Origin of the sequence: Massilia violaceinigra (assembly GCF_002752675.1) — a bacterium.
Classification (GTDB): domain Bacteria; phylum Pseudomonadota; class Gammaproteobacteria; order Burkholderiales; family Burkholderiaceae_D; genus Telluria_A; species Telluria_A violaceinigra.
The window spans coordinates 1,265,164-1,380,506 of the sequence record NZ_CP024608.1; the positions used below are offsets into that span (position 1 = coordinate 1,265,164).

Below are 115,343 nucleotides of genomic sequence, written 5' to 3' on the forward strand. Positions count from 1 at the left end.
CTTCCCATGACCGCGACCGCGGCGATGGCGGCAAACAGTTTAAGTGCTGTATTCACATTGTCCCCTGTTATCAGTGATGATTTTTTAAGCGCTATTTGGTCAGGCCATTCTAGTTTGGTCAGGCCAAATGTGCAAGGCGGACTAGCCACTTCCGCCGCCCCATGGCATACTTTATCGACACGTGGATGAACTGGGAAGGTCGGCGATGCGCAATGCTGTTCGATGCTGGGCAATCGTATTTACCGGGGTGCTGCTCTCAGGTTGCGCGGGAATGACGGATCATAAGATACCGGCTGCAGTTCCCTACAACGCTGCGACAACCTACGCCAAGCTGGTCAAGGCTTATCCCTTCATTCAGATCGCCGACACCCGTACAAACGCGGAGATCGTCACCATCAGCGGCATGGGCTATGTCCGCCGTGGCGCGCATCTGCTGCAGCTGGACCTGTTCCTGCCGCCGCAAGCGACGCGCGATAAAGCACCGGTGGCGGCGGTCGTGCTGGTGCACGGCGGCGGCTGGCGTTCCGGCGAGCGCAGCAACATGGCGCCGCTGGCAGCTCGTCTGGCCGCGCGCGGCATCGCCGCCGCCGTGATCGACTACCGCCTGGCCGACGAGGCGCGCTACCCGGCCGCCATCCACGACGTCAAGGCCGCCCTGCGCTGGATGCGCGCCAACAGCGCGGCCCACGGCATCGACCCACGGCGCATCGCGGTGGCCGGCGGCTCGGCCGGCGGGCAGATCGCCAGCCTTGTGGGCGTCACCAACGGCATGAGCAAGTTCGATCCCGATGGCGCCGGCAGCGCCGTTTCGAGCGCCGCGCAGGCGGTCATCAACATCGACGGCCTGTCCGATTTCACTTCGTCGGCCGCGCGCGCAAATGAAGACGATCCGAAGAAAAAACCATCGGCGGCCGGCTTCTGGTTCGGCGGCAGCTATGCCGACGCCGCCGCCCTGTGGCACGAAGCCTCGCCAACCTTCTACGTCGAGCGCCGCACGCCGCCGATGCTGTTCATCGGCAGCGGCCAGGCGCGCTTTTCGGTCGGGCGCGACGAGATGGCCGGCAAGATGCACGCCGCCGGCGTCGCCGCCAAGGTGGTGATGCTGCCCGACTCGCCGCACTCCTTCTGGCTGTTCGACCCGTGGATTACGCCCACGGCCGAAGCCATGGCCGACTTCCTGACGACCCAGCTTCCCATTCCAACAACAACGAGACACCAACCATGACGACAACTTCCCTCCTGCACCGCGCCGCGCTGCGGGTTTTGCCACTGGCGTTGCCGCTGGCGCTGGGCGCCTGCCAGAGCACGCCGACCGCCCCGCAACAGCCGTGGACGGCGGACCTGGGCAACGGCCAGTACCAGAACCCGATCCTGCACGCCGACTATTCCGATCCGGATGCGATCCGCGTCGGCGACACCTACTACATGACCTCATCGAGCTTCAGCAACACCCCGGGCCTGCCGCTGCTGCAATCGACAGACATGGTCAACTGGGAACTGGTCGGCCACGCGCTGCCCAAGCTGGTGCCGGAGAACGTGTTCGCCACGCCGCAGCCGGGCAAGGGCGTGTGGGCGCCGTGCCTGCGTTTTCATGACGGCAAATTCTGGATTTTCTATCCCGATCCCGACTTCGGCATCTACGTTATCACCGCCACCAACTTCACCGGACCGTGGAGCGCGCCGCACCTGCTGGCCGGCGGCAAGGGCCTGATCGATCCGACCCCGCTGTGGGACAACGACGGCAAAGCGTACCTGCTGCACGGCTGGGCCAAGAGCCGGGCCGGCTTTAACAACGTGCTGACTCTGCGCAGCATGGCGCCGGACGGGCGCACCTTGCTCGACACCAGCGGCCAGATCGTCATCGACGGCAACAAGCTGCCGAACTACAAGACGCTGGAAGGGCCCAAGTTCTACAAGAAGGATGGCTATTATTATGTGTTCGCACCGGCCGGCGGCGTCGAGGAGGGCTGGCAGTCGGTGTTCCGTTCGCGCAGCATCACAGGGCCGTACGAGGACAAGATCGTTATGGCGCAGGGCAAGTCCAGCACCAACGGTCCGCATCAGGGCGCGTGGGTGACGGCGCAGGATGGCAGCGACTGGTTCTTCCACTTCCAGGACAAGCGCGCCTACGGCCGCGTGGTGCACCTGCAGCCGATGCGCTGGAAGGATGGCTGGCCGCTGATCGGCGAGGAAGTCGAGGCCAGCGGCGTGGGCCAGCCGTTCCTGCGCCATGCCAAGCCGATGGCATCGGGTGCGCTGCGGGTGCCGCCGACGGGCGACGAGTTTTCAGGCGCGGCGCTGGGATTGCAGTGGCAGTGGAGCGCGAATGGCAAGCCGGAGTGGTATTCGCTGGCGGCCCGGCCGGGCCAGTTGCGCCTGCAGGCGCAGCCGGGCACCAATCTGCGCGAGATGGCGTCGGTGCTGACGCAGAAGCTGCCGGCGCCGGCGTTCACGGTCGACACCCGCATCGAACTGTCGGCCACGCGCGAGGGCGATCGTGCCGGGCTGGTGCTGCTGGGGATGAAGTATGCGTGGCTGGGGCTGCGCCGCGCCGGAACCGGCTCGCAACTGGTGCTGGGCGTGTGCGAAGGCAACGAGCACGCATGTACCGAGAAAGACCAGCTGGTGCTGCCGATCGACGCCAACGCCGCCTGGCTGCGCATGACGATGGCGGACGGCGTGGCATCGTTCTCGTACAGCCTCGATAACAGCAAGTTTATCGAGGCCGGCCAGCCGTTCAAGGCCAGCATGGGGCGCTGGGTTGGCGCGCAGATGGGCTTGTTTAGCACCGGCGGCACGCAGGCGCACGCCGATGTGGATTACTTCCGGGTCAGCAAATAGCCTGCCCCGTCGTTTCTGCCAATGGCAGAAACGACAAGCGGGGGAAACGCGCTTAAAACGCCGGGTCGTTGGCCGCCATGCGCGAACGGCGCCAGCGCCAGACGTTGAAGGCGGTCAGCGCGGCGGGCACGGCGGTCACGACCAGCCACGCGCTGGCATCCATCTCGCGCGTGATGACCACGCCGGCGCCGAGGGCGAAGGCGATCAGGCCGCGCAGCAGGATCCAGTTGAGCTGGGCTTTTGAGTTCATTTTTTGCATGGTCGATTTCTGGTCAATATTGGCCCCGCAGGCACGGGCAAAGACGCCGCGGCGGAAACAGGCCGCTAGCGTATCACGAACGCCGTTCAGGGCGCCGCCTGGCCAGCTTCCGGGTTCCATCCGCGGCCGCCGTCGAAGCCGGAAAACACCGCCGCGCGGGTCGACAGGGGCGCCGCCTCCTGGGCGCTGAGCACATAACCGCCGGCGCGGCGCGACAGGTCGAGTGGCTTGCCGTCCAGGTCGGTGCTGCCGAACTCGCGCCAGCCGCTGTTCGCGGTCGCGCTGGCAGGGTTGGGCGCCGGCTCGCGCGTCGCATCGCGCTGCACGCCGTTGCCGGCCCAGCCGACCGGGGCGATATGCTCGCCCATTTTACAGTTGATGTAAGCCACGTTATCCCAGGTGGCCGCCGTGCCCGGGCTGCGCGCGAGATAGGTGGCGCCGGGCGGGATCTTGTTGGCCAGCGGGCCGGGACCGGGACCGTGGGTCAGCGCGCTGTTGAGGAACACGAAGCCGCGATCGGATGCGTTCACCGTGCGGGCCTGCACCACGTAGCCGCCGCTGGACGGGTTGGCGCTGTCGCCGACCGAGCGCAGTTCGCTTTCCTCGAACAGCGCCGCGCGGTTCGCGCCCCAGATGAAGTCGACGTTGCCTTCAATCAGGGTGCGGTAGAACCAGGAATAGCCTTTTACCTGAATCGTATCCTGCTCGCTGAAAAAACTGGCGTTGCGCGCGATCAGGCGGCCGCTATCGTTGTTGAAGAAGACGGTTTCCGCCTGCCCCGCGATCTTGTCGGAGCGCAGGGTGGTGTTTTTGAGGGTGAGCGTGTCGAGCGTGAGCACGTCCGACTTTTCGGCCATCAATAGCGCCCGCCCGCCTGTGAAGGAGGGCGACTGCGGACCCTGGCTGAGGCCGGAGCCGGGGTTGTAGCCATCGTTGTTGCCGTTGTGGATGACGACGCCGTCGCGGCTTTCGCCCTTGATCGTCAGATTGTCCTTGCCGCGGATGAACAGCATCTCGTCGTAGCGGCCATTCCTGACGGCGACCGTGACCGGCGTGGCCTGGCCGGCGTGCTGCATGGCGTGGTCGAGGGCGCCCTGCACGGTGCGGAAATCGGCCGGGCCGTCATCGTCCACGCTCAGGATGGGGCCGGAAGGGGCGGCGGCGCGGGTGCGGAAGGTCCAGCCGGCGGCCTTGCCGATGCCGGCGAAGGGTGCGCCGTTGATGGTGGCGTTGTCGAACACGCCCGGCTCGACGACCACGTAGTAGGCGCTGCCGTAAGCGAGGCGGTGGGCATGGGGGCGGATGATGGCGCTGTTGCCGTCGATGGTGATCGGGGTGCGGCGGGTGTAGCGCCGCTGGTCCTGGCCCGGGTAGCCGATGGCGGCGACTTCATCGCCGGGGCGGATGATATCGACCAGCTTGTGGTCGGCCTGGCGGTAGATGCGTACCGAGCCGGCGCTGCCGAGGCGGGGTGGCTGGTCGAAGCGCAGGCGCAGCGGGGTGTCGGGCTGGACCGCATCGGCGCGCGCGGGCGGGATGATGGCGCCGACGAGGTCGGCCTTGTGGACGGGCGGCGCGAAGGCGGGCGCGATGCTGGCGTCGATGATGCTCTGCACGCTCGGGTCGGCGACGCTGGCGAGCACGAGGCTGGCGCTGCCGGGTCTTTTTGGCGTCACCACGATGCTGCTACCGCGCACGGTGGCGCTGGCCACGGCCGGGTTGCTGGAGCGTACCGTGAAGCGTGCCGGTGTGAGGCCGTCGCTCGCAAAGGCGCTGATGGGCAGCGTCGATGGCGGATCGCCCGCTTGCGCCTTGAAGCTGTTGGCGGCGACGGCCGGTGCGATGCGCATCGGTTTGTTGGCCGGGTCGCCCACGCGGATGTTTTCGAGCTCGAAGCCTTTGCCGCCGCTGTAGATGCCGAGCGCGCCCGGGATGGCCGATGCGGGCACGGTGGCGGTGCTCAGTTTTTCGCCGTTGAGGTAGACGCTGAGCGCTTCGCCGGCCATCTCGAAGCGGACGGTGAGGAAGCGGCCCTCGCTGGCGATGGCGCGCCTGACCTGTTTCAACCGGCTCAACTTGCCATGCTGCTGGCGCACGATATCGGCCTGGACGGTCGGGCTGGCGTCGCTGATGTGCAGGCCGGCGCCGAACCAGTTGCCCGCATCGATATGCCGGCCCAGCAAGTACAACTGGCCGGGCGGGCCGGGCAGGGCGCGGATGCGGGCCTCGACAAAATAGTCGGCGGCGGGCGGCACATGGGTGAACAGCGTGCGCACTGCGGCGGGGCCTTCGTCGAGATGAAGGGCCTTGGGTGAACCGGGGTCAGAGCTCTGACTCGAAACATTGCTAGTCAGAGCTCTGACCCCGGTTGTAGGTGGTTTTACCTGTGTTTCAGCCAAAGCGCCAGCGGGTAGCAGCAGGGCGAGGAGCAGAGGGGAGGTCAGATGCTTGGACATGGAGAAGGACTCAGGGCGAAGGACGATGCGGAATGTTTGCAGCACACCAAAGCACACCGGGGTCAGAGCTCTAAATTGAAATATTTCTAATTGGAGCTCTGACCCCGATTGTAGGACGTGGCTTAGGGCTCGGGGGCGAAGGCGGGACGCAACGCGGGGATTTGGCGGCGCAGCTCGCTCGCAACCATGCCGGAAAACAGCGCCGCGCCCTTGGCGCCAACGTGGGTGCGGTCGAAGCTGATTTTTGGGGCGCCTTGCGGTTCGATGGCTGCACCAGGCAGCGCGGCCACCGCCATCACCGGCGCCGCATTCGGGTCCGGCGGCGCTTGCGCCAGGGTGTCGGCTTCGGCCGATCCCATCGCCTGCACCGCGTCGGCGCTGATCTTGTTCAGGTCGATCAGGGTGGCGCCGCTTTCGCGCGCCACGCGCCGCACTTGCGCTGCCCACGGGCCGAGATCGTCGCGCAAATACTGGCCCTTGAAGCTGCGCCGCGTCAGCGGCGTGACCAGGACCGGCACGCCGCCCAGCGCGCGCGCCTCGCTGACGTAGCGTGCGATGTTTTGCGGGAACTGGGTGACGAAGTCGGTCGAGCGGCCCGGTTTGCCCGGCTGGTCGTTGTGGCCGAACTGGATCAGCACGTAGCTGGCGCTGTAGGCCGCACCGTCGCGCAGCAGCGCCTGCACGTCGTCCCAGCGCCCCTCGGCGCGAAAGCTGCCGGAACTGCGTCCGCCGCGCGCGAGGTTGATGCAGGCCACTTGCGCGCGCAGGCGCTGGCACAGGGCGTCGCCATATCCGGAACGGGTCGCCATGGTGGAGTCGCCGACGAGGATGATGCGCGCCGACCGCGCCGCATCGTCCTCCGCCTGCACCGGCACGCTGGCAGCCATCGCCAGGCATGCCAGCGCAATGAGGGTGTGGACCGGCTTCATCGTCAGAAGGTGTAGTTCACGCGCACGTTGTAGGCGCGGCCGATCGGCTTGGCGATGTTTTGCGCGTACACCACGCGCGAACTGAGGCGCTGGTTAGACAGCGGCGGGTCGACATCAAACAGGTTGTTTACGCCCACGGTGAATTTGAGCTGCTTGTTCCACGCGTAGTTGGCCGTCAGGTTGTAGAGGATGTACGGCTCGATCTCGTTATAGAACGGCTGGCCCGGCTTCTGGCTCGGCAGGGCGTTGGTGTCGATGTAGCTCGACGTGTAGGACTGGGTCAGCTGGGTGCCGAAGCCGCCTTTGCTCCACGACAGGCGCAGGTTGTGCTTCCACTTGAAGACGTAGGTGTTGGCCGAGGTGGCGCCGGTCGAGAGCGCGCCGGGTTTGCCGACACTGTCGAACCAGTCGCCGCCTTCTTCGTTCTGGCCTTCGTATTTGTTGACGTAGGTGCCGTCGAAGGAGAGGCCGAAACGCCCCATGGTGGAGGTCGGCAGGGTGTAGTTCAGGCTGGCGTCGATGCCCTGGGTGCGCAGGCCGCCCATGTTCAGGCGCGTCTTGGTGATGTAGGCCAGGGTGCCGTCGGCGTTGCGCACGAACAGCTTGTTGTATTTGTTGACGTCGCCAAAGATCGTGTCTTCGGAAATCTGCGCGATCGTCCCTTTCATCTCGACGTTCCAGAAGTCGAGCGAGGCAACCAGGTTCTTGACCGGTTCGATCACGATGCCGGCGGTGAAGGTCTTGGACGTCTCCGGCTCCAGATTGGGATTGGCGCCGGTCAGGACCGTCAGGGTGCTGCCGCAGACCTTGGCCGCGTCCAGGTTCAGGCCCGCGTACTTGGGATCGGTGGTGAGGGTGCCGGTGCCGCTGATGCCGGGCGTGGCGCTCGGGCACAGCACGGGATCATCCCATTTCGAGGTCGAGGGCACGCGCGTTTGCGGGGTGCCGTACAGCTCGGGCAGGGTCGGGGCGCGAAAACCCGTGCTGGCGGTGGCGCGCAGCATCAACGCTTTCGATGGTTCGTAGCGTACGCTGGCCTTGGGGTTGAAGGTGGTGCCGAAGTCGCTGAAGCGGTCGGCGCGCACGGCCAGGTTGACGTTGAGCTGCTTGGTGAAAGGCGCGTCGAGCTCCAGGTAGGTGCCGAGCACGGTGCGCTCGCCGTGCGGGTAGCGGTTGGGCGTGCCGGAGACTTTGTAGACCACCGAGTCGCCGATGTCGCCGGAGGCGTCGCGGTAGGTTTCGCGGTGCAGGTCGGCGCCGACCGCCAGCGCCAGCGCGCCGCCGCCCAGGGGCATCAGCTCGCGGTTGAGGGTCAGGTCGGGGCCGTAGTAGTGCACTTCGGCGCGGCGGTTGACCAGGCCGTCGGCGGAGATGCTGTCGAGGTAGGCTTTGCCGGCGTCGTCCTGCGGGCCGAAAGGATTGAGCACGCCGTCGGCCACGCCCTTGTACAGCTCGGGCGTGCGCAGGAAGCCGTTCAGGAACTTGACCGTGCGCTTGCTGTAGGCGTAGTTAAAGCCCGCCTTGTAGTCCCAGCCCTTGACCTGGCCTTCTTCGGTGACCACCAGGCGGTGGCTGTTCTGGCGGTCGTCGGTAATGGCCGGGCCGAGTTCGTCCAGGCTCCAGGTCAGGGCGAGATCGGCGCCGTTCAGGCCGGCCACGGCGGGCACGCCGCCGGCGCCGCCCGGATACCATTTGCTGGCCTTGGTGATCATTAATGGCTTGCGCAGGCCGGGATTGACTTTGTCGTAGTCGGTCTGGGCGCCGAACGGCTGGGGCGGATTGAGGGCGTCGATGTACGACTCGGAACTGAGCAGCTCGACCGTCAGCAGATTGCCGTCGCCGTGGCGCAGGCTGCCCTTGGTAAGAAACGTGGTTTGCTTGTTCTCGGCCAGCAGTTGCGGATACAGGGTCGGGTCGAGCACGCAGGTCTTGCTGCCGGCGCCGCTCGGCTTGGTCGAGGGCAGGCTGTACTGGCCGGGGTAGGGGGCAACGCAGCCGGCGGCGAAATACGGGTTGCCGGTGACGCTGGTCGGCTTGCCGTTGGCGTAGACGGTGTAGTTGGCCGGCGAGGACGAGGAGCCGGAGGTGTTGCTGGTGAAGGCGGTGCCGCCCAGGCGGGCGATGTCGTCCGGGTCGCTGATGTTGGGGCGGTCGCGCTGCATCAGCGAGGTGCGCTTCTGGGTGTCGAAGGCGGCGTAGACGTTCCAGCCATCCTTGGCCAGGTCGCCGGTGCCGGTGGTGATGCTCAAGCGGCGCTGGTCGCCGCCGCCGCTGCGCTCGGGCGCCATGACGCTGGCGCTGACGGTGGTGTCGGAAATCGAACGCTTGGTGATGAAGTTGACCACGCCGGCGATGGCGTCGGTGCCGTAGATGGCCGAGGCGCCGTCGCGCAGCACTTCGACTCTTTCGATGGCGCTCATGGGGATGACGTCGACGTTGATCGAGCTGTCGCCGATGGCTTCGTTGGCCAGGCGGCGGCCGTTGAGCAGGACCAGGGTGCGGTTGGTGTTCAGGCCGCGCATATTGATCATGGTGCCGCCGCCACCGCCGCCGACCGGTTCGTTGGTGGCGCCGACGGTCAGCGAGGTGGCCACTTCGGACATCGTGGTCAGGCCGCGGCTGACCAGTTCTTCGGATTTGATGGTGGTCAGCGGCAGGGCGTTTTCGCTCGCCAGGCGCTTGATGGAGGAGCCGGTGACTTCGACGCGGGCCATGGCGGCGTCGGCCTGCTGGGCGGCAGCCTGGTTCATCAGGGTCAGGACCGCGATGGCGATGGAGGAAAGCAGCAGCTTGGGTTGCGGGAACCGGGATGATGTTGGCACGGCGAGTCTCCTGATTGGATTGTTTTTATGGTTAGACCAATTCTAGTTTGGCCTGACCAATTAATCAAGGTGGACTTGCCAATAACCCGTCCTTCCGGCCACTATCCCGTCGTTCCCGCGCAGCCTCCAGTTTCTAAGAAACTTCTCCAATCCCTTGGAACGAGGCAAGTCCAAAGACTAATGCCGCTAACGTAAGCTTCGTCATTCCCGCGCAGGCGGGAATCCAAGTCCGGCGCTGAGCCGACGGCTACGGAACAAAATTGGATTCCCGCCTGCGCGGGAATGACGGTTCTGAAGTTTGTGGTCAGAAAAACGCTGAACCTAAACGCCATCGAGTCCAGAGACCAGTTCCTGGAGAGGCGGGAACGCATGCGTTCCCCCCAAGTTCCTACCGAAGCTACCGACGGCTCGACGAACTTGGGTTCCCACCTGCGCGGGAACGACGAGGTGGGGGCGGAAAGAAAAGGTGGTGGTACCCTCGGAGTACGAGTGGAAAACAACGCCCAGGCGGTTTACCCGCGCGAGAACGTGCGCGTCACCCGTTCCAGGTGCGCGCGCATGGCTTGGCGGGCGCCAGCCACATCATGCGAAGCGATCGCTTCCAGAATCTTGCGGTGATCGGTCAAGGTGGTCACGCGCAAATCCTCGGTCTGGAAATGCTCCTTGAGCTTGTGCCACAAACTGCCGCGCTGGTTCCACAAGTAATCGACCACGCCCACCAGCGCCGTGTTTCCCGTGGCGCGCGCAATCGCCAAATGGAAATTGCGGTCGGCCTGCTCGTTGCTGGCCCGGTCTTCATGGTGGTGCTCCATCTCCAGCACCGCCGTCAGGATCGCGTCGATGGCCGAATCGGTGGCCATCTTGGCCGCCAGCGCCGCCACTTCGGACTCGATCATGCGGCGCGCGGCCAGCACCTCGAACGGACCCGGCCCCACTTCGGGCACGTCGGCCTGCGCGGTGGCCTGCTCGCTCACGTACACGCCGGAGCCGCCGCGCACTTCCACGATGCCGCTCAGTTCGAGCACGATCAGCGCTTCGCGCAGCGACGCCCGGCTCACGCTCAGCTTGGCGGCCAGGTCGCGCTCGGCCGGCAGGCGCTCGCCGGCCTTGATACTCTCGTCGCGAATGAGTTCTTGAATCCGGGTGGCCACCACACGGTACAGGCGCGGCTCAGCCGAGTTCGATTCTTGCGGCGCAGAGGGTTTCTTCATTGATTGCTGGGTCCGGGGTAAGGCGTGAGGGAGGGTGTTCGCATGCTCGCCTGATTTTAGTTTGCTATGGCTAATGTTGCAAGGCTCTCCCCCACGTGCGCGCTACCAGCTCGATTCGCGCTCCGGGGTCGATGAGATGTGGTGGATCGACAAATCGGCGCCCTGGAATTCCTGCTCGGGGTCGAGGCGCAAGCCCATGGCTTTTTTCAGCACGCCATACACCAGGTAGCCGCCGGCCAGCGCGATGGCCACGCCCAGCACGGTGCCCACCAGTTGCGACGCGAATGACACGCCGCCGATGCCGCCCAGGCTCGTGAGCCCGAAGATGCCGGCGGCGATGCCGCCCCAGGTGCCGCACAGGCCGTGCAGCGGCCACACGCCGAGCACGTCGTCGATCTTCCAGCGGTTCTGGGTGAGGGTGAACATGGCCACGAAAATCGCCCCGGCGATGGCGCCGGTGGCCAGCGCGCCGAGCGGATGCATCAGGTCCGAGCCGGCGCAGACAGCCACCAGTCCGGCCAGCGGGCCGTTGTAGGTGAAGCCGGGATCGTTTTTGCCGAGCACCAGCGCGGCCAGGGTGCCGCCGACCATGGCCATGAGCGAGTTGACGGCGACCAGACCGTTCATCTTGTCGAGCGTTTGCGCGCTCATGACGTTAAAGCCGAACCAGCCCACCGCCAGAATCCAGGCGCCGAGCGCCAGGAAGGGAATCGAGGAAGGCGGGTGGGCGGAAATGGCGCCGTTGCGTCCGTAACGTCCGCGCCGGGCACCGAGCAGCAGCACGGCGGGCAGGGCGATCCAGCCGCCCACGGCGTGCACCACGACCGAACCGGCGAAGTCGTGGAACTCGGCGCCGAAGGCCATCTTGAGCCAGGCCTGGATGCCGAAGCGCTGGTTCCAGGCTATGCCTTCGAACAGGGGGTAGATGAAGCCGACCAGCAAGGCGGTGGCGATCAGCTGGGGATAAAACTTGGCGCGTTCGGCGATGCCGCCCGAAATGATGGCGGGAATGGCGGCGGCGAAGGTCAGCAGAAAGAAGAATTTGACCAGCTCGTAGCCGTTGCGCGCTGCGAGCACGTCGGCGCTGGCGAAGAAGTCGACGCCGTAGGAAATGCCGTAGCCGATGAAGAAATAGGCAATCGTGGAGACGGCGAAGTCGGCCAGGATCTTGACCAGGGCGTTGACCTGGTTCTTTTTCCTGACCGTCCCCAGTTCCAGGAAGGCAAAGCCGGCGTGCATCGCCAGGATCATGATGGCGCCGAGCAAGATGAAAAGTGCGTCGGCGGCGTGGTTGGTTCCGTTCATTGGACGATTCCCGATAAAGGTGCATGAAAGTGCTGCTGCCCTTAAAGAAAGCAATAATCGTTCCATTTTGGTGCGGTAACGCAAGCGCTTGATTTGATGGGGAAATGCGCGCTTCCGGCGACTGGCGCCGGTGCGCGCGCACCACGGCGGCGCATCCGTTTTGGTGCAACGTTCAGGCGCAGTAATTGTGGCCGCGCAGCAAAAGATCGAACTGGGGCGCGGTCAGCGGCCGCGAAAACAGATAGCCCTGGCCGAAATCGCAGCCGGCGGCGGTCAGCAGGTCGCGTTGTTCCTGCGTTTCGACGCCTTCGGCAATGACCTTGATGCCGAGCTTGTGGCCCATGACGACGATGGCTTCGCACAAGGCCAGGTCGTCCGAGCCGGCCACCATCTTGAGGACGAAGGACTGGTCGATCTTGAGGTAATCGATGTGGAATTTCTTCAGGTAGGACAGCGAGGAATAGCCGGTGCCGAAGTCGTCGATCGACATCTGGATGCCGCTTTCGCGAAACGAGAGCAGCTGTTCGCGAATGTTGTGGGTCGATTCCATGAGCATGCCTTCGGTGATTTCGACCACGATTTCGGTGCCGACGTAGCGCCCCAGCACCGGATGGGCGCGCACGTGCGGCGGATGGCAGGCGTGGCCGGCACCGGGCGAGTGGCGCCGGAACTGGGCCGGCGACATGTTCACGCTGATCTGGAAGTCGGGGTCGATGCTGCCGCGCCAGCGCATGGCCTGGTGGAACGCTTGCTGGAACACCCAGTCGCCGATGCTGATGATCAAGCCCGATTCCTCGGCCAGCGGGATGAATTCGGCCGGGCTGACCGGGCCGCGCTGCGGATGCTCCCAGCGCAGCAGGGCTTCGGCCTTGCGGATGCGCCCGCTGGCCAGCTCGACGATGGGCTGGTACAGCACGCGCAGCTGGTCGAGCGCGAGCGCGACGCGCAGGTCGTTGAGGGTGCGCATCTTTTTCTGCGCGGCGCGCTGCATCGATTGCATGAAATAGCCGAACTGGTTGCGTCCGCGGTTCTTGGCGGCATACATGGCCTGGTCGGCGTTCTTGAGCAGGGTGTCGACGTCGGTGGCGTCGTGCGGGAACAGGGTGATGCCGATGCTGCCGGACAGGTACAGCGTTTCGGCCTTGATGGCGAACGGTTCGGCCAGCGCGGCCAGCATCGCGTGGGCGATCCGCTCGACGCTGTCGAGATCGTCGAGCTCGCCGAGGATGACGGTGAATTCGTCGCCACCCAGGCGCGCCACGGTGTCGGCCTGGCGGATGCAGGCCGACAGGCGCGCGGCCACTTCGCGCAGCAGCTTGTCGCCGGTATCGTGGCCGAGGGTATCGTTGACTTCCTTGAAGTGGTCGATATCGATGAACATCAGCGCCAGCGGCAGGCCGGAGCGGCGCGATTTGCGCAGCTCGTGTTCGAGTCGGTCATGGAACATGCTGCGGTTGGGCAAGCCGGTGAGGAAGTCGAAATTGGCTTGGCGCCAGATGGTGTCTTCCGCCAGTTTCTGGTCGGTGATGCCGGAAAACATATTCACGCGGAACTTGACCTGGCCGCGCTCGTCGTAAATGGTATCGACGCGCAGCCATTCGGCGCACTCGTCGCCGTTCTTGTGGCGCGCCCACACCTTGCCCTGCGCATGGCCCGCCTTTTCCAGGCGCCGCAGCAGTTCGCAATTGTGGGCCTGGCCCAGCACGCCGGCCAGCAGCATGGCGGCCGGCTGGCCGATCAATTCCTGTTCGGTGTAGCCGCTCAGGCGGATAAAAGCGGGATTGACGGCGACGATGCGGCCGTTGGGCTCGGTGATCATGATCGCTTCGCCGATCGCCTCGTACACCATGGCCGACAGGTTCAGGGCGCGCTCGGTCTTTTTCCATTCGCTGATGTCGGTGGAAATGCCGATCACGCCGATCAGGCGGCCCTGCTCGTCGCGGATCGGCGAATCGGTTACGTGCATGGGGAAGGTCCTGCCGTTGCGGTGGCGTACCAGGAATTCGCCCGACCAGCTGCAGCCGGCCTGCAGCCGCGCCATGATCTGGGCGGCCCGTTCGGTAGAGTTGTTGGCCGGGACCAGCTCGATGATGTTGCGTCCCAGCGCTTCGGCGGCCGACCAGCCGTAGAGTTTTTCGGCAAAGGGGTTCCAGTACAGGATGGTGCCGCCCACATCGGTGGCGATGACGGCTTGCTCGACCGAGGCCAGCAGGCTGGCCTGGAACTGGATCTGGCGCTCGCAGTTTTTGAGCTCGGTGATGTTGCCATGCACCAGCACCACGGCCGGCGTGCCGGCATGGTCGAGCGCGGTAATCTTGAGCGAGAACCAGCGCTGCTGGTCGGGCGCGTCGCAGGGATAGTCGAAGGTGGCGCTGCGGCGCCGCCCGGACAGGACGTCGCGTACCAGGATGCCGACCTGGGTGCCGTCGCTGCAGCCGGACGAGGCCGCTCGGTCGCACACGTCGAGGTAGTTAATGCCCTCGCACACCCGGGACGGGTCGCCGCCGTTGGCGGCGGCAAATTCGCGCCACGCCTTGTTGGTCGACAGAATCGTGCCGCGCTGGTCGATCAGGACGATATGCTCAAGCAAAGCATCGATCGTGACCTCGGGGATGGAGTCGGGTAAGGCGGCTAGCATTGTCACACGGGCTCCTTGCAGCAGAGGAGGCGGAGTTCGTCCCGCGTCCGCCAGTCGTGTAAGACAGTCGTGCTGCAAGAAAGTGCGGTCTTGTGCCAAATTATTTTGCGCCGGCGGCGCCGGCGGCGTGCCGCCCATCGCGCCGCCCGGTGCCGGGCACCGGGTGGGGTGGCGTTATTTCGGGGCGCTGAGGCAGGATTTCATGAAGGCTTTGCGCTCGTCGCCTTTTTTACCGGTGGCGTCGGCGTTGCAGGTCTTCATCTTGTTTTGCTGGGGCGTGGCGCTCGGGGCCGCTGGTTTGGCGCTCAGGCACTCTTTCATGAAGGCTTTGCGTTCGTCGCCTTTCTTGCCGCTGGCGTCGGCGTTGCAGGTTACCATCTTGTTCCGCTGGGCCGACTTGGCCGCCGGCGCCGCAGCCTCGGGCGCGGCGAAGGCGGCACTGGTGAACGCCAGCAGGGCGCAGGTCATCAACATGTTTTTCATCGGTTGGTCCTCATAGTTGGATTGTTCTGGCGTGCAACAGAACAAATATACGTCAGATGATGCCGCTGCCACCACTTTTTCTTGGCGACCGGGCTTTTTGGAGCACTTCCAACTGTCCATGATTTGAAGCGGTATAATGGATTTTTCACGGTTCATAAGCGGTTCAATACGAAGGATGACGCCATGAATGAACTTTCTGCCGACCACGATACGGTGCGCTCCGACGATACTGGCGCCTACCGCAGCGGCGTGGCCGCGCGTCTGGCGGGCTTGCCCGTCGAAACCTTGCGGGTGTGGGAGCGCCGTTATGGCGTGTCCGAACCGCAACGCTCGGCGCGCGGACAGCGTTTGTATTCGAGCGCCCAGGTGCGGCGCCTGAGTCTGATCAAGCAGCTGGTCGACCAGGGTCATCCCATCGGCGCCATGGCCCGCTTGCCGCTCGACCAGCTCCAGCATCTGGCCGAGCCGTTGGCACCCGACACCGGCGCCAGCGGCCCGATCAGGGTGGCGGTGGTGGGCGCCGGGCTGGCGCGCCAGCTGACGGCCGGCGGACGCGAGCGGCTCGCGCTCGACGTGCGCCAGTCCTGCGCCCGCCTCGACGAGGCGGCCACGGCCTTGCGCGGGGTGGATGCCGATGTGCTGCTGATCGAATTATCCGAACTGGACGATTCGGCCCTGCCGCAGGTGGCCGCCGCGCGCCTGGCGTGCGGCACCCCGGCGGTGGTGGTGCTGTACCGTTTTTGCGCCAGCGCCACGATCCGCCATCTGCGCGCCCTCGGCTGCCTGGTGGCGCGCGCGCCATCCGACATGGCCGAGGTGGCATTGCTGTGCCAGGTGGCGTTTCCGGCGCGGCGCGCGCAGGTGGCCGCACCGGCCCGTGCGCCGGCGCCGCGTCCCGCCGGCACGGTGGCGCCGCGCCGGCTGGACGACCAGGCCCTCGCGGCCCTGGCGGCGGCCAGCAATAGCGTGATGTGCGAGTGCCCGCGCCATCTTGCCGATATCCTGATGATGATCGGCAGTTTCGAGCGCTACAGCGTGCAGTGCGGATCGCGCAATCCGGGCGACGCCGCCTTGCACCAGGAGTTGGGCCAGGCGGCGGCGCAGGCGCGCACCCTGCTGGAAAACGCACTGGAACGGCTGGCGCGGGCCGAAGGCTTGCCGCTGCCGGATGGCCTGGCCTGAGCCGGACCGCCATTTTTATCATCTTTCACAGGAACTGAGCATGTCGAACGGATTGACTACCGAATACCAACCGAGCACCGTGACGGTGTCGGAGCGCATCCGCGAGCGCCTGGTCGCCAGCAAGACGCGCTTCCACGCCAACGACAATATCGCGCGTTTCATCGAGCCGGGCGAACTCGACGAGCTGCTCGACGAAGTCAGCGCCAAGCTGCAAGGCGTGCTCGAAAGCCTGGTGATCGATACCGTGAGCGACCACAATACCCAGGATACCGGGCGCCGCGTGGCCAAGATGTTCATCAACGAGGTTTTCGGCGGCCGTTATGTGCCGATGCCGCCGGTCACCGAATTTCCCAACGCATCGCACTTGAACGAACTGATGATCATCGGCCCGATCACGGTGCGCAGCGCCTGTTCGCACCATCTGTGCCCGGTGATCGGCAAGGTCTGGATCGGCGTGATGCCGAACGAGCATTCGGCGCTGATCGGCTTGTCGAAGTACGCGCGCATTGCCAACTGGATCATGAGCCGTCCGCAAATCCAGGAAGAAGCGGTGGTGCAGCTGGCCGACCTGTTGCAGGAAAAGATGCAGCCGGACGGTTTGGCCGTGGTCATGGAAGCGGACCATTTTTGCATGCAGTGGCGCGGCGTGAAGGATATGGATGCGAAAATGATCAACAGCGTCATGCACGGGTCGTTTTTGAAAGATCCGGCGCTGCGGCGCGAGTTTTTGTCCCTGATTAAACGCTGATCTTTCGGAGAATCACACCATGCTCGTCCGCCTCCTGTACGCCAGCCGCGCGATTGCAGCGCCGCAGCCCGATACGATCCACGACATCATGTGCCAGTCGCACGCGCACAATCCCGCCCAGGGCATCACGGGCATCCTGTGCCACAGCGAGCACGTCTACATGCAAGTGCTCGAAGGCGGGCGCGAAGCGATCAACGCGCTGTACGCGAAAATCGTGCGCGATACGCGCCACACCGATGTGGTGCTGCTGCACTATGAGGAAATCAACGAGCGCCGGTATGCCGGCTGGACCATGGGCAAGGCGAACCTGGCGCGCATCAATCCGTCGACCTTGCTGCGTTTTTCCGACTTGCCGGGACTGAACCCGCATGCCATGTCGGGAAAAAATTCGCTGGCGCTGATCGACGAGCTGATGGCCAGCGCGTCGGTGGTCGGCCACCCGTAGGGCAAGGCCGTCACAGCGGCCGGCTGGCCGCGCCCGCGGCAGTGGCAGTGGCGCGCAACGGTGCCGCTGGCGCGGCTCGAGAAAAGCAAGGCTTATTCTTCGTCCGCGGACACGTCGCCGGTCTTGCGGTTGTATTTGAGCGCCGACAGATGGGGGCTGGCCTGTGCCGGGCGTCGATCTGCAGTGAAATATATCATGCTCAAGAGAATCAAATTGCGGCATGTGAAATTCCTTGTGAATGACGATGCAAGCGCGCAACAAACAAGTTTGTTCGTTATTTTTCGCACACGGAACGGAACGGGACGGGCAGGCGCTGTTCTGATCTGATCCGAGTCGTCCTCCCACGAGTCCTCATGCACTTTATTTTCCACGCGGCTCCCGCCCGTGGCACCGGCGCGACGAAGGGCCAGCGCACACCGCAGGCTTCGTAGCGCCGGTGCTGTCGCCTGCGTACGTTACGAGACGTTGATCTGCACCCTGCGCGGCTGGGCGTGCGCCGTTTTGGGAATGCGGATTTTGAGTACCCCGTGCGTCAGTTCCGCGCTCGCCTGCTCGCCATCGAGTTCCCTGGACAGGGCGAAGGTGCGCTGGTATTGCTGGTGCTTGACCTCGGCGTAGCGCGATTCCATCCCTTGCGGAACATCGAGCGATACCGCGCCGTTGATGGTGAGGCTGTTCGTCTCGAGGCGCAGATCGAGCTTGTCCCTGGAGACGCCGGGCAGGTCGGCCAGCAGGGTGATGCCGTTGGCGTCTTCGATCACGTCCACTGGCGGTATCAGAATACCGGTGCGGGCGACGGAGGCGCCGCCGGCCTGGTCGGTGGAGGAGGCTTGGGTCATCGCGCCGGTGCGAGCGTCCGCTGCCGCACTGCCTTGGCCGCCGCCGGCGCTGGAGCGCATGTCAGCACTTCCTGGGCCGCCGTCCGCATCGCCGCCCAGGGAAGCACTGCCCTGGGCGCTGTCAGCGGCGGCGGAACCACCGGTTCCGCTGCTGCCTGCGGATGCGGTCATGTCGCCACCTGCCTCGCTGCCCGCCCCGCTGGTGCCGCCTTCAGCAGCTTGGCCCGGGCTCCCGCTACCGCCAGCGCCGCCAGCGCCGACATCGCCGATGTTGCCCGCACTGCCGGCGATCGCCGCGTCGGCCGGATCACCCGTGGCTGGCGGATGGCCTGCCTGGCCGGCAGTACCTGCCGCGCCGCTGTGTTCTTTCTCGTTGGTCGTCATGGTGCGCTCTCCTGGTCAATGAACTGAAATGCGGCGTGGCTGGGTTGCCTCGCGCCGTGCCACGGTGACGTGCAGGACGCCGTCGCGATAGTGCGCCGATACCGATTCGGGGTCGATGTCGTCAGGCAGGCTGACAACACGCTTGAAACGGCCCGCGAAGCGCTCGTTGATCTGTACCGTCGCTTGTTGCTGCGCACTCGACAAATCGTCGGCCCGCTCGCCGGCGATGGTCAGCACTCCGTGTTCGAGCTGTACTTCGATCGATGACGGGTCGAGCCCCGGCACGAAGGCGTACATTTCGACGCTGTGCGGCGTGCTGCCGACGTTCAGCGCAGGGAAACCGCCACGGCCCAGGCCGCGAATGCTGGGCCCCAGGTCGAAGGCTTGCTGGATTTCCCGCTGAAGGCGGTCCATCTCGGCGAATACATCGCCAGGAAACATGGATCGATACATCATCATGTTGCTCTCCCATTTAAGTAATGCGAGTTTGACCTTGCGCCACGGGCGAGGTTCGCGCGCATGGCGTCGGCGCGCGGTCCGGCTGCGCGCGTTTGCGCTCGATCAAACATGCGTGCGAACCGTCGGCCACACTGCCTGCATTGCGTCGCTGCCAGATAAGGGATCAGGGAATGAGGCCGCTTGCCGACGAACAAAAGAAGGAACTACGCCAGCGCCTCGACCAGGCGCGCGCCGCGCTGACCGCGCAGGTACGCGTGCGCATGTCCGGCGGGGAAGAGCCGGGAATGGCGTCGCATCTTGCCCATCTGGGCCAGCCTGACGATATGGCGCAGGCCAGCGAGATTGGCGATACCGAACTGGCACTGCTGGAACACGAACAGGCCCGGCTGCGCGAGATCGATGCCGCGATGGTCCGTGTGGAAGAGGGTGTGGCGAATGTGTGCGGCGTGTGCGGCGACGACATCGCGCTAGCCCGGCTGCTGGCCAACCCGACCGCGCAGACCTGCATCGCTTGCCAGGACCAGCTGGAACGGCAGGCCCCGCCTGTGCGCGGCCCGACGCTGTAGTTGCGGTGAGTTGCGGTGAAGGGCGGCGGATTGCCGCCCGGGTGATGTCTCCGGCTCGGTACCTCAGCCTTTGTCGCGACGGTCCTGCAGGTCGTCGGCGCGGGTATCCTGGTCACGCTGGCCGGCCGGCGTGTGCGCGCCGGACGTCGCGCCAGGGGCTGTGCCCAGGCCAGCGCCGCCGGCATTGTCGATCGCCGGACCGGAGCCCAGGCCAGTGCCGCCGGGTGCCGCCGGCCCCGAGCGCACAGCGCCGGCCGGGCCGGCGACTTTATCGGCGTCGCCGGCGGCAGCCGGGTCGGGCGGATGGGTGGGAATAGGGGGTTGCATGTCGCGGCGCTTCGGGTCCTGTTCGTCCATGGTGCTCTCCTGTGTTGTCGGTCATGCCGGACCGCGTGGCGTGAAACCGGTTCGCGCCGCGCGGAGGGGCGATGACTTTATAGCAGTTTGAGCAGAGCCTCGGCGCCCGCTTCCGACGACGCCGGATTCTGGCCCGTGATCAGCAAGCCATCGGTGAGCACGTACGACGCCCAGTCCGGCCCTTTGGAGTACATGCCGCCGTGTTCCTTGAGCATGTCTTCGACCAGGAACGGCACCACCTTGGTCAGGCCCACCGCTTCTTCCTCGGTGTTGGTGAAGCCGGTGACGCGCTTGCCGGCAACCAGCGGCTTGCCGTCCGGACCCTTGACATGGCGCAGCACGCCCGGTGCGTGGCAGACAGCGGCTACCGGCTTGCCGGCGGCGATCATGGTTTCGATCAGGCTGATCGAATGCTTGTCTTCGGCCAGGTCCCACAGGGGGCCGTGGCCGCCCGGATAGAACACGGCGTCGAACTCGGCGGCCTTCATGTCCGCCAGCTTGTGCGTGGCGGCCAGGGCTGCCTGTGCGGCCGGGTCTTGCTTGAAGCGGCGCGTGGCGTCGGTCTGCGCATCGGGTGCGTCGCTCTTGGGGTCGAGCGGCGGCTGGCCGCCGGCCGGCGAGGCCAGCACCACGTTGGCGCCTTTGGCTTTGAGCACGTAATACGGTGCCGCGAATTCCTCGAGCCAGAAGCCGGTTTTGTGACCGGTGTCGCCCAGCTGGTCGTGCGAGGTCAATACCATTAATACATTCATGCGGACTCCAGGGTTGGGAAAGAAACAATCCTGGCAGTGTGGCACAGATGCCGTTACGGCGTCGTCAAGCAGGCCTTATGCGGCTTGCAGTTCGTGATACAGCGCCAGCATTTCCTGGCTCAGCTTGTGGCGCGGGTCGAGATGGATCATGGGCAGGTTGCGGTCGTGCGATTCGCGGATGCGGATCGAACTCGACAGCTTGTTGCCGAGCACCGGCAAGCCTTCCGCGCCCAGTTCGTCCACCAGGCGCTGCGGCAGCCGGGCGCGGGCCTGGAACTGGTTGACGACGATGCCTTCGATCTCCAGCGCGGGATTGTGGTCGGCCTTGATCTCGGCCACGTTGGCCACCAGAGTGTACAGCGCCTGGCGCGAAAAATCGTCGCAGTCGAAAGGAATCAGGCAGCGGTCCGCCGCAATCAGCGCTGACTGGGTAAAGAAGTTGTAGGCGGGCGGGGTGTCGACGAAAATCTCGTCGAAGTCTTTCGCCAGTTCGCTCAGGGTGTCGCGCAGCTTGTAGATCTTGTGGCGCGATTCGAGCTTGGCCTGCAGGTCGCCCAGTTCCGGGTGCGACACCATGATCGACAGATTCTCGAATGGCGTAGGGTGCACGAACTCGCTGGCCGGCTTGGGAAAGACGATGAAGTTGAGCATCTGCTCGAAGTAGGCGCCCATGGTCGGCGCCACCTCGCTCATGGCCGCGCCGAGCAGGTAGCGGCTGGCGTTGCACTGCGGATCGATGTCGATCAGCAGGGTTTTCTTGCCCTGATGGGCCGCGATGGCCGCCAGGTTGACCGCGATCGTCGACTTTCCGACGCCACCCTTCTGGTTGAAAATCACACGTTTCATCTGCCGGCCCGGGAAAAGTGATTAATTTACAATACTAGCATGCTGCGATGCAGCATCGGGGGCGACGGGCGGAGAAGTGTGAGCTTGATGCGACGTTTGGTCGCAGGCGGGCGCCGGCCGGGCACAAGAGGCGCGGCCGGCGCCGGCGAATTAGTCTTCGAGCAGGCTGCGCAGCATCCAGGCGTACTTTTCGTGCGTCTGCATGCGCTGGGTCAGCAGGTCGCAGGTAGGCTGGTCGTTGGCGTTCTCGGCCACGGTGAACAGGGCGCGCGCGGTGCGCACCACGGTGGCCTGGCCTTCCATCAGGTCGCGGATCATTTCCTTGGCGTTGGGCGTGCCGCTGGTCGGCGTGATCGAGGTCAGCGACGCGAACTGCTGGTAGGAACCGGGCGCCAGTTCACCCAGCGCGCGGATGCGCTCGGCGATCAGGTCGACCGCCAGCCACTGCTCGTTGTACAGGGTCATGAACATGGTGTGCAGGGTCTGGAACATGGGACCGGTGACGTTCCAGTGGTACTGGTGGGTTTTCAGGTACAGCGTGTAGCTGTCGGCGAGCAGGCGCGACAGGCCTTCGACGATCTGTTTGCGGTCATCGTCGGCAATGCCGAGGTCGACCATGGGGGCGGGCGAGGTTTTGCTGTTCATAAGTACATGCTCCTGTATGAGGCGTTGATTGGAAAGCGGTTGAGAATATAGGCGATTTCAGGCCATCGCGTGCGCGCCGGCGGCATGCACCTGGCCGACGATGTCGTAGGAATGCAGGCGCGCCTGGTGATCGAATACTTGCGAGGTGATCATCAGCTCGTCGGCGCCGGTGCGCTCGATGAACTGCTGCAACTGGCGCGCGACCGTTTGCGGCGATCCGATGGCCGAGCACGACAGCACCTGGTCGAGCATGGCGCGTTCCTGCGGACCGAGGGCGTCGAGGTAGCCGGACACGGGCGGCTGCAGGCGTCCCGGACGGCCGCTGCGCAGGTTCACGAACGCTTGCTGCATCGAGGTGGCCAGCAGCGCGGCCTGGTCGTCGGTATCGGCGGCGAACACGTTAAAGCCGAGCATCACATACGGTTTGTCGAGCTGGGCCGACGGACGGAAACGGGCGCGGTACAAGTCCACGGCCTGCATCATCTGGGCTGGCGCGAAATGCGAGGCGAAGGCATACGGCAAGCCCAGCTGGGCGGCCAGCTGGGCCCCGAACAGGCTCGAACCGAGGATCCAGAGCGGCACCTTCAGGCCCGCGCCGGGCACGGCCATGACCGGGCGGCGCGAGGCATCGGAAAAGTAATCCATCAGCTCGACTACATCTTGCGGAAATTCGTCGGCGTCCGATTGCAGGTTGCGGCGCATGGCGCGCGCGGTGGCCTGGTCCGAGCCGGGAGCGCGCCCCAGGCCCAGGTCGATGCGGCCGGGATAGAGCGATTCGAGCGTGCCGAACTGCTCGGCGATGACCAGCGGCGCGTGGTTCGGCAGCATCACGCCGCCGGCGCCGACCCGGATGCTTGAGGTGCCGCCGGCGACATAGCCCAGCAGCACGGCGGTGGCGGCGCTGGCGATGCCCGGCATGCCGTGGTGCTCGGCCAGCCAGTAGCGGTTGAAGCCCCAGCGTTCGGCATGCTGCGCCAGGTCGAGCGTGTTCTGGAACGACACGCGCGCGCTGCTGCCTTGGGTGATCGGGGACAGGTCGAGTACGGAAAAGGGAATCATCATCAGTGCCTTGGGACGGTAAGGGGGCTGGCGCGGCCTCTGATTGTGCAGCGCAGTCTTACCCACATGGGGACGGGTGCGCCGTTTAAAAGGCGTTTTGTCCCCATGTCGTCAGGCAATTCACAGCGCGGGCGCGCTGTGTTTACAAGGTGTGCGCGGCCGCTTACGCCAGCCGTTCCCGCCTCGGCGCGCGTCCCGCCAGGGCGCCGCGCCGGCCCTCCATGCCGTCCAGGCGGAACACGCCCACCACCTGCGACAGGCGCGCGGCCTGGTCCTGCATGCTCTCGGCCGCGGCGGCGGCTTCCTCGACCAGCGCGGCGTTCTGCTGGGTCGCCGCATCCATCTGGGCGATGGCCTGGTTGACCTGGGCGATGCCGGCGCTCTGCTCATGGCTGGCGGCCGAAATCTCGGCCATGATGTCGGTCACGCGGCGCACGCTGGCCACCACATTGTCCATGGTGCCGCCGGCGTCGGCCACCAGCTTGTTGCCGACCGATACCTTCTCGACCGAGTCGCCGATCAGGGCCTTGATTTCCTTGGCGGCCGCGGCGCTGCGCTGGGCCAGGTTGCGCACTTCCGAAGCGACCACGGCGAAGCCGCGTCCCTGTTCGCCGGCGCGCGCCGCTTCCACCGCCGCGTTCAGCGCCAGGATATTGGTCTGGAAGGCGATGCCGTCGATGACGCTGATGATGTCGACGATCTTCTTGGACGAGTCGTTGATCGAGGCCATGGTGTCGACCACCTGGGCCACGACGGCGCCGCCCTGCATGGCCACGTCGGATGCGGTGGCGGCCAGCTGGTTGGCCTGGCGCGCGTTGTCCGAGTTTTGCTTGACGGTGCCGGTCAGCTCTTCCATCGACGCCGCTGTTTCTTCCAGCGAACTGGCTTGCTGCTCGGTGCGCGAGGACAGGTCGAGGTTGCCGGACGCGATCTGGCTCGATGCGGTGGCGATGGTATCGGTGCCCATGCGCACCTGCATCACGATCTTGGCCAGGTCGTCGCGCATGGTGCGGATGCCGTGCAGCAGGCTGGTGGTGTCATTGTGCTTGAGGTCGATGTTGATGCTCAGGTCGCCTTCGGCAATGCTGCGCGCGATGCCGGCCGCATAGTCGGGCTCGCCGCCGAGCTGGCGCAGCAGGCCGCGCCCGATCACCAGTCCGATACCCATCAGCACCCCGGCCAGCGCCAGCGCGCCCAGCGAGAAGGAAATCAGGCGCGCGCGGATGGTGGCGTCGACCGTATCGATGTAGACGCCCGAGCCGACGATCCAGCCCCACGGCGCGAAACCCTGGACGTACGACACTTTCTGCACCGGATGTTCGCTGCCCGGCTTGGGCCACATGTAGAACACGAAGCCGGCGCCGCTGGCCTTGACCGTGTCGACGAACGCGACGAAGAGGTGCTTGCCGGTCGGGTCCTTGGTGGCGCTGACATTGGTATTGTCGAGCGCTGGCTTAATCGGATGCATCAATACCACCGGCGTCTGGTCTTGCACCCAGAAGTATTCGGTCTTGCTGTAGCGCAGCACCTTGATGGCGGCCAGCGCGTGCTTCTGCGCCTCGGCCTTGGTCATGCCGCCCTTGTCGGACAGGCCGTGATAGTAGGCGATGATGCCGTGCGCGGTTTCGACGGCCTGGCGCACATTGTTCTCGCGCTCCTCCAGGATGAGGCGCTTTTCGGACACCAGGAACAGGGCGGTCAGCACCACGATGCCGACCACGCTGCTGAGGATCAGGGTGGCGAGCTTCTTGGCGATGCTCATCGATTCGAGAAAGGGAATACTCATGGCGACTTCCTTTGCGTGCAGTCTGCGAGCCCGTCTGTCTATTGAAAGATAGCACACGCGCCGCGCTTTGTTGATGTTGATCAGTGCTTTTTGGAACGCCACCGAGGCCGGTGGGCGACAGACTGCGCTTGCTTGCCCGCTATCGCTACAGGGCCGCCGACCGGACCTGCGCCGGGAAGCGCGGCACCGGATGACGGGCTCGACCTGGAAGCGCAATGGTCGCCGCCGACAGGAGTGTGAATTCTTACAGGAAAGGTTACGTTATGGAAACTGCCGAGTCAAACACTGACTGCCGCAGGCCGGACAAAACCGGCCTGGCCTGCCCGAAAAGCAACAAGCCGCATGCTGGCAGAATGGTTATCTGGAAATAATGTGTAATTGCAAGGTCATCCGGAGGTCACTCTGGCGTAACATTACGGCAATATTATCTTTCTTGCTCGCCCGATAGATTGTGACCCAGATGATTTTCCAGGAAAGACATGCTCATGTTGTACTTCACGCCAAGATCCCGTTCGATGCCGCTGGCTGCGCGCGTCCTGTTTGCCGCGCTGATGGGCGCCAGCCTTGCCGCCTGCGGCAACGACGACCCGTCCCCGTCCGTGCCGGTGGCGCAGCAACCGGTGCCCGCGCTTGGCGCCGCCGACCCCTCGCGCGCCTGCAGCGCCAAGTCCGCCAGCATGCGCTGCGCCCCATGAGCGCGGCGTCCCCCCGCACCACCCGACAGGCTTGACCGACCATGACGATGACACCCAACAGCAGACGCGCGTTTTTGCGCAAGGCCGCCAGTATCGGCGGCAGCGCCGCGGCGCTCTCCATGTTTCCGCCCGCGATCAGCAGGGCCCTCGCGGTGGCGGCCAACAACCGCACCGGCACCATCAGGGATGTCGAGCATATCGTCATCCTGATGCAGGAAAACCGTTCCTTCGACCATTACTTCGGCACCCTGAAAGGGGTGCGCGGTTTCGGCGACCGCTTCCCGATCCCGCTGCCGGCCTCGAACGCGATGGGCAAGCACCGGGTCTGGTACCAGCTCAACGACAGCGTGGCGGCGGCGCCGCGCGTGGTCGCGCCCTTCCATCTGAATACCCAGCAAAGCTTCGATACGATGCGGGTGGCCGGCACGCCGCACAGCTGGCCGAACGCGCAGTACGCGTGGAACCACGGCATCCTCGCCAACTGGCCGACGCACAAGCAAAACCATTCGATGGGCTATTACAAGGAAGCCGACATTCCTTTCCAGTTCGCGCTGGCCAACGCGTTTACGGTGTGCGACGCCTATCACAGCGCGTTCCAGGGCGGCACCAACCCGAACCGGGTGTTCGCCTGGACCGGCGCCAACGACCCGCTCAAGCAGGGCAACGGCCCCGTGATCGGCAACAGCTACGACAGCGTCGAGCACGATCCGACCGGCGGCTACGCCTGGCTCACCTACCCGGAACGGCTGCAGGCGGCCGGTATCCGCTGGCAGGTGTACCAGAACATGGCCGACAACTTCACCGACAACCCGCTGGCCGGCTTCAAGCGCTTTCGCGATGCGTTCGCCAATGTGCCCGGGGCCGATCCGCAACTGCGCGAACGGGGCATGAGCACGCGCGACCTCGACCAGCTCAAACTGGACGTGCAGGCTAACCGGCTGCCGCAAGTATCGTTCATCGTCGCTACCGCCGAAGGCTCGGAGCATCCCGGGCCATCGAGCCCGGCGCAGGGCGCCGAGTACACGGCGGCCGTGCTGGACGCGCTGACCTCGAACACCGAGGTCTGGAGCAAAACCGTGCTGTTCCTGATGTTCGACGAAAACGATGGCTTTTTCGACCACGTGCCGCCACCGGCCGCGCCATCGTACGTGCAATGGAACAGCGATGCGAAGCAAGCTGTGCTGGCCGGCGCATCGACCGTCAGCACCGTGGGCGAATATCACGAGTTCGTCACTACCGAAACGATGGAAGCGCCCGCGCTCATGCACCGCCCGTACGGCTTGGGCCCGCGCGTGCCGATGTATGTGATTTCGCCGTGGAGCAAGGGCGGCTGGGTCAACTCACAGGTGTTTGACCACACCTCGGTCATCCGGTTCATCGAAGCGCGTTTCGGCGTGATGGAACCGTCCATCACCCCGTGGCGCCGGGCTGTGTGCGGCGACCTGACGAGTGCATTCAACTTCAAGGACCCGGATGGGGCGGCCTTCGCCAGCGCCTTGCCGGACACCAAGGCACTGGCCGCCCGCGCCCGCGCGCTGCCCGGCACCAAGACGCCGGACTTGCCGGTGCTGCCGGAACTGCCGACCCAGGCGACGGGCACCCGGCCATCGCGCGCCTTGCCGTACGAGCTGCACGTGAGTGCGCGCGTTCATCCCGACAAGGTCGAGGTCGAGCTGCTGTTTTCCAATACGGGCGCGGCGGCGGCAGTGTTCCACGTGTACGACCAGAACCGCCTGACCCAGCCGCCGCGGCGTTACACGGTCGAAGCGAACAAGGACTTGAACGGGGTGTGGGCGCTGGGCGACCAGCACGGCATGTACGACCTGTGGGTGCTGGGGCCGAATGGCTTTCACCGCCACTTCAGCGGCACGGCGTCGCGCCAGGGGCCGCAGCCGGAAATCCAGGTGTGCTACGACATTGCCAACGGCAGCGTGTCGGCCAAGTTGCGCAACAACGGCAACGTGGCGGCCACCTTCGTGCTCAAGGCGAACGCCTACCTCGATGCACCGGCGTGGAACGTGACGGTGGCGGCCGGCGCGCTGTCGGAGCAGGCCTGGCCGCTGTGCGACTGCGGAAACTGGTACGACTTCAGCGTGCGCGTGACGGAACTGCCCGGTTACGTGCGGCGCTTTGCCGGCCGCGTGGAAACGGGCAAGGATTCGATCAGCGACCCGGCCATGGGCGGGCTGGCGCTGGCCGGCGATTGATCGACGACGAATCGGCAACTCGCCGGCGAGTAAGCGTCAGGTAAGTGGGGAGTAAGCGGTGATTAGCCGGCGCATACAGTGCCTGCCCCCGTGGGCGCTACGGCGCCTGCTCGCGCGTCTGCAATTGCTCGCGCAGTTGCCGCGGGTTCAAATGGGTATAGTCCTTGTTGATGTCGAACTTGAGCAGCGGCGTCAGTTGCGGGTCGAGCGGCTTGCGCAGCACGCCCAGGAACTGCGGCGAGGCAACCAGCACCAGCTGGCCGAAGCGGTTTTCGTGCAAGCCCTGCAGCAGGAAGCTGTTAATGCTGCGGGCGAACAGTTCGGTCTCGTGCTCGGTCGGCGTTTGCGGCGGCTTGTAGCTTTTGTTGGGCGCGGCGCCGCCGGTGTTATGGATGCTCTTGGTCGCGGAAGTCGGGCCGATTCTGTCCGTTTCGGTCTCCGTGGTGCGCAGGCGCACCGCCGTATTGACCATATCGTTGATTTCTTCCAGCTCGCCATTGTCGCCAATGTCGCCGGACCCGGCAAAAAAGCGCGCCCGTCCGGCATTGGCCACCACGATCCAGGTCGCCTCCATGACATCTCCTTTCAACCCACGATAAAGGATGTTGGAGTGTCGGGGCGCGCAATGGTTCCGAGCGCCGCCTACGGCGCTGCCGAGAAAGAACTGTGAGAAGGGAACTTGGCTTTCATCGACTCGCGGTTCAATTGCAGGGGCCGTGATGATGTTTTGCGGCAGCGTAAAATGGCAGGCGGAGTAAGGTGCTCATGGTCAGCGGGACCAGTGCAGCACATGCGCGGGCAAAGGAGAAGGGATGCGGTCAGGTTTTATGCGGTTCGGCGCATTCGCCGTTGTCGGGTTGACGATGTTGGCGGCCGGTGTTTTCATCGGCCGTGAATTCGACGTCGATGCCGAACCCGATGGCGTCCTCGTCCCGGAGTGGTACGGAAACAAACGTCCTGATGCGCAATTGTTTCGCGACGTGCGCGAGGGACTGCAGACCTACCGCATGCGCGACGTGCCGCTCGGCCCCGGTGACCTGCGGCTAGTGGAAGACCCTCAAACCGGTCTGATCCAGACTGCGTGGTTTCTCGTTCACAAAGGCGAGTCGTCGCAGAAAGTGCAGATCGCGGTCTGGGGATCGTTGTATCGCATCGATGTCTGGACACGCAGCACGCTGACTGGAAAAATAGAAAAAACGTTCTTCAGCCGCGTTGCGGAGCGCGAGATTCAGCAAGCCATTGAAAAGGTCCGTCACAGCCGCGGCGCGGCCGTGACCAGTCCGGCGAGCTGAACGCCTACGGCGCTGCCGAGAACGAACTGTGTGAAGGGAACTTGGCTTTCATCCACTCGTGGTTCAGTTGCAAGGCTGTGACGATGTCCTGCGGCAGCGAATCGAGGATTTCCGGGTCGTCGCTCGGGGTATCGGCCAGCAGGCTGGCCAGATGAATAATGCCGCCGAGCTTGCTGAACGGATGGGCCGCCATCGGGTCCGACGAGCATTCCAGCGCGCGCACGATCGTCTCCGGGAAGTTCCAGCGCCGGCCCAGCTCGGCCGTGATTTCGCCTTCGCAAAAACCCAGCAGACGCTGTTCGCGCTCCCAGCGCCCGCCCGGCAGGTGCGGCTGCTGTTCGATTTCCGCAAAGGCGGTCGGTTCGGCCTGGTAAATCAGCAATTCGCCCAGGCGCACCATCATCCCGGCCAGCCAGGCATCCTGGCCGTCGCTGCCCAGGCTCGACGAGAGCCACTTGGCATAGCCGGCGCAAGCCATGCTGCTTTTCCAGAATTCATCGCTGTCGAGGCCCGGCAGGTCGGGAAAAGTTTCTGCGAAGCAGGCCGCCAGCGCCAGGGTGCGCACGTGCGACATGCCGGTCATGGCGATGGCGTCGTCGAGCGAATTGACGCCGCGCGAGACGCCGAAGCGGGCGCTGTTGGCCAGGCGCATCAGCTTGGCGGTGAGCGCCGGATCGCGCGCGATGATGGAACTGATCAACTTGGCCGAGGCATCTTCATCATCGAGCGTCTTGATGAGGGAGTGGGCCACTTCGGAGATCACCGGGAGTTTGACGTTCTGAAAAAATGCGGAGAGATCGGACATAGTGCTTCCTTTGAAGGTCAGTCGCGGCGTGGTGAACGGGGAGGCAAACGGAACAGCTTGGACAGGACAAGGGCACCGCCGCCGGGGTGGGCCGGGCGCGTCGATGGGTCAATGGCATTGCGGCATTGGGCAGGCATGCTTCGGTTTTCCCCGGCTTGCGTTGATGATCCAGTCTACTATGAGTAATGCCTCATGCAAACAAAATCCGCAGCGTCCAGGACAGCGCGCCAGGCCCGCGCCGGCGCCGGTCCGGCCACGCGCGCAGACGCTTTCCCGTTTCCTCTACGGGCGACTGGCGCGCCATGCGGGATGCGTAAAAATGCGGCGCGCGCGAGGTGGGCCAAGGGTGTTGTTTTTAGCGTGCGCAAGGGGGAGGGTGGCGGCCGCGCGGACTGACTGTCCTCAATGCCGGGGGCGAATGGCAGAGCAAGATTGACAACGCTTGGGTGTTGGACAATCGAGCGGAGGACTATTGCAATGAATCATAGTAAACCTTGGAGCGTGGGCGCGCTTGCCGCCGTCGCGATAGCCGGATGCGGCAGCGCCATTCCCATCCAGGAGCCGGGTATTGCGCTGCGGGTGCTCTCCAGCGAGCCGGCCTGGGTGTCCGGCGGCGATGCCCGCATCGAGGTCAGCGCTCCGGTGGCACTGCAGGGCAAGCTGGTATTCCGGCTCAATGGCCGCCGCATCGAGCCGCCCATGGCGGGCTCGGGAAACCGCGCCGAAGGCATCATCACCGGTTTGGCCGACGGTGACAACCTGCTGGAAGTGACGTATGTCGATGCGCGCGGCAGGGCCATGTCGGATACGCTGGTGCTGACCAACCATCCCCTGACCGGGCCGATGTTCAGCGGCCCGCAGCAGATGCCCTTCGTTTGCCCGTTCCGAGGAGTCCGGCCTCGGCCAGCCGCTGGTCGACAACCAGGAAGGCATCGGCCATCCGGTATTCGAAGCGGGCAGCAAGCGCTTGCTCGGCTACAGCAGGTACTGCGGCATCAAGCCGCAGGTTCAGTACTTTTACTATACCGGCGACGCGTTCAAGCCATTCGATCCGGCCAGCGCTTACGCCACGCCGCCGCCGGACCTCAAAACCATCACGGTCGATGGCGCCAGCGTGCCGTTCGTGGTGCGGGTCGAAGGCGGCAGCATCAACCGCTTCCTGTACACCATCGCGATGCTGGCGCCCTTTGCGCAGGCGCCAGGCGCGGTGCAGGCGCCGGACGGCTTGCTGTGGAACCGCAGGCTGGTGTACTGGATGCGCGGCGGCGCCGGCATCGGGCATCAGCAGGGCACCGCCATGTGGTTCAACGATGGCCTGTGGAGCGCCGAGCGCCAGCTGATGCCCATGCTGCTGGGCCGTGGGTATGCCGTCATTACCACGTCCGGCAACGAAAGCGGGGTCCAGCTCAATATGCGCCTGTCCGAAGAAACGGCCATGATGACGAAGGAGCATTTCATCGAGGCGTACGGCGTGCCGCGCCATACGATCGGGATCGGCGCTTCCGGCGGCGCGCTGCAGCAGTACCTGCCGGCGCAAAACCGGCCCGGATTGCTGGACGCCGGCATTCCGATCCAGTCCTATCCGGACATGATCACCCAGTCGATTCCGATTTCCGATTGCCCCCTGCTGGAGTAGTATTTCGCCGGCGAGGTGGCTCTCAATCCCGCCTCGCCATGGACCGTGTGAAGCCGGCGCTCCCTGGTCGAAGGCATGAACGCGAGCGATACCGTTATCAATCCCATCACGAAGACGCCCGGATCGACCGAATGCATCACCGGCTGGCAGGAGATCGTGCCGACCGTGATCAATCCCGCCTACAAGGATCCCGAATACGACGAAGCGGCCCGGCGCTACGGCTACCCGGCCGAAGTCTTTGCCGATGTCAAATGGACGCACTGGAACGACCTGGCCAATATCTACGGCACCGACGAACGCAGTTTCGCGCCGACCACGGTCGATAACGTCGGCGTGCAATATGGCCTGGGCGCGCTGGCGCGTGGCCAGATCGGCAAGGACGAATTCTTGCGCGTCAACGCATGCGTGGGCGGATGGAAAAATCAACCGGAATTCGTTTCGTGGGACCGCGCCAGCGATCCTTTCGATGCGCGCAACATGCGGCGCAGCGCGACCTGCCGCGATCCGCACGGCACGCCGGCGCCGCGGCACGAAGGAGATATACAGGCCATGCGCGCCGCCTATATCTCGGGACACGTGTTTACCGGGCGCCGCCTGGCCTTTCCGGCGATCGACCTGCGCCCTTACCTTGAACCGGTGCTCGACATGCACAATGCGCACCAGTCGTTCTCGATCCGGGCGCGCCTGCTGGACGCCAATCCGGCGGCGGCGCGCAACCAGGTGATCTGGTTCAACGCGCCGCAAGTGCCGATGACCACCCTGGTGGGCGACGCCCTGGCGGTGCCGGAGCGCTACCTGGGTACCGGCGTGGCGCCGGCGGAGTTTACCGACCGCTGTATCGACGACAGCGGCGCCGTCATCGCCGCCGGTCCGCACGTCTGGGACGGGATATTGAACCGCAAGCCGCCAGGCGCGTGCACCCGGGCGTTTCCGGTTTACTCAAGCCCGCGCATGGAGGCCGGGGAATCGATCAAGGGCTTGATCTTCAAGTGCACGACCAAGCCGCTGGCGGCGGCGTTCAGGGATGGCACGTATCCGCCCCATGTGGTGTTTACCGCCGAGGAAAAGGCATGGCTGCAGCGGATCTTCCCGCAAGGCGTATGCGACTAACGCCTACCCGACCAGGGCCGGCCAGCCAACTTGTGACCATCACGGCGGGCCCGCTCGTGCCGCGCGAGAGTTGTTGACACGGGCCCATCCGTCATCTAATTTCAATGGTGTTGGCTCAGCGTTCCGAACGCGTCGGTTGATGCTTCAGGAAGTTGACTATGGTCAAGGCTGTTCAGGCATCGCAGAGCAAGATTGAAGACTGGTCGGTCCCGTTCAATCACTCGGAGGCAATCGCCATGACAGCTTGGAACCCAACAGCCGCTTGCGCGCTCGCGGCAATCGTACTGGCCGGATGCGGCGGCACGGTGCATCTGCCGGACCGGAAGATCTCGCTCACCGTGTTGTCGAGCAAGCCGGATGAAGTGTCCGGCGGCGATGCCCGCATTGCCGTCAGCGCGGCCGCCGACATGCCCGGCCAGATGAGATTCCGGCTCAATGGCCAGCGCATCGATCCGCCGATGGCCGCCGCCGGCGCGCGCATGGAAGGCGTGGTGTCGGGCCTGGCCGACGGCCGCAATACGCTGGAAGTGAGTTATACCGATCATGGCGGCAGGGAGGTGTCGGCCGCGCTGGCGCTGACCAACCACCCGGTGACCGGTCCCATGTTCAGCGGTCCGCAGCAGCAGCCTTTTGTGTGCCGCACCCAGGAGTCGGGCCTGGGCCAGCCGCTGGTGGATAACCAGGACGGCATCGGCCATCCGGTGTTCGAGACGTCGGACGGCGCCACGCCGGGCGGGCGCCTGCTCGGGCACAGCCGGTACTGCGCCATCAAAACGCAGATTCACTACTTTTACCACACCGGCGAGGGGTTCAAGCCGTTCGACGCCGTCCAGGGCTACGCCACGCCGCCGGCCGACCTGAAAACCATCACCCTCCATGGCGCCAGCGTGCCGTTCGTGGTGCGGGTCGAAGCCGGCACCATCAACCGCTTTGCGTACACCATCGCCATGCTGGCGCCGTTTCCCGGAGCGGCGGATGCGACGCCGCGCTTCGATACCACGGCCTGGAACCGCAAGCTGGTGTACTGGCTGCGCGGCGGCGTCGGCATCGGCCATCAGCAGGGCACCGCGATCTGGTTCAGCAGCGGCATGCGCGGCATCGAGCGCCAGATCATTTCCCGGGTGCTGGCGCAGGGGTATGCGGTGGTCAATTCGTCCGGCAACGAAGCGGGCGTGCATTACAACATGCGCCTGGCGGAAGAAACGGCCACGATGACCAAGGAACGCTTCATCAAGGCGGTCGGCCAGCCGGCCTTCACGATCGGCATCGGCGGCTCGGGCGGGGCGGTGCAGCAGTATCTGTTCGCGCAAAACCGGCCCGGATTGCTGGATGCCGGCATTCCGGTGCAATCGTATCCGGACATGGTCACGCAAACGATTCCCGTGGCCGACTGCCCGCTGCTGGAGCAGTACTTCAGCGACGAGGTGGCGCTCGATCCCGCCTCGCCGTGGAAGACGTGGACCCGGCGCGCCCTGATCGAGGGCAGCAATGCCAGCGATACGGTGGTCAATCCCCTGACCGACAAGCCGGGATCGACCGAGTGCATCAACGGCTGGCAGGGCGCGGTGCCGACCGTGGTCAATCCCGTCTACAAAGACCCGCGCTATGACCTGGTGGCGCAGAATTACGGCTATCCGGCGGACGTCTTCGCCAAGGTCAAATGGACGCACTGGAACGACCTGGCCAATATCTACGGCACCGACAGCGCCGGCTTTGCGCCATCCCCGATCGACAACGTCGGCGTGCAGTACGGACTTGGCGCGCTGGCGGCGGGGCAGATCGGCACGGATGAATTCTTGCGCATCAATGCCTGCGTCGGCAGCTGGAAAGAGGCGTCGCAGTTCGTCATGTGGGATGCGGCCGCCGACCCGTTCGACGCGCGCAACATGCAGCGCAGCGCCACCTGCCGCGACCCGGCCGGCCAGCCCGCGCCACGGCGCGCGGCAGACCTGTCGGCCGTGCGCGCGGCCTATACGTCCGGCCACGTGTTCACCGGGCAGCGGCTGGACATTCCGATGATCGATGTGCGGCCGTACCTGGAGCCGGTGCTCAACATGCACAACATGCGCCAGGCCTTTTCGGTGCGCGCGCGCCTGCTCGACGCCAATCGCGCGGCGGCGAAGAACCAGGTGATCTGGCTGACGACGGCCGCAGCGGACCAGCCGGCGCACGTCATCGATGCGCTGGGGGTGCTGGACAGCTACCTGAGCACGCGGACCGCGCCCGCGCAATTTACCGACAGCTGTTTTGACGCCGGCGGCGCCGCGATCGCGGCCGGCGCAGCGGTCTGGGACGGCGTGTTGAATCAACAGCCGAAAGGCGCCTGCAGCGCAGCCTTTGCGGTGCATGCAAGTTCGCGCATGGTGGCCGGCGAGTCGGTCAAGGGCGATATCTTCAAGTGCAAGCTGAAACCGGTGGCGGCGGCGCTCGCGGACGGCACCTATCCGCAGGCCGCCCGCTTCAGCACGCGCGACAAGGAATGGCTGGAGCGGATTTTTCCGCAAGGCGTATGCGACTATCGCTTCGGCGACCAGGGCCGGCCGGCGCGCTGGTGACAGCGGCCGGTGGGGGAGCAGCGGCGGCCTATTTGGCGCCGCTGAATTTGAACGCCAGGATCGCGCCCGGATTTCCAGATTTTTGGTGGGCGCGCCGCTGTCGCTGGTGCCGAGCGAGCCTTCGATATCGGTCGCCACGTAGATGGTGGCGCCATCGGCGCTGACCACTATATCGCGAGAGCGGTTCACGGAGCGAAACAGCGGCTCGGCGTCGCCGAGCGGCAGGTGACCGTTCGGATCGAGCCGCACGCGGTAGACGATGCCGCGTTTCAGGCTGCCGATCAGCAGCGAATGCTCCCATCCGGGAACGCCAGCCTTGCCGCCACCCTTGTAATACGTGACCGAGGAAGGCGCCACCGTGGGCCAGCAGATGTAATACAGGCTGTTTTCGGCGCACACCGGGTCCTTGAAACTGAAGCTGCTGTCGACCGTGTAGAAGGTCTTGAGCGGTTCGACGAAGTCCGGATCGGTCCATGCCGATTCGCGCTGCACCGGCACGCCGGGCGGCACGCTGGTGCCGTTCCGGGCCGGGTCCTTGACGCCTTCGCAGCCGCCTTCGGCCGCCGAATAATTGGCGTAGGCGTAGCCGGCGTTATCCTTGTAGGCGGCCACATTCGGCCAGCCGTCATTGCGGCCGGCCAGGCGCCAGTTGATGTATGTATGAGCAACCATGCAATATACGCTACCTGGCGTCAGGCGGACCGGGCCGTGCTTACGGGACCGTGTCGCCCGGCGCCGCCAGCACCTGGGTCCAGTAGACGCGTGCGCTCTCGCCCGCCTGGTTGATGGCGTAGCCCGCGCCCATGTCGGCAAATTGCGCATCCATCACATTGGCGCAGTGGCCCGGGCTGTCGAGCCAGCCAGCGACCACCTCGTCGGCCGAGTCCTGCCCGACCGCGATGTTTTCGCCGATGCGGCGCCAGCGATAGCCGGTGTCGAGCGCGCGCTCGCCCACCATGCGGCCATCCTTGCCGGCGTGGCTGAAATAGCGCTGTTTGGCCATGTCGCTGCTGTGGCCCAGCGCCGTGCTTGCCAGCTCCTCGTTCCAGGCCAGGGGCGGGGCGGCTTCGAACGCTTGCGCGCCGCAGTCGCGGGCGCTGGCGCGGGCGCGGTTGACCGCTTCCAGGATGCGCTGCCCGGCGTCGCGCGGCGGCGGCAGGCGCGAGGCGGCCGAGGGCGGGGCCGGCTGGGCAAACACGATCATCCAGCTGTCGCCGGTGCGTCTTGCGCCCACGTCGGAAAATTGCGTGCTCAGCAGTGTCCTGCAATAGCTGCGTTCGAGGCTGGCCATGACGCGCACGGGATCGGATACCCCTTCCACGAAAATTGCATCGGCGTGCGCCACCGCATAGCCGGCGCGCGCAATCGCCTGGTCCAGCAAGGTGCCGGGAGGAGCCTGGACCCTGGACAGTGCCGCATGCGGCGCCAGCGGTGCGACCGGCCCCATGGCGCGGCCCTGGCAGGTGTGCGGCGCGGCGCGGTAGGCGTTGATCAGCTCGATGAGCGAGGTGCGCTGCTGGGCGCCCGCCGGCAGTGCGGCCAGGAGCAGGCTGGCGGCCAGCCATCGCAGCCGGGTGCGGGTGGACCGGTGTGGCGGGGCAGTGTGTGGAGCGAGGGTCGTCATGGCGGCGATTCTAACAGCGGCCGCCGGACCGGTCGATTCAGCCAATTCCCGGGCAGTAGGGGCGACATTTTTGCTATGCTATCGTTTTTCCACCGGCCGGCGCGTGTGCCCGGGCTGGCGAACCTCATTTACGGAGTAGTGCATATGGCCTCGTTGCAAGAGCAGTTTTTGAAAGCCGGCCTGGTCGACAAAAACAAGGTCAAACAGGCCAATCAGGACAAGAGCAAGCAGAAGAAGGTCGAGCGCCGCACCGGCACCGAGACCGTCGACGAAGCACGCCTGGCCGCCCTCGAAACGCAGCGCAAGAACGCCGAGCGGGCGCGCGAACTCAATGCCCAGCGCGACGCGGCCGCGAACGAAAAGGCGATCGGCGCGCAGATCACCCAGATGGTGCAGAAAAATCGCCAGAGCAAGGGCAATGGCGACATCGCCTACAACTTCACGCACAATAACAAGATCGAGCGTTTCTACGTGTCGGCCGCGGTCCAGGCGCACCTGGTGGCCGGGCGCCTGGTGATCATTCGCCAGGGCGATTCCACCGAGCTGGTGCCGCGCGTGATTGCCGATAAAATCGCCGAGCGCGATGCCTCGATCGTGGTGCGCGTGAATAAAAACAGTACCGAAGTCGATGCGGACGATCCGTACGCAGCGTTCCAGATTCCCGATGACCTGATGTGGTAACGCAGGTCCGCCAGTCAGGTCGCGCGCGCAGGTCCCGGGCGTTCCGAAAAACGGGCGCGGTACTGCAGCGGATTGACGCCGAAATTGCGGAGAAAAACCCGGCGCAGCGTTTGTTCTTCGGCGTAGCCAATCTTCGTGCAAATGGCTTTCAGGGGCAGGGTGCTCGATTCCAGCGCCCGGCAGGCCGCTTCCATGCGCATCGCCTCGACGGTCTTGGCCGGCGTGCGGCCCACCGTGGCGGTGTAGACGCGCACGAAGGTGCGCAGCGACATGTTCGCCATCGTCGCAAGGCGCGCCACGCCGAGGTCTTCGTCGATGTGGCTGGCGATCCATGAATGCAGGCTGGCGAAATTGCCGTCATCGCGCGCCTGCGTGGCCAGGGGAACGCTGAACTGGGATTGTCCGCCGGCGCGCTTGATGAACATCACCAGCTGGCGCGCGGTCTGGATGGCGATCTGGTGGCCATGGTCCGCTTCGATCAGCGCCAGGCTCATGTCGATGCCGGCGGTGACCCCGGCCGAGGTCCAGAGGGCGCCATCCTGGATGAACAGGGCATCGGCATCGACCCGCACTTCCGGGTGGCGCTGCCGGAGGCGATCGACCCAGGCCCAGTGCGTGGCCACGCGGCGAGCGTTCAACTGGCCGGCGGCGGCCAGCACGAACGCCCCGGTGCACACCGAGCACAGTCGCCGCGCGCTGGCCGCGTGCCGGCCGATCCAGGCCACCAGTTCCGGACACACGGTAAATTCCTCGCCCTTGCAGCCGCCCGCGACGATCAGCGTATCGATATCTGCTCCGTCAAGCGTGGCCACGGCGCGCGTGTCGACCGCCAGGCCGGCGCTGGACATGACGCTGCCGCCGCTGACGGAGGCAATGACGGTTTCATACAGCAGCGGCGCACCCTCGACCTGGCCCAGCCGGTTGGCTGTGGCGAAGGCCTGCAGCGGACCGGCCAGGTCGAGCAGGTTCATGTCCTCGTACGCGAGAAAGACAATGCGGCGCGTGGTCGAAGCAGGCATGCGTGTTCCTTATGTAAGCCAATACCGAAAGCGCATTATCGCCCCTGCCACGGATACTCCGCTTCCAGCACGACGAAACGGGCGGCCGCCGTGCCGTAGCGGGTGGTGATGTCGTCGAGCGCTTTGTCGAGTACCCGGGCTGAAGGCGTGGCGTCGAACTCGGGCAGCACCCAGTCGAGCGGCTTGCCCTGGCCTGCGACCATGTCGGGAATCAGCATCAAGCCGTTGCGCGTCCTGACCGGCGCGCCGGACTGCGCGAGCGCGTGGACGCGCGTGCGCAGGGTGGCGGTGTAGGCGTCGGCGGCGAGCGAGAGCGCCATTTCGTCCACGCCGGGGGCGACGGGAATGCCGATATCCTGGCTTGGGCGCAGAAAATACGAGGTGACGGCCGTCACGCGGTCGCCGAAGGTGATGCGAAACGCGTCGCTATTGTGCACGCTGCCCCAGTCGCCGACGCCGAGCTGCGTGGCCAGGACCTGCGCGCGTTCGGTGCCGCCAATGGCTTCGACCAGTGCCAGGGCAGTCGGTATCGCCGCGCTGATGCCGGCACTCGATACGATTTTTCCATCGGCGACATAGCGCGTGTTCTTCACCCAGACCGTATCCGGATAGGCCGCCACGCGCGACTGGTGGGTGCTCCAGTGGCCGGTCGCGCGGTGGCCGCGCGTGAGGCCGGCCTTGGCCAGCACGATCGAGCCGTTGCAAATGCTGACCATCGTCGCGCCTTTGGCCGCCTGGGCGCCGACCCAGGCCAGCAGGGTCGGGTCATCGTTCTTTTTCAAGGCCGGGACGACGACGTAATCGGCGCCGTCGGGATAGCGCTGGTCGAATTCGGCGACGGTATTGTCCGGCTGGATTTGCAGTGGGGGCAGTTGCAGCAGACCTGGCTGCGTGGCCACGCTGACGACATCGGCCAGGCCGGATCGGGCCAGCACGCCGTAGGGGAGCACGAAGTCGGACATCACCGTGCCGCTATTTTCGCCAATAACCGCGATGACTGGGCGGGTGCGCCCGAAGCGCGGCGCGTAGGTGCTGATTTTTTCGGTGGGCTCGATGCTGGCCGCGGCCGGCGCCACGACGGGCGCGCCCTCCTGGGCCGACGTGGGACCCGTAAAGGCAAGGGAGGCAAGTGCGATAAGCACGAGGCGCGTGAATCCAGTCATGATTGAAACTCCTGTCAGGCCATACGTAAAGTCGCGGGGACGTCAACGCCACCGGGTATCAGGCCATCTTACGAGCAGGTGGTTTTGGCGTAAATGACAAAATACAGTCAATTCACGCCAAATCGACATGGATGCGCGGATGCGGTTAGTCCCAAATTTGCTCCGGAAACGAAAACGCCAACCTGCATGGGTTGGCGTTTTGCTTGCCGCAAAGGCGGTCAAGACCATCCCCGCCGCAGCGGGGACCGGTGGGAGATTACTTGGCGGCTGGGGTCGCGGCCGGGGTCGCAGCTGCCGTGACAACCGGCGCCGGCGCTGGCGCGCTGGCGGTTTTTTCCGCTGCCTTGGTTTCTTTCGCTGCCTTGGCGCGGGCCTTGGCGGACTTCTTGTGGGTTTTCACTTCGGTCTTGGTGGTGGTGACTTCTTCCTTGGCACCGGGAGTGACCGTGGTTTCCTTGGTTTCCGTCTTGACCACGTGCGCATCCTTGGCATCGGTTTTCACGACCGTGGTTTCCTTCGATTCGGTTTTGACGACGTGCGCTTCGGTCTTCGCCGCTGGCGCAGGTGCGGCGGCAGGAGCAGGGGTTTGAGCGAAAGCAGCGGTAGCGAACAGGCCGGTGATCAGGGTAGCGATAGTTTTTTTCATGATGCGGTTCCTTGGATTGGTATAAACGGTTTATTTTATTTGTGTGAAGCGTCTTGCTTACTTGCTTGCCTGCGGGGCCGGCTTGGCGGCTTCCGCGGCGGTCTTGATGTCCTGGGCTGGTGCTTTGACTTCGGCTTTGGTTTCAACCTTTACTTCAGCCTTCGCTACCGGTGCTGCTGGTGCCGGAGCCGGTGTCGGGGAGTGCGCGAATGCGGCGCTGGCGAACAATCCGACGGTCAGGGTAGCGATTACTTTTTTCATGGTCAGTCCTTTTTCTGGGTTGAGGTTCGGTGCACAGTTGCCGTGTCACTGAGCTGAAAACGCCGCCCGAAACCGATGAGTTGACCGCCTTTACACGCGCTTACAACTCGCGCTGTTTGCTTACAACTAGGCAAGCTGGCGCCGGACAGATCGTGGCAAGCGATTGTGCTGCCACCGGGGCTGTCCGGGATCAAGGGTGACGAGAAGGTAGACTCCTACTATTTGAGTCTTCAACGAAAGGAACTTCATGAACATTCGCTTGATGGGGCTCATCGCCGCGCTGGCAACCGGGTTGAGTGCCGGGGCTTGCGCGCACACGAATCTGACCAGCATGTACACCGACATCGCGGGCAAGTCCTGCAAGAAAACGGTTGCTGATAAAGTTACCGGCGCTTATACATTGAGATGCCCTGGCGTGGGCAAGTACCGCCTGCATATTCATGACGACGATGAGCGAAGTTCGATTGACATCGTGACCCCGGATGCACGGGTCTTCGCGCTCAATTACTGGGAGGTCGTCACCCACGGGTTTTCCTCGCTCGGGAAAAAGGCCGAATGGCGGGTTGCCAATGTCGGTGGAAAAACGGTTCCGGTCGCGCTGATCGTGCGCCTGAACGTGATGGATCAAAGCGACCCGGAACGCCCGAAGCGGCGTCAGGTCCTTGTGGTGGCGCACATCGGCAAGGACACGGCGTGTGTCGTGAATGTCGTCGATGCGGCCTCCACCGACGCCAACGCAGCGGCCAGGGCCGCCGCTGATCGTCCGGAGCAAACCTGTTTGAAGTCTGCTGCGCCCTGATTGACGCGCCAGTACAGGGCGTCTACGTTGCCAGCACTGGCATGACACGAGTGGAGCGCTCCAGTCCGGCCGGCCCGGGTAAGGGACCGCCCGGCACGCACATCAGGACGCGTGACCGGCGTGCCGCATGATGGCCGCTTGCCACAGCGGTTCACCCGCGAGGGGCATTCCGGCAAGCTTGAGCAGGGAGTCGATGTAATCGGCGTAGCCGGGATCGGCCAGCTCCTTGATCAGGGGCAGGTTGAGCAGGGCAAACGCGGCATGCCAGCCATCGCCTTCCTGGCCCGGCTGGCGCAGCGCCAGTGCCGGATTGAACTGGTAGCGCCCGGTCGACAAGCGTTTGAACAGGCGCCGGTTATACGCGTAGTCGCGGCTGACCTCGTTACGCGCCAGTACGCCCGAGATAAAGGCGCGCTTGCCCCGTTCCGGCGCCACGACCGTGGGTGGCCACTTTTCGTAGGCGGCCAGCAGCATGCCGGCATCGAAGCTGCCGCGGTCGCTGGCGTCGGCCCGGCCAAAGCAGGACTTGAACAGTACCCACATGGTTTGAAACAGCACATACTCGGATTGACGGCGGTCGATGCGCACCAGGCGATCACCGGCAATGACGTCGATGCAGGGCGGTGCCACCAACTGGACCACGGCGCCGAAGGGACCGGCCGCGTAGGCACTGTCGCGCAGGGCGGTGGCCATGGCCCAGTGCAGCGCGTTGCGGCCCAGGTGGTCGGTGGCGGAGGTGTCGGCGCCGCGCGCCAGCAATGCCTCGATGAGGGGGACGTTGCCGGCCGCCGCCGCCGCCATCAGGGGCGTCTGGTTCATCGGCGTGCGATGCTCGACGCCATGCTTGTCGCACAGCCGCAGCACATCCTTGATGTTGCGCGCGAAATAGGGCATGAAGTGGCGCCGCCCGAGTGTTGCACCGAGCTTGCGAAAATTGTACGCCTGCGCGTAGCCGGCACAGCCTGCCAGCACGTCGGCCAGGACCGGTTCGTCGAAGCAGGCTGCATACTCGTACAGCTGGCCCTTGTGCTTGCTGCCGGGGGCATGCTCGCGGAATACCTTGGACAGGCTCTCGCGCAACCTGGCCTCGTCGAACACCGGCCAGGGCACCGGGGCGCTCTTGAGGATCAGGCGCTCGATCGCGTCGGCTTGCTCCTGCTTGCCCTGCAGGGTAAGCTTGCGCGCTTCTTTTTGCCAGTCTTCCAGGCTGGACGCGGGCGCATCGTGTTTGGGCGCCGCGCCCGCCTGCGCGATATCGAGCAGGCGCACCAGCGGATGCGCGGCGTCCGATTCGACCAGGTACACATGGCGGATCGACCGGGTCAGGGCCACATACAGGGCATTGATGTAGAACTTGTAGATTTCGAGCGACTTGTCGGACTTGTCCCTGGCACGGCTGTACTGCAGATCGTCACTGGCGATGTCGGCCGCGCTGATGCCCTCGGCGATCTCGCCGAAGCGGGCCCGGTTGTCGGAGATGAAGCGGAACAGCACAATGCTGTCGTACTCGAGGCCCTTGGCCTCGTGGACCGAAAAGATCAGCGGCGTGTCGAAGTGCTTTTTCGCTTCCTCCTTGTCCTCGTCGCGCAGCACCAGCACCGCAAAGCGGGTGGAACGGCGCGTTTGCGCGTTCAGGTCGCGCCGCGCGCTGTCGCTGTCGGCCAGCAGGCTGACCGTGCCCGCTTCCTGGTTGACAGCATCGACCAGGAAATTGCTCTCGCGATCGATCGAGCCGAAGCGCCGGTGCTTGATTTTCAGGAGCGTGTTGGCCACCCGCGTCACTTGCGTGCCGTTCCTGAAATTGGCGCGCAACACCTGCAACTGCTGCCGCTCGGCCAGTTCGGGATCGCGCCAGAAGAGGGATTTGACTTTGCTCCAGGAGAAAAAGTTCGGGTGCACGATCTGGTTCGAGTCGCCGCACAGCAGGAACTGGCCCGGCTTCCTGAGCGCCTGGAGCACCAGCGCCAGTTGCGCCACGGTCAGGTCCTGCACCTCGTCGACCACCACGAAGTCGTAGCGCGGCTGCACCTCGGGCCGCCAGTCATGCGCCACCAGGTTCAGGTCGAACAGCCGGGCCTGTTGTAGCCATGCGCAGTAGCGCTCGAACAAATCGTACAGGGTATCGCGTTCGGCCGCGCCGAAGATCGACTGGCGCGTGCCGAGCGCGCGGTATTGCTCGCGCGTGAGCACGCCGGCGGCGTCGGCGGCGAGCACGCCACGGATTTCCTCGAATGCCTGGTGGGCGTCGATGCCCTTGAATTGCTGGCGCATGCGCGCGAACCAGGCGGAGAAATCGCGCCAGGTGGCCTCGCGGCCGTGCGGGACCCGGACCGATTCGAGAAACTCGCGGTAGGACAGGAAGGTGGCTTCCTGGCCGGCCTGCTCGAAACCGTCGGCGTAATACAGATCGCGCGCGGACTGCGCCAGATAGGCCGAGTGGGTCACGTACAGGACGTCGCCCTGGGCCTGCTTCATTTTCTCGAGCGTGAGCGCGGTCTTGCCGCTGCCGGCGCTGCCGACGATGATCAGGGGCGCGTTCTGCACGTAGACCGCCTGCTGCGCATCGTCGAACGACATCACCTTGTCGAGCCAGTGCACCTGGCGCCGTTGCGGATGCAGGTAGGGAACCGGTGCCGCCTGCGTGATGGCCTCGCCGGCGTCGGCCGCGGCAATGCTGTTTTCGTCGATCCGGGCTCCGCGCATGAAGCGCGATTTGTCGTAGTCGTGCTGTTCGATCACTTCCAGCAGCAGCGCATAGACTTCGCCGCGGTAGCGGATGGTGGAGAACAGCAGGCGGTCGGCGTGGTCGAGCTTGGCGCGATAGATCTTGGCGTGGGTCAGATTGGTCAATTTCTTGACATCGACCGCACGGAAGTCGTCGCGCTCGATGGCCTGCCGGACCTTGTCGTAGTGGGCTTTGTTGCGGGGCGGGCAAAAATTGCTGTACTCAAGAATTTTCATCGGGATGGTGTGATTCTGTGGATTTTCAATGGCGCTATTGTAGCCAGGGTGACCGGCTGCGCGGCGCGGAAATGAACGCTTCGGCGCAGGGGCTCATCATCCGGGCACGGCGGCGCGCGGGTGCCGATGCCGCCTTGCGTGACGTACCGTACGGACGAGGCTGGTTTTTCAGGGCATTCTGAATGCATCAACATCACACAACATCAACAGGAGCGAGATCATGGGTAAATATGTCATTGGATGGATGCTGGGCATTCCGACCGTCGTGCTGGTGGTTCTGTATTTCATCTTCAACTGAGGGGACGGCCTCAGGGCTGGAAGTCGGACCGGGCGCGACGAGGCCCGGCCGCCGCACATGAAAGCGCCACCTTCGGGTGGCGTTTTCATGTGCGGCCAACGCCTTCCTGACGCGCCGCATCAAGCCCTTTCTCCCGCGCCGCACCAAGGACATGTGGGTGAGAGGCGCCGAGATGAAATATACTGTATAAACGCACAGCGTTAACGCGATCGAGCGTGCGCTCAAGCGCCGGCGATGCCCACTCGCCAATCTTAATTATCAGCACAATCAGGTATAATGCCATCCCGATTGCACTGGTTAATGTCGAACATTCATAGATTAATGATCAATATTAATTATTGTATGAATTATTTTCATTAGTATATGATCGCGGCCATGACTTACGATGAATTTCGCCGACATATCGGTAAAGCCGGGCTGACCGTGCACGCGTTCGCTGATTTAGTGAAGATGAACCGCATCTCCCTCTCGAACTACAAACAGGGGGACGTGCCGTCGCATCTGGCGGTCATTGCGTCTCTGCTGGGGGCAATGGCCGACGGGCAGACGGATTTTCGCAGCGTATTGTCCAATATTGATATCGCACCGAAGAAGCCGCGTGGTGCCGGCATAGGCAAGTTTGGCGGCGATAAACAGGAAGGGTTGGATTTGTTCACTCAGGGAGATAGTCATGGATGACCTAGGCAGCGCCCCCCTCGACGGGCATGGGGACGCCGCTGGCAAGGAAGCAATTTCGGACATGAAATCTTCGAGCAGCGTACTCAACAAATCTATGCAGCGCGTCGCCAAGTGGTCTTCGGGCCAGGCGGATACCGGTAATGCCCTGATTCATGGCGACAACCTGGCCGTGCTCAACATGTTGGCCAAAACGCATGCCGGGCAAGTGCGGTGCGTTTACCTCGACCCGCCGTATAACAACGGCGAAAGTTATCAGCACTATTTTGACAGCATGGGCCATGAGGAATGGTTGCAATCGGTGTCGGCCAGGCTTGAGAAAATCAAACTGCTTTTACGCACGGACGGAAGCGTCTGGATATCGATCGACGACTCCGAGCTGCACTACCTCAAGGTTGCTGCCGATGCCGTGTTTGGCAGGGGAAATTTCGTCGGCACGATCATTTGGGAACGCAGAACGACGAGAGAAAACCGGAAAGTTTTGTCGCGAAACCATGAATATCTGCTGGTATACGCCAAGAACATTGCTACCTGGTCCAAGTCGCGGAACTCACTGCCCTTGACGGACGAGGTCAAGAGCCGTTACAAAAACCTGGATGAAGATCCGCGTGGTCCGTGGCAGTCGGTGTCGGCGAATGTCCAGGAGGGGCACGCGACGCCGCAGCAGTATTATTCGCTGAAGGCGCCCAACGGGAAATTGCACTCGCCGCCAAAGGGACGCTGCTGGGGATTTTCCGAACAGCGGATGATCGAGGAGATCGCCAAAAACAATGTGTGGTTCGGCCGGGATGGCAATGCGGTTCCGCGTCTGAAACAGTTCATTGCAAATCGTACCGCCGGCCTCACGCCTGAAACGCTGTGGCGAGCTGACGATGTGGGGACGACGAGTCAGGCAAAGAAACATTTGCTGGCGTTGTTTAAAGAAATTTCGCTGTTCGATACGCCCAAGCCGGAGCATTTGATTCAGCGCATCCTGCAAATCAGTACCGACCCGGGCGACCTGATTCTCGATCCCTATCTCGGATCGGGAACCACCGCGGCAGTCGCGCACAAGATGAACAGATCGTATTTGGGAATCGAGATCGGAGAGCATATTAAGACGCATTGTACTCACCGGTTGCAGCAGGTTATTGCGGGCGAATCGGGCGGAATTTCCGGGTTGATGGACTGGAAAGGCGGTGGTGGTTTTGATTTCTACCGCATCTAAGGTTCAGGCAAATGGGCAGCTGAACGCATTTCGTCCTATTTACTACCTCGGTTGCAAGGTAAGTCTCACATCCGCAATCCGGGCCGCTATCGACGAGGTTGATCCGAGCGGCGGGCGGATGGTCGATCTCTTCGCCGGTACGGGCGTTGTCGCCAGCGCCATGGGGGCAAGCCGCGACGTCACCACGGTCGATGTGCAGGAGTATTCGCGCGTCATTTGTTCCGCCGTTCTGCGGCCGCCGCGCTTGTCCGCGGCGGACACGCGCAGGCTCTCCACTGACGTTGCCGAGGGGCAGTTTACGACGCGCCTTCTCTGGTGTCTTGCTCCGCTCATGGAGCACGAGCACAAGAGTTTGATTCGCGCCGTGCAGGGAGACGTTGACGGGCTGATCGAGCTACTCGAGGCGCCATCGCTTGTTCTGACTGAAGAATTCGGGTTCCTGGACGCGGATTCGCCCTTGACCGAGGCTACGTCGGAAGTGATCCGGCGGATGCGCGCCGAGGGATTATGGAATGCACCGGAGACGACTGTTGCCAGAAATTTCGGCGGCGTGTATTTTTCCTATCAGCAGGCTGCGCTATTGGATGCTGCACTCAATGTTGCCGCGCGTTCGGGCGACGACGTGAAGGATGCGTTGACTGCCGTGGCAATCAGTACGGCCAGTACCTTGGTGAACACGGTGGGAAAGCAATTTGCCCAACCGATTCAGCCACGATCGAAGTCGGGCGACATTAAAGCGGGTCTGGTCAAAACCGTTCAGCGTGACAGATCAATCGATATGTCCGCCAGTTATAAGTCGTGGCTGCAGAAGTACGCGGATCTGACCCCTGCCGCCGGAGCTGCGACCATGCTGCGCGACGATTATCTCGACGCGTTGACTGCGCACGGCAAGGATTTCTCGGTGGTGTATGCGGATCCGCCCTATACGCGCGATCATTACAGCCGCTTTTACCACGTGCTGGAAACGATGTGCCTTCGTGATAATCCGCAGATATCGCGCGTCAAAAAGAAGGGGGAAACGACGTTCAGCCGGGGAATATACCGCGAAGAGCGCCACCAGTCCCCCTTCTGCATCAGGTCCGAAGCGCCGCGCGCCTTCGATTTGCTCTTCGGCGCCGCCCGGGCGCACGATTTGCCGCTGGTACTTTCCTACTCGCCGCATGAGGCGGGCGACGGCACCCACCCGCGCGTCGTCTCCATGGCGCAGGTCATTGATCTGGCCAATGCGCACTACAAACGGGTGGAAATAAGCGTGGTTGAAGGGATGTCGCACAACAAACTCAATCATAACAACCTCAATCTCGCCAAGCGCGAGCACGCGGAGATTTTGCTGAAATGTTTTTGTTGAGCGCCCGGTGCGTCGACTAGGGTTCCGGCGTCGACGTCTCCAACGGTAAAAGATTGTCCGGCACGCCGGGCCAGACGCTTTGCAAGTCGGTTGAGGAGACAAACGCCTCGCGCATCGGCCGGCTGCGTCCGCGCATTGGCGGAACCGCGCCCAGGAGTTGCGCTACAGCGGTATATTCGGGGGCGGTTACCGGAACAATGGTGTAGCGAAACGACCGCAGATCGAGTTTGGTCGCGATAACAAGCATCCTGCTGTCGTCGTCGCCGAGGTCATAATTCAACCCGGCGATTTCACGAAGCTCCAGCCGGTAATTTTTGCTTTGGTTAACGAAAAGTAAAATTGGCTCTACTGGTTTTGGGAGGTTGTCCAACGATACATATTGGACAAATACTTTTTTCTCAGATCCCTCGTAGCCGAAGAAGTCGGTCAGCGCTTTTCTTCCAAGGTCGGCCTGCCCGGTCCTGTTGCGGGGAATCTCCCGCACCAGGATCTCGGGTGTACTGAATCTGATGCCATCAACCGGAGCTACCTCGATGTCGGCCGCGGCGCCGGCCGGGTGCGCAGGCGCGCGCGCACGCGGCGTCACGGCGGCAAATCTCATCCTTCCGTTTGCCATTGCGCGTTCGCGGACGCGCGCGTCATCGAGCGCACAAAGGGTTCCGGCGGCTAGCTGGCCAGTAAGCCACTCGTCGATGCCGGCCATCGCGGCAGTCGCCTCATCGCCGTGCATGGACTGAATGCTGAACGCTTCCCAATTTCCGGGCTGAGCGCCTGATGCGATCGCCGACTGCCCCAGGCCACGCATTGTCAGGTTGCCCGAGCCTGTCACCAAACGCACATTCCCGCCTTGCCGGAACCACGAAAATTTAGGATGAAACGTACTGCGGGGATGTTCGTGGAAAAAGACCTTTGCCGACAATATGCCATCATACTGCGCTACTTTTTCGCCGAGGAACAGCAACGCTTCAGCATTGGTAATTGCGTCAACGCCGACAATAAGCTGGAATTGCTGGCGCCGGTTTAGCATGCGCGCGATATTAGGCTGGGCGAAGAATGCCTCAATCCCGCCTCGTGACGCAAACGCGAAAACGCCGCCGCCAGCGCTTGCCCTGGCCGCCGCTGCATCGATCGCTTCCAGTAATTTTGTCGTGCCGGGCTGCTGAAATACAAACGTCATGGCGTGGCCTGTTGATAGGGAGCTGCAAATGATTATTGTACAGCGGAAAGAGTATGCGGCGCGCTGTCGGTATAGCTAGGACGAGGTTGCGAATGCGTGTGGACAGGGCGCGCAGAAAGGGTTTTCTGTTCGTGAGATAACAACCCCCACTGGCATGCGTGGGCGTCGGGGCGAGGCATGTTCCCGGTGGCCCGGGGCGGAATCGAAGCACCGGCACAAGGATGTTCAACCTTCTGCCCTACCGACTGAGCTACCAGGCCAGGCGCCGGATTATCCGGCATTTGCTGGTCCCGCTGAAACCATGGCCGCGCGCTTGGCCTTAGCGTAGAAACGTCTGGCATGAGAAATTTGCCCGTCAATTTTATTGATACTCATCAATATCCAGGCTTTATCCGGGAAACCTGGCTCAGGTTTATAGGAAAGATGCCGCCAATCCTCTCTGGCACTCCCTACTTCCAGAGGATATCCCTTGCAGAATTTCAACGGTACCTATCACTCGGGCTTGGTTCTGCTCTCCGTTTTCGTCGCCATGATGGCGTCCTACACGGCGATTACCCTGACCGGCCGCGTGGCTGAAACGCGCGGCCGCGCCAGCGTGCTCTGGCTCGCCGGCGGCGCGCTGGCCATGGGCTGCGGCATCTGGTCCATGCACTTCATCGGCATGCTGGCCTTCACTCTGCCGATCCGCATGAACTACGACATTGGCGTCACGCTCCAGTCCCTTCTGGTGGCGATCGGCGTTTCCGCATTTGCCCTGTGCGTCGTCACCCGTGCCACCGTCAGCAGGGTGCATTACCTGATCGGTGGCGTGCTGATGGGCCTGGGTATTTGCGGCATGCACTATATCGGCATGCATGCCATGTACGTGTCCCCGGCCATCGCTTACGACCTCGTGGGGGTGGCTGCGTCGGTGCTCATTGCCATCGTGGCCGCCACCGTGGCGCTGTGGCTGGCGTTCACCCTTCGCGCTGGCAATAGCTTGCTCGCCCACATCAAGAAAGTGGGTGCGGCAGTGATCATGGGGCTTGCCATCGTCCTCATGCATTACACCGGCATGGAGGCGGCACGCTTCGATGCCGGCAGCGTCTGCACGTCCATGGGCGGGGTCAACGGCAACTGGCTGGCGGTGCTCGTCGCCGTGGCCGCGTTGTCGCTCATGACGATCGCCTTGCTGCTGTCGGTGGTCGATTCGCGGCTGGCGGCGCGCACGGCGACCCTGGTCAACTCCCTGCGCCATGCCAACCGGCAGCTGCATCATCTGGCACTGCACGACGGCCTGACCCGGCTACCCAACCGCAGCCTGCTGGAAGACCGCATTCGCCAGGCCATCCATGGCGCCGAACGCTCGGGCAAGCGCTTCGCGCTGATGTTCCTCGATCTCGACCGCTTCAAGACCATCAACGATTCGCTCGGTCATCATTACGGCGACAAGCTGCTGCAGGCGGTGGCGGCGCGGCTGACCCAATGCCTGCGCGTCAACGATACGGTGGCACGCCTTGGCGGCGATGAATTCGTGGTGCTGCTGAGCGAGGCCGGCTCGCCGACCGCAGTGGCCGGCGTCGCGCAGAAAATGCTCGACACCATCGCCATGCCGCTCGACGTGGACGGGCAGATCCAGAGCGTGTCGGCCAGCGTCGGTATCAGCATGTATCCCGACGACGGCACCAGCCTGCGCGAATTGATGAGCAACGCCGACAGCGCCATGTACCACGCCAAGAAGGTCGGGCGCGCCAACCACCAGTTTTTCGCGCCCGAGATGAATGCCGCGGCCGGTGCCCGGCTGGCGCTGGAGCACGCGCTGCGCCAGGCGCTGGAAAACCAGGAATTCGAGCTGCACTACCAGCCCAAGGTCGATGTCGCCAGCGGCGACGTGGTGGCGATGGAAGCGCTGCTGCGCTGGCGCTGCCCGCAGCGCGGCCTGGTGCCGCCCAACGATTTCATCGGCGTGACCGAGGAAATCGGCCTGATCATTCCGCTCGGCGCCTGGGTACTGCGCGAGGCTTGCCGCCAGAACCGCGCCTGGCAACTGGCCGGCATGGCGCACCTGCGGATGGCCGTCAACTTGTCGGCCTGCCAGTTTCGCCAGAAAGACCTGCCGGAGTTCGTGGCCGGCGTGCTCGCTGAAACCGGCATGGAAGCGTCCTGCCTGGAGCTGGAGGTGACCGAAAGCGTGGTGATGCACAACCCCGCCGAGGCCGCGCAGATCCTCGACCGCCTGCATGCGCAAGGGATCCATATTTCGGTGGACGATTTCGGGACCGGCTATTCGAGCCTGAGCTACCTGAAGCAGTTCCGGCTCGATACGCTCAAGATCGACCGTTCCTTTGTGCGCGACATCAGTTCCGACGCCGACGATGCCGCGATCGTGCGTTCGGTCATCGCGCTGGCCCACAGCCTGCGCCTGCAGGTCATCGCCGAAGGCGTTGAAACCGACGAGCAGCTGGACTACCTACGTGAACTCGGATGCGACCAGTACCAGGGCTACCTGCGCAGCAAGCCGCTTCCCGCGGCGCAGTTCGAGGCCATGCTGCGTGCAGGCGCCGCCGGCGCAATCGGTCCGGTTCTCAAAGTGGTGGGCCGCTAATCGCGGCCCGGCTCGGGATCCTCGGGTTGGATAGGGATTTTCATCCTCGCCGTCTCGCCCGTATCGTACCGTGCCCAGAGTGTCGAGCGCGTGATAAGTAAAAATGCCATCCGACGCCGGCGTGCTGCTTCTTTTCTGTTTCTCACGTAGTCCGTTTCCGAAAGCTGAATAGCTCCGTAAGAAAAAATGCCCACGGCACGCAGAACAATGCGGGCAACAGCGCCAGGCCCGCGGGAACGCCCGAGCCGGCTGTCGAAAGGATGGCGCGCCGATATCGCCGGCCGTCATGGACGTCACCGGCAGCCGGAAGCGCCGCCAGGGGGCTAGGGATCCCCGGAAACAAAAACGCCACCCGAAGGTGGCGTTTTATATATTCTTGGTGGCCCGGGGCGGAATCGAACCACCGACACAAGGATTTTCAATCCTCTGCTCTACCGACTGAGCTACCAGGCCAAGGGTCGCTATAATAGCAGCCCCCGGCCGGTCTGGCTAGTGCGGCGCGTTCGGGAGCACTTTCAGGCCCGCACCGCGCTTCCGATCCTGCCGCTTATTTCGGCATCACGACCGTATCGATCACGTGAAGCACGCCATTGTCGGCGGCAATATCGGTTTTGATCACGTGCGCCTTGTCGAGCATGACCTTGCCGCCTGCCGCAGTCACGGTCAGGTTGCTGCCTTGAACCGATTTAACCGCACCCGGTTTCACATCCGCCGCCATGACCTTGCCTGGCACCACGTGATAGGTCAGCACCTTGGTCAGTGCGGCCTTGTCCTTGAGCAGCGCATCAAGCTTGGCTTTCGGAATTTTTGCGAAGGCTTCGTCGGTCGGCGCGAACACCGTGAACGGGCCCGGGCCTTTCAGGGTGTCGACCAGGCCTGCCGCCTGAACCGCCGTCACCAGCGTGTTGAAGGTACCTGCCGATTTGGCGGTATCGACAATATCGGCTGCGTTCGCTGCGCCAAATGCCAGGGTAAATGCGGTTGCGATCAGTACTTTTTTCATAGCGATTTCCTTTAGATAAATTAACCACTGCAGGATGCGAAGGCGTCCGGCGGGAAGATATATGCAGGGCGCTCACACAGGCTGGAAGCGCCACTGCCTCTCTGTTGCACCGTTATTGAACCGGTATGTGCTTAATTGATCGTTGATATCTATTCAAGTCTATCGTGCGCGCCCGGAGATTTGACAATAAACGGTTCAGTAGCGGTTCATTTCGCAGGGTTCGCGTGCACGTTATGCGGCCGGATGGCACTGCTTCAGCGCATGAGCGGCCACGCAGCCTGCGGACAAGAAGAGGAATGGGGGAATGCGCGCTGTTACGCCGTATCGGCGATTTTCAGGCAGGGGGGATAGGAAAAGAATGGCGAGCAGAAATGCAAAACGCCACCCGAAGGTGGCGAAATTGAATTCTTGGTGGCCCGGGGCGGAATCGAACCACCGACACAAGGATTTTCAATCCTCTGCTCTACCGACTGAGCTACCAGGCCAAGAGGCATGATTATAGACAACCGATCCACGCTTTGCAAGTCCGACCGACAACTTTCTCGACAAATCATCTGATCGGGGCAAAAACTGTCTCGTTGCCAGCCGCTATAATGTTCTATATGACTAGTCCAAATTCCTCTTCCGCGCGTCATCAGAGCGCGGTGTGCATCGTTGGCAACGGCGCCATCGCCAAGACCGCCGCCCTCGGGTTTGCCCAGGCCGGTCACAGCGTCACCGTGCTGGTCCCGCCATCCGCCTCATCCACCCCTGCGGCAATGGCCGGCGAGCAGCCCTGGGATGTGCGCGTCTACGCGCTCAACCACACCGCTCACGGACTGCTGTCCTCGCTCAAGGTCTGGGGCGCCCTCGACATGGACCGGGTGGCCGCGGTCGACACCATGGCCGTCAATGGCGACGGTGCCCGGCCGGGCGACCTGGCGTTCGACGCCTTCGGCGCCCATGTCGGCGCGCTGGCCTGGATCGTCGAAGACCGCAACCTGAACCAGGCGCTCGACGCCGCGCTCAGGTTCGCCGCCAACGTCACCATCGTCAAAGGCCGCGCCGTCAGCCTGGCCCTGGAGGCCGATGGCGCCACTGTGCGCCTCGACGACGGCAGCGCCATCGCCAGTGCCCTGGTGGTGGGCGCCGACGGCGGCCAGTCGTGGGTGCGCGGCCAGTGCGATATCGGCGTCGACTATCGCGCCTACCACCAGCGCGCGGTGGTGGCCAATTTTTCCTGCGAAAAGCCGCACCACGGCGTGGCGCACCAGTGGTTCACCGGCGAAGAGGGCATCGTGGCGCTGCTGCCGCTGCCCGGCAAGCGCGTTTCGCTGGTGTGGTCCGCGCCCGATGCGCTGGCCGACACCCTGATGAACGAAAGCCTGGGCGAACTGGCCGTGCGCCTGGCCGTGCTGGCCGGAGACAAGCTGGGCGAACTCAAACCGCTGCAGCCGGAGGCGGTCAAGGACCTGCCGCTGGCATTGATCCGCCCGCACGCCATCGTCGCGCCGCGCGTGGCGCTGGTGGGCGACGCCGCCCACGTGGTCCATCCGCTGGCCGGCCACGGCATGAACCTCGGCTTTGCCGACGTCGCCGGCCTGCTCAAGACCATCGCCGCGCGCGAGCCGCAGCGCGCCATTGGCGACGAGCGCGTGCTGGCGCGCTATGCCCGCGCGCGCAAGGAAGACATCCTGCTGATGCAGGTCGCCACGGACGGCCTGGCGCGCCTGTTCGGCACCAACCTCGAACCCGTGCGCATCGCGCGCAACCTGGGATTAAACTTGCTGGATAAGTTGCCTGTTCTCAAGCGTCGACTGATGTCGCACGCCATGGGCAAGTAGCGCTGTTAATGAATCGGAGATCATCATGTTAAACAAAAAATTCGCGCTGCTCGTCATGACGGGCTTGTTCGCCGGCGCCGCGGGCGCCAAGCCGACCGTGGAAGAAACCATCCGCAAGCGCGTCGAGCCCAAGCTGGGCAAGGACGTGAAAATCGAGTCGATCAAGAAGACGCCATACAGCGGCCTGTATGAAATCCGCGCGCACGGCGACATCCTCTACACCGACAAGCAGGGCAAGTACCTGTTTTTCGGTCAGGTGATCAATACCAAAACGCAGCGCAACCTGACCAAGGAACGCGTCGATCAGATCAACATGATCAAGTTTAACGACCTGCCGTTCGAACACGCGCTCAAGCTGGTCAAGGGAGATGGCAAGCGCATGATGGCCATCTTCGAAGACCCGAACTGCGGCTACTGCAAGCGCTTCCGCCAGACCACGCTCAAGGAAATCGACAACGTGACGGTGTACACCTTCATGTACAACATCCTGTCCGAGGATTCGTCGGCCAAGTCCAAGAACATCTGGTGTTCGCCGGACCGTAACAAGGCCTGGGATGACTGGATGCTCGATAACAAGGCCGCGCCGGCCGCCGCCGCCAATTGCGTCAATCCGAACGAGAAGGTGTTTGAACTCGGCCGCAAGCTGCGCATCGAGGGTACGCCGGCGATCTTCTTCGTCGATGGCAGCCGTATTCCAGGCGCGATCGACACCAAGGGCCTGGAAGCCAAATTCACCAGCCTGGGCATGCCGGGCAAGCCGGCCGCCAAGCCGGCGCCCGCGGTTGCGGCAGCGGCGCCCGCCGCCGTCGCGAAAAAATAAAACACAAAAAAAGCAGTCCAAAGCGCAGTCCACCAAGAGGGAGTTACAGATGGTCACCTTGAATATCAACGGCCGCGAGATGCAGGTCGACGCCGATCCGGCCACGCCCATCTTGTGGGCGTTGCGCGATAACCTGAACATGACGGGCACCAAATTCGGCTGCGGCGCAGCCCTGTGCGGTGCCTGCACCGTGCACCTGAACGGCGACGCGATCCGTTCGTGCATCACGCCGATTTCGGCTGCCGCCGGCCAGAAGATCACCACCATCGAAGCGATGGAGGCTGACCCGGTCGGCAAGGCCGTGCAGGATGCGTGGGTCCGCCACGACGTGCCGCAATGCGGCTACTGCCAGAGCGGCCAGGTGATGAGCGCCACGGCCCTGCTGCGCACCAACAAGAAGCCGACCGATGCCGATATCGATGGCGCCATGAGCGGCAATATCTGCCGCTGCGGTACCTATCAACGCATCCGCGCGGCCATCAAGGACGCGGCGACCACGTTAGCCTGAGGAGAGCCGCATGCGTACAGAATGGATTAACCAGGCGGCGTTGACACGCCCGCCCGAAGGCGGCATGTCGCGCCGCAGTTTCATGAAAGCCGGCGCGGTGGCCACCAGTGGCCTGGTGCTGGGCTTCTTCATGCCGGGTGTGAACAAGTTCGCGCGCGCGGCCGATGCCGCCGCCAAGCCGGTTTACGCACCCAACGCGTTCCTGCGCATCGCGCCGGATAACAGCGTCACGGTGATGGTCAACCGGCTCGAATTCGGCCAGGGCGTGCACACCGCGCTGCCGATGCTGATCGCCGAGGAACTCGACGCCGGCTGGTCGCAGATGCGCGGCGAACTCGCGCCCGCCGGCGATGCCTACAAGGACCCGGCGTTCGGGATGCAGATCACGGGCGGCTCCGGCACCATCGCGCACTCGTTCATGCAGTACCGCGAAATCGGCGCCAAGGCGCGCGCCATGCTGATCGCCGCCGCCGCGCAGCAGTGGAAGGCCGAACCCGGCCAGCTCACCACCGCCAGCGGGTTTGTCATTCACCCGGACGGCCGCACGGCCAGCTATGGCTCGCTCGCCGATGCGGCGATGAAGCAGCCGATGCCGGCCACGGTGGTGCTCAAGGACGCCAAGGATTTCCGCTTCGTCGGCAAGCCGGTCAAGCGCCTCGATGCGCTGGCCAAGTCGAGCGGCAAGCAGCAGTTCGGCATCGACTTCACCCTGCCCGATGCCAAGGTGGCCGTGGTGGCGCGCCCGCCCGTGTTCGGGGCCAGGGTCGCCAAGCTGGATGCCGGCAAGGCGCGCGCGATCAAGGGCGTGATCGAGGTGCTGGAAATCGCGCTTGACCGCGGCGGGCGCGGCGTGGCGGTGATCGCCGACGGCTACTGGCCGGCCAGGCAGGGCCGCGAGGCGCTGGTGATCGACTGGGATACCAGCGCGGTCGAGAAAGTCACGACGCGCAAACAGATGGCGGACTTCAAGGCGCTGGCCAAAACGGCCGGCACCGTCGCCAGGCAGGCCGACGTGAGCAAGCTCGCGGGCGCGCCGAAGAAAATCTCGGCCTTCTACGAGTTCCCGTACCTGGCGCACGCGCCGATGGAGCCGCTCAACTGCGTGATCGACCTCAAGGCCGACAGCTGCACCGTGTGGGCCGGTACCCAGATGCAGACGGTCGACCATGCGGCGATTGCCGCCACGGCGGGGCTGAAGGCTGAGCAGGTAACGCTCAACACCATGATGGCGGGCGGCGGTTTTGGCCGCCGCGCCGTGCCGACGTCGGACTACCTGGTCGAAGCGGTCAACGTCGCCAAGGCCTACAAGGCCGCCGGCAAAAGCGGTCCGCTGAAAGTGATCTGGAGCCGCGAAGACGACATCAAGGGCGGCTACTACCGTCCGTCGCACGTGCACCGCGCCGATATCGGCCTGGACGCCAAGGGCAATATCCTCGCCTGGGATCACGCCATCGTCGGCCAGTCGATCATCAGCGGCACGCCGTTCGAGCCGTTCATGATCAAGGATGGCGTGGACGCCACCATGGTCGAAGGCATGGGCGCACCGTACGACGTGGCCATGAAGCTGACCGTCCACAATGCCAAGGCCAACGTGCCGGTGCTGTGGTGGCGCTCCGTGGGCTCGACCCACACCGCTTTTGTGATGGAGACGCTGATCGACGAAGCCGCGCACGTGGCGAAGATGGACCCGGTGGCTTACCGCAAGAAGCTCATCGGCGAGAAGCACACGCGCCACCTGGCCGCGCTGGACCTGGCGGTCGAGAAGTCCGGCTACGGCAAGCGCAAGCTGCCCAAGGGCCGCGCCTGGGGCGTGGCGCTGCACAAGTCGTTCGGCTCCGTGGTCGCGTACGTGGTCGAAGCGTCCATCGTGAAGGGTGTACCCAAGCTGCATAAGGTCACCGCCGGCATCCACTGCAACCAGGTCGTCAATCCATTGACGATCGAAGCGCAGGTGCAGGGCGCGGTGCTGATGGCGCTCGGTACCACCTTGCCGGGTGCGGCGATTACGCTCAAGGATGGCGTGGTCGAACAGCAGAACTTCGGCGACTACACCGTGGCGCGCATGACCGACATGCCGCAGGTGGACGTCTATACGGTGGCGTCAAGCGATGCGCCTACCGGCATGGGCGAACCCGGCCTGCCGCCACTGGCGCCGGCGTTTGCCAATGCGCTGTTCACGCTGACGGGCAAGCGGCTGCGCAAGCTGCCGTTCGACCTGAAGGCGGCCTGAGCGCGCATGCGGCCATGACCCCCGTCGGCATTTTGCTGGCCGCCGGCAGGGGGCGTCGATTCGATCCGACTGGCGCAGCGAGCAAGCTGCTCCAGCCTTTGCCTGGCGGCGAGCTGGTTGTCGCCGCCAGCGCCCGCGTTCTGCTCTCCTCAGTAGACAAAGTGATCGCCGTCGTGCGGCCCGGCGACGGCGGCGTGGGCGACTGCCTGCGCGCGCTGGGCTGCATCGTCACGGTTTGCCAGGACGCCGACAGCGGCATGGCCGCGTCGCTGGTGCACGCGCTCCGTCATTCGCTGCCCGAGGCGCCATCGTGGCTGATCGCGCTGGGCGACATGCCCCATGTGCGCGCCTCCACCATGCTGGCGCTGCGCGCCGCGCTGGAGCAGGGCGCGCCGATCGCGGTGCCGGTGCATGCCGGCCAGCGCGGCAACCCGGTCGGCTTTGGCCGCGTCCACCTCGACGCGCTGCTGGCGCTGCAGGGCGACCAGGGCGCGCGCGCCATCCTCAAGGCGCATCCGGCGAGTGTTGTTCCGGTCGACGATCCGGGCATTTTTTCGGACATCGATACCGTCGCGGACCTGTTAAAAACAAGTACACTCGCGTAAAGGTTGACAGCCTGCGCTGGTCCATCTCCACGAACTACCCACTGATCATGAAAAAACCGACACCCAAGAAGCCGGCTGCTATCAAGTACGCCATTGTTCCCAAAGACCTGGGCGCGCACCTGTTCGACGTGACCGTCACCGTGGCTGTACCGTCGCCGGATGGCCAGGTATTCGCCCTTCCCGCATGGATCCCGGGCAGTTATATGATCCGTGAATTTTCGCGCAATATCGTCCAGATCCGCGCCGAATCGAACGGCAAGCCGGTCGCGCTGACAAAACTCGACAAGCATTGCTGGCAGGCCGCTCCGGTGGCCGGCGCACTGACCGTGCAGTACGAAGTCTACGCCTGGGACCTGTCGGTACGCGCGGCGCACCTGGACCAGACCCACGGCTTTTTCAACGGCACCAGCGTGTACCTGCGCGTGCTGGGGCAGGAACATACGGCGCACGAAGTCGACATCCAGCGTCCTCTCGACGCCGCCGCCAAGACCTGGCGCGTGGCGACCTCGCTGCCCGAACTGGGCGCGAAGCGCTACGGCTTCGGCACCTATGTCGCCGGCGACTACGATGAACTGATCGACCATCCGGTTGAAATGGGCGATTTCGCACTGGCCACCTTCAAGGCGTACGGTATCGCGCACGACATCGTCGTCTCCGGCCGCGTGCCCAACCTCGACATGGCGCGCCTGCAGGCCGACCTGAAAGCCATCTGCGAAACCCAGATCGCATTTTTCGAGCCGCGCACCCGGCGCGCGCCGATGGACCGCTACGTCTTTCTCACGCTGGCCGTGGGCGACGGCTACGGCGGCCTGGAACACCGCGCTTCGACCGCACTCATTTGCGCGCGCGCCGACTTGCCGAGCACCGCGGCACCGCGCACGGCCGACATCGGCGAAGGCTACCTCAAATTCCTGGGCCTGTGCAGCCACGAATATTTCCATACCTGGAACGTCAAGCGCATCAAGCCGGCCGCGTTTGCGCCCTACGACCTGCAGAACGAAACCTACACGCCGCTGCTTTGGCTGTTCGAAGGCTTCACCAGCTACTACGATGACCTGATGCTGGTGCGCAGCGGCATCATCGGCGAAGCGGCTTACCTCAAGCTGCTCGGCAAAGCCGTCAGCGGCGTGCTGCGCGGCAGCGGGCGCACCAAGCAAAGCGTGGCCGATTCCAGCTTCGACGCCTGGGGCAAATACTACCGCCAGGACGAGAATGCGCCCAACGCCATCGTCAGCTACTACGGCAAGGGCTCGCTGATCGCGCTGGCCTTCGACCTGACCATCCGCGCCAAAACCGAGGGCAAGAAGTCGCTCGACGATGTGATGCTGGCGCTGTGGCAGCGCTATGGCCGCGATTTTTACCCGACCGCGCGGCGCGGCGTGACCGAAGCCGAAGTCGAAGCGCTGTTCGACGAGATCAGCGGCTTGAAACTCAAGCCCCTGTTCGACAAATACGTGCGTGGCACGGCCGACCTGCCGCTGGCCAAGCTGTATGCGCCGTTCGGCGTCAAGCTGGAAGACCTGCGCAAGAACGCCAAACCGGCGTTCGATGTGGGCCTCGGCCGCGATGGCGGCGACTGCAAACTGACCCAGGTGCACGAAGGCGGCGCGGCGCATCGCGCCGGTCTGTCGGCGGGCGATATCCTGGTGGCGGTGGAGGGCTTGCGCGTGTCCGGCAGCCCCTCCAATCTGGATGGACTGCTGTCGCGCTACAAGGTGGGCGACACGGTTGGCGTGCACGCGTTCCGGCGCGACGAGCTGATGACGTTCAGCGTGCAGCTGCAGGGCGACTGCGTGCCGGATGTGAAACTGTCGCTGGTGGACGAGCGCAAGAAAGGCGCGGGGCCGGCGCGGCCAAGCGCGCTGCGTTGATGCGGCTGCGATAGACGCGTAAGGAAAGTGACGCCCGGTGCCGGCATGTACAGAGCCGTCGCCCGGGCGCTTTCATCGTGATGGACAGTCGATTCCCGTCACGGCTTATTGCGCGATGGCGTCTTCCTTGTTCAGGGTCAGTTCGGCGCGCTGCTCGGGTGTCTTCTTGAGCAGGTCCGCGATGGCGGCGGCCTTGGCGGTCTCGTTCCCCACCTTGTACTTCGCATGGAGCAGGTCCGCTTCAGGCGACTTTTCGACGAAGCGGGTTTTCGACACCCACCCCGCGAAATCCGGATTCTCCACCGAGAAGCCTGCCTTTCCGCTGGTGCGGATCGGACGCAGCTGGAATCCCATGCCGTAAATGAAGCGCGCCACGACATAGTAGCGTTTGCCCGCTTCCACGTTCGCATCCATCAGATAGTTATACGCGCCATAACCGGCCATGAAGCGGTGTGCGCCCGGCGTGACCAGATGGACCGACTTGCTGTGCGTGGGGAGCATGGACAGCAAGGTCATGTCGCTGTCGGTGACGTCGTATATGCCGACGGCGGCGAGCGGCATCATCAGATTTTTCGGCTGCAGGAAGATGATTTGCGCCTTGTCCGCCGGCGGCGCCGACAGGGTCGTTGCCGTGGCGTCGATGAACGTTGGCGGTGGCGGTGGGCCGGATGACGCGCAAGCGCTCAACGCCAGGATGGCGGCGACCATGATCAGTGTTTTTTTCATTGGATTAAAGGCACGGTGTGCGGGTGTGTCAAAAGGTGGGCTTTCAGCTGAACAGGCGCTGCAATTCCACGCCCGGTTCCGGCGCGCGCATGAAGGCTTCGCCGACCAGGAAGGCGTGCACGTTCGCGTCGCGCATGCGCTTGACGTCGGCCGGTCCCATGATGCCCGATTCGGTCACCACCAGCTTGTCGGCCGGAATACGCGGCAGCAGGTCGATGGTCGTTTGCAGCGATGTCTCGAAGGTGCGCAGGTTGCGGTTGTTGATGCCGACCAGTTTCGTATCGAGCTTGAGCGCCGCTGTCAGTTCGTCGCCGTCGTGCACTTCGACCAGCACGTCCATGCCCAGTTCGTGCGCGCAGGCTTCCAGCTCGGCCATCAGGCCGTGATCGAGTGCCGACACAATCAGCAGGATCGCATCGGCGCCCATCGCGCGCGCTTCATATACCTGGTACATGTCGATCATGAAGTCCTTGCGGATCACCGGAATCTCGCAGGCGGCGCGCGCCTGTTTCAGGTACTCGACCTGGCCCTGGAAGAACTCCACATCGGTCAGTACCGACAGGCATGCCGCGCCGTGGCGCGCGTAGCTCTCGGCGATGTTCGCCGGACGGAAGTCCGCGCGCAGCACGCCTTTCGACGGCGACGCCTTTTTTACTTCGGCGATCACGCCCGCCTGGCCGGCAGCGATGTGCTTGCGCAGGCTCGCTTCGAAGCCGCGCAGGTTGCGGCGCGCTTCGGCATCGGCTTCGACTTCGCGGCGCAGGCTGGCGAGGTCGCGGTGTTTTTTTGCGGCGGCGACTTCGTCAGCCTTGACCGCCAGGATTTTATTGAGGATATCGGACATGATGAAGTTTCAGTTGGGTTTGGAAAGCGCGAGCTTGACGCCGAGCCAGATGAACAGGCCGCCGGTCACGCGGTTAAGCCACAGCGACACGCCCGGGCTGACCTTGATGCGGGCACTGGCCTGCGCCGTGAACAGCGCGAGCGAGGTGCACCACAGCATGCCGTTCAGGTTGAAAATGCAGCCGAGGATGACAAAGGCGAGGGCCTTGCTGGGCGCATCGTGCGCGATAAATTGCGGCACGAAGGCCAGGAAGAACACCGCCACCTTGGGGTTCAGGACATTCGTCAGGAAGCCCTGCGCGAAGATTTTTGCGTACGGCAGCGGGGGCACGGTTACCACTGCGGCCGGGTCGGTCCGCTTGCTGCGCAGCAGGCCGATCGCCATGTAGATGATATATGCCGCGCCGACGTACTTGACGACCATGAAGGCGGTCGCCGAGGTGGACAGAATGGCCGACAGGCCGAGCGCCGCGGCCAGCACGTGGATCATGGTGCCGGCGCCGATGCCGAGCGTGGCGGCCACGCCCGCACGCCAGCCTTGCGTGGCGCTGCGCGTCATGATCAGGAGCGAGTCGGGTCCGGGCATGATGTTGAGCAGCAGGCCGGAGACGATGAACAGGGGGAGGTCGTGGATGCCAAACATGGTGGAGAAATCCTAGCCGTCATTGCCACGCGTTGGCGCGGCAATGACGGCATTAAGTTCGAAGGCATATGGCGCCTTCAAGTCGATACTTCGACGATCAGACACCGAGTCGCTGGGTCACCTGGACGAACTGGTCGACCTTGGCGCGCGCGGCGCCCGATTCGATTGCGGCGCGTGCTTTTTTCAGGCCGTCTTCAATTGAGCTGGCTACGCCGGCCGCGTACAGCGCCGTGCCGGCATTGAGCGCCACGATGTCGTAGGCCGCTCCCGGCTCGCCGTTGAGCGCTTCCATCATCTTGATCTTCGACTCGTCCGCATTCGCCACCTTGAGATTGCGGCTGGCGATCATCGGCAGGCCGAAGTCTTCCGGATGAATTTCGTATTCGCGAATTTCGCCGTTGACCAGTTCACCGACCATGGTGGCCGCGCCGAGCGAGACTTCATCCATATTGTCGCGCCCATACACCACCACCGCATGCTGCGCGCCGAGGCGCTGCAGCACGCGCACCTGGATGCCCACCAGATCCTGGTGGAACACGCCCATCAGGATATTCGGCGCGCCGGCCGGATTGGTCAAGGGACCCAGGATGTTGAAGATGGTGCGCACGCCCAGCTCGCGCCGCACCGGCGCCGCATGCTTCATGGCGGCGTGGTGATTGGGCGCGAACATGAAGCCGATGCCGGTCTGCGCGATCGACTGCGCGATCTGCTCGGGCGAAAGGTTGATGTTGGCGCCCAGCGACTCGATCACGTCGGCGCTGCCGGACGACGACGATACGCTGCGCCCGCCATGCTTGGCCACGCGCGCACCGGCGGCCGCGGCCACGAACATCGCCGTGGTCGAAATATTGAAGGTGTGGGCGCCGTCGCCACCGGTGCCGACGATGTCGAGCAGGTGGGTGGTGTCGGCCATCGGCACCTTGGTCGAAAATTCGCGCATCACTTGCGCGGCGGCGGCGATTTCGCCGATGGTTTCCTTCTTCACGCGCAGGCCGAGCGTGAGCGCGGCGATCATGGTCGGCGACATTTCGCCCGACATGATCTGGCGGAACAGGTGCAGCATCTCGTCGTGAAAAATTTCGCGGTGTTCGATGCAGCGCAACAGTGCTTCTTGTGGAGTGATCGGCATGGCAGTTCCTTGATCTGGGCAGGGCGTTACGAGGGCTTAGCGTTCGAGAAAATTCTTCAGCAAGGCATGGCCATGCTCGGACAGGATCGATTCGGGGTGAAACTGCACACCCTCGATATCGAACTCCCTGTGCCGCACGCCCATGATCTCGCCGTCATCGGTCCATGCCGTCACCTCAAGGCAGGCTGGGAGCGACGAGCGCTCGATCGCCAGCGAGTGGTAGCGGATGACCGTAAACGGACTCGGAAGATTCTTGAACACGCCCACGCCGGTGTGCGCAATCAATGAAGTTTTGCCATGCATGACCTGCTTGGCGCGAATCACCTTGCCGCCGAACGCGGCGCCGATGGCCTGATGGCCGAGGCATACGCCGAGGATCGGCAGCTTGCCCTTGAACTGCTCCAGGATGGAAACCGAGATCCCGGCTTCGGCCGGTGTCTTGGGACCGGGCGAGATGCAGATGCGGTCCGGCTGCATCGCGCTGATCTCGTCGATCGTGATTTCGTCGTTGCGGAAGGTAGCAACTTCCTCGCCCAGCTCACCGAAATACTGCACCAGGTTGTAGGTGAACGAGTCGTAGTTATCGATCATCAGCAGCATCTCAGATCTCCCCATCCAGGCCGTCTTGCACTTGCTCGGCTGCGCGCAGGACCGCACGCGCCTTGTTTTCGGTTTCCTGCCATTCCATTTCGGGGATCGAATCGGCCACGATGCCGGCGGCGGCCTGCACGTACAGCATGCCGTCCTTGATCACGCCGGTGCGGATCGCGATCGCCACGTCCATTTCGCCGCCAAAGGACAGGTAGCCGCAGGCGCCGCCGTAGATGCCGCGCTTGGTCGGTTCGAGTTCGTCGATCACTTCCATGGCGCGCACTTTGGGCGCGCCGGTCAGGGTGCCGGCCGGGAAGGTCGCGCGCAGCACGTCCAGGTTGGACATGCCGCTCTTCAAAGTACCTTCGACGTTCGAGACGATGTGCTGCACATGCGAGTATTTTTCCACGACCATGCGCTCGGTGACCTTGACGCTGCCGGTTTCGGAGATGCGGCCCAGGTCATTGCGCGCCAGGTCGATCAGCATGACGTGTTCTGCGATCTCTTTCGGGTCGGCCAGCAGTTCCTTCGACAGTTCGGCGTCGCGTTCCGGCGTGGCGCCACGTGGGCGGGTGCCGGCGATCGGGCGCAGCGTGACTTTTTTGGTGCCGTCGGCCGCGGTTTCGTTGCGCACTAAAATCTCTGGCGAAGCGCCGACGATCTGCATGTCGCCGAAATTATAGAAGTACATGTACGGGGACGGATTCAGGGAGCGCAACGCGCGGTACAGGGTCAGCGGGTTGTCCACGTAGGGCTTGCGGATACGCTGGCCGATCTGCACCTGCATCAGGTCACCGGCCATCACGTATTCGTGGGCACGGGCCACCGCCTTGAGGTAATCCTCTTTGCTGAAGTCGCGCACCGCTTCGGTACGCACCGAGCTCGATGTCACCGGCGCGTCGACGCCACGGCGCAGCATCATGCGCAGGTCCTTCAGGCGCTGGCGCGCCTTGGAATACGCTTCCGGCTGCGTGGTGTCGGCATACACGATCAGATACAGCTTGCCCGACAGGTTGTCGATGACCGCCAGTTCCTCGGTCACCATCAGCTGGATGTCGGGCAGGCCCAGGTCGTCCTTGGGCTGGGTATCGGCCAGCTTGCGCTCGATGTGGCGCACGGTGTCGTAGCCGAAGTAGCCAGCCAGGCCGCCGCAAAAACGCGGCAGGCCCGGACGCAGCGCCACTTTAAAGCGCGCCTGGTACTGTTCGATGAAGTCGAGCGGATTGCCGTCGTGGGTTTCGATCACCTCGCCGTTCTTGACGATCTCGGTGCGCGTGCCGAAGGTGCGCAGCACCGTCGATGCGGGCAGGCCGATGAAGGAGTAGCGCCCGAAACGCTCGCCGCCGACCACCGATTCGAGCAGGAAGGTGTTCTTGCTGACGTTCTGGGTCTGGGCCAGCTTGAGGTACAGCGTGAGAGGCGTTTCGAGATCGGCGAAGGCTTCCGAGATCAATGGGATACGGTTGAAGCCTTCGTTGGCCAACGATTTGAATTCGAGTTCGGTCATGCTTTTCTCCATGCCGCCATGGCGCATCCGCGGGCGGTGGGTTTCAAAAAACCTGCCGGCGCACAGGGGCAGCCGACAGCAATCACTACAGGGTTACTTAGCCCAGGATTGCCAGCGTCGCCAAAGCCAGGCCTCAATCGAGCCGGTTTGGGTGACATTGTGTTTTTTGATGAAAAACATATGTGATGGAAGGTTAGTATGTGTTGTGGTTGTGGGAACGAATCAGGGTTGCCGCTTCTACAAGTGAGGTAACTATACCATCGGAATCTGTTTCGTGTATAGCCTGCCCGTGGTTATAACCATACGGTACCGTCAACACAAAGCATCCAGCTCGACGAGCGGCCTCGGCGTCGTTGGACGAGTCGCCGATCGCCACCACCTGCGACGGCGCCAGATCGAAGTCGGCGCACACCTGCAGCAGCGGCATCGGGTCCGGTTTTTTGCGTGGCAGCGAGTCGCCGCCGTACACAATTTCGAAATACTCCGCCAGGCCTTTTTGCGCCAGCAGCGGCGTAGCAAAGGCGATTGGCTTGTTGGTCACGCAGGCCAGGCGCAGGCCGTCGGCTTTCATGGCGTCGAGCCCGTCGAGCACGCCGTCGTACAGCAGGCTATGGTCGCCGTTGATCGCCAGGTAGTGCCGCTGGTAGAGCGCCATGGCCTCGTCGAAGCGCTGTTCGACACCGGTGGCGTCGTGTTCCAGCGCGAGCACGGCGCGGATCAGGTTTTCGGAGCCTTTGCCGATCATCAGCGCGATCTGCTCGTGCGCGATCGGCGCGTAGCCGAATTGTCCGCGCATGGCGTTGATGGCGACATGGAAGTCGGGCAGGGTATCGAGCATGGTGCCATCGAGATCGATGATGGCCGCGCGAATCGGGGCGTGGATCGACTGGATAAAATTGGTCATCGGGGAATAGGGACGGTCAGGATTGGAACATTTTATCGGAGCTGAGCGTAGCGGTGTCGGTCGATCTTCCTGTCATTGGAGCGGGTTGCCAATCCGGGTGATTATTCGGATGCATCCGCTTCTTTCGAGATGAGCATCTTGTGCCAGTCGTCAGACCATCGCAGCAAAGGCATCATGGCTTTCAACAAGCTCGCTCCGCTCGGGCTTAAGGTGTAGCCGCCGGATTCCGCAGTGTCGAGGATGCCGGTTTCGCGAAGTTCTCGCAGGCGCAGATTGAGCACCGTCGGCGACATATCGTCGCAGCACTCACGCAATTGACGGAACGTCAGCGGCGTATCGCGCAGCTCCCAGATGATGCGCATTACCCAGCGCCGGCCAAGCAAATCGAGCAAGGCCATGATCGGCCGCCCCGTGTGCGAGCCGCGTACCGGTCGACCCGGTTTTGGAACAGTCATCACTTCTCCTTTTTTTTGCTACGTTAAACGTAGCATAGTGCTACACTATCCGTAGCATTCGAGTGATTTTACCACTCGTACCCAAGGAGACCGGCATGTCGACCACCAGAATTGTTCCGCTTGAAGCCCCGTATGAAGATGCGGTTGCCGAGACATTCAAGCGATTCCTGCCACCGGGCATGGAACCGCTGAAATTATTCAGAACGCAGGCGCACAACCCGCGCGTGTTACAGCGCATGTTTGCGGGAAATCTGCTCGACCAGGGATCAATCGATCTGCGTGCACGGGAACTGATTATTTTGCGTACCTGTGCGCGCTGTGGTTCCGAATATGAATGGGGTGTGCACGTCGCGTTGTTCGCGGAGCGGGCGGCATTGAGCACCACCGACGTGGCGGCAACGCTTGGCAGCGATCCTGAACATAGTGCCTTGCCCGCGCACGAGGGATTGCTTTTAAAGGCGGTGGACGAACTGCACGACTCGTCCACCATCTCCGACGGGCTATGGGATGAATTGGCGCGGCATTATTCGTCAGCGCAGATCCTTGAAATCATCGCGCTGACCGGAAATTACCATGCGATCTCGTTCGTGACGAATGCCGCCAGGGTGGAACTGGAAACGTTTGCGCCGCGTTTCAGCCGTTGAAGCATAGGCCGGGGAGGGCCGGGCGCTCTTCCCTGTGCCAAGCGGATGATGAGGCGCCGGAGTGGACGCCGTCAGCATGATTTCCTGGTTGACCTGTGACGTCGCCCGCGTCCATGCGGCCAAATACGGAGGGAACGTGTCGGCAAGCCGATCGGCTTTGTAAATCGCCTGCCTGATTATCTTCTGCTCCCGTTTATCGAGCTGGTGCCTTCCCAGGTCGTAGTCCGCGCAGCCGTGCCACACATACCCGTTCGATTGTCTTGATCGTTAACGGTTCAACACCGCCGTTGATCGGCGCATCGGTGCATCAGCGCCGATGCGGTGTGCACTTGAGTGCACGACCTGGCGTCGCTTCAGGCAGCGACGGTGCGCGCTTACTCATCCGCTTGTGTCTCGGACTCGGTCGCTGGTGTTTCGGGTTCAGCCGGTTCGGCTGGTTGACCGGATCGGCCCGGTGCCTGATTGGTGCGCAGGATTGTCATGAGCGTCGATCCGCCGGCTTTTTCGCAATCGGGTGCAGCACCGGTCCACTTGATCGCCTCGCCGCGAGCGACGGGGCGTACGACACGCCATGGGAAGAAGCCAAACCGTTGCGAACCGTTATAGTTAATGATGGCGTCCCCACCTCTCGCTTTGGCGCGTTCGGACAGTTCCTCGACCAGCTCCGAGACGCTGCCATACGTGCCCTTGGCCGCTTTGACTTTCCTGATTACCTTGTACGGAAACTCCGCAGGCGGCACGCTGGCGAAAAAGCAGAAATTGCTCGGGTCGGATGTTGGTGCCACATCTTCCGCCGCTGAGGCTGTGTTCAAAAAGGCAAGCGCCAGAATGCAGCAGAGCGAGATTTTATTCATTTTAAAGCGATCCCTTCGTCAATTTTTATTGCAAATATGCAAGAATATAAATACAGGCAGCGAGTATGAGCTGAAACAGGCAATTCATCAATTGGCGTGTGCTATTGGCCTGTGCGACGTTGTAAATTCGCCAATTTGACCGGAAAGCTGCGCTGTCGCACCGATCAAGCTGATGGATTCATACGATTGATCAGGCAGCGGGGTTGCTCATACTGAAAACGAAAGCCAGTAGAACCGGTCCTTTTCGGCGTATTTCTCGTCTACGATGTGCGCGCGCGATAATCGATCCGTTTTCTCTGATCCAGAAACGTCGGGGCAGTGGATTTCAATTGGCGGAGGTGACAGCGTCAAGGTAGTTTCCCTGCGTCGACCGGTGCCGTGATGGCCAGCGGCGAATCAGGAAATATCGTTACTGAATCGATCGGATTGAAACGGATAGGTTTTCATGATGTGGACCAGTTCCGCAGCCGCCTTGGCCCCTTCCAGAACTGTCAGTGGATATGCTTTCCTGAAAGCGCTGACCAGCGCGAGCCTTGTCCCCTTTTGAGCAAGGGAGATCAATTCGGGGGACGAAACGACAACGTCGCCAAGCACCATGGGATGACCCGTGTAAGAGATTGGCGCACGCTTGATGGTCTTGATCGCCGACGGGTCAACACCGTGACCAATCAGCGCATCGGCATCGGTGCTTTGCACTATCCAATGGACGGCTCGGCTTCGTTTCAGGAGCAGATCCATAGGGAGGATCTGCGCCAGACCCCTGCGAGGGCCCTCGAAGCCCGATAAATCGACGATCAAGTTGCAGTGATCGGACAGGGCGCCTACCCGCGTTTCGATGTCGTTCGCGTCGTTTCGATGCGCCCGCGGCGCAAGGCGAAGGCGCAGGGGAACTTCGTCGTACAAGGTCACGGGCGACTGCAAGTCGAGGTAGCTGCGGATGATCTCGAGCTGTTCCTCGGCGACTCCGCCGCAGCGCTCGGGAGGGAAGCAGTCGAATACAGCACGGAGCATCGCGTGCGCTGCGCTGCCTGGATCGGGACTCCACAGCGAAAAATGCCGCGGCTGAACGCCGGTCGAAGCGAATGTACCCCCAATGCGCATGCCATCGCAGCCAGATTCGCTCCACCGGTCATCCCAATCTGCCAGCATGGCCGAACAACAAGCATGAATGGCCGCCATGACGCGCGCGTCCACCGGCAGCGTGAAGACCAAGCCCGGAAGAAGTCCTGTGGGATGGGCTTCGAATGTGGCAATGCCGGTAACGTCGCCCTCGACCCGAATAGAACCGCCCCGATGGAACGACGGCCCAAATCCGAGGCGAAGGTCGAAATACGGCATCGCGGCGCTTTACGCGCGGCCCTGTGGACCGACCTTGGCCAGCTCCACGCGCATGGCGTCGATGACGGCCTTGTAGTCCGGCTGGCCGAAAATCGCCGAACCGGCCACGAAGGTATCCGCGCCGGCAGCCGCGGCGGCGGCGATATTGTCGATCTTGATGCCGCCGTCGACTTCGAGCAGGATGTCGCGGCCGGAGTCGTCGATCATGCGGCGCGCCAGCGCGATTTTCTTCAGCGCTTCCGGAATGAAGGACTGGCCGCCGAAGCCCGGATTGACCGACATGATCAGGATCATGTCGATCTTGTCCATCACATGGTCGAGGAAGTGCAGCGGTGTGCCGGGATTGAATACCAGGCCGGCCTTGCAGCCGTTATCGCGAATCAGCTGGAGCGAACGGTCGATATGCTCGGACGCTTCCGGGTGAAAGGTGATGATGTTCGCGCCAGCCTTGGCGAAGTCCGGGATCAGGCGGTCGACCGGCTTGACCATCAGGTGCACGTCGATCGGCACCTGCACGTGCGGGCGGATCGCCTGGCACACCAGCGGGCCGATGGTCAGGTTGGGAACATAATGGTTGTCCATGACGTCGAAGTGAATGATGTCGGCGCCCGAGGCGACAACATTGCGGACTTCCTCGCCCAGGCGGGCGAAATCGGCGGACAAAATGCTGGGAGCGATGCGGAAAGTGGTCATGGCGGCTGGCAAGGAGCTTGCGGTGAATGAAGATGCGCTATTTTACGCTGTCCCACGGAGCGCCCTTGCAGCGAGGCCGATTTTGCGGTGCAATGTATGATGCCCCGCCGGCCCTCGTCGGGCCGGCGCCTGAAAATTCACTCGGGCAACTTTTACAGTCTCAATCAAGGAATCAAGATGGCCGCTTACGAATTTACTGTTACTGTCAGGACCCAGTACCTGCCGGAGCAGTCCGATCCGAGCCGAAGCAATTACGTGTTCACGTATTCGATCACGATCAAAAACACCGGCACCGTCGGCGCGCAGCTCATTTCGCGGCACTGGGTGATCACCGATGCGAACAACCACGTTGATGAAGTGCGCGGCCTGGGCGTGGTCGGTCACCAGCCGTTGCTGCAGCCGGGCGAACAGTTTGAATACACCAGCGGCACCCAGCTCGCCACCGCGCAAGGCTCGATGACCGGCGAATACTTCTGCGTGGCCGAAGATGGCCATCAGTTCGAGACCAAGATTCCCGAATTCGTGCTGTCGCTGCCACGCACCCTGCACTGATATCCGCGATCAGTGGGCGGTGTCGTCGGGCAGTTCCTTTTTCTTCTCCGGCGCGTTCAGCTCCTGACTGTTATTGGTCGGCTTCTGTCCCGAATACATCGTCCACCACACGATAAACACCAGCAGGAACAGCGCCACGCCTGCTTCTAGCATTAATACCCACATATCGACTCCCATGTCTTCAACACGTAGCAGTTTACTCGTTTCGGCCGGCGCCGTCGCGCTGGCCCTCGCGGCATGCACCACGCCTGAACCGCGGCCGGCGCCGCCGCCGGTCGTCATGCCGCCGCCGGTGATGCAGATACCGCCGCCGGCCGAGCCACCGGTGGCGCCACCCGTGAAGGCCGAACCGGTGCCGCTGATGACGCCATCGACCTTTGGCGCGCTGCCCGGCTGGGAGCGCGACGACTTGCGCCAGGCGTGGCCGGCCTTCATGACCTCGTGCGGGGTGTTGGTGCGCAAGGCCGAATGGAAAACCGCGTGCGGCGCCGCGCGCACGGTCGATGCCAAGGATGGCGCGGCCATTCGCGGTTATTTTGAAACGCACTTCGTGCCGAACCAGGTGCGCGCGGCGGACGGCGCCGACACGGGCCTGATCACCGGCTACTACGAGCCCCTGCTGCGCGGCGCCCGCAAACGCGGCGGCGCCTTCCAGACGCCCCTGTACCGGGTCCCGGACGACCTGCTGACGATTGACCTGGCCAGCGTCTACCCGGAGCTGAAAAACAAACGTGTGCGCGGGCGGCTGGTCGGCAAGAAGGTGGTCCCGTACGGCAGCCGGGCCGAGATCGAACGGGCCGACGTTAGCGGCAAGGAGCTGCTGTGGGTGGACGATCCGGTCGAAGCGTTCTTCCTGGAGGTGCAGGGTTCGGGCCGGGTCAAGCTGGCCGACAGCGGCGAAACCGTGCGCGTGGCCTACGCCGACCAGAACGGCCATCCATACAAGGCGATCGGGCGCTGGCTGATCGAACAGGGCGAACTGACATCGGCGGAAGCTACCGCGCAGGGCATCAAGGCATGGATCGCCGCCCACCCCGAGCGGCGCCAGGAACTGTTCAACGCCAACCCGAGCTTCATTTTCTTCCGCGAAGAGCGCCTGCCCGATCCGTCGGTCGGGCCAAAGGGCGCGCTGGGCGTGGCATTGACGCCGGCGCGTTCGGTCGCGATCGACCCCACGTTGTTACCGCTCGGCGCGCCGATTTACCTGGCCACGACCGAATCGGGCAGCGACGTGCCGATGCAGCGCCTGGTGATGGGGCAGGATACCGGCGGCGCCATTCGCGGCGCGGTGCGGGCCGACTTTTTTTTCGGCTTCGGCTACGAGGCGATGGAAAATGCCGGCCGCATGAAGCAGCGCGGCCAGCTCTGGGTGCTGCTGCCCAAACCCTGACGCAGCCAAGGATTGGCTACAATCGCACATTACCCCACGCTTTTTTTAATGAGGATTCCATGAACTATGCAGACCTGCTGATCGCGACCCACGGCAAAGTAGCCGTGATTCGCCTGAACCGTCCCAAGGCGCTCAACGCGCTGAACGACAACATGATGGACGAACTGGGCGACGCGCTGTACAAGTTCGACGCCGACAGCAGTATCGGCTGCATCATCCTGACCGGCAGCGAAAAAGCCTTTGCCGCCGGCGCCGACATTGCGGCGATGGTCGACTACGACTACGGCGACACCTACGGCGGCAACTACATCGGCCGCAACTGGGAACACATCCTCAATGTGCGCAAACCCGTCATCGGCGTGGTGCAGGGCTTTTGCCTGGGCGGCGGCTGCGAGCTGGCCATGATGTGCGATTTCCTGATCGCGGCGGACACCGCCAAATTCGGCCAGCCTGAAATCAAGGTCGGCGTCACCCCGGGCGCCGGCGGCACGCAGCGCCTGCCGCGCACCATCGGCAAGGCCAAGGCCATGGACATGCTGCTGACGGCGCGCATGATCGATGCGGCCGAAGCGGAGCGCACCGGTTTGGTGTCGCGCGTGGTTGCGGCGGACAAGGTGATGGAAGAAGCGCTGGCCGCGGCCACCACGATCGCCTCGATGTCGGTAACGGTGGCGATGGCGATCAAGGACAGCGTCAACCGCGCGTTCGAGACCACGCTGACCGAAGGCGTGCGCTACGAGCGCCGCTACTTCCACGCGGCTTTCGGCACGCCGGCGCAGAAGGAAGGCATGCAGGCGTTCCTGGCCAAGCGTCCGGCCAACTTCGACGGCCTGTAAATCAGTCTCTGGCGCGCCAGCTGCCGTGAAAGCCGAACGGTATCCGGTACGGCAGGCATACCGTTGCGACGGGGCCGGCCGCCACGTCCGTGGCGTCGATCACCAGCAGGTCGCTGCGGCCTTCCTGTGCGCGCCACGCGACCGCCAGCAGCCAGCCGTCGCCTTCGGGCGACTGCGCCGAGCGCGCGACGAATACCGGTTCGGAGATGACATCGCCGGCCGGCAGTGTGTATAGCTGGCGCGTGCCCGACGCAAAGTCGAAGCAGGCCAGCGAGTCGTACAGCACACTTTCGGCCCCATTCCTGACGCGTTGCTCGCTGTGGCAGCAGTAAAAACCGACGCGGTTGCGGCGCCCGGTGTAGCGCTCGTCGATGCGCGGAAATTCCGCCGCCAGGTCGTCGAGGATGGTGCGCTCGAAGCCGTCGCCATCGCTCTCCAGATCGAACGTCCAGCGGCAAAGACGCGCTGCCATCCCGGCCGGGTTGCCCCGGGAGCCGTCGGCGTTGGGCATGCCCGGTGCGGTATCCGACTCCATCACGTAGGCCACGATGCGGCCGCCATCGTCCCAGGCGTTCATCACATGGAATACGTGGCAGGCATCGCTGGCGAACCAGCGCAGCGTGTCCATCGGCTGCCCGCGCATGCCGATGCCGACGTAGCTGCGCTTGTCCGCTTCCCACGCAAACAGGGGCAGTCCTTTCATGGCGCGTTCCACGCTGATGGTCAGTGGCGTGACCGGAAACAGCACGTGGCGTTCGGTCAGCATGAAGTCGTGCATCATGCTCGCGTAAGGCGCGCGGAAGGGTTCGAGCGTGCTTACCTTGCAGCGGGCATCAAGGACGCCGTACAGCATGTTGGGTTCATCCGGGCTGTCGGGCAGGTAGGCGAAGAAGTGCAGCTCGCCCGTGGCCGGATCGGCCTTGGGATGCGCGGTAAAGCGCTTGTCCACGGCGCCGCCGAAATCCTGGTGTCCCTTTGACGCCAGCGTGTGCGGATCGATTTCAAACGGCTGGTGCGACTCTTCCAGCGCAAACAGGCGCCCGCCGTGCCACACCATGCTGGTATTGGCGGTGCCGCTGTTTTTGCCGTGGACCGACGGGTCGCTGGTGGCCGGGTTGCCGAAGGTGCCGAACAGGGCGCGGCCGGCATTGTCTTCGAGCTGCCATTTCGGCGTACGCGCCCAGCGGTTGGCATAGGCGACCTTGCCATCGCCGATGAAGAAGGCGTGCACCATGCCGTCGCCGGAGAACCAGTGATAGCGGTCGTCGCGCGGCGCGAACCGGGGGTTCGGTCCGACGCGGTAGAGCGCACCGCGCAGTTGCGGCGGCAGCGCGCCATGGACCGGCAGGGCGTCGATGTCGCATTCGGTGTCCAGGGGAGCGTAGTTCCCGCTAAAGAAATGGCCTGACATGGTGATTCCTTGGTGAGTTCAGAGACTTTGCACGGCAGCGCGGACATAAGCGATCAGCGGCGCATCGATGCCGGAACCGATGCGCAGTTCGGACTCCTGCTCGAAGGCGTGACGCAGTTTGGCCTGGAGCGCGGGGTCGCCCGCCGCCTTGGCCAGCGACAGCGCCTGCCACTGGCGTGCCAGCGCTTGCACGTCGGCGCTGTCGGGCGGCGTGTCTTGTGCCAGGTGCTCGCGCACGGCGCAGATGAGAATGGGCCAGGCGTCGGTTTGCTTGACGTAGTGCTGGCGCAGCAGAACCATTTCGGCTTCGCTGCAGTAGGCGGCGTAGATGGCCAGGCGCCGGTGCGCCATGGCGTGCGAGATGAACTGCATCGCCGTGCGGTCGACGCCACTGAGCATATGCAGGGTGGGTTCGTTCCAGTTCATGGCGTAGAGCTTCATCAGCATGGCCTCGTCGCCGCCCACGTCGTCGAGCAGGGCGGCGATCCAGCATTGCGCGAGCGCGCCCGCTTCAAGACTGTCCGGTTTAACACCCCGGCCCATGAGATCGTGCAGCGTGGAGGTCAAGTGCGCGTTGCCGCCGTTGCGTTGCTGGCGCCGCGTTGTCAGTGTGTGCAGTTCGGCGTCGGTGAAATAGCGCGCGCTGGCGGCCATGCGTTCGAGGGCGGCCAGCCAGTTGTCCATCGATGGTTCATGACGTTCGGCGAGCTGCGCCTGCAAGTCGCGCAAATGGCCGTGCAGGGCCGATGCTTGTGCGATCTGGCGTTCGAGCGACGCGATCTGCTGCTCCACCACTTGGGGCAGGCTGGCGCCGCCATCGGCCAGCATGGCCTGGATTTGCGTCAGCGACAGGTCGAGACGGCGCAGCGCCTGGATGCGATACAGGCGGGCGACGTCCGCACTATCGTACAGGCGGTAGCCGTTGTCGGACCGGGCCGACGGTGTCAGCAAGGCGATATCGTCGTAATGGCGCAGGGCGCGCACGCTCAAGCCGCTGCGCCGTGCCAGTTGTCCTATTTTCAGTAGCATGCCGGTTTCTCCATTTTCAAGATGGTAAACCGTCACGTAGCGAGAGGGTCAAGCACTTGTGGATGGAGATACTTGCAAAAAAACCGGGGCACCTGAGCCCCGGTTTTGCAATGCAGACCGGTTAGATCGGCCCGTTGATGCTCATGCGCTGGGTATGCGTCCAGCGGTGATCGGATGCCGATACGGCGGAGTTGTAGGTGCGGTAGGTCTGCCCTTCACCCGGCCACGGGTCCATGATGTACACGTAGTTCACGCCATTGGTCGTCGCGTAGCCGCGCCCCACCATGATGTGGCCGCCGCCGTTGCTCCAACCGTAGCGGATCACGAATGGGCGGTTGGCGTTGATGTCATACACCACGCTGCTCCACGACGACGCCACGCTGTACGCGCCGTTTGCCACGCCCCATGCTTTCAGGATGTTTTGCACGCTACCGTTGGAGCCGTACATATTGTTCGGCTGGTTGGCGTAGCTGTTCCAGTTGAAGTAGGTGTTCCCGCAGGCGTAGTTCAACCCGAACGCCCAGTTCACGATCTGGCACTGGCTCGGTGTCTTCTTGTAGAAGTTCAGGATCGCCTTGCTCGAGGCGGACCAGCACCACTGGCTGTGTTCCTGGGTCGTCAGCGGAACGGCGAGCGTGCGCCATTGTGCCATGGCTGCTGGCAGCGCCAGTAAAAGCGAAGCACCGACGACGAGCTTTTTGATATTTGTATTCATGTTATCTCCTGATTCGTTCTAAGGATGGTGTAGCCGATGCCGGGCTTACTTCGAGGCGTCCATGGTTTGCTTGACCACGCTGCGCAGCGGCTGCAGGATGTCTGCCTCTTCCATCAGCGCTTCGCTGGCCTTGCCTTCCTTGACGGAACGCTGCTGCATCAGCAGCGATTCGCGCGCCGAATGCAGTGGCGCGTAGCGGGTGCGGCCATCTTCGCGGCCAACCACTTCGAGCAGGTCCGAGCGCGCCTGGTAGATGCGCACGAAGCGCACATTGCTGCGCTCCGCGTCGCCGTAGTAGCCCATCGAGGCATCCACATCCTTGGCCAGCACGGCGGCGCCATAGGCGACCGTTTCGTAGTTTCCGTTGTTGAGCTCTACCGTCGCCATGCCGATCGGACGCTGGTTCAGCAGAATCACGAAGCGCCACTGGCCGGTGGCCTTGGCCATCTGCTTCATGCTGCCGCGCCCTGCCAGCAGTTCTTTCGGATCGATCGTGTAAACCGGGAAGCCGTAGCCGATTTTCGCGTCCTTCAGATCATGCATGTCGTTGATTTCAAGCGGGAAGTCGACCGGCGTGCCGCTGGTGCCACGCGTCTGCAGCTGGCCTGTGACGAACTGGGCGAAGTCGCGTTGGGCCGCAGCTTGCGCCGCCGCGGCGGCGCGCTTTGGCACCGCTTTAAAGGTGCTGGTTCCATCCGACTGGGCCATTGCTGGCGCGCCGGCCAGGGCCAGGCTGGCGCCGCACAGCAGGGCGGCGAGCATGGTGCGGGCTGAGAGCATTTTTGTTTGCATTATTGACTTCTCCTCACATAGATTGATACAAGAACCCCGCCTGTCCAAACGGGGTGAGTGCTGCAACAACAAGGGCATTCACGCATGCCGGACACCAGTGTCAACGCACGTCGTCAGTGCGTTGGAAAATCGAGGGAACGGTGCATCAGGTCGCCGATCATGTCGGCGGTGACGGCCGACAGGGTCCAGCCCAGATGCCCGTGCCCAGTGTTGTAGAAGACGCAGGGCGATTTGCCGCGGCCGACGCGCGGCAGCATGGTCGGCATCATTGGCCGCAAGCCGGCCCACGGAATCACGCTGCGCGTGTTCACGCCCGGGAAGCATTCGTGCACCCAGTCGATCAGAGGGCGAATCCGGTCGTCGCGGATGTCGCGGTTAAAGCCGTTGAATTCGGCCGTGCCGGCCACGCGGAAGCGATCCGTCCCCAGGCGGCTGGTCACCAGCTTGGTGGCGTCGTCGAGCAGGCTGACGGTGGGCGCCGCGGCCTGGCTGGCGGCATCGGGCAGGTTGACCGTGATCGAGTAGCCTTTCACCGGGTAGATGTTGACCCGGTCGCCCAGGCTCGCGGCCAGGGCGCGGCTGGCGGTGCCGGCGCAGATGACGACGCCGTCGTAGGTCTCGGTCTGGGTGCGCTCGCCGTCGCCCAGAGTGACGTGGGCGTGGCGGCCGTCGGTGCGCACGGCGCCGATCTGCATGCCATAGCGGCAGTCCACGCCGTTGCGGCGGGCGGCGGCGGCAAGACCGGTGGTGAATTTGTGGATGTCGCCGGTGGCGTCGCTGTCGGTGAAAAAGCCGCCGTAGTAGTCGCCCGCCAGGGTTGGTTCGATGCCGCGCATTTCGCTTGGGGTCACCGCGCGGCGCGCGAGGCCGCCGGCGGCCAGCATCTTGCTGACCGTGGCGGCGTGCTCGAAGCCGGCCTTGTCGCGGTAGATGTGCAGGATGCCTTCGCGCTTGACGTCGAAGTCGATGTTCTCCGCCTCGGCCCACGCAAACAGGTGCTCGCGCGCGGCAATCGCCAGGCGCGCCGTTTCGACCGTGTTGCGGCGGTAGTGGGGAATGGCGGCGGCAAATTCGGCGAACCACGACAGCTTGTGCCAGCTCGGTTTGGGGTTGACCAGCAGCGGCGCGTCGCGCCGGAACATCCACTTCAGGCCCTTGAGCATGGTGGAGCGGTGGTTCCACACTTCCGCGTTGGAGGCCGACAGCTGGCCGCCGTTGGCAAACGAGGTTTCCATCGCCGCGTAGCGATGTTTTTCCAGCAGCGTCGTGGCAAAGCCACGTTTCGCCAGGGCGTAAGCGGTCGTGACGCCGGTGATGCCGCCGCCAATTACTGCAATGGTTTTCATGTGTCGTCCGGGTTCCAGAAACGTCAGATAGGGAGTCCGCGCGCTGGTGCGCGTCGGTTACCCCCTCTGTGCTGGACCTGAGAGATTCACCGGCAACGCGCGATGCGTGGCCGGTTTGCTCCTTCGGTGCACCGGATGACGACTTCCGGTGGCTCTTCAGAGTTCAAATGGGTTATCGGTCCTTTTGCCTGAGAGATTCCGGGGCGGTTGCTCCTTCGGCGCCGTCGGCATACAAGACCAGCTTGTAACCGACAGACTCTCCCGATAACGCCTTAGCATTGCGCTAAATATGCCATAAGCATATGTATGCAGAATACCGCAGAAAATGACGTCAATACAACCATTTTTAGTGATAGGTGTTGTTTCCTCGACAATACCGACAGAGCGCTCGCTTTACGATTTGCCGCAAACCTGGTCCCATTCGAGCGCAAAGCGCGCCAGGAATTTCTTCAGGCGGTCGGCATCGTTCGGTTTGCTTTTGGCGCTGCGCGAGACGGCAAACAGCTTGCGCCCCGCGTCCGACAAGGTGACCGAATGGCGGCATACCTTGACCACGGCGGCCAGTTGCATGGCGTCGAACAGGTCGAGGCCGGCGGCGGCCTCGTCACCCATCAGTTCTGCCAGGTTGACCTCGGCCGCGCTTGGGGCGCGCGTGTAGTGGTGCCACAGTTTTTGCAATCTGGCCACTTCGGCGCTGACGATGCTGTCCGAAATGCCGCCGGCTTCGGCCAGCGTGGCCATCCTTGTCACCGAGGCCGACAGGTCACGGAAGTTGCCGGCCCAGACCGCCTCGGGCGACATCGCGAAGCGCATGTAGCGCTCGCGCGCTTCCTTGTTGAAGCGCACCATCTGGCCGTACTCCTGGCTGAACTGGTTCAACTGGTAGACCAGGTTGGGTTCGATGTCTTCGGGCCGGTCGACCAGGCCGGGCAGGGCGTAAGTCCACAAATTGATGCGGGCGTACAAGTCTTCGCGGAAGCTCCCGGCCACCACTTCGCTGGCGAGATCGCGGTTGGTGCCGGCGATGAGCTGGAAGTCGCTTTGCACTTCGCTGTCGCTGCCGACCGGATGAAAGCGCTTTTCTTCGATGGCCTTGAGCAGCATTGCCTGTTCATCGGGCCCCAGTTCGCCGATTTCGTCGAGGAACAGCAAGCCCTTGTGCGCGCTGCGCAGCAAGCCCGGGCGGTCGGCGGCGGCGCCCGTGAAGGAACCTTTGACGTGGCCGAACAGGGTCGACGCGGCGCCGTCGCCGTGAAGGGTGGCGCAGTTGAGCTCGATGAATTTGCCGTCGAGCTGGTGCCGTGTTTTCTTCAGTTCGTACACGCGGCGCGCGAGGAACGATTTGCCTGCCCCGGTCGGGCCCATCAGCAGCATGGGTGCGCGCGACTTGATGGCGACGCGCTCGATCTCGTCGATCATGGTGTTGAAACGGGCGTTGCGGGTGGCGATGCCGGACTTGAGGAAAGCCACGCCTTCGGCTTGCTCGCGCGAAAAGCGCTGGGCGATCTGGTCGTAGCGCGACAGGTCGAGGTCGATCAGCGCGTAGCTGCCCGGCTCCTTGCTGGACTGGCGCCGCGGCGGCGAGCTTTGCAGCAGGCGGCCGGGGAAGAAGCGCGCTTCGGTCATCAGGAACATGCAGATCTGCACGACGTGGGTGCCGGTGGTGATGTGGACCCAGTAATCCTCGTTATCCGGATCGAAGGGGTAGGTCTTGGCGAAGTCGAACAGGGCGCCGTAGACCTCGCCGAAATCCCAGGCGTCGCTGATCGGAATGTGGTGCGGCACGACTGTGGTTTCGGGCGAGACGGCGGCGATGTCGGCCGTGACCGCGTCCACCAGCGGGCCGAATTTGCCGCTGAAGAGCATCTCGAAGCGGTCGACGATGTATTCCTCGTGCTGGGTGATGGCGATGCTGGGACGCCACTTTTCCCAGCGGGCCGGGCCTTGGCCGCTGTCGAGCTGGGTGCCGACGAAACCGATGACTACGATGCGTTTCTGTTTCATATTCGTATAAAGTTTTATCTGATCGGATAATTTATCACGGCGTTGCCTGCTTGTCCATTTCTTGGTGTTCTTGTTTGGTGAATTGATAATCTTTTTTAAATCAATGACTTGCGCTGGTGTGGCTGGGCTGGCAGCAGACCTGGCACAGCATTTGCAATAGAGGAGATACAAACGAGATAAGTGAGGAAGTAAAAATGGCAAACGCACAGTTGTTCCAGACCTTGAAGGGAATCTTTGTCCCTCGTGCCAACGGTCTTAATTCGGAAGGCGCTCCGGCTTACACCATGACGCCGAGGCACCAGCTGGCGCAGTATGCGGCCACCGGTTGCCTCAATTCGACGTACTACGTCAATGCGCAATCGCAGCTGGCGACGGTGATGGAGCTGTGCGAAAAGGTCGATACCAGATTCATCGCGCAAACGGCGATTTACTGCCGCGAACGTGGTTATATGAAGGATATGCCGGCGCTGCTGACGGCCGTGCTGGCCGCCAAGGGCGCGCCGGAATTGACGCCGGTGTTTCGCCGGGTCGTCAATAACGGCAAGATGCTGCGCAATGTGGTGCAGATCATCCGCTCCGGCGCGGCCGGCCGTAAATCGCTGGGCACCCGGCCGAAAAAGCTGGTGCAGCAATGGTTGAACCGCGCTTCGGAAAAAGAGCTGCTGGCGGCGTCGATCGGGAATGCGCCTTCGCTGGGCGATGTGGTGAAGATGGTGCATCCGAAGCCGTCGCAAGCCTGGCGTGAAGCGTTTTTCGCCTGGTTGATCGGCAAGCCGTTCAATGCGCAGGAGCTGCCGGATGCGCTCAAGGCTTTCGAGGCTTATAAGGCAGACCAGTCGCAGCCGGTGCCGGAAGTGCCGTTTCAGATGCTGACGTCGCTGACATTGTCGGCGCAGGCGTGGGCGCAGATTGCGCGTCAGGGCGGCTGGCACATGGTGCGCATGAATCTGAATACGTTCGGACGCAATGGCGTGTACCAGTTGCCCGGCATGATAGAAGTCATCGCCGACAAACTGCGCGATCCGGAGGCGATTGCCCGGGCGGGCGTGTTTCCTTATCAGTTGATGTCGGCGTATACGGCGGCATCAAGCGACGTGCCGCGGGCCATCAGCGATGCCTTGCAGGATGCGCTGGAGCTGTCGCTCGCCAATGTGCCCAAGGTCGAGGGCAAAGTGGTGATCTGCCCGGATGTGTCGGGATCGATGCAGTCGCCGGTGTCGGGTTTCCGTGGAACGGCTACCTCGACGGTGCGCTGTATCGATGTGGCGGGGCTGATTGCCGCGGCCATGCTGCGCAAGAATCCGGATGCGCTGGTGCTGCCGTTCGAGAATTATGTGCGGGTGTGCGACTTGAATGCCCGCGATACGGTCATGACCAATGCGCAGAAGCTGGCGGCGATAGGCGGTGGCGGTACCAATTGCAGTGCGCCTCTGGCGCAGATGAACAAGCAGAAGGTGATGGCCGACCTGGTGGTATACGTGTCCGACAATGAATCGTGGATCGACCAGCGTGCGGGTGCCACCGCGACGATGGCGCAATGGGCGGTGTTCAAGGAGCGCAATCCGGCGGCGCGGCTGGTGTGCATCGACTGCACGCCGAACAGTACCAGCCAGGCGGCGGAGCGTGTCGATGTATTGAATGTGGGTGGTTTTTCGGACGACGTATTCAAGATCATCGCGGCGTTTTCAGCCGGCCAGCTGGGCGCCGGGCACTGGGTGGGCGAGATCGAATCGATCGCGCTGGAGTAAGGAAAGTTGAAGTACGGGTTTTGAGTGCAGCGCGAATGCTGATGCGAATACATTTTCCCATGTTCCATTTCGCATCGACTCCTTGTCGCGCTGTGCTCAATCGTTTTACCCCGAATGCAGGCAGGACTACATTCCAGGGTTGCCAGGGCTTCGCGTCCGACAACCAGAAGTCTTGCCGCTCCTTGTCGGGAATTTGTTGTACAGGTTTTGAGTGCAGTGCGAATGCTTGATGCGAATACATCTTCCAAAATTTACTTCGCATCGGATTTTTTGTCGCATTGTGCTCAATCGTTTTACCCCGAATGCGGGCAAGGACTACATCGATGTTGTGCTTTGGCGTTATGCCGGCAACAAGTGTCCTGCCGATCTTGTCGGGAATTATTTTAGGGCGAATGCTGTCCGGATTACATTGTGTCCCCGGTTCGAGTCCGGGCGGTTGCGCGAGTGGCTGTAGCTCAGTTGGTTAGAGTAAATGTCCGGGCGATATTGTCGCCACCCTTGTTTCGATGAATGCAGATGAAATTACATTGGAAGAGCGCTGAAGCGTGCTTCAGCTAAACCCGGTTCGACTCCGGTCGGTCTTGTGCCTGGCTCACATTTCATCACCTTTGTCATCACTTTTTATACTGAGAAAAATTATGAAAAACGAAAATTACGATGTCCTGAACGTGGAAGATGGCCGCCATGTCAAAATGTGGACCAAAGGCGTGCCGGTGGAAGAAGTGGCCAAGAAGCAGCTGACCAATACCGCCAAGATGCCCTTCATTTACAAGCATATTGCGGTCATGCCGGACGTGCACTTAGGTAAAGGTTCGACCATCGGTAGCGTGATCCCGACGCTCGGGGCGGTGATCCCGGCGGCGGTTGGCGTGGATATCGGTTGCGGAATGATGGCGGCCAAGACCACCCTGACGGCGAACGACCTGCCGGATAACCTGTCCGCGCTGCGTAGCGCCATCGAGCGCGCGATTCCGCACGGTATGTCGCCGAAAACGCGCGGCTTCCGTGGCCGCGATGAAGGCTCGTGGAATACGCCGCCAGCGGCTGTGGATGTCGCCTGGGGCCAGTTGAAGGATGAATTCGACGCTATCTGCCTGAAAACGCCGAAGCTGAAAACCACGAATAACTACCGTCACCTCGGTACCCTGGGTAGCGGTAACCACTTCGTTGAAGTGTGTCTGGACGAGGTAGGTTTCGTATGGTTCATGCTGCATTCGGGTTCGCGCGGCGTGGGAAATGCCATCGGTACCCACTTCATCGAGCTGGCCAAGAAGGATATGCGCACCCACTTCATCAACCTGCCCGATCAGGACCTGGCGTATCTGGCCGAAGGTACGCAGCACTATAACGACTATATCCAGGCGGTCAGCTGGGCGCAGAAGTTTGCGCGCACCAATCGCGATGTGATGATGCAGAACCTGATCGCGGCGGTACGTACGGTGATCACCAAGCCGTTCGAGACGCACGTGGAAGCGGTGAACTGCCACCATAATTATGTGCAGAAGGAGCATCACTTCGGTAAAGATGTGCTGATTACCCGTAAGGGCGCCGTGTCGGCCCGTCCGGGCGAGCTGGGAATCATCCCGGGGTCGATGGGGGCGAAGAGCTTCATCGTGCGCGGAAAAGGTAATCCGGACAGCTTCAACAGCTGCAGCCACGGTGCCGGCCGCACCATGAGCCGTACGGAGGCGAAGCGCCGCTATACGCTCGATGACCAGATCAAGGCCACCGAGGGCGTGGAATGCCGCAAGGATGCCAATGTGATTGACGAGATTCCGATGGCGTACAAGGATATCGACGCGGTCATGCATGCCCAGCGTGACTTGGTGGAGGTTGTCCATATCCTCAAGCAGGTGGTGTGCGTCAAAGGTTGATGCCGCTGCTGGTTACTCGCTGGTTACTATATATATAAGAAGAAGAGTTGAAGATGATTGAATTAGATGGCGCCGTCGGCGAAGGCGGCGGACAAATCCTGCGCAGCGCGCTGACCTTGTCCATGATTACCGGGCAGGCGTTTTGCATCAAGAATATCCGGGCCGGGCGCAAGAAGCCCGGGTTGCTGCGCCAGCATCTGGTCGCGGTGCAGGCGGCCACGCAGATCAGCGGCGCAACCGTCACCGGGGCGGAACTGGGTTCGCAGACGCTGGTCTTCGCGCCCAAGGCGATCAAGGGCGGCGATTATCAGTTCGCGATCGGTTCGGCCGGTAGCTGCACGCTGGTGTTGCAGACGGTGATGCTGGCATTGCTGCATGCGGACGGCCCGTCGACGGTGCGTATCAGCGGCGGCACCCATAATCCGATGGCGCCGCCGGCGCAGTTCCTGCAACGCGCTTATATTCCTTTGCTGCGCAAGATGGGCGCCGATATCGATATCGAGCTGCTGCGCTCGGGTTTTTATCCGGCCGGCGGCGGCTGCATTGTGGCGACAATCGCACCGTGCCCCCAATTGCAGCAGTTGACGCTGATGGAGCGCGGCGAGCGCGTCGAGGGGTATGCCGAAGGGATCGTGGCAGGCTTGCCCGCGTCGATTGCATTGCGCGAACTGGAATGCGTCGGCCTGGGAATGAACTGGACCGGCGATCAGCTGCGCATGCGTGGATTGCCGGGCGAGCAGGGGCCGGGGAATGCTTTGCTGATCACCCTTGAATACGAGCATGCGACCGAGGTGTTTTGCGCTTTTGGTGAAAAAATGGTTCGGGCCGAAACCGTCGCCAAGGACGCCATGCACGAAGCGCGCCGCTACATAGCCTCCCAGGCGGCAGTGGGCGAGCACCTGGCGGACCAGCTGATGCTGCCGATGGCGCTGGCTGGAGGCGGCAGTTTCACGGCGGACGTGCTCTCGCAGCATGCCATCACCAATGCGGAAATCATCGGCCGTTTTCTGCCTGTGGCGATCACGCTGGAAGAGGGCGAACAGCGCAGTACCTGTACCGTTCGTGCGACGGCGTGAAAAGAGTCCTTGTCAGTTTGCAGCAGGCTTTGCTATAGTTCGCCTCCCCGCTGAAAGGGTTAACGAAATCAAGTAGTTAGCAGACAGTTGGGGCGCCTCGAAAGAGGCGCGGTAGCAAAGAAGGGGTTGACGAGAAACGCGAAACGCTGCATAATCTCACCTCTCTGCTGCAACGAACACAACGCTTCGTAGCAAACGGCAGAAGTAGTACAGAATAAGTTCTTTAACAATTAACAGTCGATAAGTGTGGGCGTTTGATGAAGGTGCCAACGAAGCGTAAGCGACGTTGAATACTTAAATTATCAAATGTTCACAAAAAAGAAATATAGGCGCTTCGCAAGAAGTGGCCTGTCAGTATTTTGAGTGAGCGATCTGTCCGCAAGGACATTAAACAGAGATTGAACTGAAGAGTTTGATCCTGGCTCAGATTGAACGCTGGCGGCATGCCTTACACATGCAAGTCGAACGGCAGCGCGGGGCAACCTGGCGGCGAGTGGCGAACGGGTGAGTAATATATCGGAACGTACCCTGGAGTGGGGGATAACGTAGCGAAAGTTACGCTAATACCGCATACGATCTAAGGATGAAAGTGGGGGCTTCGCAAGAACCTCATGCTCCTGGAGCGGCCGATATCTGATTAGCTAGTTGGTGGGGTAAAGGCCTACCAAGGCATCGATCAGTAGCTGGTCTGAGAGGACGACCAGCCACACTGGAACTGAGACACGGTCCAGACTCCTACGGGAGGCAGCAGTGGGGAATTTTGGACAATGGGCGAAAGCCTGATCCAGCAATGCCGCGTGAGTGAAGAAGGCCTTCGGGTTGTAAAGCTCTTTTGTCAGGGAAGAAACGGTGAGAGCTAATATCCCTTGCTAATGACGGTACCTGAAGAATAAGCACCGGCTAACTACGTGCCAGCAGCCGCGGTAATACGTAGGGTGCAAGCGTTAATCGGAATTACTGGGCGTAAAGCGTGCGCAGGCGGTTTTGTAAGTCTGTCGTGAAATCCCCGGGCTCAACCTGGGAATTGCGATGGAGACTGCAAGGCTAGAATCTGGCAGAGGGGGGTAGAATTCCACGTGTAGCAGTGAAATGCGTAGAGATGTGGAGGAACACCGATGGCGAAGGCAGCCCCCTGGGTCAAGATTGACGCTCATGCACGAAAGCGTGGGGAGCAAACAGGATTAGATACCCTGGTAGTCCACGCCCTAAACGATGTCTACTAGTTGTCGGGTTTTAATTAACTTGGTAACGCAGCTAACGCGTGAAGTAGACCGCCTGGGGAGTACGGTCGCAAGATTAAAACTCAAAGGAATTGACGGGGACCCGCACAAGCGGTGGATGATGTGGATTAATTCGATGCAACGCGAAAAACCTTACCTACCCTTGACATGTACGGAAGCCACGAGAGATCGAGGCGTGCTCGAAAGAGAACCGTAACACAGGTGCTGCATGGCTGTCGTCAGCTCGTGTCGTGAGATGTTGGGTTAAGTCCCGCAACGAGCGCAACCCTTGTCATTAGTTGCTACGAAAGAGCACTCTAATGAGACTGCCGGTGACAAACCGGAGGAAGGTGGGGATGACGTCAAGTCCTCATGGCCCTTATGGGTAGGGCTTCACACGTCATACAATGGTACATACAGAGGGCCGCCAACCCGCGAGGGGGAGCTAATCCCAGAAAGTGTATCGTAGTCCGGATTGTAGTCTGCAACTCGACTACATGAAGTTGGAATCGCTAGTAATCGCGGATCAGCATGTCGCGGTGAATACGTTCCCGGGTCTTGTACACACCGCCCGTCACACCATGGGAGCGGGTTTTACCAGAAGTAGGTAGCTTAACCGCAAGGGGGGCGCTTACCACGGTAGGATTCGTGACTGGGGTGAAGTCGTAACAAGGTAGCCGTATCGGAAGGTGCGGCTGGATCACCTCCTTTCTAGAGTTGCACTGGCTATAGAGCCAATTCATTGAGCGTCCACTCTTATCGACTGTTGAAATTAGAAGAAACAGTAGCAGTGTCCAAGTCGGGGCTGTAGCTCAGCTGGTTAGAGCACCGTGTTGATAACGCGGGGGTCGTTGGTTCGAGTCCAACCAGCCCTACCAGTTATGTCTTTAGATATACCTTGGGGGATTAGCTCAGCTGGGAGAGCACCTGCTTTGCAAGCAGGGGGTCGTCGGTTCGATCCCGTCATCCTCCACCACTCTACAAACTTCTGAAAGTACAAACGTAAGCCACTGGGTTTAGGTTTGGTCTTTTAGAGATTAAAGCTGTTTCGTTCTTTAACAATCTGGAAGAAGTAAAGTTTTAATCGAATCGCCGACAGGCGGTTCGATGGGTAGTGATTGTATGTATCAAAACAAAGCAACAACGCTGTACTTTCTTATCTCTGTAACGCTCTTTGTTCTCCGGAACAGAGGCTAACGTTATAGGGACAAGCGAATAAGTGCACATGGTGGATGCCTTGGCGATTACAGGCGACGAAGGACGTAGTAGCTTGCGATAAGCTGCGGGGAGCTAGCAAACAAGCTTTGATCCGCAGATTTCCGAATGGGGAAACCCGGCCTTTTAGGTCATTGCATACTGAATACATAGGTATGCAAAGCGAACGCGGCGAACTGAAACATCTAAGTAGCTGCAGGAAAATAAATCAACCGAGATTCCCAAAGTAGTGGCGAGCGAAATGGGATGAGCCTGCACGTTTTAGCATGACGGATAGTAGAAACCACTGGAAATTGGTGCCATAGAGGGTGATAGCCCCTTATACGAAATTCGATGTGTGGAACTAAGCGTGCGACAAGTAGGGCGGGACACGAGAAATCCTGTCTGAATATGGGGGGACCATCCTCCAAGGCTAAATACTCGTAATCGACCGATAGTGAACCAGTACCGTGAGGGAAAGGCGAAAAGAACCCCGGAAGGGGAGTGAAATAGATCCTGAAACCGTGTGCATACAAACAGTAGGAGCGGACTTGTTCCGTGACTGCGTACCTTTTGTATAATGGGTCAGCGACTTACATTCAGTGGCAAGGTTAACCGTATAGGGAAGCCGTAGAGAAATCGAGTCCGAATAGGGCGACAGTCGCTGGGTGTAGACCCGAAACCAAGTGATCTACTCATGGCCAGGATGAAGGTGCGGTAACACGCCCTGGAGGTCCGAACCCACTAATGTTGAAAAATTAGGGGATGAGCTGTGGGTAGGGGTGAAAGGCTAAACAAACTTGGAAATAGCTGGTTCTCTCCGAAAACTATTTAGGTAGTGCCTCAAGTATCACCATCGGGGGTAGAGCACTGTTATGGCTAGGGGGTCATTGCGACTTACCAAACCATTGCAAACTCCGAATACCGATGAGTGCGAGCTTGGGAGACAGACGTCGGGTGCTAACGTCCGGCGTCAAGAGGGAAACAACCCAGACCGCCAGCTAAGGTCCCAAAGATTGGCTAAGTGGAAAACGAAGTGGGAAGGCTAAAACAGTCAGGATGTTGGCTTAGAAGCAGCCATCATTTAAAGAAAGCGTAATAGCTCACTGATCGAGTCGTCCTGCGCGGAAGATGTAACGGGGCTAAGCCAGTCACCGAAGCTGCGGATATATGCTTGCATATATGGTAGGAGAGCGTTCTGTAAGCCTGCGAAGGTGTCTTGTAAAGGATGCTGGAGGTATCAGAAGTGCGAATGCTGACATGAGTAGCGATAATGGGAGTGAAAAGCTCCCACGCCGTAAGCCCAAGGTTTCCTGTTCAACGTTCATCGGAGCAGGGTGAGTCGGCCCCTAAGGCGAGGCAGAGATGCGTAGCTGATGGGAAGCAGGTTAATATTCCTGCACCGTCGTATGATGCGATGGGGGGACGGATCGCGGAAGGTTGTCCAACGGTTGGAAGTGTTGGTTTTTGACTCATAGAAGGCGCTTAGGCAAATCCGGGCGCGCAATTCAAGGGGTCGAGACGAGGAACTTAGGTTCTGAAGCAATCGGAAGTGGTTCCAAGAAAAGCCTCTAAGCTTCAGTCATACGAGACCGTACCGCAAACCGACACAGGTGGGCGAGATGAGTATTCTAAGGCGCTTGAGAGAACTCGGGAGAAGGAACTCGGCAAATTGGTACCGTAACTTCGGGAAAAGGTACGCCCCGGTAGCTTGACTGCTTTACTGCAGAAGGGTGAAAGGGTTGCAATAAACTGGTGGCTGCGACTGTTTAATAAAAACACAGCACTCTGCAAACACGAAAGTGGACGTATAGGGTGTGACGCCTGCCCGGTGCTGGAAGATTAAATGATGGGGTGCAAGCTCTTGATTGAAGTCCCAGTAAACGGCGGCCGTAACTATAACGGTCCTAAGGTAGCGAAATTCCTTGTCGGGTAAGTTCCGACCTGCACGAATGGCGTAACGATGGCCACACTGTCTCCTCCCGAGACTCAGCGAAGTTGAAATGTTTGTGATGATGCAATCTACCCGCGGCTAGACGGAAAGACCCCATGAACCTTTACTGTAGCTTTGCATTGGACTTTGAACCAATCTGTGTAGGATAGGTGGGAGGCTTTGAAGCGGGGACGCCAGTCTTCGTGGAGCCATCCTTGAAATACCACCCTGGTTTGTTTGAGGTTCTAACCTTGGTCCGTTATCCGGATCGGGGACAGTGCATGGTAGGCAGTTTGACTGGGGCGGTCTCCTCCTAAAGTGTAACGGAGGAGTTCGAAGGTACGCTAGATACGGTCGGACATCGTGTTGATAGTGCAATGGCATAAGCGTGCTTAACTGCGAGACTGACAAGTCGAGCAGGTACGAAAGTAGGACATAGTGATCCGGTGGTTCTGTATGGAAGGGCCATCGCTCAACGGATAAAAGGTACTCTGGGGATAACAGGCTGATTCCTCCCAAGAGTTCATATCGACGGGGGAGTTTGGCACCTCGATGTCGGCTCATCACATCCTGGGGCTGTAGCCGGTCCCAAGGGTATGGCTGTTCGCCATTTAAAGTGGTACGTGAGCTGGGTTTAAAACGTCGTGAGACAGTTTGGTCCCTATCTGCCGTGGGCGTTGGAAATTTGAAGGGGGCTGCTCCTAGTACGAGAGGACCGGAGTGGACAGACCTCTGGTGTACCGGTTGTCACGCCAGTGGCATTGCCGGGTAGCTAAGTCTGGAAGAGATAACCGCTGAAAGCATCTAAGCGGGAAACTTGCCTTGAGATGAGATTTCCCAGAGCCTTGAGCTCTTTAAAGGGTCGTTCGAGACCAGGACGTTGATAGGTCAGGTGTGGAAGTGCAGTAATGCATTAAGCTAACTGATACTAATTGCCCGTACGGCTTGTCCCTATAACCTTAGCAGGTACAGAGATAAGAAATGCGCGTTGTGTTTTGTGCGATACGCACAGTCACTACCCAAGTAATACAATAAAACGATACTTCTTCCAGATTCAAGCTAGTGCTGCCCGATCGGGAGCACCAAGCTGTACAAGTTATGCCTGATGACCATAGTAAATCGGTACCACCCCTTCCCATCTCGAACAGGACCGTGAAACGATTTTACGCCGATGATAGTGCTGCAACCAGTGTGAAAGTAGGTTATCGTCAGGCTAGTTATAAGAGAAAGACCCGTGTGAGCGAAAGCCATGCGGGTTTTTTTTCGTTTTGAGTTAATTTTCGACGGCGCTGCCCGATTCCGGAAAACGCCAGCAAAATCAGTTCAGGCGCTTCTTCATGACGTACTCAGCCGCTGGCTGGACGTACATGGCCCACGCGTGATCTGCTAACCCGTATGGCCGCCCGGTTTTTGAAACCGGCCGTTATTGCGGAGCTCCCGAGTTCGACAGTTAATTGCGTAAGTAGTTGATTTGTAAGGCAGCGCCTAGCAAACGCTCCATTACAAAAGGGTTAATTGCGTTTTTAGCGTCGGTTTCTTGATGGCCAAAGCGGCCAGAATCTCGGTATGCTCCTTGCTGATGTTCGATAGCCCTGCAACGGGCTGGGCGCCGTTTACGGCGACAGTATGGTGCTGAATGCGGCGCAGTTTGGCCAGCGCGCGCTCGGGCGACATGCCCGCTGCGCTGGCGTACAAGCGCGTGCGCATGACGCGGTACAGGATCAGGGCGATGAAACAGATCGTGGCGTGTGCGCGTATGCGATCAGGCAGTCGATGGTAGATCGGCCCGATCTCGATCTCGGACTTGAGAATGCGGAAACCGCGCTCGATATCAGCCAACGACTTGTAGCGTCGCACAACCTCGGCCGGCGCCAGGTCCTTCGTGTTTGTCACGAGCAGCAATTTCCCGTCCATCATGCGCGCGTGCGTGAGCGAGCGCTCGTTGATGGTGTAGGTGAACAGCTCGCTCTTGAGGTCGACCTGAATGATGCGTGTCAGGTGTTCGTCGCACACTTCCCGGTAGAAGCGGGCGCGGGCGCCGCCGTCCGACAGTTTGCGGCCGCGCTTGCGCTTGCCGCCATCCTGGCCGTCGAGGGTGCTGGTCCACTGCGCCGCTTTTTTCTCAAGCTCCTCGATGAGGTTGTCCCGCTTGGCGGACGTTTGCGCGGCCACATCGGGATCGTGGGCGACGATCAGGCGCAGATTGCCCCACGCCACTTCGCCGATCAGCTCATTGTTCACGTCGGCGCAATGCTCGGCATGGAAGGGGGCCAGCAGGTCAACGAAGTCCGCGTAGCGCCGACCTGGCACGGCCAGAATGAACTCAAGCGCCCCGCCGCCGGGCAATTGAATTGCCTGTAGTTCTGCCAGATTGTCGGTCGACAGCAAGCCGCGGTCGGCCACCGCGATAACGCGCTTTACGGGAAAGCGCGCAATGATCTTTTCAATCGTCGGCTTGAGCGTCGTCACCTCGGCGGTGTTGCCGTCAAATACTTCGTGATAGAGGGGCAAGCCCTCGGCTGTTTGCACCACCCCGAGCATCACCTGGCGTGCGATCACGCCCTCCTTGGACATGCCCAATTTGCGCACATCGTCGCTCTGCTGCGACAGACCGGCTGCGCGGATCGTCGTCATATCGTAGAACACGACGGCCAGATCTTGATCGACCAGCGGGCGCAGCAGGCCCGCGAGAACCTGATCGACTTCGTCCTTGTGGTCGACCATCGCATCCATCGCCCGCAGCAAGTGCTGGTGCTCGATCGTCTCGGCCATCACGCCGGGCAAGGCAATGGTCTCGACCCAGCGCAGTACGCCGACCTTCGAATCCGGATCGCACAGGCGATTCAATACCATCACGCGTATGAGCGCCTCGACATCGATGTTGTGGCGCGTGCGCTTGAAAATCTGGCGCAGGCGGTCGAAGCCGAGCGTATTCCACAGCTCAGTCAGCGCCCATACGTCGCCGTAGTCCCGTGCCGGCTCGAACGCAAGAGAAGGTGTCGGCAAGGCCTCTGGCATGGTCTTGCCGGTGACGCGCAGCAGCCCAGAAATGACCGATTCGAGATCGGTATTGAGTTGATCGAGGCGGCCGAGCGTGGCAACTGTACGTTGCTTCGGGCGCCCCTCAGCGTCGCGATATGCCTCGACGAGTTGGACGTAGCGCCTGGGGCCGGATGTCGTAACCTTGATAAACATGCCGCTACTCTAAAACCATAGCGTAAGGATGTCAACCGGCATAAAATTTAATAAAACGTGCCATTACAAGAACTTTTCGACTGATCGGCCGAAACCCGCATGGATGCTGGCTCCCGCGATCAAAAAATGGGAAAACCTGATCAAAGTGTCGAACTCGGGGGAGCTGGAACCGGTAGCGCCAGCGCCGCCGGTGGTGCTGCGCAAACGCGGCTGACCTACCACTTCAGGGTAACCGCGCTCCAGATCAGGATAATAAAGAGGAACCAGCCCCAGCGCGGCTTGCGCAACATGGCCGATTGCAGCACGATCACGGCCATGCAGGCGGACGGCAGCACGCGCTGCGTGGCCAGCGCGAAAGCGCAAATCAGCGCAACCTGCACTGCAATCGCCACCTGAAAATTGTTATCGCCATCCGGCTTGGCGCCAGGAGCCGGATTGGCCGTGGCATCGCTTGCCGGCGGCGCATGAACCGCCGCGGCAGGAGTCGCAACAGGAGTCTGTGCAGCCGCCGGTTTTTTCATGTTGACGGGCGCTGGTGGCACCGTCGGCGCCTCGGCCGCCTTGCGCTCCTTCTTCTCCACCGCCAGTTGCGCGGCGGTTTTTTCCAGCACCGGCGCCGATGCCAGCGTGGCCTGCCACCATCCGTCCCAAGGCGCCTTGCCCTGGGCCGACAGCGCCCGGAACGCGCTGCTGCGTTTCGACTGCATCAGCTTCATGTCGATGCCGGCCGCCCCCCATCGTGCACGCGCGGCGCGCACGCGCACCAGTAGCGGCAAGCCCTTGACCGGATCGACCATGCGGATGAACTGCGCATAGCCTTCCAGCGCATCGATGACATTGGTATTGCCGTTCCACTGCTTGCCCTCCGGCCCATCCTTTTCGAGCTGGAACAGCGTGGCGCGAAAACGCCGCAGGGTCTCGCGTTCGAGCGAGGGCTTTTGATTGACCACGATCCCGGTTACCATCTGGCGCTGCGCGTCGCGCATCACATGCTGTTTGTCGGGATGCGGCGTGAAACCCTCGTCGATGACGATCTGCTTGGCGCGCCACAGCAGCTTGCCGGCCAGCTTGCGCGCATCGGCATCGCCCGAAAACGTCAGGTCGTCCGCATAGCGCGTGTACTTGAAACCCAGCTTGGCCGCGCATGCCTGCAGACGCGCATCGAGCCGCCGGCACAAAATATTCGTCAACGCCGGGCTGCTCGGCGCGCCCTGCGGCAGCGCGCGCGATCCGTGCGCGACAAAAAATCTCTCGCCATCGATGCGCACTTTGTCGGTCGGCGCTTCGGTGCACAGCAGCGCCAGGACGGTTGCCAGCTGCTCGCTGTAGCCCAGCTGTGCGAACACGCCTTTAATGCGCGGCATGCCGATCGACGGGAAAAAATCCTTGAGGTCCAGATTGATGACCACCGCCTGCCCGACATGGGGCGCCGCGTTGCTGACGATCGAGCGGCCCGGCACGAAGCCGTGCGCCGCCTGATGCAGCGGCGCGCGCGCCAGCACGTTGTCGAGCACCCAGTACTGGGCGCGTTTCAGGCGCGGCATCGGCGCCGAAATAATCCGTTCGCCGCCGGTTTTCTTGGGCATTGCGAAGCGCCGGTAATGGCTGATGCGCGAGACGCGCCGTTCGAACGCCAGGAAGCGCAGCTCCGACAGCGTGATGCCCATCGCCTGCGCCAGGTCGTCCGCCTTGTGCAGCACCGGCATGGCCAGCCCCGCCAGTTTTCCGGCGTCGCTGTCGGCGCGACTAAGCCCCCCCGAAACGCCCGCGCCCAGGTACAGCACTTCGTGTTCGCGCCGCTGGCGCCACGCTTGCGCCTTCTCGAAGCGCACCAATGCGCGTTTCTGGCGCGTTTCCTCGCGCCGCGCTTTGGCCTTGGCCATGCGCTCCTTGCGCAGCATGCGCAGCGCCGCCTCGGGATTTTGCAGGTGATGCAGCTCGCTGCCCAGCCTCTGCAAGGCTTGCGTCAGCTCCGCTTCGCGCCGGATCAGTGCCGATTCAACCGACGGCTTACCGCTGTCGGCCGGCCAGAAGCCCAGGCGCTGCATCTCGGTCAGCACGACTTCTTCTTTGGAGCTGGCGCGTATGCGCTCGTACAACTGCGCGCGCGTCAGTTCGGAGGGAGAGGGAGTAGGGGAAGTCATCGTGTCCTGGTCTCGCAAGGAGCGCCACGGAAAACACTGTCGGGAAAACGCAAACTACACAAGCACGGCAGGATAATCATCGAAGGGCCTGCAGGACTGGAGCGCTCCACTCGACGCCGTACCGCACCAGTAGCGCTGATCGGCTTCAGGGAAGCCAAACCGTGTCGCGCTACTGGTGCAGGTACGGCACAGTGAAGAGCGTGCCAGTGACGCGTGGGAAGAGCTGACAACGTGGACGGCGATCCGCCGTCCGGTTTGCAAGAGCCATCCCGCCGTGCTTGTTGATGCGAGTATAACAGGTGAATTCCGGGCTCCTCAAGCATTGGTTGGAATACGTGGTTGAGTGAAGGTGCGACGCCGCGCATTACACGCCAGGCGCGGCGTCGCGCCTGGCCTGGTCCATGCGCAGCGCGAGCATGTGCACGCACGGCCCCTTGTGCATGCGGTTCTGGGTGAAGTGATTGCACTCGCAACTGCCGTCGACGATGCGCCGGTCGGCATCGAGGCGCAGCATGACCTGGTACGGCCGGCCATTCTCCTTGCTGCGCGCGCGCAGGCGCAGGCCGCCATCGGGTTGCGCTTCGCTCGCCTGTTCGCTCAGGCTTTGCACGGCCAGCAGGGTCGCCGCCTTTTCTTCGATCGCGCTGGCAAAGCGCAGCACGTCCAGCGGCAACGGCTCGCGCGACAGCTCGCGCAGGCGGTACACACCCTGCGTCAGGTCGTAGATCACACGTCCGGCCTGGGTGTACAAGGTGAGCGCGCTTTCGACGATGGCGCGCGTCAGGCCGGTGTCGGCCGCCAGCTGGTCGGCGGTGGCGAACCAGCGCTGTCCCAGCGCGGCAAAAACGCGCGTCTTGCTGTCGTCGTCGACGGCGCCGCGCGGCGCCAGCAGGTCGAACTGGCCGGCGCGCGCCCAGTCGTTGGCGGTCCAGCCGGACAGGCCGAGCGTGAGCTGCATGTCCGGCAGGTTGGCAATCCAGAAGCTCGGCATGCCGCTGCCCATCAGGTGCACGGTAAAGCTGTGCGCCACCGGGATCAGGCGTTCGAGCAGCATCAGGCGGCGCCGCCCCCAGATGCGGATTTCTTCAGCCGCATTGCCCTGGTAGATCGAGCGGCGGCATACCAGTTCATCGTTCCACGGCTCGAACAGCGCGCGGATCGGTTCACCCGGCGTGAGCACGAAGCGGATCGACCGCGGGCCGACGCGTTCCTTCTTGCGGCGCAGGAGATGGCAGAAATTATGCACATCCATCGGATGCAGATCGAGCCTGCGCGCCGGCAGGTTCATTGCGCTGCTCACCTGCAGAAAGCCGCGCACCCAGGTTTCCGGCACGTCGATCTTCTCTTCCTTGAACGATGGATCGCCAGCGGTGGCGACCTGGAAGCCGCTCGGATCGATCGCCAGACGGGTCGTCTTATAGTCGCGGATCTTCTGGAATTCGCCGTACAGCCCTTCGGAGTAGTCGACATTGGTGGTGCCGCAGGCGAAGTCGCCCACGCGGTCGAACACATTATGGCTGCAGCTGAGCGAGGCGTAGCTCAATTCGTCGCGGCTGAAGCACTCGAAGAACACGCGGTCGGGATGGACCGTGATCACCGGGTCGAGCACCACCCAGGCGTCGAAATTGGCCTTGTATATATAGTCGAAGTATTTGGCCTGGGCTGCGGCGAAGGGCTTGAGGATGATGCTCTTTTGCGCCCGCAGTGCCTTCAGTTCCTCGCTCAGCGGCGCCATGCGCGCGCGCAGGTCCGCATTGCGGTCGATCAGTTCGGCCAGCGCCGGGTCTTCGTTCTGCGCGCGCCATGCCAGATAGGCGGTCTTGTCGGGCGGCTGGTAGCGCTGGTCGGCCACCACCACGTCGTGCAGCGCGGAGATGGCTTCCCGGAAGGGAATGTGCTTGTTCAACTGGGCGACAAAATGGGTCGGCGCTCGCAAGGTGTCGGGCGCGAAGCGCATCTCGGTGCTTGAAGCGCTGTTGCTGACGGTGCTGGCGCCGTAGTAGCGGTATTCGAATTTCATTGTGGTCCCCGCTGGGCCGCATGCGCGCGCGGCGGCTCGATCGTCATCACCGCCGGCAGTGCCGGAAAGCGTTCCTGGATCGCGCGCAGTCCTTCGATGTACTGCGCCTTGTCGGCGATGGCGACGGTGAGCACCTGGCGCGCGAACAGGCGCGCAACAAAAGCGGCGATCGCCTCCGATATCTGCGCCTGCGCGCGCAGGAAGTCGAGCACGCGGTTCTTGACCACCCGGCCGCGGTTGACCTGCGAGAGCACGTTCAAAAAGTACGGTTCGAGGCGTTCCAGCTTCGACAGATCGCCGGCGCTTGCGCTGGCAAGCCAGCCGCTGACGAACAGCTGCATGTTGGCGGACGGATGCTGGCTAAGTTTGAGCATGTATTCGGTGACGTCGGCGACGTCGAAATGGGTCGTGAGCATGGTGCGCCCGAAGCGCTGCACTTCTGGATCGAGATGGTCGCACAGGCTGACCAGCAAGGACGGATTCCAGTCTTCGGTGGCGCATTGCTTGCTGAAGAACTCGCGCGCGAACGCGCGGGTGTCTTCCCAGGTGCTGTCGAGCAGGCGCAGCGCCGCTTCCATCTGGGTGCGCACCAGGGCTGCGTGTTCGGTAAAGGCCGCACAGGCCCAGCGCCGCACGCTGGCGTTTTCGTTGCGGCCGAACTGCGCCCATTCGGTCACGCTGAACTGCGTGTTGACGAAGCGCGGCAGCATCTGCGCGCCAAGCAGTTGCGCGCCCTTGCTGCGCGCGGCCAACAGACGCACCAGCAGCGCGCGGTCAAGGTGGTCGGCGCCCGAATTGAGCGGTCCCAGGATCCATGCGATCAGGTCCGCGTGGACGCCCTCGGCCGGTTCGCTGTGGAACAGGGTGTCGAGCAGCAGCGGCAGCAAGGTGGCGCGAAACGTGGCGTCGCTTGGGGCGATGCGCTGCAAGGCGCCGTCGATGGCGCGCCGCACGTCCGCGTCCGGGTGCGTGCAGAACACGGCGAACAGCAAGGCTTGACTTGCCAGCATGTGCTCCGGCAGTGCGCTGAACAGTTTGATGCCGACCGCGCGCACCCCCGCATCCGCTTCCTGCAGCAGCGCCGCCAGGGTGGCCGGCGGAATCGCGCCCGCCGGCTCGGCATGGCGCAGCAACCATTCGCCGGCGGCGATGCGCACGCTGGCCAGCCGGTGCGCGAGCAGGGCAAGCAGGCGCGCGTAGGGCGCTTGGGCCGCGGCTGCGCGCAGGGGGCGGTCGAGCAGCCATATCAGGTCGGCGGCGATGGCCGGGACCACCAGTTCGGCCTGATCGAGGTCACCGCAGTTGTCCAGCCAGTCGAGCAGCAGCAGGACGATGACGTCTGCCTGGCCGGGCAGGGCCAGCGCGCACTGGCACAGCATGCGGCCATGGCGGCGCACCGCTTCATCGGGCGAACAGGCCAGGGTTGCGACCAGCAGCGCGTCGGCGCAGTAATCATCGGGCGCGCGGCTGATGCATTCGAGCGCGAAGGTGCGCGCTTCCGGAAGGCTCGATTGCAGCAGCAACAGCAGCCAGCGCGTATCGGGCACGCCGTCGGCAAAGCGCTGGCGGCACAGCTGGAAGGCGAAGCTGGCGGTCTCGCTGTAAGGGCTGCGCAAAAGCGCGCCCAGGTCGTCGAGCGCGATGCGGTCGCAAAAGGCAGTGTTGTCGATCAGGGCGCGCGCGGCAAAGGCGTGCACGCCCTCGCAGCGGCTGCGCTGCATCAGCCAGAGCAGAGCGGCGGGACGCGCATCCCACAGCGCGGGAAAAGCTTCTTCGCGTCCGTTGGCGGGCACGATCGGGCCGACCTGGAACCAGCTGCTGCCGCTGCGGTTGCCGGTCCAGGCGCCATGGCTGCGCAGCAGGCGGTTGAACACGGTCCAGTGGCTGTAGATGTCGTAGCTGCGGTTGGCGCGCATGAAATAGCGGCCCTCGCGCGTGTAGGGCTGGCCGGAGTCGGCGTCATCCATCGCCATCAGCGCGCCGAGCGCCATCGTGACAAAGGCCGGGTCGTCGTCCTGGCCGAGACGGCGCAGCGTGCGCCAGCCGCGCAGGCGCAGGTAGGCGCGCGTGCGCGTGCTGTACGCGACAGTGCTGTCGGGACGGGCCGCCATTTCCGCGTACGGCACCCATTTGCGGTCGATGCGTACATATGTGCTGGAGGTCTGGGCAGTGGTGGTATCGAAGCGCTGCTGCAGCAGTCCAAACAGCTCGCCGTCGTCGCGCATTTCGGCGGCCTTGTACAGATGCCGCACGGCGCGGAACGTGCCCGCGCGCAGGGGCAGCTGGCGCAGCTGCGTCAGCAGGATGCTGCGCGCCAGCGGGTCGGCCAGCGCCACCTGGTCGAGCTGTTCCAGCCAGTCCGACAGCGACAGCGTGGTCCATTGATCGGGGCGCGCGCACAACTGTGCAATCGCTTCCTCGTCGCGCGCGGCCCAGGCTTGGCGCAGCTGCGCCGGCCAGTCGCCGGTGAGTTGCGCGGCGTGTTGGACTAGCGCTGCCTCCCCGGCCAGTTGCAGCCACGCCTGTCTGGCGATGCGGCGCACCGCATCGCTGCTGCCGCGCGCGTGCAGTTCGAGCATCGCCTGGGTGGCGCCAGTGTCGCCACAGCGGCCGATGGCCCAGGCCAGGCAGTAATCGAGTGCGGAGGTACCGCGCCCGATCAGGCCGACCATCAGCGGCACCGCGGCGGCCAGCCGGCGTTCGCCGATGCGCCATGCGGTGCGGGTGCGCTGCTGGTCTTTCAGGCGCCGCCAGACGCCGGCGTCCAGCCGTCCAAGCAGCACAGCGTCGGCGGAGCGCCGTTCGGCAGTTGCCGGTGCTTTTGGTGCGGTGTCGTCGAGGCGCGCGGGCGGCAGGGCTGCCGCGTCGGTGAAGCCCTGCGCCTGGCGTTCGGCCAGCAGTAGGTCAAACAGGCGTTCCGCCGTGGGTTGGCCGACCGGCTGCGGCGTGCGCGTGGTCTCGCGCCACTCGTCGCCGCGGCGGCCCTGGCGCATGTTGACGAGGTAGCGGTCATCGCCATCAGGCAGTTCGCACAGGTCGATTTCGCACTCGACCACACTGTGTTTTTGCCTGCGTACCAGGCGGGTTGTACGAATCAGTCTCACCGCGTCTGCCCATGATTGAATAGAGGTCAATAGTAACCCGCGGCAGAACTGCTTGTAAATCAGGCAATGAAAATCTAGGCGGCGCCGCGCTGTAGCGTGAGCACGAAGGCGACGCCGTCATCGAGGTTTTTGGCGACGATGGTGCCGCCCATTTTGGCCATGTAGGTCCTGGCCACGAACAGGCCCTGGCCGCGGTTGCCGTGCGCGCCCGCTTCTTCCTGGTCCGACACGCCGTACTCGAAAATGGTGCCGATGACATCGTCGGCGATGGTCGGTCCGCGGTTGGCGATGGTAACGCCGGCACTCGTTTCGCTGGCCTCGAGCGTGATGTCGATGCTAGTGCCGGGCAGGCGGTAGCGCTGGGCGTTGACCAGCACATGGGTGACCACGTCTTCCAGCGAATATTCGTCGGCCCGCACCAGCACCGCCTGCGGAGCGCCGTGAAATACTACATCGGTGACGCCGGCGCAGGGGGCGTTGGCCGCCACGTTGCGCAAAAAGGCAGTCAGATCGATTTCGCTTACCTGCAGCACGGTCGACTGGAACGCTTCGCTGGGCGAGGCGCGTCCATACAGCACGCGGATCGCCTGCTGCATGCGCAGCACATAGCGTGCGCTCTGGTTGCCATCGGTGCCGTGCAGGGCGATGAGCGACTGCAGCGGCGACATGATCTCGTGGCCGACCGCATGCCACATGTCGCGTTCCTGTTCCGCGCGGATGGCTTCGCGCTCTACATCCTCGCGCACGCGGCGCAGCAAGTCGTGCAGGCAGGTGGCCAGCACGCCCAGTTCATCTTCTCCGCGCAGGTCCGACAGGTTGGGCTGCGAAGCGTCGCCGCGCTCCTTGACGGTGCGCGCCACCGAATCGGCGCGCTCGATCAGTTCCTTGATGCGGCTGATGATGCCGATCTCGATCACCAGCCACGCCAGCATCAGGGCCAGCAGCATGGCGCCGACAAACCAGGCCATGCGGCTGGCCACCACGCCCAGGCTCTGGCTGACGCTGCGCACGTCACCGGCCAGCACCACGTCATAGCTGCCCAGCGGCGTGGCGATGCGGTGGGTCGCCGCCAGCGGGGTGTCGTAGGTGTCAACCGGCAGGCGCCGGATCAGGGCAGTGAGGAAGTGCTGCGACGCGTCTTCGGTGCCGCTGGCGCCGGCCAGTTTGATCAGCGAGGCCGCGCCGGTGGCGGCGACTTTGTCGATGCGCAGTGTTTCGCCCGGCAGCAGCATGGGCGCCAGGTCGGCCAGCGAGAAGCCGCTCGCCGCGCTGCTCTTGTCGCTGTCGAGCACCACCGCCCCTTCGCCGGGGGCGAGCAGCACCACGCTGACGCGGATCTTATCCAGATCGGCCGGCGGCCAGATGCGGCGTGCGCTGTCGTCTCCGAACAGGTCTTCCTGCAGCACGCTGACCGGCAGGCGCACCGAAAAAAAGGCATTGCGCAGGCAGGTGTCCGGATTGGCGCCGGCGGCAGGTTCGTTGCACTGGGCGTTCTGCCACATCCAGCCGCGGAAGTCCTTCACGGGGCGGGTATGCTTGCGGCCTTCGTCGGCCGCGTTAAAGCCGGTTAGCCGTCCGCGCAGGGGTGCGTACGGGCCAGTTGACTGGCGCGAGTCTTCCTCGAAGGGGGCGATCCACTGATAGGTGCGTCCGCGCAGCGACACAGTGACGCGCACCCGGTGCGACTGGTTCAGTACTTCGTCGCCGCTGCGGTGCGAGACCAGGCGGGCCAGGTCGACGCTGCCGGCCACGTAGATGAACCCACCGGCCCAGGGGTTGTTGCCGATGGCCGCGCACAGGTTCGCGCTCGGGCCGAACTGGCGCATGCAGCCGGACATGGCCACGGCCTGCTGCACCTTTTGCTGGTCGTCGAAGTCGAGCGCTGGAAACGGCAGCAGCAGCGGGCGCAGGCCAGGTGCGGCCGCGCCGGCCGAGGGTGGATTGAGCAGCGCAAGCTGGCCGGCCGGATGGCGCAGGGTGGCGCTGATCTGCTCCCCGGTCTTGCGGAAGCTGGCCTGGTAATTGGTGTAACTGAGCTGCTTTTCCTGTTGCAGCACCGATAGCGCCAGGCCAAGCGTGGCCAGGGCCAGCAGCAGGAAGGCCGCGCGCAGCAGGATGCGCAGGCGGTAGGGCACGAACCAGAGCCGGCGCGCCGCCATTTAGTCGGCCCAGCGAAAGCCGCGCATCGGCACGTTTTCGATGCACTCGAAGGCCGGATCGATCTCGCGGAAGGCGTCGCGGATGGTGCTCACGTGCTTGCGGATGTTGTCGCGGTTGCGGCCACTCTTGACCACTTCGTACAGTTCCTCGTACGAGACCACCTGGCCGCGCCGCGCGAACAGGGCCGCCAGGATGCGCTGCGCCGTCAGCGGCAGGTTGATGCGCTGGCCGCGCCAGGTGGGCGAGCGCTGGCGCAGCGGGTCCATGGCCAGTTCGTCGGCGCCCTGGGCCGGCTTGTCGCGCTCTTTCACCGCGCGCAGGATCTCCAGGAAGGTATCGGTGAAGTCGGCTTCCTCGAAGGTGGCCTTTTGCAGGTAGTCCCAGGCGTCGAGCGCCTTCATGATGCTGCGGTAAATGGTGGCCGGCATGGCCGACACCACCAGCACCGGAGTCGCGTGCTTCTTGTTGATGGCGTTGATGATCGCCACGCCGGCATGGCGTTCGCGTCCCAGTTCGATGTCGAGCACCACCAGGTCGTAGCGCTCGCGCGCGATCGCCGCCTCGGCCTCGTCGCGGCTGAACCACTGGTCGACGACGATGCCCGGCTTGGCCGCCTCGATCCAGCTGCGCAGCTGGTTACTGGTCGGGAGGTCGTCCTCGATGACGGCCACTCTGGGCATGTGCTGCTCCTGCTGATTGGTGAGGGTGCCAGTATCCACGCTTTTGGCCGAAAAGTCATACGGGCCTGTGAGCTTTTCTTCACAGGGCGCCGCGAAAGCTCCGCGCCGTGAGGGTTCTGGCCAGCCGTGCGCATTGATACTTCCACCCCATGGCGGGCACGATACGTTTCAGGGTCATGCGGGTGCAGGACCGGCAAACTGAAAAGGTGAGGCAAATGTCCGATCGGATCAAGAAGGTGGTGTTGGCGGTGCGCGCGGTGCTGGCAAAGGGCGCGGCGGGCGTTGGCGCGGTGGCGCGTTCCGGCGCGCGCCCGGGCCTGCGCGGCGTGCTGGCGCTGTGCGCCATCGGCGGTGGCGGCTACCTGCTGGTGAAGCATCCTCCGGTGGCCAAGATTGAGCGCGGCAATGTCGGCATCCGCCTCAACCAGTTGAACGGCGCGGCCAGCGTGGTACGCGACGGTACCGTGGTGCTGATACCCGGCGTGCATGAACTGCGCCAGTTGCCGGTACTGGATCAGATCTACAAGGCGGCCGGGAGCGGCGAACAGCCCTACCAGTCGGTCGAAGGGCTGGCGCTGGGCGTGGACCTGAGCGTGCGCTATGCGATCGATCCGGCCAAACTGGTGAAGGTGGCGCAAACGCTGCCGGACGATATCCGCGCCGCCGTGATCGACCCGGCGGTGCAGGGCGTGATCTACAAGGTGGTTACGCGCTACACCGTGCGCGAGATCTTTTCCAGCAAGCGCGCCGAAATCCAGCAGGTGATCGAGGCCGAACTCAAGCCCAAGCTGGCGGCCGACGGCATCTTGCTGCGCCATGTCACCATCGGCAAAATCACACTGCCGCGCGAGTACATGGCCGGCATGGAAACGCTCCTGGCCGAAGAACTGCAGACCGAGAAGATGCGCTACACGCTCGAACTGAAGGAAAAACAGGTCAAGCAGACCGCGCTCGAAGCGGACGCCGACAAGATCAAGCGCGAAAAAGCGGCCGAAGCGGCCGGCAACGAGCAGATTATCGCCGCAGGGCGCAGGAGCAGGCCATGGCGCACGTGCTGCCGTTCAAGCAGAAACAGATCGAGCAGCGCCGGCTGGAAGCGGAAGCCGAAAAGACCTCGCGTATCAAGACGTCGGAAGGCGCGGCCCAGGCGCGCGTGATCGAAGCGACCGGCGAAGCCGATTCGCGCCGCAAGCTGGCCGACGCCGAGGCGTACCGCCAGGAAGCGGTCGGCAAGGTGAGCACCGCGCAGATGGAACGCGACGGCGCCGTGATCACCCGCCACCCGCTGCTGATCCAGAAGACCATGGCCGACAAGCTGTCCGACAAGGTGTCGGTGATCATCGCCGCGCCACCGACCGATGGCGGGTTTATCGGGGCCGCGCTGCTGGGCCAGGGCAAGGGCACCCCGGCCGCAGGCGCCATGGCCGCCGCTCCCGCCGCCGACACCGCAGCGGAGGAACAATAATCATGCTCGCTACCCTGACCGCCGCCGCGGCGATTGCCATCGTCACGCGCGACGAGATGCAGCTGCGCGCCGCGCCGCGCGATTCGGCGCCCTCCCAGGCCGTGCTGTGGCAGGGCGACAGCCTGGAAATCCGCGGCGCCAAGATGGATTACCTGCAGGTCTACGACCACCGGCGCGAGCGGGCCGGCTACGTGCGCATGGCCCATGTGCGCCAGATCGACCTGGCGCCGGCGGCAGCGCCAGAGTTGAAGTCCGTGGTGCGCTTCGTGCGCGACACGCCGGGTGCGGAGGCGCTCGGAATCGGTTACGCGGCGGCCTTTCTCAAGGCCGCGCCGGCCACCGCCATCGACGCCGAGGTGTTCGATGCCCTGGGCAGCATGGCCGAACGGCTGGCGCGGCGCGGTTCTTCGCGGCTGGACAAGCGCAGCGAGGCGGTCGTGGCGGCGCACCTGGAAGTGGTGGCCGACTACGGCGTGGTCATTCGCAGTTACGAGCGCGACGGCGCGATCCAGCTGTGCTACGACGGCGAAGCGTTCCGCCGCGTGCTGGCGATGGCGGCCAGCCCGACCCAGCGCGCCACCGCGGCGCTGGGGCTGACGCGCGACGAGTGCATCGACCCGGCGCTGCGGGTGGCGCAGCGCAACGCGCTTGACCAGTGGCGCGCCGAGGTACTCGACAAGGTGGATGTGAAGGACCTGCCCGAGCATGTGCGCAACCGGGTGTACACGCGGCGCGCGGCGGTGTGGTCCTCGATCGCCTTCGAGCTGGCGCGCAAGAATGTCTCGCCGACGGATGCGGCCAAGCGCGCCATCCTGGAACTGGCCAGCGTGAACAAGGCCGAACTGGCGGAGGAGGATCGTACCGCGTACGCCGAAGCGGCGGTGCGCGCGGGCAGCGTGCGCTGGGCGGCGGAGGCACCCGTCGCCGCGCCCGCGGGCCTGAACGTGGTGACGCGGCCCGGCCAGCCGGGCGAAACCTGCGTGCTGCTGGTCGACGCGCAGCACGGCGAGCGCGCGCCGCTGGCCTCGCGCTGCACGTATGGCATCGTGTGGAATGCGTCGGCGCGCGCCAATGCGCAGGCCAGCGCGCTGGCGCTGGCGGTGCAGCCGCTCGACGGCTGGCGCGAACTGTGGCTGTTTCATCGCGGCGCGGCCGGCTGGCGCATCGATGTGCTGCCGCCGGCGCCGATCGAACCGACCCTGGGTTACGCCGAATTTGCCGGCTGGGTGCCGGGGGGGCCAAAGGTGCTGGTCGCGCGCGAGGCCCGGATCGAGGGGCGCATCAAGCGCACGTTCGAGATTGTCGACATCGATACCCTGGCGGTGGAGAAAAGCGCGGACCGGCCTGATGCGCTCAGCGGCTTCTACCGCTGGCAAGATCCCGCGTGGAAACGCCAGACGCTCAGCCTGCGTTAAAGCGATCTTCAACTTCCATGATCGATCTTGAACTTATATGCCGCCGGCCGCTCCAATGAAGTGTACTCACTTCCTGGAGCGGAGGCGGCATCATGTGGAAGCAATCTGTTACGCACTGCGGGGGCGCCGGCGCGCCTGTTGTCCTTGGCATTAATCGGACGCAGGACGCAAGTATTTGCCTGATGCATGGGTCCGAACTGGCCTGGGCGATCCAGAAAGAGCGCCTGACGCGGCACAAGCACCACTGGGGCCGGCTGGACGACCTGCGCAACATTTACCGGCCGCGCCTGCCCGGGCTGGAGGCGCCCATCGATATCCTGGTCGAGTGCTACTCCTGCGACGCCGAGTTCTCCCGGGTGGCCGAGTACGAACGCGAGCTGGCCGCCACGCTGGCGCTGGCGCCCGGCTGCCGGCGCGCGCGCATCTCGCATCACCTCTCGCATGTATACAGTGCGTTCCATCCTTCCCGTTTCGAGGACGCCGCCGTCATGATCATCGACGGCCAGGGCAGCCGCGTGGCTGACTTCACCGAAACCTGGGCGGGCGCGGCCGGCGTGCCGGGCGACTGGTGCGAGGTGGCCTCGTTCTACCGCGCCGACCGGCAGCGGGTGGCATGTATCGGCAAGCAGCTGTGGAACCGCGACGAGCGCCAGCCCGTGGGGCTGGGCATGTTCTATTTTCTTTTGACGCAGGCGATGTTTCCGGGGGAGGGGAACGAAGGCAAGGTCATGGGACTGGCGCCGCATGGCAAGGCGGCGGCGCTGCGCTTGCCGCCGCTCGATGTGCGCGACGGGCAGGTGACGATTCCGGCACGCTGGCGCGAGCTGTTCGCCGAACGCGGCCGCTTTCGCCATGGCGGGGCGGACGATGCGCGCTTTGCCGATATCGCCAATCTCGCCGCGGCCGGGCAACGGGCATTTGAAGAAGCGCTGCTGGAGGTGGCGCGCTGGCTGCAATCGCGGACCGGCGCCCGCAACCTGTGTTTCGCGGGCGGCACCGGGCTCAATTGCTCGGCCAACGAGCGCCTGCTGCGCGAGACGCCGTTTCGCCGCGTGTTCATTCCACCGGCGCCGAGCGACGCGGGCACGGCCATCGGGTGCGCCTTGTACGGTTTGGCCGAGCTGGGCGGCGCTCCCTGCGATTTTCGCTGGACCAGCGATTATCTGGGGCCTGAACCGGTGCCGCACCAGATCGACGCGGCGGCGCAGAGTTGCGGGGACTTGCTGGTCGAGCGCATCGACGATCCGCCTGCCATGTGCGCGCGCATGGTCGACCTGCTGTGCGAGGCGCGCGTGGTGGCGCTGTACCAGGGCCGCAGCGAATTCGGCCCGCGTGCGCTCGGGCACCGCAGCATCCTGGGCGACCCGCGTATCGGTGCGATGCGCGACGATATCAATGCGCAGATCAAGCAGCGTGAATGGTTTCGTCCGCTCGCGCCGGTGGTGCTGCTTGAACGGGCCGAAGAATTTTTCGACGTGTGCCGGCCGGTACCGTTCATGCAGTACGCCGCTCCTGTGCACGAGCGGGTGGCACGGCGTATTCCGGCGGTGACGCACGTCGACTGCACGGCCCGCCTGCAAACGGTGGGGCCGGATGACGATCCTTTCCTGCGCGGCTTGCTGCGCGAGTTCGAGGCGCGTACCGGCGTGCCGGTGCTGCTCAATACCTCGTTTAACCGCAGGGAGGAGCCGATCGTCGAAACGCCCGCGGAGGCGGTGGCGACTTTCCGCGGCACGCCGATCCATGCACTGGCCATGGCGCCGTATCTGCTGCGAAAACGGGATGGGGATGGGTTGTTGCGCGGAAATGTGCTGGAGCGGCCGTGATACGTGGCTATCCTGCGCGTGCCAGCGTGAAGCCGGGGGAGCTGCTGGCGCTGCATGTGTCGACCGACGCAGCGCGCTTCAGGGTGTGGTTTTATCGCTGGTGGGACGGGGCGGAGCTGATGTCGCGTTCGGAGTGGCAATCCGGCCGCTTCGCGCCGGCCAGGGGCGCTGATGAGGACTGGCACTGGCCCCGCTACGAGTTTGCGATTCCTCTCGCATGGCCTTCCTCGGCGTATATCGCCTATCTGGAGGAAGAGGGCGGTTTGCCATTCGATATTGCATTGACCAGTGCGGCTGCCCTGTTCGTTGTAAGGGGGCGTGGCGGCGCGGACTTGCTCTACGAGATCCCCCTGGCGACCTTTCACGCCTATAACTATAGTGGTGAAGGATGTTTTTATAGGAATCCGCCGCGTTCGAGGTCGCCGCCTGGGGCCCGCGTGTCGCTGTTACGCCCTGGCGGTGATATAGGCGGTGAGACCTGGGGCGCGGCCGATTATTACGATGAGCGCTCTGCCCGGCAGACATTCGCTCATTGGGACGCGCCTTTCATCCGCTGGCTCGCAGGGGAGGGGTACAGGATGGATTTCTGTCTGGATTCGGATATTCACCAGGATGCGGGCCTGCTGGCGCGCGGGTATCGCCTGCTGCTCAGCGTAGGGCATGACGAATACTGGAGCGAGGATGCGCGCAACCACGTCGAGGACTTTATCGGCAGCGGGGGAAATGCCGCTTTCTTCGCAGCGAACGTGTGCTGGTGGCGCATCCATTACGTGGACGAGGGACGCGCGATCGTTTGTCACCAGGGTGGGCCGTACGGCGCGCTCGACCATTGGTGGCCCGTCACGGGAGTAAGCCGCCCTGAGGATGCGCTCGCCGGCGTGAGTTACCGGCATGGAGGAGGCTGGTGGGATGGCCCACGGTCCACCCAGGGCTATGTGGTTCAGCAAGCGGATCACTGGGTGTTTGCGGGGACAGGACTGGAGAACGGCGATGTGTTCGGCGCGACGTCATCGCCGCCACTGGTCGGGTACGAGTGCGATGGCGCGCAGCTTGCGTGCATGGACGGTTCCGATGGGGGCATCAGGCTCGCAGCGCAGGCCTGGAGGAATGGAACTTCGGCCAGCTTTGTCGTTCTGGCGGCGAGCATACTTGACGAGGGTTGGCAGGAGCTTCCGGCACGTTCCGGTCTTGCGGCAAGGGAGGGAATGCATGCTGCCACAATGGGTATCTATGCACGCAAGGGGACAGTTTTTACTGCAGGCACGATAGATTGGGCGCAGGTGCTTGCTACAGGGCACGATCCGGTTGTGGAGCGCATCACGCGTAACGTTATGGAGCGCCTGAGAACGCTGTAAGCGTTGCGAAAATGCGTGTCTCGCAGCGGGCCTCATAAAACGCCTTGCCAAGCTGGCAGAGGGTTTGCTATAGTTCGCCTCCCCGCTGAAAGGGTTAACGAAATCAAGTAGTTAGCAGGCAGTTGGGGCCGTCTCCAAGGAGACGCGGTAGTAAAAAAGAGGTTGACGAGAAACGCGAAATGCTGCATAATCTCACCTCTCTGCTGCAACGAACACAACGCTTCGTAGCAAACGGCAGAAGTAGTACAGAATAAGTTCTTTAACAATTAACAGTCGATAAGTGTGGGCGTTTGATGAAGGTGCCAACGAAGCGCAAGCGACGTTGAATACTTAAATTATCAAATGTTCACAAAAAAGAAATATAGGCGCTTCGCAAGAAGTGGCCTGTCAGTATTTTGAGTGAGCGATCTGTCCGCAAGGACATTAAACAGAGATTGAACTGAAGAGTTTGATCCTGGCTCAGATTGAACGCTGGCGGCATGCCTTACACATGCAAGTCGAACGGCAGCGCGGGGCAACCTGGCGGCGAGTGGCGAACGGGTGAGTAATATATCGGAACGTACCCTGGAGTGGGGGATAACGTAGCGAAAGTTACGCTAATACCGCATACGATCTAAGGATGAAAGTGGGGGCTTCGCAAGAACCTCATGCTCCTGGAGCGGCCGATATCTGATTAGCTAGTTGGTGGGGTAAAGGCCTACCAAGGCATCGATCAGTAGCTGGTCTGAGAGGACGACCAGCCACACTGGAACTGAGACACGGTCCAGACTCCTACGGGAGGCAGCAGTGGGGAATTTTGGACAATGGGCGAAAGCCTGATCCAGCAATGCCGCGTGAGTGAAGAAGGCCTTCGGGTTGTAAAGCTCTTTTGTCAGGGAAGAAACGGTGAGAGCTAATATCTCTTGCTAATGACGGTACCTGAAGAATAAGCACCGGCTAACTACGTGCCAGCAGCCGCGGTAATACGTAGGGTGCAAGCGTTAATCGGAATTACTGGGCGTAAAGCGTGCGCAGGCGGTTTTGTAAGTCTGTCGTGAAATCCCCGGGCTCAACCTGGGAATTGCGATGGAGACTGCAAGGCTAGAATCTGGCAGAGGGGGGTAGAATTCCACGTGTAGCAGTGAAATGCGTAGAGATGTGGAGGAACACCGATGGCGAAGGCAGCCCCCTGGGTCAAGATTGACGCTCATGCACGAAAGCGTGGGGAGCAAACAGGATTAGATACCCTGGTAGTCCACGCCCTAAACGATGTCTACTAGTTGTCGGGTTTTAATTAACTTGGTAACGCAGCTAACGCGTGAAGTAGACCGCCTGGGGAGTACGGTCGCAAGATTAAAACTCAAAGGAATTGACGGGGACCCGCACAAGCGGTGGATGATGTGGATTAATTCGATGCAACGCGAAAAACCTTACCTACCCTTGACATGTACGGAAGCCACGAGAGATCGAGGTGTGCTCGAAAGAGAACCGTAACACAGGTGCTGCATGGCTGTCGTCAGCTCGTGTCGTGAGATGTTGGGTTAAGTCCCGCAACGAGCGCAACCCTTGTCATTAGTTGCTACGAAAGAGCACTCTAATGAGACTGCCGGTGACAAACCGGAGGAAGGTGGGGATGACGTCAAGTCCTCATGGCCCTTATGGGTAGGGCTTCACACGTCATACAATGGTACATACAGAGGGCCGCCAACCCGCGAGGGGGAGCTAATCCCAGAAAGTGTATCGTAGTCCGGATTGTAGTCTGCAACTCGACTACATGAAGTTGGAATCGCTAGTAATCGCGGATCAGCATGTCGCGGTGAATACGTTCCCGGGTCTTGTACACACCGCCCGTCACACCATGGGAGCGGGTTTTACCAGAAGTAGGTAGCTTAACCGCAAGGGGGGCGCTTACCACGGTAGGATTCGTGACTGGGGTGAAGTCGTAACAAGGTAGCCGTATCGGAAGGTGCGGCTGGATCACCTCCTTTCTAGAGTTGCACCAGGCTATAGAGCCGGTTCAACAAACGTCCACACTTATCGGCTGTTTAATTAAGAAGAAACAGTAGCAGTGTCCAAGTCGGGGCTGTAGCTCAGCTGGTTAGAGCACCGTGTTGATAACGCGGGGGTCGTTGGTTCGAGTCCAACCAGCCCTACCAGTTATGTCTTTAGATATACCTTGGGGGATTAGCTCAGCTGGGAGAGCACCTGCTTTGCAAGCAGGGGGTCGTCGGTTCGATCCCGTCATCCTCCACCACTCTACAAACTTCTGAAAGTACAAACGTAAGCCACTGGGTTTAGGTTTGGTCTTTTAGAGATTAAAGCTGTTTCGTTCTTTAACAATCTGGAAGAAGTAAAGTTTTAATCGAATCGCCGACAGGCGGTTCGATGGGTAGTGATTGTATGTATCAAAACAAAGCAACAACGCTGTACTTTCTTATCTCTGTAACGCTCTTTTAGTGGCAACACTAAGAGGCTAACGTTATAGGGACAAGCGAATAAGTGCACATGGTGGATGCCTTGGCGATTACAGGCGACGAAGGACGTAGTAGCTTGCGATAAGCTGCGGGGAGCTAGCAAACAAGCTTTGATCCGCAGATTTCCGAATGGGGAAACCCGGCCTTTTAGGTCATTGCATACTGAATACATAGGTATGCAAAGCGAACGCGGCGAACTGAAACATCTAAGTAGCTGCAGGAAAATAAATCAACCGAGATTCCCAAAGTAGTGGCGAGCGAAATGGGATGAGCCTGCACGTTTTAGCATGACGGATAGTAGAAACCACTGGAAATTGGTGCCATAGAGGGTGATAGCCCCTTATACGAAATTCGATGTGTGGAACTAAGCGTGCGACAAGTAGGGCGGGACACGAGAAATCCTGTCTGAATATGGGGGGACCATCCTCCAAGGCTAAATACTCGTAATCGACCGATAGTGAACCAGTACCGTGAGGGAAAGGCGAAAAGAACCCCGGAAGGGGAGTGAAATAGATCCTGAAACCGTGTGCATACAAACAGTAGGAGCGGACTTGTTCCGTGACTGCGTACCTTTTGTATAATGGGTCAGCGACTTACATTCAGTGGCAAGGTTAACCGTATAGGGAAGCCGTAGAGAAATCGAGTCCGAATAGGGCGACAGTCGCTGGGTGTAGACCCGAAACCAAGTGATCTACTCATGGCCAGGATGAAGGTGCGGTAACACGCCCTGGAGGTCCGAACCCACTAATGTTGAAAAATTAGGGGATGAGCTGTGGGTAGGGGTGAAAGGCTAAACAAACTTGGAAATAGCTGGTTCTCTCCGAAAACTATTTAGGTAGTGCCTCAAGTATCACCATCGGGGGTAGAGCACTGTTATGGCTAGGGGGTCATTGCGACTTACCAAACCATTGCAAACTCCGAATACCGATGAGTGCGAGCTTGGGAGACAGACGTCGGGTGCTAACGTCCGGCGTCAAGAGGGAAACAACCCAGACCGCCAGCTAAGGTCCCAAAGATTGGCTAAGTGGAAAACGAAGTGGGAAGGCTAAAACAGTCAGGATGTTGGCTTAGAAGCAGCCATCATTTAAAGAAAGCGTAATAGCTCACTGATCGAGTCGTCCTGCGCGGAAGATGTAACGGGGCTAAGCCAGTCACCGAAGCTGCGGATATATGCTTGCATATATGGTAGGAGAGCGTTCTGTAAGCCTGCGAAGGTGTCTTGTAAAGGATGCTGGAGGTATCAGAAGTGCGAATGCTGACATGAGTAGCGATAATGGGAGTGAAAAGCTCCCACGCCGTAAGCCCAAGGTTTCCTGTTCAACGTTCATCGGAGCAGGGTGAGTCGGCCCCTAAGGCGAGGCAGAGATGCGTAGCTGATGGGAAGCAGGTTAATATTCCTGCACCGTCGTATGATGCGATGGGGGGACGGATCGCGGAAGGTTGTCCAACGGTTGGAAGTGTTGGTTTTTGACTCATAGAAGGCGCTTAGGCAAATCCGGGCGCGCAATTCAAGGGGTCGAGACGAGGAACTTAGGTTCTGAAGCAATCGGAAGTGGTTCCAAGAAAAGCCTCTAAGCTTCAGTCATACGAGACCGTACCGCAAACCGACACAGGTGGGCGAGATGAGTATTCTAAGGCGCTTGAGAGAACTCGGGAGAAGGAACTCGGCAAATTGGTACCGTAACTTCGGGAAAAGGTACGCCCCGGTAGCTTGACTGCTTTACTGCAGAAGGGTGAAAGGGTTGCAATAAACTGGTGGCTGCGACTGTTTAATAAAAACACAGCACTCTGCAAACACGAAAGTGGACGTATAGGGTGTGACGCCTGCCCGGTGCTGGAAGATTAAATGATGGGGTGCAAGCTCTTGATTGAAGTCCCAGTAAACGGCGGCCGTAACTATAACGGTCCTAAGGTAGCGAAATTCCTTGTCGGGTAAGTTCCGACCTGCACGAATGGCGTAACGATGGCCACACTGTCTCCTCCCGAGACTCAGCGAAGTTGAAATGTTTGTGATGATGCAATCTACCCGCGGCTAGACGGAAAGACCCCATGAACCTTTACTGTAGCTTTGCATTGGACTTTGAACCAATCTGTGTAGGATAGGTGGGAGGCTTTGAAGCGGGGACGCCAGTCTTCGTGGAGCCATCCTTGAAATACCACCCTGGTTTGTTTGAGGTTCTAACCTTGGTCCGTTATCCGGATCGGGGACAGTGCATGGTAGGCAGTTTGACTGGGGCGGTCTCCTCCTAAAGTGTAACGGAGGAGTTCGAAGGTACGCTAGATACGGTCGGACATCGTGTTGATAGTGCAATGGCATAAGCGTGCTTAACTGCGAGACTGACAAGTCGAGCAGGTACGAAAGTAGGACATAGTGATCCGGTGGTTCTGTATGGAAGGGCCATCGCTCAACGGATAAAAGGTACTCTGGGGATAACAGGCTGATTCCTCCCAAGAGTTCATATCGACGGGGGAGTTTGGCACCTCGATGTCGGCTCATCACATCCTGGGGCTGTAGCCGGTCCCAAGGGTATGGCTGTTCGCCATTTAAAGTGGTACGTGAGCTGGGTTTAAAACGTCGTGAGACAGTTTGGTCCCTATCTGCCGTGGGCGTTGGAAATTTGAAGGGGGCTGCTCCTAGTACGAGAGGACCGGAGTGGACAGACCTCTGGTGTACCGGTTGTCACGCCAGTGGCATTGCCGGGTAGCTAAGTCTGGAAGAGATAACCGCTGAAAGCATCTAAGCGGGAAACTTGCCTTGAGATGAGATTTCCCAGAGCCTTGAGCTCTTTAAAGGGTCGTTCGAGACCAGGACGTTGATAGGTCAGGTGTGGAAGTGCAGTAATGCATTAAGCTAACTGATACTAATTGCCCGTACGGCTTGTCCCTATAACCTTAGCAGGTACAGAGATAAGAAATGCGCGTTGTGTTTTGTGCGATACGCACAGTCACTACCCCAGTAATACAATAAAACGATACTTCTTCCAGATTCAAGCTAGTGCTGCCCGATCGGGAGCACCAAGCTGTACAAGTTATGCCTGATGACCATAGTAAATCGGTACCACCCCTTCCCATCCCGAACAGGACCGTGAAACGATTTTACGCCGATGATAGTGCTGCAACCAGTGTGAAAGTAGGTTATCGTCAGGCTAGTTATAAGAAGAAAACCCCGCAGAGATGTGGGGTTTTTTTTCATCCGCATTTTTAGCACCCGCGCATCAAAGTTCATGCCGTCAGCTGCTTGACCGCCGCGGTTTCCACGCTTCCATGCGCCGTAGCCGCTAGTCTTTGGTGTTAAAGTATCGCTCACGCCGAACCAATTCCCATAGCGATGGACTACCAGCAACTCATCACGCAGCGGCGCACGCATCCCGCATGGCGCTTGCTTGCCGCCGACAATGCCGCGATGATTGCGAGCTTCCTGCACGCGAGCTTCATCGCGCCCAACCAGCGCACCATCGGCCGCC

The 115,343-nt window shown here is 62.5% G+C and carries 86 protein-coding genes, 6 tRNA genes, 6 rRNA genes, 3 pseudogenes and 2 riboswitches (2 of these 103 only partly in view); of the genes and pseudogenes, 47 read left to right on the top strand and 54 right to left on the bottom strand.

The features are described from left to right. Positions 1–56, bottom strand: the beginning of a protein-coding gene (locus CR152_RS05755) for a glycoside hydrolase family 88/105 protein (protein ID WP_229413291.1). The gene continues 1,351 nt to the left of window position 1, outside the view; only the first 56 of its 1,407 coding nucleotides appear in the window; the start codon lies at positions 54–56; its stop codon lies beyond the left edge, outside the window. A gap of 215 nt (positions 57–271) precedes the next feature. Here CR152_RS05755 and CR152_RS05760 point away from each other — a divergent pair, with 215 nt between their 5' ends. Further along, on the top strand, positions 272–1,225 hold the full coding sequence (locus CR152_RS05760; protein WP_208640079.1) for an alpha/beta hydrolase: 954 nt from the start codon (positions 272–274) through the stop codon (positions 1,223–1,225). Further along, positions 1,222–2,841: a glycoside hydrolase family 43 protein gene (locus tag CR152_RS05765; protein ID WP_099874066.1), complete on the top strand. Its 1,620-nt coding sequence runs from the start codon at positions 1,222–1,224 to the stop codon at positions 2,839–2,841. Before CR152_RS05760 ends, CR152_RS05765 begins: the two co-directional genes overlap by 4 nt. A 52-nt stretch (positions 2,842–2,893) precedes the next feature. On the opposite strand, the gene CR152_RS05770 is transcribed toward CR152_RS05765, so the two are convergent. The 8 genes from CR152_RS05770 to CR152_RS05805 form a co-directional block, all read right to left on the bottom strand. Continuing rightward, positions 2,894–3,100 carry a hypothetical protein gene (locus CR152_RS05770; RefSeq protein WP_157778339.1) on the bottom strand — a complete coding sequence of 69 codons (207 nt, stop codon included), beginning with the start codon at positions 3,098–3,100 and terminating at the stop codon, positions 2,894–2,896. Positions 3,101–3,186: 86 nt separating this feature from the next. Then, positions 3,187–5,376 carry a pectinesterase family protein gene (locus tag CR152_RS05775; protein WP_167399869.1) on the bottom strand — a complete coding sequence of 730 codons (2,190 nt, stop codon included), beginning with the start codon at positions 5,374–5,376 and terminating at the stop codon, positions 3,187–3,189. 302 nt (positions 5,377–5,678) lie between these two features. Beyond that, positions 5,679–6,485 (bottom strand): rhamnogalacturonan acetylesterase, encoded by an 807-nt coding sequence (locus tag CR152_RS05780; RefSeq protein WP_099874069.1) that lies wholly within the window; start codon positions 6,483–6,485, stop codon positions 5,679–5,681. Between the two features lie 2 nt (positions 6,486–6,487). Then, positions 6,488–9,307, bottom strand: a complete 2,820-nt coding sequence (locus CR152_RS05785; protein ID WP_099874070.1) for a TonB-dependent receptor — start codon at positions 9,305–9,307, stop codon at positions 6,488–6,490. Positions 9,308–9,819: 512 nt separating this feature from the next. Continuing rightward, a complete protein-coding gene (locus tag CR152_RS05790) occupies positions 9,820–10,518 on the bottom strand; it encodes a FadR/GntR family transcriptional regulator (protein WP_099874071.1) in 699 nt (232 codons plus the stop codon). 102 nt (positions 10,519–10,620) lie between these two features. Next, on the bottom strand, positions 10,621–11,823 hold the full coding sequence (locus CR152_RS05795; RefSeq protein ID WP_099874072.1) for an ammonium transporter: 1,203 nt from the start codon (positions 11,821–11,823) through the stop codon (positions 10,621–10,623). A 172-nt stretch (positions 11,824–11,995) separates the two neighbouring features. Then, positions 11,996–14,461, bottom strand: coding sequence for an EAL domain-containing protein (locus CR152_RS05800; RefSeq protein ID WP_157778340.1), 2,466 nt, complete (start codon positions 14,459–14,461; stop codon positions 11,996–11,998). A 174-nt stretch (positions 14,462–14,635) separates the two neighbouring features. Then, positions 14,636–14,944 carry a PsiF family protein gene (locus tag CR152_RS05805; protein WP_099874074.1) on the bottom strand — a complete coding sequence of 103 codons (309 nt, stop codon included), beginning with the start codon at positions 14,942–14,944 and terminating at the stop codon, positions 14,636–14,638. A gap of 183 nt (positions 14,945–15,127) precedes the next feature. Here CR152_RS05805 and CR152_RS05810 point away from each other — a divergent pair, with 183 nt between their 5' ends. The 3 genes from CR152_RS05810 to CR152_RS05820 are packed head-to-tail and all read left to right on the top strand — an operon-like array spanning position 15,128 to position 17,319. Continuing rightward, positions 15,128–16,126, top strand: coding sequence for a MerR family transcriptional regulator (locus CR152_RS05810; protein ID WP_099874075.1), 999 nt, complete (start codon positions 15,128–15,130; stop codon positions 16,124–16,126). 40 nt (positions 16,127–16,166) lie between these two features. Then, positions 16,167–16,874, top strand: coding sequence for a GTP cyclohydrolase I (folE, locus tag CR152_RS05815; protein WP_054266098.1), 708 nt, complete (start codon positions 16,167–16,169; stop codon positions 16,872–16,874). A 19-nt stretch (positions 16,875–16,893) separates the two neighbouring features. Beyond that, the gene (locus CR152_RS05820) at positions 16,894–17,319 is read left to right on the top strand and encodes a BLUF domain-containing protein (protein ID WP_099874076.1); all 426 of its coding nucleotides are present in this window, start codon (positions 16,894–16,896) and stop codon (positions 17,317–17,319) included. Between the two features lie 455 nt (positions 17,320–17,774). Here the strand turns inward: CR152_RS05820 and CR152_RS34025 are convergent, their stop codons facing one another. Further along, positions 17,775–18,542, bottom strand: coding sequence for an Hsp20/alpha crystallin family protein (locus CR152_RS34025; RefSeq protein WP_229413292.1), 768 nt, complete (start codon positions 18,540–18,542; stop codon positions 17,775–17,777). 15 nt (positions 18,543–18,557) lie between these two features. After that, entirely contained in the window at positions 18,558–18,995 is a 438-nt protein-coding gene (locus CR152_RS05830; protein WP_099874077.1) for an Hsp20/alpha crystallin family protein, read from the bottom strand. A gap of 176 nt (positions 18,996–19,171) precedes the next feature. On the opposite strand from CR152_RS05830, the gene CR152_RS05835 reads away from it, so the two are divergent. Beyond that, entirely contained in the window at positions 19,172–19,567 is a 396-nt protein-coding gene (locus tag CR152_RS05835) for a TraR/DksA family transcriptional regulator (protein ID WP_099874078.1), read from the top strand. A 63-nt stretch (positions 19,568–19,630) separates the two neighbouring features. On the opposite strand, the gene CR152_RS05840 is transcribed toward CR152_RS05835, so the two are convergent. From CR152_RS05840 to CR152_RS05865, 6 genes are all read right to left on the bottom strand, one after another. Next, complete coding sequence (locus CR152_RS05840; RefSeq protein ID WP_099874079.1) at positions 19,631–19,924, bottom strand: hypothetical protein; 294 nt, start codon at positions 19,922–19,924, stop codon at positions 19,631–19,633. 77 nt (positions 19,925–20,001) lie between these two features. Next, positions 20,002–20,676, bottom strand: a complete 675-nt coding sequence (locus tag CR152_RS05845; protein ID WP_099874080.1) for a type 1 glutamine amidotransferase domain-containing protein — start codon at positions 20,674–20,676, stop codon at positions 20,002–20,004. A gap of 75 nt (positions 20,677–20,751) precedes the next feature. Further along, positions 20,752–21,522 carry a ParA family protein gene (locus CR152_RS05850; RefSeq protein ID WP_099874081.1) on the bottom strand — a complete coding sequence of 257 codons (771 nt, stop codon included), beginning with the start codon at positions 21,520–21,522 and terminating at the stop codon, positions 20,752–20,754. A gap of 150 nt (positions 21,523–21,672) precedes the next feature. Next, positions 21,673–22,167 carry a Dps family protein gene (locus tag CR152_RS05855; protein WP_099874082.1) on the bottom strand — a complete coding sequence of 165 codons (495 nt, stop codon included), beginning with the start codon at positions 22,165–22,167 and terminating at the stop codon, positions 21,673–21,675. 57 nt (positions 22,168–22,224) lie between these two features. Beyond that, positions 22,225–23,226: an LLM class flavin-dependent oxidoreductase gene (locus CR152_RS05860; RefSeq protein WP_099874083.1), complete on the bottom strand. Its 1,002-nt coding sequence runs from the start codon at positions 23,224–23,226 to the stop codon at positions 22,225–22,227. Between the two features lie 163 nt (positions 23,227–23,389). Beyond that, on the bottom strand, positions 23,390–25,012 hold the full coding sequence (locus CR152_RS05865) for a methyl-accepting chemotaxis protein (RefSeq protein WP_229413293.1): 1,623 nt from the start codon (positions 25,010–25,012) through the stop codon (positions 23,390–23,392). Positions 25,013–25,491: 479 nt separating this feature from the next. On the opposite strand from CR152_RS05865, the gene CR152_RS05870 reads away from it, so the two are divergent. Continuing rightward, the gene (locus CR152_RS05870; RefSeq protein ID WP_099874084.1) at positions 25,492–25,707 is read left to right on the top strand and encodes a hypothetical protein; all 216 of its coding nucleotides are present in this window, start codon (positions 25,492–25,494) and stop codon (positions 25,705–25,707) included. A 47-nt stretch (positions 25,708–25,754) separates the two neighbouring features. Further along, positions 25,755–27,914 (top strand): phosphocholine-specific phospholipase C, encoded by a 2,160-nt coding sequence (locus CR152_RS05875; protein ID WP_099882042.1) that lies wholly within the window; start codon positions 25,755–25,757, stop codon positions 27,912–27,914. 97 nt (positions 27,915–28,011) lie between these two features. Here the strand turns inward: CR152_RS05875 and CR152_RS05880 are convergent, their stop codons facing one another. Further along, positions 28,012–28,488: a host attachment protein gene (locus CR152_RS05880; RefSeq protein ID WP_099874085.1), complete on the bottom strand. Its 477-nt coding sequence runs from the start codon at positions 28,486–28,488 to the stop codon at positions 28,012–28,014. A gap of 238 nt (positions 28,489–28,726) precedes the next feature. Here CR152_RS05880 and CR152_RS05885 point away from each other — a divergent pair, with 238 nt between their 5' ends. Continuing rightward, a complete protein-coding gene (locus CR152_RS05885; RefSeq protein ID WP_099874086.1) occupies positions 28,727–29,206 on the top strand; it encodes a hypothetical protein in 480 nt (159 codons plus the stop codon). A 4-nt stretch (positions 29,207–29,210) separates the two neighbouring features. On the opposite strand, the gene CR152_RS05890 is transcribed toward CR152_RS05885, so the two are convergent. Further along, positions 29,211–30,011, bottom strand: a complete 801-nt coding sequence (locus CR152_RS05890; RefSeq protein ID WP_099874087.1) for an HDOD domain-containing protein — start codon at positions 30,009–30,011, stop codon at positions 29,211–29,213. Between the two features lie 477 nt (positions 30,012–30,488). Here CR152_RS05890 and CR152_RS34950 point away from each other — a divergent pair. The 3 genes and pseudogenes from CR152_RS34950 to CR152_RS05905 form a co-directional block, all read left to right on the top strand. Then, a pseudogene (locus tag CR152_RS34950) lies at positions 30,489–30,881 on the top strand (DUF6351 family protein); the annotation flags it as partial. A 97-nt stretch (positions 30,882–30,978) separates the two neighbouring features. Next, positions 30,979–32,757 (top strand): annotated as a pseudogene (locus CR152_RS34030) (DUF6351 family protein). A 236-nt stretch (positions 32,758–32,993) separates the two neighbouring features. Beyond that, positions 32,994–35,312 carry a DUF6351 family protein gene (locus CR152_RS05905; protein ID WP_157778341.1) on the top strand — a complete coding sequence of 773 codons (2,319 nt, stop codon included), beginning with the start codon at positions 32,994–32,996 and terminating at the stop codon, positions 35,310–35,312. A gap of 180 nt (positions 35,313–35,492) precedes the next feature. Here the strand turns inward: CR152_RS05905 and CR152_RS34955 are convergent. Beyond that, positions 35,493–36,134: pseudogene (locus CR152_RS34955) on the bottom strand (hypothetical protein); the annotation flags it as partial. Continuing rightward, positions 36,025–36,936: a CAP domain-containing protein gene (locus tag CR152_RS05915; protein ID WP_099874091.1), complete on the bottom strand. Its 912-nt coding sequence runs from the start codon at positions 36,934–36,936 to the stop codon at positions 36,025–36,027. The pseudogene CR152_RS34955 and the gene CR152_RS05915, both read right to left, overlap by 110 nt. Positions 36,937–37,080: 144 nt before the next feature. Between CR152_RS05915 and CR152_RS05920 the strand changes: the two genes are divergently transcribed. After that, positions 37,081–37,617 (top strand): DUF2058 domain-containing protein, encoded by a 537-nt coding sequence (locus CR152_RS05920; protein ID WP_099874092.1) that lies wholly within the window; start codon positions 37,081–37,083, stop codon positions 37,615–37,617. Positions 37,618–37,631: 14 nt separating this feature from the next. Here CR152_RS05920 and CR152_RS05925 read toward each other — a convergent pair whose 3' ends face one another. The 4 genes from CR152_RS05925 to CR152_RS05940 form a co-directional block, all read right to left on the bottom strand. Continuing rightward, positions 37,632–38,636 (bottom strand): GlxA family transcriptional regulator, encoded by a 1,005-nt coding sequence (locus tag CR152_RS05925; RefSeq protein WP_099874093.1) that lies wholly within the window; start codon positions 38,634–38,636, stop codon positions 37,632–37,634. A 35-nt stretch (positions 38,637–38,671) separates the two neighbouring features. Continuing rightward, the gene (locus CR152_RS05930) at positions 38,672–39,799 is read right to left on the bottom strand and encodes a DJ-1/PfpI family protein (RefSeq protein WP_099874094.1); all 1,128 of its coding nucleotides are present in this window, start codon (positions 39,797–39,799) and stop codon (positions 38,672–38,674) included. A 256-nt stretch (positions 39,800–40,055) separates the two neighbouring features. Then, positions 40,056–40,445: a hypothetical protein gene (locus CR152_RS05935; protein ID WP_099874095.1), complete on the bottom strand. Its 390-nt coding sequence runs from the start codon at positions 40,443–40,445 to the stop codon at positions 40,056–40,058. 57 nt (positions 40,446–40,502) lie between these two features. After that, positions 40,503–40,706: a hypothetical protein gene (locus tag CR152_RS05940; RefSeq protein WP_208640080.1), complete on the bottom strand. Its 204-nt coding sequence runs from the start codon at positions 40,704–40,706 to the stop codon at positions 40,503–40,505. Positions 40,707–40,953: 247 nt separating this feature from the next. Between CR152_RS05940 and CR152_RS05945 the strand changes: the two genes are divergently transcribed. After that, positions 40,954–41,505, top strand: a complete 552-nt coding sequence (locus CR152_RS05945; RefSeq protein ID WP_099874096.1) for a hypothetical protein — start codon at positions 40,954–40,956, stop codon at positions 41,503–41,505. A gap of 102 nt (positions 41,506–41,607) precedes the next feature. Here CR152_RS05945 and CR152_RS05950 read toward each other — a convergent pair whose 3' ends face one another. Continuing rightward, positions 41,608–44,466, bottom strand: a complete 2,859-nt coding sequence (locus tag CR152_RS05950) for a UvrD-helicase domain-containing protein (protein ID WP_099874097.1) — start codon at positions 44,464–44,466, stop codon at positions 41,608–41,610. A gap of 673 nt (positions 44,467–45,139) precedes the next feature. Between CR152_RS05950 and CR152_RS05955 the strand changes: the two genes are divergently transcribed. The 3 genes from CR152_RS05955 to CR152_RS05965 are packed head-to-tail and all read left to right on the top strand — an operon-like array spanning position 45,140 to position 47,994. Next, positions 45,140–45,442 carry an XRE family transcriptional regulator gene (locus CR152_RS05955; RefSeq protein ID WP_208640081.1) on the top strand — a complete coding sequence of 101 codons (303 nt, stop codon included), beginning with the start codon at positions 45,140–45,142 and terminating at the stop codon, positions 45,440–45,442. Then, the gene (locus CR152_RS05960) at positions 45,435–46,646 is read left to right on the top strand and encodes a site-specific DNA-methyltransferase (RefSeq protein ID WP_157778342.1); all 1,212 of its coding nucleotides are present in this window, start codon (positions 45,435–45,437) and stop codon (positions 46,644–46,646) included. Before CR152_RS05955 ends, CR152_RS05960 begins: the two co-directional genes overlap by 8 nt. After that, the gene (locus CR152_RS05965; RefSeq protein WP_099874099.1) at positions 46,618–47,994 is read left to right on the top strand and encodes a DNA adenine methylase; all 1,377 of its coding nucleotides are present in this window, start codon (positions 46,618–46,620) and stop codon (positions 47,992–47,994) included. The genes CR152_RS05960 and CR152_RS05965 overlap by 29 nt, the downstream gene beginning before the upstream one ends. Before the next feature lie 16 nt (positions 47,995–48,010). Here CR152_RS05965 and CR152_RS05970 read toward each other — a convergent pair whose 3' ends face one another. Continuing rightward, positions 48,011–49,171: a phospholipase D family protein gene (locus CR152_RS05970; protein ID WP_099874100.1), complete on the bottom strand. Its 1,161-nt coding sequence runs from the start codon at positions 49,169–49,171 to the stop codon at positions 48,011–48,013. A 469-nt stretch (positions 49,172–49,640) separates the two neighbouring features. Here CR152_RS05970 and CR152_RS05975 point away from each other — a divergent pair, with 469 nt between their 5' ends. Continuing rightward, entirely contained in the window at positions 49,641–51,755 is a 2,115-nt protein-coding gene (locus CR152_RS05975; protein ID WP_229413294.1) for a putative bifunctional diguanylate cyclase/phosphodiesterase, read from the top strand. Positions 51,756–52,132: 377 nt separating this feature from the next. Here CR152_RS05975 and CR152_RS05980 read toward each other — a convergent pair. From CR152_RS05980 to CR152_RS05990, 3 genes are all read right to left on the bottom strand, one after another. After that, positions 52,133–52,208 (bottom strand) — tRNA-Phe (locus CR152_RS05980). Positions 52,209–52,302: 94 nt separating this feature from the next. Continuing rightward, complete coding sequence (locus CR152_RS05985; RefSeq protein ID WP_099874101.1) at positions 52,303–52,758, bottom strand: fasciclin domain-containing protein; 456 nt, start codon at positions 52,756–52,758, stop codon at positions 52,303–52,305. Positions 52,759–53,167: 409 nt separating this feature from the next. After that, a tRNA-Phe gene (locus CR152_RS05990) sits at positions 53,168–53,243 on the bottom strand. A gap of 117 nt (positions 53,244–53,360) precedes the next feature. Here CR152_RS05990 and CR152_RS05995 point away from each other — a divergent pair. From CR152_RS05995 to CR152_RS06020, 6 genes are read left to right on the top strand one after another with little or no spacing between them, the layout of a single operon-like run. Next, entirely contained in the window at positions 53,361–54,581 is a 1,221-nt protein-coding gene (locus CR152_RS05995; protein WP_157778343.1) for an FAD-dependent monooxygenase, read from the top strand. 25 nt (positions 54,582–54,606) lie between these two features. Next, positions 54,607–55,401, top strand: coding sequence for a DsbC family protein (locus CR152_RS06000; RefSeq protein ID WP_099874103.1), 795 nt, complete (start codon positions 54,607–54,609; stop codon positions 55,399–55,401). A gap of 49 nt (positions 55,402–55,450) precedes the next feature. After that, a complete protein-coding gene (locus CR152_RS06005) occupies positions 55,451–55,909 on the top strand; it encodes a (2Fe-2S)-binding protein (protein ID WP_099874104.1) in 459 nt (152 codons plus the stop codon). 10 nt (positions 55,910–55,919) lie between these two features. Next, positions 55,920–58,139 carry a xanthine dehydrogenase family protein molybdopterin-binding subunit gene (locus CR152_RS06010; protein WP_099874105.1) on the top strand — a complete coding sequence of 740 codons (2,220 nt, stop codon included), beginning with the start codon at positions 55,920–55,922 and terminating at the stop codon, positions 58,137–58,139. Positions 58,140–58,153: 14 nt separating this feature from the next. After that, entirely contained in the window at positions 58,154–58,744 is a 591-nt protein-coding gene (locus CR152_RS06015) for a nucleotidyltransferase family protein (RefSeq protein WP_099874106.1), read from the top strand. 47 nt (positions 58,745–58,791) lie between these two features. Next, on the top strand, positions 58,792–60,615 hold the full coding sequence (locus CR152_RS06020; protein ID WP_099874107.1) for a M61 family metallopeptidase: 1,824 nt from the start codon (positions 58,792–58,794) through the stop codon (positions 60,613–60,615). A gap of 105 nt (positions 60,616–60,720) precedes the next feature. On the opposite strand, the gene CR152_RS06025 is transcribed toward CR152_RS06020, so the two are convergent. From CR152_RS06025 to CR152_RS06060, 8 genes are all read right to left on the bottom strand, one after another. Next, positions 60,721–61,341 carry a hypothetical protein gene (locus CR152_RS06025; protein ID WP_157778344.1) on the bottom strand — a complete coding sequence of 207 codons (621 nt, stop codon included), beginning with the start codon at positions 61,339–61,341 and terminating at the stop codon, positions 60,721–60,723. Between the two features lie 43 nt (positions 61,342–61,384). Then, entirely contained in the window at positions 61,385–62,185 is an 801-nt protein-coding gene (gene trpC, locus CR152_RS06030) for an indole-3-glycerol phosphate synthase TrpC (protein ID WP_099874109.1), read from the bottom strand. Between the two features lie 9 nt (positions 62,186–62,194). Next, entirely contained in the window at positions 62,195–62,827 is a 633-nt protein-coding gene (locus CR152_RS06035) for a LysE family translocator (protein ID WP_099874110.1), read from the bottom strand. A gap of 97 nt (positions 62,828–62,924) precedes the next feature. Beyond that, positions 62,925–63,956, bottom strand: coding sequence for an anthranilate phosphoribosyltransferase (trpD, locus tag CR152_RS06040; RefSeq protein WP_099874111.1), 1,032 nt, complete (start codon positions 63,954–63,956; stop codon positions 62,925–62,927). Between the two features lie 36 nt (positions 63,957–63,992). Beyond that, positions 63,993–64,556: an anthranilate synthase component II gene (locus CR152_RS06045; RefSeq protein WP_099874112.1), complete on the bottom strand. Its 564-nt coding sequence runs from the start codon at positions 64,554–64,556 to the stop codon at positions 63,993–63,995. Position 64,557: 1 nt separating this feature from the next. Next, entirely contained in the window at positions 64,558–66,054 is a 1,497-nt protein-coding gene (gene trpE, locus CR152_RS06050) for an anthranilate synthase component I (RefSeq protein WP_099882048.1), read from the bottom strand. Positions 66,055–66,247: 193 nt separating this feature from the next. Further along, positions 66,248–66,958, bottom strand: a complete 711-nt coding sequence (locus CR152_RS06055; RefSeq protein ID WP_099874113.1) for a phosphoglycolate phosphatase — start codon at positions 66,956–66,958, stop codon at positions 66,248–66,250. A 101-nt stretch (positions 66,959–67,059) separates the two neighbouring features. Continuing rightward, positions 67,060–67,413: a winged helix-turn-helix transcriptional regulator gene (locus tag CR152_RS06060; RefSeq protein WP_099874114.1), complete on the bottom strand. Its 354-nt coding sequence runs from the start codon at positions 67,411–67,413 to the stop codon at positions 67,060–67,062. 95 nt (positions 67,414–67,508) lie between these two features. Here CR152_RS06060 and CR152_RS06065 point away from each other — a divergent pair, with 95 nt between their 5' ends. Then, complete coding sequence (locus CR152_RS06065) at positions 67,509–68,057, top strand: carboxymuconolactone decarboxylase family protein (RefSeq protein ID WP_099874115.1); 549 nt, start codon at positions 67,509–67,511, stop codon at positions 68,055–68,057. Positions 68,058–68,431: 374 nt separating this feature from the next. On the opposite strand, the gene CR152_RS06070 is transcribed toward CR152_RS06065, so the two are convergent. The 3 genes from CR152_RS06070 to rpe all read right to left on the bottom strand — a co-directional run bounded on the left by CR152_RS06070 (position 68,432) and on the right by rpe (position 70,942). Next, a complete protein-coding gene (locus CR152_RS06070) occupies positions 68,432–68,911 on the bottom strand; it encodes a hypothetical protein (RefSeq protein WP_208640082.1) in 480 nt (159 codons plus the stop codon). Between the two features lie 396 nt (positions 68,912–69,307). Then, entirely contained in the window at positions 69,308–70,249 is a 942-nt protein-coding gene (locus CR152_RS06075; RefSeq protein ID WP_099874116.1) for a hypothetical protein, read from the bottom strand. Positions 70,250–70,258: 9 nt separating this feature from the next. After that, the gene (rpe, locus tag CR152_RS06080; protein WP_099874117.1) at positions 70,259–70,942 is read right to left on the bottom strand and encodes a ribulose-phosphate 3-epimerase; all 684 of its coding nucleotides are present in this window, start codon (positions 70,940–70,942) and stop codon (positions 70,259–70,261) included. A gap of 177 nt (positions 70,943–71,119) precedes the next feature. Here rpe and apaG point away from each other — a divergent pair, with 177 nt between their 5' ends. Next, positions 71,120–71,494 (top strand): Co2+/Mg2+ efflux facilitator ApaG/CorD, encoded by a 375-nt coding sequence (gene apaG / locus CR152_RS06085; protein ID WP_099874118.1) that lies wholly within the window; start codon positions 71,120–71,122, stop codon positions 71,492–71,494. 9 nt (positions 71,495–71,503) lie between these two features. Here the strand turns inward: apaG and CR152_RS33570 are convergent, their stop codons facing one another. Further along, on the bottom strand, positions 71,504–71,647 hold the full coding sequence (locus tag CR152_RS33570) for a hypothetical protein (RefSeq protein ID WP_167399847.1): 144 nt from the start codon (positions 71,645–71,647) through the stop codon (positions 71,504–71,506). Positions 71,648–71,669: 22 nt separating this feature from the next. On the opposite strand from CR152_RS33570, the gene mltA reads away from it, so the two are divergent. Both mltA and CR152_RS06095 read left to right on the top strand, forming a co-directional pair. Beyond that, on the top strand, positions 71,670–72,884 hold the full coding sequence (gene mltA, locus CR152_RS06090) for a murein transglycosylase A (protein ID WP_099874119.1): 1,215 nt from the start codon (positions 71,670–71,672) through the stop codon (positions 72,882–72,884). A gap of 59 nt (positions 72,885–72,943) precedes the next feature. Next, positions 72,944–73,720, top strand: a complete 777-nt coding sequence (locus tag CR152_RS06095) for an enoyl-CoA hydratase (protein ID WP_099874120.1) — start codon at positions 72,944–72,946, stop codon at positions 73,718–73,720. A gap of 1 nt (position 73,721) precedes the next feature. On the opposite strand, the gene CR152_RS06100 is transcribed toward CR152_RS06095, so the two are convergent. The 6 genes from CR152_RS06100 to rtcR all read right to left on the bottom strand — a co-directional run bounded on the left by CR152_RS06100 (position 73,722) and on the right by rtcR (position 81,017). Continuing rightward, complete coding sequence (locus tag CR152_RS06100) at positions 73,722–75,131, bottom strand: carotenoid oxygenase family protein (RefSeq protein WP_099874121.1); 1,410 nt, start codon at positions 75,129–75,131, stop codon at positions 73,722–73,724. Positions 75,132–75,149: 18 nt separating this feature from the next. After that, on the bottom strand, positions 75,150–76,160 hold the full coding sequence (locus CR152_RS06105) for a MerR family transcriptional regulator (RefSeq protein ID WP_099874122.1): 1,011 nt from the start codon (positions 76,158–76,160) through the stop codon (positions 75,150–75,152). Between the two features lie 121 nt (positions 76,161–76,281). Next, a complete protein-coding gene (locus CR152_RS06110) occupies positions 76,282–76,875 on the bottom strand; it encodes a C39 family peptidase (RefSeq protein ID WP_099874123.1) in 594 nt (197 codons plus the stop codon). A 45-nt stretch (positions 76,876–76,920) separates the two neighbouring features. After that, positions 76,921–77,655, bottom strand: a complete 735-nt coding sequence (locus tag CR152_RS06115; RefSeq protein ID WP_229413295.1) for a hypothetical protein — start codon at positions 77,653–77,655, stop codon at positions 76,921–76,923. Between the two features lie 125 nt (positions 77,656–77,780). Beyond that, on the bottom strand, positions 77,781–79,013 hold the full coding sequence (locus CR152_RS06120; RefSeq protein ID WP_099874125.1) for a D-amino acid dehydrogenase: 1,233 nt from the start codon (positions 79,011–79,013) through the stop codon (positions 77,781–77,783). Between the two features lie 56 nt (positions 79,014–79,069). Then, a riboswitch (glycine riboswitch) is annotated at positions 79,070–79,179 on the bottom strand. Continuing rightward, positions 79,180–79,287: riboswitch (glycine riboswitch) on the bottom strand. A 119-nt stretch (positions 79,288–79,406) separates the two neighbouring features. Next, on the bottom strand, positions 79,407–81,017 hold the full coding sequence (gene rtcR / locus CR152_RS06125) for an RNA repair transcriptional activator RtcR (RefSeq protein ID WP_099874126.1): 1,611 nt from the start codon (positions 81,015–81,017) through the stop codon (positions 79,407–79,409). Between the two features lie 194 nt (positions 81,018–81,211). Here rtcR and CR152_RS06130 point away from each other — a divergent pair, with 194 nt between their 5' ends. The 8 genes from CR152_RS06130 (at position 81,212) to rrf (CR152_RS06165) (ending at position 91,276) form a co-directional block, all read left to right on the top strand. Then, positions 81,212–82,765 carry a vWA domain-containing protein gene (locus tag CR152_RS06130; RefSeq protein ID WP_099874127.1) on the top strand — a complete coding sequence of 518 codons (1,554 nt, stop codon included), beginning with the start codon at positions 81,212–81,214 and terminating at the stop codon, positions 82,763–82,765. A gap of 638 nt (positions 82,766–83,403) precedes the next feature. Continuing rightward, positions 83,404–84,639 carry an RtcB family protein gene (locus CR152_RS06135; protein WP_099874128.1) on the top strand — a complete coding sequence of 412 codons (1,236 nt, stop codon included), beginning with the start codon at positions 83,404–83,406 and terminating at the stop codon, positions 84,637–84,639. A 53-nt stretch (positions 84,640–84,692) separates the two neighbouring features. Continuing rightward, positions 84,693–85,715 carry an RNA 3'-terminal phosphate cyclase gene (gene rtcA / locus CR152_RS06140; protein ID WP_099874129.1) on the top strand — a complete coding sequence of 341 codons (1,023 nt, stop codon included), beginning with the start codon at positions 84,693–84,695 and terminating at the stop codon, positions 85,713–85,715. A gap of 400 nt (positions 85,716–86,115) precedes the next feature. After that, positions 86,116–87,646 (top strand): 16S ribosomal RNA (locus CR152_RS06145). A 90-nt stretch (positions 87,647–87,736) separates the two neighbouring features. Beyond that, positions 87,737–87,813: transfer RNA gene (locus CR152_RS06150), tRNA-Ile, on the top strand. Between the two features lie 22 nt (positions 87,814–87,835). After that, positions 87,836–87,911 (top strand) — tRNA-Ala (locus CR152_RS06155). Positions 87,912–88,140: 229 nt separating this feature from the next. Beyond that, positions 88,141–91,015 (top strand): 23S ribosomal RNA (locus CR152_RS06160). 148 nt (positions 91,016–91,163) lie between these two features. Further along, positions 91,164–91,276: ribosomal RNA gene (gene rrf, locus CR152_RS06165) — 5S ribosomal RNA — on the top strand. Together the 16S, 23S and 5S rRNA genes with 2 tRNA genes alongside form the textbook arrangement of a ribosomal RNA operon. A gap of 286 nt (positions 91,277–91,562) precedes the next feature. Here rrf (CR152_RS06165) and CR152_RS06170 read toward each other — a convergent pair. The 6 genes from CR152_RS06170 to CR152_RS06195 all read right to left on the bottom strand — a co-directional run bounded on the left by CR152_RS06170 (position 91,563) and on the right by CR152_RS06195 (position 103,365). Then, positions 91,563–93,257, bottom strand: a complete 1,695-nt coding sequence (locus CR152_RS06170; protein WP_099874130.1) for an IS1634 family transposase — start codon at positions 93,255–93,257, stop codon at positions 91,563–91,565. A 215-nt stretch (positions 93,258–93,472) separates the two neighbouring features. Beyond that, positions 93,473–95,401, bottom strand: a complete 1,929-nt coding sequence (locus CR152_RS06175) for a reverse transcriptase family protein (RefSeq protein ID WP_099874131.1) — start codon at positions 95,399–95,401, stop codon at positions 93,473–93,475. Between the two features lie 364 nt (positions 95,402–95,765). Beyond that, complete coding sequence (locus tag CR152_RS06180; protein WP_099874132.1) at positions 95,766–97,421, bottom strand: SWIM zinc finger family protein; 1,656 nt, start codon at positions 97,419–97,421, stop codon at positions 95,766–95,768. After that, the gene (locus tag CR152_RS06185) at positions 97,418–100,525 is read right to left on the bottom strand and encodes a hypothetical protein (RefSeq protein ID WP_157778345.1); all 3,108 of its coding nucleotides are present in this window, start codon (positions 100,523–100,525) and stop codon (positions 97,418–97,420) included. The genes CR152_RS06180 and CR152_RS06185 overlap by 4 nt, the downstream gene beginning before the upstream one ends. Positions 100,526–100,599: 74 nt before the next feature. Further along, positions 100,600–102,684, bottom strand: coding sequence for a sensor histidine kinase (locus CR152_RS06190; protein ID WP_099874134.1), 2,085 nt, complete (start codon positions 102,682–102,684; stop codon positions 100,600–100,602). Continuing rightward, the gene (locus CR152_RS06195; RefSeq protein ID WP_099874135.1) at positions 102,685–103,365 is read right to left on the bottom strand and encodes a response regulator transcription factor; all 681 of its coding nucleotides are present in this window, start codon (positions 103,363–103,365) and stop codon (positions 102,685–102,687) included. A gap of 215 nt (positions 103,366–103,580) precedes the next feature. On the opposite strand from CR152_RS06195, the gene CR152_RS06200 reads away from it, so the two are divergent. The 11 genes from CR152_RS06200 to CR152_RS06245 all read left to right on the top strand — a co-directional run. Next, positions 103,581–104,522, top strand: coding sequence for an SPFH domain-containing protein (locus CR152_RS06200; protein WP_370663807.1), 942 nt, complete (start codon positions 103,581–103,583; stop codon positions 104,520–104,522). Further along, positions 104,408–104,830, top strand: a complete 423-nt coding sequence (locus tag CR152_RS34960; RefSeq protein WP_370663808.1) for an SPFH domain-containing protein — start codon at positions 104,408–104,410, stop codon at positions 104,828–104,830. The genes CR152_RS06200 and CR152_RS34960 overlap by 115 nt, the downstream gene beginning before the upstream one ends. A 2-nt stretch (positions 104,831–104,832) precedes the next feature. Then, on the top strand, positions 104,833–106,245 hold the full coding sequence (locus CR152_RS06205; RefSeq protein WP_099874136.1) for a hypothetical protein: 1,413 nt from the start codon (positions 104,833–104,835) through the stop codon (positions 106,243–106,245). A 182-nt stretch (positions 106,246–106,427) separates the two neighbouring features. Continuing rightward, entirely contained in the window at positions 106,428–108,071 is a 1,644-nt protein-coding gene (locus CR152_RS06210; RefSeq protein ID WP_229413296.1) for a carbamoyltransferase family protein, read from the top strand. Further along, positions 108,068–109,426 (top strand): N,N-dimethylformamidase beta subunit family domain-containing protein, encoded by a 1,359-nt coding sequence (locus tag CR152_RS06215; RefSeq protein WP_099874138.1) that lies wholly within the window; start codon positions 108,068–108,070, stop codon positions 109,424–109,426. The genes CR152_RS06210 and CR152_RS06215 overlap by 4 nt, the downstream gene beginning before the upstream one ends. 436 nt (positions 109,427–109,862) lie before the next feature. Continuing rightward, a 16S ribosomal RNA gene (locus CR152_RS06220) occupies positions 109,863–111,393 on the top strand. A gap of 91 nt (positions 111,394–111,484) precedes the next feature. Then, positions 111,485–111,561, top strand: a tRNA-Ile gene (locus tag CR152_RS06225). Positions 111,562–111,583: 22 nt separating this feature from the next. Further along, a tRNA-Ala gene (locus CR152_RS06230) sits at positions 111,584–111,659 on the top strand. Between the two features lie 231 nt (positions 111,660–111,890). Next, positions 111,891–114,765 (top strand): 23S ribosomal RNA (locus CR152_RS06235). Between the two features lie 148 nt (positions 114,766–114,913). After that, a 5S ribosomal RNA gene (rrf, locus tag CR152_RS06240) occupies positions 114,914–115,026 on the top strand. Between the two features lie 181 nt (positions 115,027–115,207). Further along, on the top strand, positions 115,208–115,343 hold the 5' end (the start) of the coding sequence (locus CR152_RS06245) for a DUF3375 domain-containing protein (RefSeq protein WP_099874139.1). It continues 1,301 nt past the right edge of the window; the window shows 136 of its 1,437 coding nt (coding positions 1–136); its start codon is at positions 115,208–115,210; its stop codon lies beyond the right edge, outside the window.

Bases quoted from the DNA above. Each gene is read 5' to 3' on its own strand.
- CR152_RS05790 (WP_099874071.1), bottom strand. From the start codon at position 10,518: ATGAAGAAACCCTCTGCGCCGCAAGAATCGAACTCGGCTGAGCCGCGC.
- folE (WP_054266098.1), top strand. From the start codon at position 16,167: ATGTCGAACGGATTGACTACCGAATACCAACCGAGCACCGTGACGGTG.
- CR152_RS06000 (WP_099874103.1), top strand. From the start codon at position 54,607: ATGTTAAACAAAAAATTCGCGCTGCTCGTCATGACGGGCTTGTTCGCC.
- CR152_RS05995 (WP_157778343.1), top strand. From the start codon at position 53,361: ATGACTAGTCCAAATTCCTCTTCCGCGCGTCATCAGAGCGCGGTGTGC.
- CR152_RS06210 (WP_229413296.1), top strand. From the start codon at position 106,428: ATGCATGGGTCCGAACTGGCCTGGGCGATCCAGAAAGAGCGCCTGACG.
- CR152_RS06010 (WP_099874105.1), top strand. From the start codon at position 55,920: ATGCGTACAGAATGGATTAACCAGGCGGCGTTGACACGCCCGCCCGAA.
- CR152_RS05765 (WP_099874066.1), top strand. From the start codon at position 1,222: ATGACGACAACTTCCCTCCTGCACCGCGCCGCGCTGCGGGTTTTGCCA.
- CR152_RS05880 (WP_099874085.1), bottom strand. From the start codon at position 28,488: ATGGAGGCGACCTGGATCGTGGTGGCCAATGCCGGACGGGCGCGCTTT.
- CR152_RS06175 (WP_099874131.1), bottom strand. From the start codon at position 95,401: ATGACTTCCCCTACTCCCTCTCCCTCCGAACTGACGCGCGCGCAGTTG.
- CR152_RS06115 (WP_229413295.1), bottom strand. From the start codon at position 77,655: ATGCTCTCAGCCCGCACCATGCTCGCCGCCCTGCTGTGCGGCGCCAGC.
- CR152_RS05945 (WP_099874096.1), top strand. From the start codon at position 40,954: ATGAACATTCGCTTGATGGGGCTCATCGCCGCGCTGGCAACCGGGTTG.
- CR152_RS05805 (WP_099874074.1), bottom strand. From the start codon at position 14,944: ATGAAAAACATGTTGATGACCTGCGCCCTGCTGGCGTTCACCAGTGCC.
- CR152_RS34960 (WP_370663808.1), top strand. From the start codon at position 104,408: ATGGCGCACGTGCTGCCGTTCAAGCAGAAACAGATCGAGCAGCGCCGG.
- CR152_RS05850 (WP_099874081.1), bottom strand. From the start codon at position 21,522: ATGAAACGTGTGATTTTCAACCAGAAGGGTGGCGTCGGAAAGTCGACG.
- CR152_RS05920 (WP_099874092.1), top strand. From the start codon at position 37,081: ATGGCCTCGTTGCAAGAGCAGTTTTTGAAAGCCGGCCTGGTCGACAAA.
- CR152_RS06120 (WP_099874125.1), bottom strand. From the start codon at position 79,013: ATGAAAACCATTGCAGTAATTGGCGGCGGCATCACCGGCGTCACGACC.
- trpD (WP_099874111.1), bottom strand. From the start codon at position 63,956: ATGCCGATCACTCCACAAGAAGCACTGTTGCGCTGCATCGAACACCGC.
- CR152_RS05955 (WP_208640081.1), top strand. From the start codon at position 45,140: ATGACTTACGATGAATTTCGCCGACATATCGGTAAAGCCGGGCTGACC.
- CR152_RS05890 (WP_099874087.1), bottom strand. From the start codon at position 30,011: ATGTCCGATCTCTCCGCATTTTTTCAGAACGTCAAACTCCCGGTGATC.
- CR152_RS05820 (WP_099874076.1), top strand. From the start codon at position 16,894: ATGCTCGTCCGCCTCCTGTACGCCAGCCGCGCGATTGCAGCGCCGCAG.
- CR152_RS06180 (WP_099874132.1), bottom strand. From the start codon at position 97,421: ATGAAATTCGAATACCGCTACTACGGCGCCAGCACCGTCAGCAACAGC.
- CR152_RS05760 (WP_208640079.1), top strand. From the start codon at position 272: ATGACGGATCATAAGATACCGGCTGCAGTTCCCTACAACGCTGCGACA.
- CR152_RS05885 (WP_099874086.1), top strand. From the start codon at position 28,727: ATGCGGTCAGGTTTTATGCGGTTCGGCGCATTCGCCGTTGTCGGGTTG.
- CR152_RS05930 (WP_099874094.1), bottom strand. From the start codon at position 39,799: ATGACTGGATTCACGCGCCTCGTGCTTATCGCACTTGCCTCCCTTGCC.
- CR152_RS05935 (WP_099874095.1), bottom strand. From the start codon at position 40,445: ATGAAAAAAACTATCGCTACCCTGATCACCGGCCTGTTCGCTACCGCT.
- apaG (WP_099874118.1), top strand. From the start codon at position 71,120: ATGGCCGCTTACGAATTTACTGTTACTGTCAGGACCCAGTACCTGCCG.
- CR152_RS06205 (WP_099874136.1), top strand. From the start codon at position 104,833: ATGCTCGCTACCCTGACCGCCGCCGCGGCGATTGCCATCGTCACGCGC.
- CR152_RS05840 (WP_099874079.1), bottom strand. From the start codon at position 19,924: ATGGACGAACAGGACCCGAAGCGCCGCGACATGCAACCCCCTATTCCC.
- CR152_RS06190 (WP_099874134.1), bottom strand. From the start codon at position 102,684: ATGGCGGCGCGCCGGCTCTGGTTCGTGCCCTACCGCCTGCGCATCCTG.
- CR152_RS05925 (WP_099874093.1), bottom strand. From the start codon at position 38,636: ATGCCTGCTTCGACCACGCGCCGCATTGTCTTTCTCGCGTACGAGGAC.
- CR152_RS06110 (WP_099874123.1), bottom strand. From the start codon at position 76,875: ATGAATACAAATATCAAAAAGCTCGTCGTCGGTGCTTCGCTTTTACTG.
- rtcR (WP_099874126.1), bottom strand. From the start codon at position 81,017: ATGAAACAGAAACGCATCGTAGTCATCGGTTTCGTCGGCACCCAGCTC.
- CR152_RS05860 (WP_099874083.1), bottom strand. From the start codon at position 23,226: ATGATTCCCTTTTCCGTACTCGACCTGTCCCCGATCACCCAAGGCAGC.
- CR152_RS06020 (WP_099874107.1), top strand. From the start codon at position 58,792: ATGAAAAAACCGACACCCAAGAAGCCGGCTGCTATCAAGTACGCCATT.
- rtcA (WP_099874129.1), top strand. From the start codon at position 84,693: ATGATTGAATTAGATGGCGCCGTCGGCGAAGGCGGCGGACAAATCCTG.
- CR152_RS05870 (WP_099874084.1), top strand. From the start codon at position 25,492: ATGCTCATGTTGTACTTCACGCCAAGATCCCGTTCGATGCCGCTGGCT.
- CR152_RS05855 (WP_099874082.1), bottom strand. From the start codon at position 22,167: ATGAACAGCAAAACCTCGCCCGCCCCCATGGTCGACCTCGGCATTGCC.
- CR152_RS33570 (WP_167399847.1), bottom strand. From the start codon at position 71,647: ATGCTAGAAGCAGGCGTGGCGCTGTTCCTGCTGGTGTTTATCGTGTGG.
- CR152_RS06045 (WP_099874112.1), bottom strand. From the start codon at position 64,556: ATGCTGCTGATGATCGATAACTACGACTCGTTCACCTACAACCTGGTG.
- CR152_RS05830 (WP_099874077.1), bottom strand. From the start codon at position 18,995: ATGTATCGATCCATGTTTCCTGGCGATGTATTCGCCGAGATGGACCGC.
- rpe (WP_099874117.1), bottom strand. From the start codon at position 70,942: ATGACCACTTTCCGCATCGCTCCCAGCATTTTGTCCGCCGATTTCGCC.
- CR152_RS05970 (WP_099874100.1), bottom strand. From the start codon at position 49,171: ATGACGTTTGTATTTCAGCAGCCCGGCACGACAAAATTACTGGAAGCG.
- CR152_RS06195 (WP_099874135.1), bottom strand. From the start codon at position 103,365: ATGCCCAGAGTGGCCGTCATCGAGGACGACCTCCCGACCAGTAACCAG.
- CR152_RS05950 (WP_099874097.1), bottom strand. From the start codon at position 44,466: ATGAAAATTCTTGAGTACAGCAATTTTTGCCCGCCCCGCAACAAAGCC.
- CR152_RS06200 (WP_370663807.1), top strand. From the start codon at position 103,581: ATGTCCGATCGGATCAAGAAGGTGGTGTTGGCGGTGCGCGCGGTGCTG.
- CR152_RS05835 (WP_099874078.1), top strand. From the start codon at position 19,172: ATGAGGCCGCTTGCCGACGAACAAAAGAAGGAACTACGCCAGCGCCTC.
- CR152_RS34025 (WP_229413292.1), bottom strand. From the start codon at position 18,542: ATGACGACCAACGAGAAAGAACACAGCGGCGCGGCAGGTACTGCCGGC.
- CR152_RS06075 (WP_099874116.1), bottom strand. From the start codon at position 70,249: ATGCCGTATTTCGACCTTCGCCTCGGATTTGGGCCGTCGTTCCATCGG.
- CR152_RS05915 (WP_099874091.1), bottom strand. From the start codon at position 36,936: ATGACGACCCTCGCTCCACACACTGCCCCGCCACACCGGTCCACCCGC.
- CR152_RS06025 (WP_157778344.1), bottom strand. From the start codon at position 61,341: ATGAAAAAAACACTGATCATGGTCGCCGCCATCCTGGCGTTGAGCGCT.
- CR152_RS05960 (WP_157778342.1), top strand. From the start codon at position 45,435: ATGGATGACCTAGGCAGCGCCCCCCTCGACGGGCATGGGGACGCCGCT.
- CR152_RS06055 (WP_099874113.1), bottom strand. From the start codon at position 66,958: ATGACCAATTTTATCCAGTCGATCCACGCCCCGATTCGCGCGGCCATC.
- CR152_RS05940 (WP_208640080.1), bottom strand. From the start codon at position 40,706: ATGAAAAAAGTAATCGCTACCCTGACCGTCGGATTGTTCGCCAGCGCC.
- CR152_RS05780 (WP_099874069.1), bottom strand. From the start codon at position 6,485: ATGAAGCCGGTCCACACCCTCATTGCGCTGGCATGCCTGGCGATGGCT.
- CR152_RS05865 (WP_229413293.1), bottom strand. From the start codon at position 25,012: ATGAGTATTCCCTTTCTCGAATCGATGAGCATCGCCAAGAAGCTCGCC.
- CR152_RS05845 (WP_099874080.1), bottom strand. From the start codon at position 20,676: ATGAATGTATTAATGGTATTGACCTCGCACGACCAGCTGGGCGACACC.
- CR152_RS05905 (WP_157778341.1), top strand. From the start codon at position 32,994: ATGACAGCTTGGAACCCAACAGCCGCTTGCGCGCTCGCGGCAATCGTA.
- CR152_RS06095 (WP_099874120.1), top strand. From the start codon at position 72,944: ATGAACTATGCAGACCTGCTGATCGCGACCCACGGCAAAGTAGCCGTG.
- CR152_RS06170 (WP_099874130.1), bottom strand. From the start codon at position 93,257: ATGTTTATCAAGGTTACGACATCCGGCCCCAGGCGCTACGTCCAACTC.
- CR152_RS05800 (WP_157778340.1), bottom strand. From the start codon at position 14,461: ATGCTAGCCGCCTTACCCGACTCCATCCCCGAGGTCACGATCGATGCT.
- CR152_RS05770 (WP_157778339.1), bottom strand. From the start codon at position 3,100: ATGCAAAAAATGAACTCAAAAGCCCAGCTCAACTGGATCCTGCTGCGC.
- CR152_RS06130 (WP_099874127.1), top strand. From the start codon at position 81,212: ATGGCAAACGCACAGTTGTTCCAGACCTTGAAGGGAATCTTTGTCCCT.
- mltA (WP_099874119.1), top strand. From the start codon at position 71,670: ATGTCTTCAACACGTAGCAGTTTACTCGTTTCGGCCGGCGCCGTCGCG.
- CR152_RS06065 (WP_099874115.1), top strand. From the start codon at position 67,509: ATGTCGACCACCAGAATTGTTCCGCTTGAAGCCCCGTATGAAGATGCG.
- CR152_RS06105 (WP_099874122.1), bottom strand. From the start codon at position 76,160: ATGCTACTGAAAATAGGACAACTGGCACGGCGCAGCGGCTTGAGCGTG.
- CR152_RS05875 (WP_099882042.1), top strand. From the start codon at position 25,755: ATGACACCCAACAGCAGACGCGCGTTTTTGCGCAAGGCCGCCAGTATC.
- CR152_RS06035 (WP_099874110.1), bottom strand. From the start codon at position 62,827: ATGTTTGGCATCCACGACCTCCCCCTGTTCATCGTCTCCGGCCTGCTG.
- CR152_RS06100 (WP_099874121.1), bottom strand. From the start codon at position 75,131: ATGTCAGGCCATTTCTTTAGCGGGAACTACGCTCCCCTGGACACCGAA.
- CR152_RS05795 (WP_099874072.1), bottom strand. From the start codon at position 11,823: ATGAACGGAACCAACCACGCCGCCGACGCACTTTTCATCTTGCTCGGC.
- trpC (WP_099874109.1), bottom strand. From the start codon at position 62,185: ATGTCCGATATCCTCAATAAAATCCTGGCGGTCAAGGCTGACGAAGTC.
- CR152_RS05985 (WP_099874101.1), bottom strand. From the start codon at position 52,758: ATGAAAAAAGTACTGATCGCAACCGCATTTACCCTGGCATTTGGCGCA.
- CR152_RS06070 (WP_208640082.1), bottom strand. From the start codon at position 68,911: ATGAATAAAATCTCGCTCTGCTGCATTCTGGCGCTTGCCTTTTTGAAC.
- trpE (WP_099882048.1), bottom strand. From the start codon at position 66,054: ATGACCGAACTCGAATTCAAATCGTTGGCCAACGAAGGCTTCAACCGT.
- CR152_RS06060 (WP_099874114.1), bottom strand. From the start codon at position 67,413: ATGACTGTTCCAAAACCGGGTCGACCGGTACGCGGCTCGCACACGGGG.
- CR152_RS06015 (WP_099874106.1), top strand. From the start codon at position 58,154: ATGACCCCCGTCGGCATTTTGCTGGCCGCCGGCAGGGGGCGTCGATTC.
- CR152_RS06005 (WP_099874104.1), top strand. From the start codon at position 55,451: ATGGTCACCTTGAATATCAACGGCCGCGAGATGCAGGTCGACGCCGAT.
- CR152_RS06135 (WP_099874128.1), top strand. From the start codon at position 83,404: ATGAAAAACGAAAATTACGATGTCCTGAACGTGGAAGATGGCCGCCAT.
- CR152_RS05810 (WP_099874075.1), top strand. From the start codon at position 15,128: ATGAATGAACTTTCTGCCGACCACGATACGGTGCGCTCCGACGATACT.